84 protein-coding genes, 3 tRNA genes and 1 riboswitch are annotated in these 85,399 nt (G+C 29.0%); of the genes, 45 read left to right on the top strand and 42 right to left on the bottom strand.

Going from position 1 to position 85,399, the window contains the following annotated elements; all coding sequences use genetic code 11:
- The 7 genes from AC1B00_RS04950 to AC1B00_RS04920 form a co-directional block, all read right to left on the bottom strand.
- Positions 1-766, bottom strand: a 766-nt coding sequence (locus AC1B00_RS04950) for a cache domain-containing protein (protein WP_488848464.1), incomplete at its 3' end; no start/stop codon positions are given.
- Positions 767-1,031: 265 nt separating this feature from the next.
- A complete protein-coding gene (locus AC1B00_RS04945) occupies positions 1,032-2,351 on the bottom strand; it encodes an SH3 domain-containing protein (protein WP_488848462.1) in 1,320 nt (439 codons plus the stop codon).
- Positions 2,348-3,625: a M99 family carboxypeptidase catalytic domain-containing protein gene (locus AC1B00_RS04940; protein ID WP_488848460.1), complete on the bottom strand. Its 1,278-nt coding sequence runs from the start codon at positions 3,623-3,625 to the stop codon at positions 2,348-2,350. The genes AC1B00_RS04945 and AC1B00_RS04940 overlap by 4 nt, the downstream gene beginning before the upstream one ends.
- Positions 3,618-4,691 (bottom strand): 1-deoxy-D-xylulose-5-phosphate reductoisomerase, encoded by a 1,074-nt coding sequence (locus AC1B00_RS04935; RefSeq protein WP_336610968.1) that lies wholly within the window; start codon positions 4,689-4,691, stop codon positions 3,618-3,620. Before AC1B00_RS04935 ends, AC1B00_RS04940 begins: the two co-directional genes overlap by 8 nt.
- Positions 4,688-5,413, bottom strand: coding sequence for a phosphatidate cytidylyltransferase (locus AC1B00_RS04930; protein WP_239817342.1), 726 nt, complete (start codon positions 5,411-5,413; stop codon positions 4,688-4,690). Before AC1B00_RS04930 ends, AC1B00_RS04935 begins: the two co-directional genes overlap by 4 nt.
- A 10-nt stretch (positions 5,414-5,423) precedes the next feature.
- The gene (locus tag AC1B00_RS04925; protein ID WP_239817343.1) at positions 5,424-5,735 is read right to left on the bottom strand and encodes a hypothetical protein; all 312 of its coding nucleotides are present in this window, start codon (positions 5,733-5,735) and stop codon (positions 5,424-5,426) included.
- Positions 5,732-7,012, bottom strand: a complete 1,281-nt coding sequence (locus AC1B00_RS04920) for an NFACT RNA binding domain-containing protein (RefSeq protein WP_336610969.1) — start codon at positions 7,010-7,012, stop codon at positions 5,732-5,734. Before AC1B00_RS04920 ends, AC1B00_RS04925 begins: the two co-directional genes overlap by 4 nt.
- Before the next feature lie 61 nt (positions 7,013-7,073).
- Here AC1B00_RS04920 and AC1B00_RS04915 point away from each other — a divergent pair, with 61 nt between their 5' ends.
- The 15 genes from AC1B00_RS04915 (at position 7,074) to AC1B00_RS04845 (ending at position 21,659) form a co-directional block, all read left to right on the top strand.
- A complete protein-coding gene (locus tag AC1B00_RS04915; protein WP_488848455.1) occupies positions 7,074-8,327 on the top strand; it encodes a 3-isopropylmalate dehydratase large subunit in 1,254 nt (417 codons plus the stop codon).
- A complete protein-coding gene (locus AC1B00_RS04910; RefSeq protein ID WP_488848453.1) occupies positions 8,317-8,898 on the top strand; it encodes a molybdenum cofactor guanylyltransferase in 582 nt (193 codons plus the stop codon). Before AC1B00_RS04915 ends, AC1B00_RS04910 begins: the two co-directional genes overlap by 11 nt.
- A gap of 31 nt (positions 8,899-8,929) precedes the next feature.
- A tRNA-Sec gene (locus AC1B00_RS04905) sits at positions 8,930-9,028 on the top strand.
- A gap of 42 nt (positions 9,029-9,070) precedes the next feature.
- Positions 9,071-10,135, top strand: coding sequence for a GGDEF domain-containing protein (locus AC1B00_RS04900; protein WP_488848450.1), 1,065 nt, complete (start codon positions 9,071-9,073; stop codon positions 10,133-10,135).
- Positions 10,136-11,203 carry a GGDEF domain-containing protein gene (locus tag AC1B00_RS04895; protein WP_488848448.1) on the top strand — a complete coding sequence of 356 codons (1,068 nt, stop codon included), beginning with the start codon at positions 10,136-10,138 and terminating at the stop codon, positions 11,201-11,203.
- Between the two features lies 1 nt (position 11,204).
- Positions 11,205-12,275: a GGDEF domain-containing protein gene (locus AC1B00_RS04890; protein ID WP_488848445.1), complete on the top strand. Its 1,071-nt coding sequence runs from the start codon at positions 11,205-11,207 to the stop codon at positions 12,273-12,275.
- Positions 12,272-13,342 carry a GGDEF domain-containing protein gene (locus AC1B00_RS04885; protein WP_488848442.1) on the top strand — a complete coding sequence of 357 codons (1,071 nt, stop codon included), beginning with the start codon at positions 12,272-12,274 and terminating at the stop codon, positions 13,340-13,342. The genes AC1B00_RS04890 and AC1B00_RS04885 overlap by 4 nt, the downstream gene beginning before the upstream one ends.
- Before the next feature lie 52 nt (positions 13,343-13,394).
- A tRNA-Arg gene (locus AC1B00_RS04880) sits at positions 13,395-13,471 on the top strand.
- Between the two features lie 4 nt (positions 13,472-13,475).
- Positions 13,476-13,560, top strand: a tRNA-Leu gene (locus AC1B00_RS04875).
- Between the two features lie 127 nt (positions 13,561-13,687).
- Positions 13,688-15,244 carry an AbgT family transporter gene (locus tag AC1B00_RS04870; protein ID WP_488848440.1) on the top strand — a complete coding sequence of 519 codons (1,557 nt, stop codon included), beginning with the start codon at positions 13,688-13,690 and terminating at the stop codon, positions 15,242-15,244.
- Between the two features lie 3 nt (positions 15,245-15,247).
- On the top strand, positions 15,248-16,450 hold the full coding sequence (gene pepT, locus AC1B00_RS04865; RefSeq protein ID WP_488848439.1) for a peptidase T: 1,203 nt from the start codon (positions 15,248-15,250) through the stop codon (positions 16,448-16,450).
- A gap of 82 nt (positions 16,451-16,532) precedes the next feature.
- Complete coding sequence (locus tag AC1B00_RS04860) at positions 16,533-17,402, top strand: hypothetical protein (protein ID WP_488848437.1); 870 nt, start codon at positions 16,533-16,535, stop codon at positions 17,400-17,402.
- 191 nt (positions 17,403-17,593) lie between these two features.
- The gene (locus AC1B00_RS04855; RefSeq protein WP_488848435.1) at positions 17,594-19,987 is read left to right on the top strand and encodes a molybdopterin-dependent oxidoreductase; all 2,394 of its coding nucleotides are present in this window, start codon (positions 17,594-17,596) and stop codon (positions 19,985-19,987) included.
- Positions 19,988-19,990: 3 nt separating this feature from the next.
- On the top strand, positions 19,991-20,572 hold the full coding sequence (locus AC1B00_RS04850; RefSeq protein ID WP_488848433.1) for a hypothetical protein: 582 nt from the start codon (positions 19,991-19,993) through the stop codon (positions 20,570-20,572).
- A gap of 124 nt (positions 20,573-20,696) precedes the next feature.
- Positions 20,697-21,659 (top strand): hypothetical protein, encoded by a 963-nt coding sequence (locus AC1B00_RS04845; protein WP_488848431.1) that lies wholly within the window; start codon positions 20,697-20,699, stop codon positions 21,657-21,659.
- Positions 21,660-21,712: 53 nt separating this feature from the next.
- Here AC1B00_RS04845 and AC1B00_RS04840 read toward each other — a convergent pair whose 3' ends face one another.
- The 5 genes from AC1B00_RS04840 to AC1B00_RS04820 are packed head-to-tail and all read right to left on the bottom strand — an operon-like array spanning position 21,713 to position 26,146.
- Positions 21,713-22,465: a UDP-N-acetylmuramate dehydrogenase gene (locus tag AC1B00_RS04840; protein WP_488848428.1), complete on the bottom strand. Its 753-nt coding sequence runs from the start codon at positions 22,463-22,465 to the stop codon at positions 21,713-21,715.
- Positions 22,455-22,724 (bottom strand): hypothetical protein, encoded by a 270-nt coding sequence (locus AC1B00_RS04835; protein WP_239817358.1) that lies wholly within the window; start codon positions 22,722-22,724, stop codon positions 22,455-22,457. The genes AC1B00_RS04840 and AC1B00_RS04835 overlap by 11 nt, the downstream gene beginning before the upstream one ends.
- On the bottom strand, positions 22,724-23,929 hold the full coding sequence (gene eno / locus AC1B00_RS04830; protein WP_488848426.1) for a phosphopyruvate hydratase: 1,206 nt from the start codon (positions 23,927-23,929) through the stop codon (positions 22,724-22,726). The genes AC1B00_RS04835 and eno overlap by 1 nt, the downstream gene beginning before the upstream one ends.
- Positions 23,907-24,938, bottom strand: a complete 1,032-nt coding sequence (gene recA / locus AC1B00_RS04825; protein WP_488848470.1) for a recombinase RecA — start codon at positions 24,936-24,938, stop codon at positions 23,907-23,909. Before recA ends, eno begins: the two co-directional genes overlap by 23 nt.
- A gap of 38 nt (positions 24,939-24,976) precedes the next feature.
- Complete coding sequence (locus tag AC1B00_RS04820; protein WP_488848424.1) at positions 24,977-26,146, bottom strand: MFS transporter; 1,170 nt, start codon at positions 26,144-26,146, stop codon at positions 24,977-24,979.
- 63 nt (positions 26,147-26,209) lie between these two features.
- Here AC1B00_RS04820 and thyX point away from each other — a divergent pair, with 63 nt between their 5' ends.
- The 4 genes from thyX to copM are packed head-to-tail and all read left to right on the top strand — an operon-like array spanning position 26,210 to position 28,624.
- The gene (gene thyX / locus AC1B00_RS04815) at positions 26,210-26,833 is read left to right on the top strand and encodes an FAD-dependent thymidylate synthase (RefSeq protein WP_336611000.1); all 624 of its coding nucleotides are present in this window, start codon (positions 26,210-26,212) and stop codon (positions 26,831-26,833) included.
- Positions 26,820-27,686, top strand: a complete 867-nt coding sequence (locus tag AC1B00_RS04810; RefSeq protein WP_488848422.1) for a menaquinone biosynthesis family protein — start codon at positions 26,820-26,822, stop codon at positions 27,684-27,686. Before thyX ends, AC1B00_RS04810 begins: the two co-directional genes overlap by 14 nt.
- Positions 27,683-28,201 carry a cysteine hydrolase family protein gene (locus AC1B00_RS04805; protein WP_488848420.1) on the top strand — a complete coding sequence of 173 codons (519 nt, stop codon included), beginning with the start codon at positions 27,683-27,685 and terminating at the stop codon, positions 28,199-28,201. The genes AC1B00_RS04810 and AC1B00_RS04805 overlap by 4 nt, the downstream gene beginning before the upstream one ends.
- Before the next feature lie 60 nt (positions 28,202-28,261).
- Positions 28,262-28,624 (top strand): CopM family metallochaperone, encoded by a 363-nt coding sequence (gene copM, locus AC1B00_RS04800; protein WP_488848418.1) that lies wholly within the window; start codon positions 28,262-28,264, stop codon positions 28,622-28,624.
- A gap of 31 nt (positions 28,625-28,655) precedes the next feature.
- Here the strand turns inward: copM and AC1B00_RS04795 are convergent, their stop codons facing one another.
- Entirely contained in the window at positions 28,656-29,084 is a 429-nt protein-coding gene (locus tag AC1B00_RS04795) for a hypothetical protein (RefSeq protein WP_488848416.1), read from the bottom strand.
- A gap of 103 nt (positions 29,085-29,187) precedes the next feature.
- Positions 29,188-30,390, bottom strand: coding sequence for a tRNA guanosine(34) transglycosylase Tgt (locus AC1B00_RS04790; protein ID WP_488848414.1), 1,203 nt, complete (start codon positions 30,388-30,390; stop codon positions 29,188-29,190).
- 30 nt (positions 30,391-30,420) lie between these two features.
- Between AC1B00_RS04790 and AC1B00_RS04785 the strand changes: the two genes are divergently transcribed.
- The 18 genes from AC1B00_RS04785 (at position 30,421) to AC1B00_RS04700 (ending at position 53,393) form a co-directional block, all read left to right on the top strand.
- Positions 30,421-31,800 carry a TrkA C-terminal domain-containing protein gene (locus AC1B00_RS04785; protein WP_488848412.1) on the top strand — a complete coding sequence of 460 codons (1,380 nt, stop codon included), beginning with the start codon at positions 30,421-30,423 and terminating at the stop codon, positions 31,798-31,800.
- A 171-nt stretch (positions 31,801-31,971) separates the two neighbouring features.
- Positions 31,972-33,333, top strand: a complete 1,362-nt coding sequence (gdhA, locus tag AC1B00_RS04780; protein WP_239817368.1) for an NADP-specific glutamate dehydrogenase — start codon at positions 31,972-31,974, stop codon at positions 33,331-33,333.
- Between the two features lie 95 nt (positions 33,334-33,428).
- Positions 33,429-35,696 (top strand): outer membrane protein assembly factor BamA, encoded by a 2,268-nt coding sequence (bamA, locus tag AC1B00_RS04775; RefSeq protein ID WP_488848409.1) that lies wholly within the window; start codon positions 33,429-33,431, stop codon positions 35,694-35,696.
- 8 nt (positions 35,697-35,704) lie between these two features.
- The gene (accD, locus tag AC1B00_RS04770; protein WP_239817370.1) at positions 35,705-36,538 is read left to right on the top strand and encodes an acetyl-CoA carboxylase, carboxyltransferase subunit beta; all 834 of its coding nucleotides are present in this window, start codon (positions 35,705-35,707) and stop codon (positions 36,536-36,538) included.
- Positions 36,535-36,987, top strand: a complete 453-nt coding sequence (locus AC1B00_RS04765) for a 23S rRNA (pseudouridine(1915)-N(3))-methyltransferase RlmH (RefSeq protein WP_488848407.1) — start codon at positions 36,535-36,537, stop codon at positions 36,985-36,987. Before accD ends, AC1B00_RS04765 begins: the two co-directional genes overlap by 4 nt.
- Before the next feature lie 9 nt (positions 36,988-36,996).
- Positions 36,997-38,007 carry a hypothetical protein gene (locus tag AC1B00_RS04760; RefSeq protein ID WP_488848405.1) on the top strand — a complete coding sequence of 337 codons (1,011 nt, stop codon included), beginning with the start codon at positions 36,997-36,999 and terminating at the stop codon, positions 38,005-38,007.
- Positions 37,985-38,920, top strand: a complete 936-nt coding sequence (locus AC1B00_RS04755) for a tRNA dihydrouridine synthase (protein ID WP_488848403.1) — start codon at positions 37,985-37,987, stop codon at positions 38,918-38,920. The genes AC1B00_RS04760 and AC1B00_RS04755 overlap by 23 nt, the downstream gene beginning before the upstream one ends.
- Positions 38,904-41,090 carry an endonuclease MutS2 gene (locus tag AC1B00_RS04750; protein ID WP_488848401.1) on the top strand — a complete coding sequence of 729 codons (2,187 nt, stop codon included), beginning with the start codon at positions 38,904-38,906 and terminating at the stop codon, positions 41,088-41,090. Before AC1B00_RS04755 ends, AC1B00_RS04750 begins: the two co-directional genes overlap by 17 nt.
- Positions 41,091-41,099: 9 nt before the next feature.
- Entirely contained in the window at positions 41,100-42,902 is a 1,803-nt protein-coding gene (locus AC1B00_RS04745; RefSeq protein WP_488848399.1) for an EAL domain-containing protein, read from the top strand.
- On the top strand, positions 42,895-44,010 hold the full coding sequence (dapE, locus tag AC1B00_RS04740) for a succinyl-diaminopimelate desuccinylase (protein ID WP_488848398.1): 1,116 nt from the start codon (positions 42,895-42,897) through the stop codon (positions 44,008-44,010). Before AC1B00_RS04745 ends, dapE begins: the two co-directional genes overlap by 8 nt.
- Positions 44,011-44,841 carry a carboxylating nicotinate-nucleotide diphosphorylase gene (gene nadC, locus AC1B00_RS04735; RefSeq protein WP_488848396.1) on the top strand — a complete coding sequence of 277 codons (831 nt, stop codon included), beginning with the start codon at positions 44,011-44,013 and terminating at the stop codon, positions 44,839-44,841. It begins immediately after the preceding gene.
- Complete coding sequence (flhB, locus tag AC1B00_RS04730) at positions 44,841-45,893, top strand: flagellar biosynthesis protein FlhB (RefSeq protein ID WP_488848468.1); 1,053 nt, start codon at positions 44,841-44,843, stop codon at positions 45,891-45,893. Before nadC ends, flhB begins: the two co-directional genes overlap by 1 nt.
- A 143-nt stretch (positions 45,894-46,036) precedes the next feature.
- A complete protein-coding gene (gene fabZ / locus AC1B00_RS04725) occupies positions 46,037-46,480 on the top strand; it encodes a 3-hydroxyacyl-ACP dehydratase FabZ (protein WP_239817379.1) in 444 nt (147 codons plus the stop codon).
- Positions 46,477-47,265, top strand: coding sequence for an acyl-ACP--UDP-N-acetylglucosamine O-acyltransferase (gene lpxA / locus AC1B00_RS04720; protein WP_239817380.1), 789 nt, complete (start codon positions 46,477-46,479; stop codon positions 47,263-47,265). The genes fabZ and lpxA overlap by 4 nt, the downstream gene beginning before the upstream one ends.
- Positions 47,258-48,472, top strand: a complete 1,215-nt coding sequence (gene clpX / locus AC1B00_RS04715) for an ATP-dependent Clp protease ATP-binding subunit ClpX (RefSeq protein ID WP_239817381.1) — start codon at positions 47,258-47,260, stop codon at positions 48,470-48,472. The genes lpxA and clpX overlap by 8 nt, the downstream gene beginning before the upstream one ends.
- Complete coding sequence (locus AC1B00_RS04710) at positions 48,469-49,506, top strand: rod shape-determining protein (protein WP_239817382.1); 1,038 nt, start codon at positions 48,469-48,471, stop codon at positions 49,504-49,506. Before clpX ends, AC1B00_RS04710 begins: the two co-directional genes overlap by 4 nt.
- On the top strand, positions 49,499-50,245 hold the full coding sequence (locus tag AC1B00_RS04705; protein ID WP_239817383.1) for a rod shape-determining protein MreC: 747 nt from the start codon (positions 49,499-49,501) through the stop codon (positions 50,243-50,245). Before AC1B00_RS04710 ends, AC1B00_RS04705 begins: the two co-directional genes overlap by 8 nt.
- 175 nt (positions 50,246-50,420) lie before the next feature.
- A complete protein-coding gene (locus AC1B00_RS04700; protein WP_488848392.1) occupies positions 50,421-53,393 on the top strand; it encodes an autotransporter outer membrane beta-barrel domain-containing protein in 2,973 nt (990 codons plus the stop codon).
- Positions 53,394-53,462: 69 nt separating this feature from the next.
- Here the strand turns inward: AC1B00_RS04700 and AC1B00_RS04695 are convergent, their stop codons facing one another.
- Complete coding sequence (locus tag AC1B00_RS04695) at positions 53,463-53,987, bottom strand: hypothetical protein (RefSeq protein ID WP_488848390.1); 525 nt, start codon at positions 53,985-53,987, stop codon at positions 53,463-53,465.
- Between the two features lie 133 nt (positions 53,988-54,120).
- Positions 54,121-54,221: riboswitch (TPP riboswitch) on the top strand.
- A gap of 40 nt (positions 54,222-54,261) precedes the next feature.
- Between AC1B00_RS04695 and thiM the strand changes: the two genes are divergently transcribed.
- The 4 genes from thiM to thiD are packed head-to-tail and all read left to right on the top strand — an operon-like array spanning position 54,262 to position 56,908.
- Positions 54,262-55,056, top strand: coding sequence for a hydroxyethylthiazole kinase (gene thiM / locus AC1B00_RS04690; protein ID WP_488848389.1), 795 nt, complete (start codon positions 54,262-54,264; stop codon positions 55,054-55,056).
- Positions 55,040-55,654, top strand: a complete 615-nt coding sequence (locus AC1B00_RS04685; RefSeq protein ID WP_488848388.1) for a thiamine phosphate synthase — start codon at positions 55,040-55,042, stop codon at positions 55,652-55,654. Before thiM ends, AC1B00_RS04685 begins: the two co-directional genes overlap by 17 nt.
- Complete coding sequence (locus AC1B00_RS04680; RefSeq protein WP_488848386.1) at positions 55,630-56,184, top strand: beta-phosphoglucomutase; 555 nt, start codon at positions 55,630-55,632, stop codon at positions 56,182-56,184. The genes AC1B00_RS04685 and AC1B00_RS04680 overlap by 25 nt, the downstream gene beginning before the upstream one ends.
- Positions 56,153-56,908, top strand: a complete 756-nt coding sequence (gene thiD / locus AC1B00_RS04675; protein WP_488848384.1) for a bifunctional hydroxymethylpyrimidine kinase/phosphomethylpyrimidine kinase — start codon at positions 56,153-56,155, stop codon at positions 56,906-56,908. Before AC1B00_RS04680 ends, thiD begins: the two co-directional genes overlap by 32 nt.
- An 18-nt stretch (positions 56,909-56,926) precedes the next feature.
- Here the strand turns inward: thiD and AC1B00_RS04670 are convergent, their stop codons facing one another.
- The 9 genes from AC1B00_RS04670 to AC1B00_RS04630 all read right to left on the bottom strand — a co-directional run bounded on the left by AC1B00_RS04670 (position 56,927) and on the right by AC1B00_RS04630 (position 65,512).
- Complete coding sequence (locus tag AC1B00_RS04670; RefSeq protein ID WP_488848382.1) at positions 56,927-57,649, bottom strand: ABC transporter ATP-binding protein; 723 nt, start codon at positions 57,647-57,649, stop codon at positions 56,927-56,929.
- The gene (locus AC1B00_RS04665; RefSeq protein ID WP_488848379.1) at positions 57,636-58,595 is read right to left on the bottom strand and encodes a FecCD family ABC transporter permease; all 960 of its coding nucleotides are present in this window, start codon (positions 58,593-58,595) and stop codon (positions 57,636-57,638) included. The genes AC1B00_RS04670 and AC1B00_RS04665 overlap by 14 nt, the downstream gene beginning before the upstream one ends.
- Positions 58,573-59,613, bottom strand: coding sequence for an ABC transporter substrate-binding protein (locus AC1B00_RS04660; protein WP_488848377.1), 1,041 nt, complete (start codon positions 59,611-59,613; stop codon positions 58,573-58,575). The genes AC1B00_RS04665 and AC1B00_RS04660 overlap by 23 nt, the downstream gene beginning before the upstream one ends.
- Positions 59,614-59,692: 79 nt before the next feature.
- The gene (locus AC1B00_RS04655) at positions 59,693-60,931 is read right to left on the bottom strand and encodes an FAD-binding protein (RefSeq protein ID WP_488848375.1); all 1,239 of its coding nucleotides are present in this window, start codon (positions 60,929-60,931) and stop codon (positions 59,693-59,695) included.
- Positions 60,924-62,549, bottom strand: a complete 1,626-nt coding sequence (locus AC1B00_RS04650; RefSeq protein ID WP_488848374.1) for a sensor histidine kinase — start codon at positions 62,547-62,549, stop codon at positions 60,924-60,926. The genes AC1B00_RS04655 and AC1B00_RS04650 overlap by 8 nt, the downstream gene beginning before the upstream one ends.
- The gene (locus AC1B00_RS04645; protein ID WP_239817387.1) at positions 62,512-63,171 is read right to left on the bottom strand and encodes a response regulator transcription factor; all 660 of its coding nucleotides are present in this window, start codon (positions 63,169-63,171) and stop codon (positions 62,512-62,514) included. Before AC1B00_RS04645 ends, AC1B00_RS04650 begins: the two co-directional genes overlap by 38 nt.
- On the bottom strand, positions 63,171-63,683 hold the full coding sequence (locus AC1B00_RS04640; RefSeq protein WP_239817388.1) for a cytochrome c3 family protein: 513 nt from the start codon (positions 63,681-63,683) through the stop codon (positions 63,171-63,173). The genes AC1B00_RS04645 and AC1B00_RS04640 overlap by 1 nt, the downstream gene beginning before the upstream one ends.
- Complete coding sequence (locus tag AC1B00_RS04635) at positions 63,680-64,024, bottom strand: cytochrome c3 family protein (RefSeq protein WP_488848371.1); 345 nt, start codon at positions 64,022-64,024, stop codon at positions 63,680-63,682. The genes AC1B00_RS04640 and AC1B00_RS04635 overlap by 4 nt, the downstream gene beginning before the upstream one ends.
- A complete protein-coding gene (locus tag AC1B00_RS04630; RefSeq protein WP_239817390.1) occupies positions 64,025-65,512 on the bottom strand; it encodes an FAD-dependent oxidoreductase in 1,488 nt (495 codons plus the stop codon).
- A 303-nt stretch (positions 65,513-65,815) separates the two neighbouring features.
- On the opposite strand from AC1B00_RS04630, the gene glsA reads away from it, so the two are divergent.
- A complete protein-coding gene (glsA, locus tag AC1B00_RS04625; protein WP_488848368.1) occupies positions 65,816-66,727 on the top strand; it encodes a glutaminase A in 912 nt (303 codons plus the stop codon).
- A gap of 37 nt (positions 66,728-66,764) precedes the next feature.
- Here the strand turns inward: glsA and bamD are convergent, their stop codons facing one another.
- Positions 66,765-67,427, bottom strand: a complete 663-nt coding sequence (gene bamD, locus AC1B00_RS04620; RefSeq protein WP_488848366.1) for an outer membrane protein assembly factor BamD — start codon at positions 67,425-67,427, stop codon at positions 66,765-66,767.
- Positions 67,428-67,509: 82 nt separating this feature from the next.
- Between bamD and fliW the strand changes: the two genes are divergently transcribed.
- On the top strand, positions 67,510-67,917 hold the full coding sequence (fliW, locus tag AC1B00_RS04615) for a flagellar assembly protein FliW (RefSeq protein WP_488848363.1): 408 nt from the start codon (positions 67,510-67,512) through the stop codon (positions 67,915-67,917).
- Positions 67,917-68,642, top strand: a complete 726-nt coding sequence (locus AC1B00_RS04610; protein ID WP_488848361.1) for a pyrroline-5-carboxylate reductase dimerization domain-containing protein — start codon at positions 67,917-67,919, stop codon at positions 68,640-68,642. Before fliW ends, AC1B00_RS04610 begins: the two co-directional genes overlap by 1 nt.
- A gap of 85 nt (positions 68,643-68,727) precedes the next feature.
- Here AC1B00_RS04610 and AC1B00_RS04605 read toward each other — a convergent pair whose 3' ends face one another.
- The 17 genes from AC1B00_RS04605 to AC1B00_RS04525 form a co-directional block, all read right to left on the bottom strand.
- Entirely contained in the window at positions 68,728-69,924 is a 1,197-nt protein-coding gene (locus AC1B00_RS04605; protein WP_239817395.1) for a sugar MFS transporter, read from the bottom strand.
- A 185-nt stretch (positions 69,925-70,109) separates the two neighbouring features.
- Complete coding sequence (locus AC1B00_RS04600; protein ID WP_488848359.1) at positions 70,110-70,433, bottom strand: hypothetical protein; 324 nt, start codon at positions 70,431-70,433, stop codon at positions 70,110-70,112.
- Complete coding sequence (gene murC / locus AC1B00_RS04595) at positions 70,430-71,734, bottom strand: UDP-N-acetylmuramate--L-alanine ligase (RefSeq protein WP_488848356.1); 1,305 nt, start codon at positions 71,732-71,734, stop codon at positions 70,430-70,432. Before murC ends, AC1B00_RS04600 begins: the two co-directional genes overlap by 4 nt.
- A gap of 9 nt (positions 71,735-71,743) precedes the next feature.
- A complete protein-coding gene (locus AC1B00_RS04590) occupies positions 71,744-72,583 on the bottom strand; it encodes a DMT family transporter (protein WP_336611007.1) in 840 nt (279 codons plus the stop codon).
- Entirely contained in the window at positions 72,580-73,233 is a 654-nt protein-coding gene (locus AC1B00_RS04585; RefSeq protein ID WP_488848353.1) for a HesA/MoeB/ThiF family protein, read from the bottom strand. Before AC1B00_RS04585 ends, AC1B00_RS04590 begins: the two co-directional genes overlap by 4 nt.
- Positions 73,208-73,996, bottom strand: a complete 789-nt coding sequence (locus tag AC1B00_RS04580) for a carbon-nitrogen hydrolase family protein (RefSeq protein WP_488848351.1) — start codon at positions 73,994-73,996, stop codon at positions 73,208-73,210. The genes AC1B00_RS04585 and AC1B00_RS04580 overlap by 26 nt, the downstream gene beginning before the upstream one ends.
- Positions 73,993-74,217, bottom strand: coding sequence for an exodeoxyribonuclease VII small subunit (gene xseB / locus AC1B00_RS04575; RefSeq protein ID WP_239817401.1), 225 nt, complete (start codon positions 74,215-74,217; stop codon positions 73,993-73,995). Before xseB ends, AC1B00_RS04580 begins: the two co-directional genes overlap by 4 nt.
- Positions 74,214-75,665 carry an IMP dehydrogenase gene (gene guaB / locus AC1B00_RS04570; protein WP_488848349.1) on the bottom strand — a complete coding sequence of 484 codons (1,452 nt, stop codon included), beginning with the start codon at positions 75,663-75,665 and terminating at the stop codon, positions 74,214-74,216. Before guaB ends, xseB begins: the two co-directional genes overlap by 4 nt.
- A 43-nt stretch (positions 75,666-75,708) precedes the next feature.
- Positions 75,709-77,373, bottom strand: coding sequence for an AAA family ATPase (locus tag AC1B00_RS04565; RefSeq protein ID WP_488848347.1), 1,665 nt, complete (start codon positions 77,371-77,373; stop codon positions 75,709-75,711).
- Positions 77,360-78,877 (bottom strand): long-chain-fatty-acid--CoA ligase, encoded by a 1,518-nt coding sequence (locus tag AC1B00_RS04560; protein WP_488848345.1) that lies wholly within the window; start codon positions 78,875-78,877, stop codon positions 77,360-77,362. Before AC1B00_RS04560 ends, AC1B00_RS04565 begins: the two co-directional genes overlap by 14 nt.
- Positions 78,878-78,890: 13 nt before the next feature.
- A complete protein-coding gene (locus tag AC1B00_RS04555) occupies positions 78,891-80,558 on the bottom strand; it encodes an OmpP1/FadL family transporter (RefSeq protein WP_488848343.1) in 1,668 nt (555 codons plus the stop codon).
- 186 nt (positions 80,559-80,744) lie between these two features.
- On the bottom strand, positions 80,745-81,380 hold the full coding sequence (locus AC1B00_RS04550; RefSeq protein ID WP_239817406.1) for a protein-L-isoaspartate(D-aspartate) O-methyltransferase: 636 nt from the start codon (positions 81,378-81,380) through the stop codon (positions 80,745-80,747).
- Positions 81,370-82,392 carry a ribonucleotide-diphosphate reductase subunit beta gene (locus AC1B00_RS04545; protein ID WP_488848341.1) on the bottom strand — a complete coding sequence of 341 codons (1,023 nt, stop codon included), beginning with the start codon at positions 82,390-82,392 and terminating at the stop codon, positions 81,370-81,372. The genes AC1B00_RS04550 and AC1B00_RS04545 overlap by 11 nt, the downstream gene beginning before the upstream one ends.
- A complete protein-coding gene (locus AC1B00_RS04540; RefSeq protein WP_239817408.1) occupies positions 82,385-82,807 on the bottom strand; it encodes an RDD family protein in 423 nt (140 codons plus the stop codon). The genes AC1B00_RS04545 and AC1B00_RS04540 overlap by 8 nt, the downstream gene beginning before the upstream one ends.
- 2 nt (positions 82,808-82,809) lie before the next feature.
- Positions 82,810-83,367 (bottom strand): ribosome recycling factor, encoded by a 558-nt coding sequence (frr, locus tag AC1B00_RS04535; protein WP_239817409.1) that lies wholly within the window; start codon positions 83,365-83,367, stop codon positions 82,810-82,812.
- A 10-nt stretch (positions 83,368-83,377) separates the two neighbouring features.
- Entirely contained in the window at positions 83,378-83,692 is a 315-nt protein-coding gene (gene secG, locus AC1B00_RS04530) for a preprotein translocase subunit SecG (protein ID WP_442862383.1), read from the bottom strand.
- Positions 83,693-83,781: 89 nt separating this feature from the next.
- Positions 83,782-84,459, bottom strand: coding sequence for a Bax inhibitor-1/YccA family protein (locus AC1B00_RS04525; protein WP_239817410.1), 678 nt, complete (start codon positions 84,457-84,459; stop codon positions 83,782-83,784).
- Positions 84,460-84,565: 106 nt separating this feature from the next.
- Here AC1B00_RS04525 and AC1B00_RS04520 point away from each other — a divergent pair, with 106 nt between their 5' ends.
- Positions 84,566-85,204 carry a carbonic anhydrase gene (locus AC1B00_RS04520; protein ID WP_488848335.1) on the top strand — a complete coding sequence of 213 codons (639 nt, stop codon included), beginning with the start codon at positions 84,566-84,568 and terminating at the stop codon, positions 85,202-85,204.
- Positions 85,205-85,399 lie beyond the last annotated feature (195 nt).

Genomic DNA, 85,399 nt, shown 5'->3' with positions numbered 1-85,399 from the left:
TTTTGGTTAAATCACCATCTCCACTGCTAAGTTCTACTGATTTAGCTGTTAGATTGTTTAGCGGGCGAGAGATTTGTGCTCTTACAAATATTAAAGAAAAAATCACTATAAATAAAGCAATAAGAATGCTAACAATTATAAAATTAATCATATTTTTAAGGCTTTGTTCTTCTGTATCTTTTGAAACTTTTTCTATTGATGTTTTACTAATAGTTTCCCAAGATAACCAAGTCATATAATAAAGACCACTTACTTTATCTTTTCCTGTGTAAGAAAGTTTCTCCATTACCTTATTAGTATTTGCGTCTTCATAAAAATATCTTACATAACCATCATTATTATCTGCACTCTTAATCATTTCTTGCACAAAATACATGCCTTTTGCATCTTTTTCATTTAATTTGTTACTATCTTGCCAAGAAGATGATGGGTGATAATAGATATTTCCATCTTTATCAAAAACTGTGTAATAGCTATTTGCTCTACCAAATCTAACTTTTGGTAAAAATTCTTTCAAGTCATTTTTAAAAGCAACTAAATCATTATTATTTTTATGCTTTTCATAAATTGCACTTGAGTATCTCATAACACTTTCTACTAAAGCTTTTACTTGCTGTTTTTTAGCTGTTAAGATTTCATCTTCAACCGTTTTTTTAGTATAGTTTGTTGCATTTGAATCATAATAATTATGCATAGAAACTAAAACTATCGAATTTAACAAAACTGCTATTAATGAAAATAAAGCGATTTTAGTTGATAATTTCATTGACCTTCCTTAATTAATAATTTTAATCATTTAGGATTGTAGGCAAATGAGCTTAAAACTTACTTTATTTTATATGTTTTCTTAAAATTAATTATTAATTTAAAAATTATATTTATTTTTAATTTTTTATATCTTTATTATTTATTTAAATATTAAAAAAATAAATAAATAAACTTATAAAATAATGTAATAAGCTTTATTTAAATTTTAAAATATTTTTATATATCTTAGTGGATTAATAATGCTTTTGATTTTTGATTAGATATTATTTTTCGTAGCTAATTTCATCTATAAAAAGATTTCTAATGCCATAAATTTTACTTAATATAACATCGCTATTTTTAACGCTTCTTAGATTGCTTCCTGCATCTATTGTAGTGATTGCAACTTTGCCTACAACGATTCTGCTTTCTTTACCGCTATTATAATTTTTAATACCCCATAGATTATGCAAGATATATATTTTATCGTTAAACTCACCAAGATATAAAACAATATGACCTTTAAGAGCTAGTAAGCTTGCAAAAGGAATTGCGTGTGTTTTTATGTATTTATATTTTTCTTTATTGTTTAATTTGCCTATGTTTATGAAATTTGACCTATTTAAATAGTCTTTTTGCATTATTTGATCTTGCGAATTTCTTTTTAAATATATACCAAAACTTCCAAAAACATCTTTTAAAAACGCCGAGCAATCTCTATTGCCATTCATTCCGCCCCAACCATAATTTTGACCTATTAATTCATTAGCAATATTTTTTAAATCCTTGCTTGAAAAACTTGAACCTAGCTTAAAAAAATCTTCTTTATTAACCTTAATTTCTACTAATTTTGCTTGATTATTTATGCCTTTTTTAAATGCTTTTATAGTGTAGTAATTAGCACTTTCTTTACTAAGTGCTAAGAGCATTCCTATTCTTGCATATTCAACAAAATCATTATTTTTATCAATTAAAGGGATTTTGTCTTTTTTAGGGCTTATGTAATCTTGTGAGCTTTTTAAAGCATTTAAATCATCATCACTAATAAAAGCGATATTTTTATCTTCAACAAAGCCAACTATAAAACTATTATAAATAAAACTCCAACCAAAATCTTTGCTAAAATGACTAATCTTAACAGGCGTATAAGCATAAATGAAAGAATTTTGTAAATAATCAAACGGATAGCCTTCACCTGCAAGATTTGGATTTTTAAATCTTGGTTTTTTAGTTGGTAATAGCCTTACATTGCTTGAATGTATGATGATTGCGTTTTTAAAAACCGAATTCAAATTCTTAAAATCAGCATTGTTAATTAACTGCTTTAAAAACTCTTTATCATAAGGTTGATAATTTTCTGAATATGATTTTTCATTTAGCAAATTATTTGCAAATTCGTTCATATTAATATTAGTCTTTTCATCGCTCCACGCACTAAAAAAGTTATTTAAATAATCATCTTTTAGCTTAGCAGAAATATCATCATTAATATAAAAATCCTTGCTCTCATAATCGCTTAAATCTTGCGATGGCAAGATAAAATCATCATTATAAGCACAAGACGAAAAGAATAAAATAAAAAGAAAAAATATATAATTTTTCATATAAACTTAACTAATATTGCTCCTATAAATTTGTTTTCTTCATAAGCTTCAACTCTATAAATCTTTGCTGCTTTATCCACTGAATACTGCTTTTGCATATTTTTAAGCTCAAGCTTTATATTATCTTCACTGCCCTTACCATTAAAACCTATGATATTAATTCTTACATTTTCTTGTTTTTTTACTAAAAAGTCTTTTTTTACTTCAATTAATTTAGCAAATTCCGTGCTTATTTCTTTTCCATCTACGACTAAATCTAATTTATTTATAATATCGCTATATTCAACATTTTTTTCTAAATATAATTTAGTTTGAAATCTGTTTCCATACTGCACTACATAGCCATTATCATTTTTACTTTTAAAAATAGCTGTTAATTCATTACTTGCTTTGTAATTAAAAGGTAACTTTATAGGAACGAAATTTATTCTATCTCTTGGCTTTTGCAAGCTTAGTAAAAAGCGATTTTCTAAATTAATCAAAATCGGTTTTTCAATTGCATTTCTTACTTCTTTTGGATTTAGCTCAAAACAACGCTCAAACTCAATTCCAGCAGCTTCTAAATAGCTTTCAATCGCAAGTAAATGATAATAAACTCTTTCATGGGTTAAAAGATTTTTACTAGCTTCATTTGCATAAGCGGCTTTTCCTTGAGTAATAGCATAATAAGTAAGGCTTTTTAGCATTTCTTCATCGCCTTTTGCTGTGTTTGTATTTTTTAAATGATAGCTGTGAAGTTTATGAAGTAGTTTTTTGTTTATATTCTCACATGCTTTATCAGCAATTTCATTTAAATTGCCATATTTAGCATCAATTACTTCTTGATCTATTATGCAAGAATTTCCCCATTTTTTAGGGTTTTTATCTTTGTTTATATAATGTGGAGAATAATAGCCACTACCATCATGAAGATTTATAATTAGCTTTATTTCTGGCATTGTGATTATTTTTTTGATTAATGCAACGGTGTAATAATCAGGATCATTTTCGCTAAGTTCAGCAAATTTGCGATTTAAGTCTCCAAATTCTCCACGACTTCTAGCAATAATAGAATCAAATGCTAGATTTGGCACTACAATTACTTTTCCTTTTTTAATTTTATAATCAGTTAAAAGCAAGCTTGCAGCATGAAATCCCCCTGGCTCATCTCCTTGTATTCCACCAAAGATTAAAACCGTATTATCACAAACCTTATCGCACTCTCCAAGAGTATTTATAGTAAAATTAAGTGCAAATAAATTTATACTTAAAAAGACTAAAAAAATCCTAAGCATTCACAAACTCTCTTGTTAATTTATCTAAGCTAAATACATCATCAATAGTATTTATTTTAGCGTCGCTAAATTTATCAAGAGCTTTAAATACCGCATTGCTAATATCATAGAATTTACATTCATCTTTTAAATATTTATAAACAAATTCTTCATTAGCAGCATTTATAATCACTCCTAAATCAGGATTATTCAATAAATCATTTTTTAGTTTAAAAATAGGATATTTGTTAGGATTTATTTCAAAAAATTCTAATTTTGCTAATTTTAAAATATCAATATATTCACAAGCTTGAAATTCACTTTCTCCTAAAAGCGCATTTGCAATGCTAAGCTTCATATCAGGCACGCTAAAATAAGCACTCATAGCACCATTTACACTTTCACAAAATGCGTGAATGCTTGAGCTTGGCTCAATTATTGCATCTAATTCTATATTTGGATATAAATGTTTAGCTTCTACTAATTCATAAAGCTTATTTGTCATTGTTGCACTATCAATAGTAATTTTTGCCCCCATATCCCAATTAGGATGCTTTAAGGCTTCATTTGCTTTTAGGTTTGCAACTTCGTTATATTTAAAAAACGCTCCACCACTAGCTGTAATAGTAAGCTTTTTAGGGTGTTTGACGCCCCTTAAAAGTGCTGCTAATGCACTATGTTCGCTATCAATAGGAGAAATACTAAGACAATCTAAAAACTTACCAGCTACAACCAAGCTTTCTTTATTTGCTAGGAATAATTTTTTATCTAATTCTTGAGTTTTTAAAGATATTTTTAGCCCTGCAAAGCCTACAATTGCATTAATAATTCCATCGCTTTTTAAATCTTCCATAACAAATAAAGCATCTTTGATTGAATATTTATTAGAATGATTTACCTTATCTAATATCTCATCACTTGCTAAAACTATTTTTGGATTAAACATTTTTATTTGTTCGTTTAATAATTCATAGTTTTTATAAGCACTTATACATTCAAGCTTAATATCTGCTTGTTTTATGATTTTTAGGGCATTTACACCGATTGAGCCTGTTGAGCCAAAAAGACTTACGATTTCTGGTTTCATAATATCACCACCATTATAATACTTGCAAAAATTAAAGCATCAACTCTATCTAAAACCCCACCATGACCAGGGAAAAGCTCTCCGCTATCTTTTACTCCTGCAAGGCGTTTTAAATAGCTTTCAAATAAATCGCCAAACACAGCAAAAAATGCCATTAAAAATGTAACAAATAAGCTTTCTAAAACTCCTAAATTAATCACAAAATATGAATAAATTGAAGAAACAATAGTGCTAATTAAAACCCCACCTACAACACCTTCTAAAGTCTTTTTAGGAGAGCTTGGACTAAAGCTAGTTTTTCCATATTTTTTACCTACAAAATATGCAAAACTATCGCACAATACAACGCTTAAAAGTAATAATATAAAACCACTTAATCCAAATCTTAAATAACATTCAAATATAAACGCAATCCCTAAACTAGCATATAAAAAAGGTAAAAGTGCTTTTAAATCTTTTTGCTTATACGCTATGTAAGATGCAAAAACAATAATTGCAAATATCATTGACATTACAGGCGTTTGAGTAAATATACTCATTATTAAACCAAAAGCTAAAACCAAATAATTAGCTTCAGTTTTAAATAATTTACAAGCTTCTAAATAACCAATAACACTAGCTAATAAAAACACAATTAGCCATAAATAATATGAATTTATAGCAAGAAAAATTATTGCAAAAATTGCAAAAATTAAACCTGTTTTTACTTTTTCATTAAGCATTTAAACTCCTTTAAACCAACTTATCAAATATTTTATTTTCTTTAATTTCTTCTTCGCAATCTTCATCTTCTTCTATTTCTATACCAAAGAAATTAGCTTTTTTATGCTCTTTTTTAGGGCGTTCTTGAAAAGATTTTTCTTCATCTAAATCAGTGCTAGTTTTTGCACTTTCGCTACTTTCTTCTATCACTTTTACTTCAGGAGTAACCAAAGTTATTTGCTCATCTGCAAACATTTTTGCGTTATGTTTTGCTAGATTATCAATTGCTACGCCTTGATTTTGATTTATATAATTTATATTTCCTATACCACTAACACTCATAAAAAAACCTTTATAGTATCGTAATTAACGTAATTTACGTAAGCTTTTTCAATAATTTTTACATTTGCTCTTTTTGTAAAATCTACTAAAAAATTACCATCTTTTTTACCTGAATAACAAGCACAAAGACTTGCTGCATGATAAATTAAGTCTATATCGTAATTTTTTTTGTTACTTGAGATTATTACATGTGAGCCTTTTAAATCCTTTAAATGAAACCACAAATCATCTTTTTTGCTATTTTTTAGCAAATATTCATTTGCATTTTCATTAAGCCCAACGCTTATTTTATAATCATTTACATAAAAATTAAGAACATTTGGATTTTGCTCATTTTTACCTTTTTTATTTTGCTTAGCAAAAAGTGAGCGTAAAAATACCTCATCTTTAGTGCAAATTATTGCTTGAAGTTGATTTTGCAAAATCTCTATTTTTTCATTTAAATTATCTTTTTCTATGCTTATATTTTTTGCTTTTTGGCTTAATTTTTTAGCATTTTTATAAATATTATTTAGTTCATATCTAGCAGAATTTATTAAATTATATTTATAAATTCCTATTTCAAATTCTCTTTCGTAATCTTTGATTTTATATAGATTTTCTTTTAAAGCATCGCCTTTTGCGTATTCGTATTTTGCTTTTTGCTCTAAAATCTCTTCATCTTCTAAAGAAGAAATTAATATTTGTAATTTTTCTATTTTTTTATTTATTTCTAAGATTTTTTGAGCTTTTAATGAGTTTAATTTCTCATTTTGAAGTTTATTAAAAATATTTGCAAAATATTCTTGAAAATCAATAATTTTTATATTTTTTTCAGTGATTTTTGTGGGTTCTAAATCAATATAAGGCTCGTTTTGTAAAATATCTCTAAGATTATTTTTACCATATCTTAAAGCACTTATTATATTTCTTTTATCATCTAAAATTAGTGCGTTTGTAAATTTACCAGAAAACTCAAGCACCAAATAAAACTCTAATCTTTTATAAGCATGTGCTAAAGCTAGTTTAAATTCTAAAATTCTATTATTAGTAGGCACATTTATATCTAAAATAGCAGCATTAAAAAGCATTTTTTTAAGCTGTAAATCAAAGGGGCTATTATAATCTTTAGCATATAAATTACCACTATAAATTGCACTTTTGCCTTTTGTTAAATCAAAATATAATTTTTCTTTAAACTCAATACATAAACAATTATCATTAATTCTATAAGCACGATTTATTTTTTTATACTGCTTTAAATAGTCCTTAATTTGCACTAAATCATAATAATTCATTTTTAATCCTTTTTTTAATTTTAACGGCTAAAATTAATAAAACTAGAAAAAAGGGAAAATTATGACTTTAACAGAACAAATATTTGCTCATCACATAGGTCGTGATGTAAAAGCAGGAGAAATAATTGATTGTCCGATTGATATGGTAATAGGAAACGATATTACAACTCCAATTTCAATCAAACAATTTAAAAAGAGTGGTGCTACAAAATTAGCTAATCCTGACGGCTTTGCAATAGTGCTAGATCACTACATTCCTGCTAAAGACATCTTAAGTGCAAATCAAGCAAAAATTAGTAGAGATTTTGCAAAAGAACATAATTTAAAATATCTTTTTGATGAAAAAAATATGGGAATTGAGCACGCGCTTTTACCTGAAAATGGACTTATTAGCCCAGGTGATGTAATAATCGGAGCAGATAGCCATACCTGTACGCATGGAGCTTTAGGAGCATTTGCTACTGGAATGGGAAGCACTGATTTAGCATATGCAATGATAACTGGTAAAAACTGGTTTAAAGTGCCAAGTGCAATTAAAGTGCAATTTCGTGGGAAATTAAAGCCTTGGGTATATGGAAAAGACTTAATATTAGAAATTATTAGAATTTTAGGCGTTGATGGAGCACTTTACAAGTCATTAGAGTTTTTTGGAATTGAAGAGCTTGATATGGATAGCCGCTTTAGCTTATGCAATATGGCTATTGAAGCAGGTGCAAAGAATGGAATATGTGCTGTTGATGATACTACAAGAGAGTTTTTAAACTCAGTTCCGTTAAAAAGAAAGGGTGTAGAGTTTAGCCATTTACCTAATGCTGTTTATGAAAGAGTGATTGAAATTGATTTAGATAAACTTGATCCTGTGGTAGCTTACCCATTCTTACCAAGTAATGGAAAAAGTATCAAACAAGCTGTAAGCGAAAAGGTTAAAATTGATCAAGCATTCGTAGGCTCATGCACAAATGGAAGGCTAAATGATTTAAGAATTGCAGCAAATATTTTAAAAGGTAAAAAAGTTCATAGCGATGTTAGAATGATTATAACTCCAGCAACAACCAAAATTGCTTTACAAGCTCAAAAAGAAGGCTTGATGGATATATTTGCTGAAGCAGGTGCAGTAGTTAGTAATCCAACTTGTGGTGCATGTCTTGGTGGATATATGGGGATTTTAGCTGATGGTGAGCGTTGTATATCTACTACAAATAGAAATTTCGTAGGTCGTATGGGTGCAAGAACTTCTGAAGTTTATCTTGCAAATAGTGCAATAGCAGCCGCAAGTGCAATCAAAGGCTATATCTGTTCTCCTGATGAGCTTTAAAAATAGTGTTTGCCTAATTTTAGGCGGTGGAAAATCAAGCCGAATGGGGCAAGATAAGGCTAATTTACGCTTTAATTATAAAAAGCGTGAAATTAGCCTAATTAATTATTTATATGAAAAGTTAAATCCTTTGTTTAATGAAATTTATTTTTGTGCTAAAACTAAGCCAAATGATTTAAAATGCAAGTTTTTAAAAGATGAATACGAATACTTTCATCCTATCAATGGTTTAAAGACTTTTGCAAAAAATGAAATTCCTAATTCAAATTCCGTTTTCGTAATCGCAGTAGATTTTGTAAATATTAAAAAAAGTGCTATAAAAAGGCTTTATTATAAGCATAAAAAACACAAAACTTCAGTGGTTGCAAAAAGCATTAAAACTCACTTTTTATGTGGATTTTATAAAAAAAGTGATTTTATATATTTAAACGAATTTAATGAAAATTGCAAGATAAAGGATTTTTTTAATAAAACTAAGGCTAATACTTTAAGTTTTAAAAATGATGAAACTTTTTTAAATATGAATACAAAAAGCGATTTTCAAAAGTTCTTAAAAAGTAATAAATATTAAACAAAATATGGTATAAATAAGCCTTTTTTCATGGAGAGTTTGGCCTACTGGTGTAGCCCTAAGACTTCAAATCTTGTGGTGGGGTAGTTGACTATTCTGCGGGGGGTTCGATTCCCTCACTCTCTAGCCAGTGTAATATATAGTTGAATTTAAGAATTTAAAGTAGGAAAAATTGAGTAAAGTAAGAATTGTTAATAATTTTGAATACATAATCAAAGCTACGGTATTAATAATATGTCTTGTGCATGTTATATACATGATTAGCTTTAGCTTGACAGGTCTTTATTTTTTATTGCCTGTTGTTACTGCTCAATTAGTTATTTCAATAATAGTTGCTTATTTTGTATTTGTTAAAAACAAAGGCATAGGATTAGCAGTATTTTACGCTCATTTTGATATTTTATTTTCTTGTTGTTATTGTACTTTTATGCTTGGTTGGGGATATGGCTTTACTATGATTATAGTGCTTTTACTATCCTTAGCATACTTGCAAAATTTTAATACCTTTTTAGTTCCAATAGGCATTTGTTTAATTGAAGCTACTGCGTTTTTTGTTATGCTATATCTTACAAAAGATACACCAAATTACCCAAGTCCTTTTATGCCTTATATAAATATTGCAAACTTTTTATTCATGGTAATTACATTACTTGCTTATATTTGGCTAAACGATAGAGAAAATTTAAAGATAATCAAACAGCTAGATGATAGAAAAGAATATCTACAATATAAAGCAGAAAACGATTATCTAACAACTCTTTTAAATCGTCGTGCGATGAATGATATTTTAGATGAGAAATTAGAGAATTTAAAAGATAAAACAATCAATTCTTTATCGGTTGCAATAGGTGATTTAGATAATTTTAAACATTTAAACGATACTTATGGTCATAGCTTTGGAGATTTGGTATTAAAAAAAGTTTCACAAGTCTTTAAAAAAGAATACGATTTAAATCCAAATATTTTCGTAGCTCGTTGGGGTGGAGAAGAATTTTTAATTTTATTTGTTAATTATTCTTATGATGAAACCTATGCTTTATTAGAAAATACTAGAAAAATGATAGAAAAATTAGAAATAAAAGATGAGCTAAATAGCACAAATGTAAGTATTTCTATGGGTTTTAGCTATTCAAACAATGTTTATAATAAAGATTTACTCATTACAAAAGCAGATTCAGCATTATATATAGCTAAAGATTCAGGTAAAAACAGAGTAAAATCAGTAAAGTTGGGTTAAATGATAATATTAAATAATGAAGATACTGCGATAATAGGAAAAGTAGGTGGATATATCTTAGCAATATTTTCCTTTTTATATCTAACACTCTCTATGTTTTTTGGATACACCGGACATATTATGCCTATGTGTGTGAATTTGTTTTTATCATTTATTTATATTTGTTTTTTTATTAGAAGACATACAATAAATGTTAATAATATAGCTTATGTAATTCACTATGTTTGTGTGATATATGCTGTATTTATGGTCTATTATTTTGGTTGGAGTTTTGGAGCACAATATTATCTGATACCTTGCATAGCCTTTTGTTATGTAGGAAAATTTGAAAACAAAAGAACTATTTATTCAATAGCTATTTTAGAAAGTATTATTTTTGAATTATTATATTTTTTCATGGAAGTTCAGCAATTTTCATTATCTAATGAACTTATCGTGTTTGGTAAAAATATAAATGGAGTTTTTTATATCATACATAGTTTTATTGCTTGTGTAACAATAATTTTAGTAATGTATTTTGTAAAAGTAAAAGCTTATAAAACAATAGAACAAAAAGAAAATATAAATGAAGCATTAAGCATAAACGCATCAACCGATCCTTTAACATATTTATTAAATCGTTGGGCTTTTATGGAAAAAGTTCATTTGATTAAATATAAAAAACCTTTTCATTTTGCAATCATTGATATAGATTTTTTTAAAAAAGTAAATGATACTTACGGACACAGCATAGGCGATGAAGTATTAAGAACAACAGCTAGTTGTATTAAATTAAATTTTAGCAAATACACTGACATGATGGCTAGATGGGGTGGAGAAGAATTTTTAGTATTTGCTTTAGGCTGTTCTAACGAAGAATTTTATGAAGCTTGTAATAAATTTAGACTTGATTTAAATAATTCTAAATTTTGCGGTGATGATTTCCAAGTTAGTGCAAGTATAGGATGTCTACATATAGACAATGATTTTTCTTATGTTGATTTTGACAAATATATTAAAGAAGTAGATGATTTATTATATAAAGCAAAGAATTCTGGAAGAAATAGAATAGTATCAAAAAGCACTTAAAATGAATGAAATTAGAAAAATAGATAATATTAAGCAAATCGTTAAGGTTACAATGGTTTTATTAACCTTAACACACACAACTTATGGGATAATATTTTATTTTTTAGATATTCAAATAATGGCTACGGTAAAGATTATAGAAGCAATTGTGGCTTTAATATTTACAATAATTACTTTTAAATTTGATAAATTTCATAATATTGCAGTTTATTTTACACACCTTTCAATTCTAATATCTTGTTCAATTTGTACTTATATATTAGGTCAAGGATATGGCTTTTTAATCGTTATGATGACAATACTATCGCTTGGTTATATTCATGATTTTAGAAATTCAAGATACCCTTTTATTATAGGTGCTTTTGAAGTAATTCTAGTATTAGTAATCTTATGTGTTACTAAAGATATTCCAAATTATGAAAGCCAGTATCAAACATTTTTTTATGTTTTTAATATTGTTAATATGGCTTTAGTTGTTATATTTTATTCAAGCTATACAAATAGCATTGATGAAAACGAAGCTAGAAATCTTGAAAAAGAAAATCTTAAATTACAAAATAAAGCTGATTATGATTATTTAACTAATATCTTAAATCGTCGTGCAATGAATGAAATATTAAAAACTTATCATAGTTATTTTCAAAAAGATCAAATCCGTTCAATGGCTATTGTCTTAGGCGATATTGATAATTTTAAAAGCCTAAATGATGAGTGCGGACACAATTTTGGAGATATTGTTTTAAAAAATACAGCAAAAATAATTAAAGACAAATTAGCAAAAAAACAATCTCATTATGTTTCAAGATGGGGTGGAGAAGAGTTTTTAATATTTATAACAGGTTCTGGAATAGATGAGTGTGAAGAATTAATTGATGATATAAGAAATGAATTTTCTAATTTTACACATAAAGATGGCTACAATGCTAGAAAAACCACAATTACATTTGGAATATGCTATTCTTTAAGAGTTGAAAGTATTGATTATATGCTATCACAAGCAGATAATGCACTATATCAAGGCAAAAAGAGTGGCAAAAATAAAGTAGAAACCATAGTTTTAGGACAAATATGATTAATTTTTTAAAAAGAAAAGAAGAGTTAATTAAAGTATTACAAGTAGAAAAAATTATAAAATCTCTTTTGGTATTTAATTTAGTTTATGCTTTAATTATGCTGATTAATGATATACCTTACTTATTTTTATCATATTTTATGCTATCAGGATTATTTTTAATATCCTTAGTTTTTGTAAAAAGCAATAATTTTAATGCTTGTGTTGCTGTGACTTTTTTTGCTGCTGTTGTATTTTCATCAAGTTCTATTTATTATCTTGGTTGGGGATATGGATTTGAATATTATATTTTACCAATGATTACATATTGCTATATAGGAATTTATTCAAGAAGATGGATGGTTTATGTAATAGCAACCTTATCTTTAACATATTACCTAACTATGTATTATTTATTTTGTATAGAAAATTATTCTTTAGAAGTCCCACTTCATCTATTTAAAGATGATTCTAAATTTATTTTTAAATGCATCAATGCCTTTTTGGTTTGCTCTATTTTTATATTAGTATCAAATGTCTTAAGAAAACAAATATATATTGAATTAGAAAATAGACAAAGCTTAAACAAAAAGTTAGACAAAAGTGCTAATTTTGATTATCTTACAAAACTTATGAATAGATGGTGTTTTCTTGATAATCTTGAAGATTTAGTTATTAGCGATAGAGTTGGTATAGCTTTAATTGATATAGATTTTTTTAAAAAAGTAAATGATAATTACGGACACAGCATAGGTGATGAAGTATTAAAAAATTGCGCAAATCTTATGAGAAAGCATTTTGGAGAACATACAGAATTAATTTGTAGGTGGGGTGGAGAAGAATTTTTAGTATTAGCCTACAATGTATCAGAATATGATTTTGAAAATACTTGCGAAAACTTTAGAGTAGAATACGGCAATTCTACATTTTCAGTTGAAGGGCTTAAATCAAGCGTTAGCATAGGTTTTGTCTATGTAGAGAGCAGTTTTGCAAGCAATATTTTAGATGAATATATTACAAAAGTTGATAAATGCTTATACGAAGCAAAAAATACAGGAAGAAATAAAATTATTAAAAACATAATATAATTTAAGCAAAAATTAATTTTATTAAGATAATATACAGCTTTTATTTTTAGATGCGTTCATAGCTCAGCTGGATAGAGCAACGGCCTTCTAAGCCGTAGGTCAGAGGTTCGAATCCTCTTGGGCGTACCACTTAGCGGATGTGGTGAAATTGGCAGACACGCCAGACTTAGGATCTGGTGCAGCAATGCGTGGAGGTTCAAGTCCTCTCATCCGCACCACTTCTGATTCCGATTTCAAATTCTGTTACCAAAAGTTACAATTTAACATAAAATTAACATTCTTTTTTTGCATAAAACTTGAAAATATAGTAACATTGAAGCTTTTATTTTCTTAAAAGGAGCTTTAATGGTAGAAAACCAACAAATTAAGCGAAATGGATTTGAAAAAATCTTACACAAAATTGAAGTATTAGGAAATAAACTACCTGATATTACAATTTTATTTTTGATTGCATTTTTTATTGTAATGCTTTTAAGTTTTGCTTTAAGCTTTATTGATTTTTCTTATGTTCACCCAGTAAGTCACGAAAAAATAGTAGTGAAAAATATGTTTGAAATGCATAATTTAACTGAACTTATCGTAAGATTAGGCGTTAACTTTATAACATTTCCTGCTTTACAATTAGTTTTAGTTGCAACTTTGGGTGTAAGTATTGCCGAAGGAAGTGGGTATATTAGAGCTTTACTTATCAAAATGATAGGAATTGTTCCAAAAAACATTGTTGTTCCTGTTGTTATAATTATTTCTATAATTTGCCACATAGTTTCTGATAGTGCTTATGTATTCTTAATGCCAATTGCAGCTGCTATGTATTATAGTGCGGGTCGCCATCCAATAGCTGGAATTACAACTTCATTTGCTGCTTTAGCAGGTGGATTTAGTGCTTGTTATATTCCAAGTGTTGTTGATCCATTAATGCAAGAATTTACTCAAAAAGCTGCAAGAACGATTGATCCTAGCATTGATATAAACGTTTTATGTAATTATTTTTTAAGTGTTTTTTCAACCTTTAGTGTAATTGCTGCATGTTGGTTTGTAAGTAGCAAAATAATTGAGCCTATGCTTAATAAAACTATGCCTATTGATAGTGATTGCAAAATTGCACATTTAGAAAACGAAAAGCTTACAAGTATTGAAAACAAAGCTTATTGGGGTGCAACTTTAACATTTATATTTATGGCTGTTGTTTTATTTGTTGTATCTATTCCAGAAAACTCAGTTATGCGTGGAAGCAACGGCTCACTTACTAGTGCTGATGCTGCTTTAATGAAAGCTATTGTTCCTTTAGTATTCTTGTTCTTAGCAATTCCTGGTTATGTATATGGAAAAATAAGTGGCTCAATCAAAACTTCAAGTGATTTATCAAAAATGGCTGCAAGTAGTTTAAATACTCTAACAACATTTATAGTATTTTGCTTTGTTTGTGGGCAATTTTTATATGTATTTAATACATCAAACCTTTCAACATTATTGGCAATTTCAGGTGCTGAATTATTAAAGAGTATGAATATGCCTTCAGTTTTCACCGTTTTAGGGGTTATTATATTTACAAGCTTTTTAAATATATTTGTTACATCGGCAACTTCAAAATGGGCAATTTTGAGCGTAATTTTCGTTCCTATGCTAATGCTTTTAGGAATTAGTCCAGAGCTTACTCAAGCAGCATATAGAACAAGTGATAGTGCGGTAAACGTTATGACACCGATGTTTCCATTCTATCCATTAGTTATAAGCTATTGCCAAAAATACTACAAAAAAACCGGAGTTGGAACGCTAAGCTCATTAATGCTACCTTTTGGTATTGCGTTATGGATTGCACTTGTAGGAAGCTTATTTATATTCTGGGCTTTAGGTATTCCATTAGGATTTGAATCTACATATACTTATGATTTTAAAGGCTAAGTTATGTTAGTTGAAGATTTTTTAAGATATGTAAAGATTTCGTCACAAAGTGACGCTAGTAAGAGTAATACTCCTACTAGCCAAGGTCAATTAGAACTTGCAAAGGTATTAAAAAGCGAATTAGAAAGCTTAGGACTTAGTGAGATAAAGCTTAATGATAATGGCATTTTAACGGCTCTTTTAGAAGGTGATAAAAGTAAAACTAGCTTAGGCTTTGTAGCCCACCTTGATACTATTGATGTAGGACTTAGCCCTATTGTAAAACCTCAAATATTAAAATTTGAAGGCAAAGATTTAGACTTAGGAAATGCTATCTTAGAAGTTAGCAAACGCCCTGAGATTAAGCAATACTTAAACGAAGATATAATTTTTAGCGATGGCTCATCTGTTTTAGGTGCTGATAACAAGGCTGCAATTGCTGTTATAATGAACCTTGTAAAGACTCTTAAAACAAGCGAAATAAATCATCCTGATATTTTCTTAGCTTTTGTTCCTGATGAAGAAATAGGACTTTTAGGCTCAAAACAGCTTAATTTAGATGATTTTAGAACAACTCATCCTTATACGATTGATTGCTGCGAAGTTGGAGAGCTAATGTATGAGACATTTAACGCTGCTAGCGCAAAGCTTAATATTGTTGGAGTATCAGCTCATCCTATGAATGCTTATAAGGTTATGTTAAATCCAACCTTGTTAGCAAATGAGTTTATAAATCTTTTTGATAGATTACAAACTCCTGAAAATACAAAAGATAAAGAAGGCTATATTTGGATAAATGAAATGCATTCAAACCAAAATGAAGCTAATGTTTATTTAAATATAAGAGATCATGATAAAGAGAAATTTGAAGAAAAAAAGGCTTTCATTAAAACTTGCGTTGAGTTTATGCAAAATAAATACAAAAAAGCAAGCTTTACATTAGAAATGAGCGATACTTATTACAACCTAAAAGATGCTTTAAATGATAACAATAAAGATAGTTTAGATAAATTATACGAAGCTTTTAAAATGTCAAATGTTGAAGCAAAAACAATTGCAATGCGTGGTGGAACAGATGGAAGTGCTTTAAGTGTTAAAGGGCTTTTCACTCCGAACTTTTTCACAGGAGCGCATAATTTTCATTCAAGATTTGAATTTTTACCCGTAAAATCACTTGAAAAATCTTACGAAGTAGCATTAAACCTAGTAAAGCTATATTCAAAATAAGAATTTGAAATAGGAATTTAAACCCTATTTCAACTTCAATCACTCACATAAATTATAAATATTTATACATAAAGGAGTTTTTATGAAATATATAGTTTGTTTATTATTAATATGTAGTAGTTTATTTGCCTTTAGCGATGAAGAACTAATAAAACAATTACCACAAAATATACAAGTTAACGCAAAGAAAAATTATATAGATAAAGGAATGAAAGTTCCACTTATAGAAAACTACAGAAAATATGGTAAAGCAAATCAAAGTATAAAAGATTATCACGAAACAATCATAAATAATCTTCAAGCTATAAAAATACCTTTAAGCGAAAGTAATATAAAAAAATATTTCAATACCACTAAAGGTTATACACCTTTTACTGCCGATTATATGCGTAAAGAAACAGAACAAATTGATTTATTATCTAATTTTAGAGAAGAATATTTTAAATATGTAGATGAAGTAGCACCTACAGGAGAAAGAATATTAAGCCGAGATGAGTGGCTAGAAAAAAGAGCTTATAGGTTAGAGAATTTAGGTTCAAAATTGCAAAGTTATTATGCAATGCTTAATGCAGTAGATACCAAACAAAGCTATGAGAAAAACGCAAAAGAGCTAGGACTTGAACTAACAAAAGAAAGTTTTATAAATACAATGCTATCATCTCATTTTAACGAATATGAATTAAATAAAAATAACGATAATGAAACAATAGTAAAAGACAAAGCTTTAGGGCTTAGTGCAAATGTAGGCGATATAGAAAGCTTTAATTACTACACCTTAAAGGCATTTGTTTTAAACTATCTAGCGAGTATTTTAGGGCTTATAATAGGCATAATTCTATGTGTAAAATATAAGCACAAAGCATTAGTATATATAAGCCCTTTAGTATTATTTGCTTTAGGTTTAGTGATTGATTATTTTGTAATCGGAATAAAATTACTTAAATATGTGTAAGAAAACATAATTGCATAAATTTCATTAAAATTTAAATTACATATTTATAAAAACACAATGTGTTTTTACAAGATAATTTCTAATTCCTATTTCAAATTCTATTATTCCAAATCAGATAAAAATAACCTTTTAACTTACTTATAACATAAGTTAATTAAAATGTTCCCTTATTATTTTACAAAGGAGAAATTATGGCAATTTCAAGAAGAACTTTTCTTAAAGGTTCAGCAGTTGCAGCAGGTGCAATCTCTAGCCCTATAAGTGCTGCTACAAACTTTTATGATATTAAAAAAATCCCACACGCTACACATTTTGGTGCATTTACCGCAGATGTAAATAGCGAAGGACAAGTAATAAACCTTACTCCACACGAAAGCGACAAAAATCCAAGCGTAATTACAAAAGCTATTATTGATAGAACATATTCTGATACAAGAATTAAATATCCTTGCGTTAGAAAAAGCTTCTTAGAAGGTAAAAATCGCCCAGATTTAAGAGGTCGTGAGCCTTTCGTTCGTGTAACTTGGGAAAAAGCACTTGACTTGCTTTATAAAAAATTAAAAGAAACAAAACCTGAAAATATCTTCAACGCTAGTTATGGTGGCTGGGGTCATGTTGGCTTACTACACAACTGCAACGCAGTAGCAGGTAGATTTTTTAACACCGTTTTAGGCGGAGCAATAGGCACTGATGGCGAATATAGTAACGGAGCAGCTGGTAGAGTAAATACTGCTATCGCAGGTGATTTAGAAGTTTATAGCCTACAAACAAACTATGAGCAAATGATTAAAAATTGCGAAGTTTATGTAATGTGGGGTTGCGATATTTATAAAGATAATCAAATAGATTATAAAGTAGCAAATCGTGAAAACGATGAGTGGCTTAAAAAATACGCAGCATCAAATATTAAGTTCATAAACATTGACCCACAATACACAAAAGCTGCAGAAATCACAAAAGCAGAATGGATAAAAATCGTTCCAAATACTGACGTAGCAATGATTTTAGGAATGTGCCATTATCTATATAAGAGCGGAAAATATGATAAAGATTTCATAGCAAAATATACAGATGGATTTGATAAGTTTTTACCATATTTATTAGGAAAAACTGATGGTATTGAAAAAACTCCTGAATGGGCTGCAAAAATTTGCGGTATTGATGCAGCAAAAATCAAAGAACTTTGTAATTTATTCGTTAGCAAAAGAACATTCCTAGCGGGTAACTGGGCAAATCAAAGAGCACATCACGGAGAACAAGCTGACTGGGCTATAATAACTCTTGCTTGCATGATAGGACAAGTTGGACTTGCTGGTGGTGGATTTGGATTTTCTATGCATTATTGCTCAGCTGGTGGAGCGTTTAGTGGTGCATTACTTCCTGTTGGTCTTCCACAAGGAAAAAATAATATTAATATAAATATTCCTGCAAGCCGTGTAAGTGAAGCGATTTTAAATCCAAATAAAACTATTAATTTTAAAGGTAAAACATTCACATATCCAGAAATTAAAATGTTCTATGTTGCAGGTGCAAGTGTTCTAGGACATCACCCAAATACAAATGAATTAATTTATGCTTTAAGAAAGCTTGATACCGTAGTAGTTCATGAACCATGGTGGACTCCGATGGCAAAAATGGCTGATATAGTAATCCCTGCTACAACTACACTTGAGCGTGATGATATAAGCTTTGGTGGTTCATACTCACAAGATTGGGTTTATGCTATGAAAAAAGTAATCGAGCCTGTATATGAAAGCCGCAATGATTACGATGTATTCTACGAATTAGCAAAGAGATTTGGCGAAAGAGAATTAGCTAAATTTAGCGGTGGTAAAAAAGATCATTTAGAATGGATTAGAAGCTTTTATGAAAAAAGCGATTGTATAAACGAAATGGAATTTGATGAATTCTGGGAAAAAGGCTCACTTCACTTTAAAGCTCCAAAAGAAGCTTATGAATATGTTCGCCACGCTGATTTTAGAAAAGATCCAGTAAACAACAAACTAGCAACAGAAAGTGGAAAATTCCAAATCTATTCACAAAAATTTGCTGATTATAACTTACCTGATTTCAAAGGTCATGTAACTTGGTTTGAACCAGCTGAGTATTTAGGAAATAAAGATTTAAGCAAAAAATTCCCATTCCACTTACTAAGCCCACACCCAAGATATAGAATCCACTCTCAACTTGATAACACTTGGATAAGAGATTTATACAAAATCCAAGGTCGTGAGCCAGTAGTAATTAATACAGAAGATGCTAAAAAACTTGACATTAAACACGGAGAGGTTGTAGAAGTTTATAACAATCGTGGAAGATTACTTGCAGGTGCTTATGTAAGTGATAATATTAGAAGTGGCGTTATAGCTATTCAAGAAGGTGCTTGGTATGATCCAGAAGATGACAAAGACAACGCAAGATGTAATCAAGGTCATGTGAATGTGCTAACATCTTCAAGACCAACTTCGCAAATGGCACAAGCAACAAGCGTAAATACATGCTTAGTAGCTATTAAAAAACTTGATGCTAACGAAGTGGTAAAACCATATAAAAACATAACACCACCAACTATTATAGGAGCGTAAAAAATGAAAAAAATTATAGGACTTAGTTTAGCAGCTGCATCATTATTTGCTTATCAACCTGATTATAAGCAAATATTTTTACCAACTCCTGCAAAAACAGAAGCGGTAAAGCAAGTTTTTGCAAAAGATGTAAGATTTATCTTAGATGAAAAAACAGCAATGCTAGATGATAATAAAAAAGAAATAGGAACAATTTTTGAAGGCACTCAAGTAAAATTACTAGAAACTAAAGGCGATTTAAGTAAAGTTAGCGTTGCAGGTGAAGTTGTAGGAGATAAATTAGCTTTTAGTAAAGATGGAGAATTTATTTACCTAGTTAGCAAAAGCGCTAAGCCTGAAATGAGCTTTTGGGTAAAATCTAGCTCTTTAACAAGCGATAAAGATGCAGCATTTGAAGGCGTTGAAGTATTTTATTATGATTCATGCACGAGTTGTCACGCAGCTCATGCTCCTAGCGAACACGCACTTGATGAGTGGGACGCATATTTAGGTGCAATGCAAATGAATGCAAAAATCACTGACGAGCAAAAAGATAGAATATTACGCTACATGCAAGCACATTCAAGCAATGGTGCATTTAAATAAAACTTATAGGAATTTCTTTTGAAATTCCTATTTCAAATTCTTGTGAATTTTAAAAGAATTTGAAATAGGAATTAAGATTTTTGTAATATATCCGATTTAAAGCAATAAGCATTAAGGAAATTTTATGAAAATAGACATCTCGCAAGTAAAAAACGCTCCAATAGCTAACAAAAGCGATATAAAAAGCAAAGAATTAAGCACTCTTGATATAAATAAATTAAATGCAAGTATTACTTCACATTCTTTTAGCTTTAAGACAAATAAAGAACAAGATTACAATGTATTTTTTAAATTTGATGAGAGCAATATCGGAGTAAAGCTTAGCGAAAGCAATATAAATAGATTAAAAGACTTTTTTAGCGAAGATAATTTCATTGATACTAGCAAAGGCATTATTTTAGATAAAGATGCAGCAGGATATGTCGCTGGTTGGTTTAGTGATGTAGCGTATAAAAGAAACTATCTTGCAGCTGATAAAGATAACGATGGAGAAATTACGGCTTTAGAGGCTTGGGATTTATTTGATTTAGTCAATGTAAATTATGAAGTAGCACAAGATAAAAATAAAGAATATTTTTTAAAGGCAACAAATATAGATGAAACTTATGTTTCAAATAGAATAGCAAATAGTATTGAAGGCAAATCTGATTTAAGCAAAGCATTGGATATTGTGATAAATTGGGACAAAGACTTAGATGGTAAGGTAACAGCAAGTGAGTATTGGAACACTGATAAGGATTATTTAGATGAGTTTGGGATTGCATACTATGAAGATAATCAGCCTTTTATGAGTATTCCACATATAAAAGCTGATGTTGATATAGCAGAAGAAGAAATTAAAAGAGTAAAAGAACAAGTCAAACTAAATAATATAATTGAAAAACTTAAAAAATCACAATCTTTAGATAATAACGAAAAAGAAATATTACAAAAATTTAATATCCAAAATATAAGCAATGAATTAAAAATAAGCGAAGATAAATTAAAGGATTTGATTAGTAGCGATAAATTAAAAGATTTTATATCTTATACGAAAGACTTTATAAATGAACTTAGCGAAACAAAATTACTTGATATAAAAGTATAATTCCGATTTCAAATTCCTTGCAAATTTTAAAAGAATTTGAAATAAGAATTAGCTTAATCTAAAATAATAACTTCACATTCAAGCAATACATTAAAATGCTTATACACCTCATCTTTTGCTAAATTTATAAGATAATTTGCATCATTAAAACTCGCTTTATTAAAATTGATTAAAAAGTTTGCATGTATTTCGCTAATTTTTGCTCCACCTTTAACCTTGCCTTTAAGTCCAGCCTTATCAATCAACGCACCAGCACTAAAGCCTTCGGGATTTTTAAAAATACTGCCAAAACTAAAGCCCTTTGGCTGATTTGCTCTCATTTTGCTAAATTGCTCTACTAATTCTTGTTTAAAACCTTTTTCAAGTTTTAGCCTGATTGCATAAATTGTGCCTTTAATATCACTACTTCTATATGAAAAATTCGGCATTATCCATTCATTATCAACATTTACTTCTAAAATGTAGTTTTTAATTTCAGTTTCTTTCATACCAGCATTCATTTTTGTAATACCACCCATTTGACCTGGTAAATGCGATAAAAACTCCAAACCTGTGAAATCATTTTTCTTACAATAATTAAAAATCTTATATGAGTTTGTCTTAGCTCCGATTTCTAAATAATCCTTGCAATCTTTTATATAATCAAAACAATCATCTAAAATCGCTAAGTTTTTTGGCTTATTTATTAGTAAATTACTTGCATTGCCTATTACAAAACAATCGGTTTTTACTCTTTCATTTAGCACTTTTACTTCACAAGCGTCGCCTATTCTTACGCTTGAATATTTTGAAAAATCAATTATCATAATCGCCTTGAATGCTTAGTAATTCAAAATAATCTTTTTGTAATTGTGCGTTGGTTTTGTTTAATTCGTGTATTTGATATTTTAATTTTTCTATTCTAGTATCAAGCACCATTATTGTCTCTATTGATGATTTAGAAAACAAAATCGTAAAAAGTCCAAAAAATACAATAATTACATAAAGGGCAATTTCTAAAATGCCCTTTGTAAAAATCCTAAATTTAGACTTTTTATAATTATTATTTTCTAATAATTCTTGCATTAAAACCCTGCTTCAATTTCTAATAATCTATTATATTTTGCAGTTCTTTCGCCCCTTGCAGGTGCTCCTGTTTTAATATACTTACAACACATTGCAAAATCTGCGATGAAATTATCTTCGCTCTCGCCACTTCTATGGCTCATTATAGCGTTATAATTATTTGCACGAGCTAGTTTTATAGCATCAATTGTTTGAGAGATTGTGCCTATTTGATTTGGCTTAATTAATATTGCATTTGCCATACCTTCATCAATGCCTTTTTGAAGTAATTTCACATTAGTAACAAATAAATCATCTCCTACTAACTGAGTTCTTGAACCTATTTTCTTAGTTAGATTAATCCAGCCATCATAATCTTGCTCAGCAAGTGCATCTTCAATACTTAAAATAGGATATTTTAAGAGTTTTTCATACTCGTTTATCATCTCATCACTGCTTAGTTTTTTGCCTTCGTAAGAATAAAAACCATCACTATAAAGCTCACTTGCAGCCACATCTAAAGCTAGATTTATCTTACCACTAAATCCTGCTTTATTAATAGCTTCAAGTAATAATTCAATAGCTTCTTCATTGCTATTTAGATTTGGAGCAAAGCCACCTTCATCTCCTAATGCTGTGCTTAAGCCTTTTTTCTTTAAAATATCTTTTAAAGTATGATATGTAATTGCACTTGCGAATAATTTTTCTTTAAATGTATCAAAGCCTGTTGGAAGTAGCATAAACTCTTGAATGTCTATATTATTATCTGCATGAGCTCCGCCGTTTAATACATTTAGCATAGGGGTTGGAAGATTTGTAAATTCTCCACATAAATATCTATAAAGTGGCAAATTGCAAGCATTAGCAGCTGCTTTTGCAACTGCCATTGATACTCCTAATACCGCATTTGCACCTAAGCTTGAATAATTACTAGTTCCATCAACAGCTAATAAATGCTCATCTATTTCTCTTTGATTTAACACATTTTTACCGATAATTCCAGCACCAACATGTTTTGCATTATTTACTGCTTTACTTACGCTTTTACCGAAAAAATAACTACCACCATCTCTTAATTCTAAAGCTTCATTAATCCCAGTGCTAGCCCCACTTGGAACTATTGCTTCACCACATATTCCATTTTCTAAAACAACTTTTACTTTAACGCTAGGATTACCCCTGCTATCTAGCACCTCAAGCGCATCAATCTTCGCTACTTTCACCAAAATCTCCTTCTAATGTAATATCATCACCTATGCTTGTTTTAATTTTTTCTGCAATTTCATTTGCTATTTCTTTGTTTTCTTTTAAGAATATTTTTGCGTTTTCTCTACCTTGACCTAACTTACTTCCACCATAGCTAAGCCATGCACCGCTTTTATCAATAATATCAAGCTTAATTCCATAATCAATTAGCTCACCCTCATAGCTAATTCCTTCGCCAAACATGATATCAAATTCCGCTGTTTTAAATGGAGGCGCAACCTTGTTTTTAACAATCTTAGCTTTAGTTCTATTTCCGATAGGCTCTTCACCTTGTTTTAATGTAGCTACTTTTCTAATATCAATTCTAACACTAGCATAAAACTTAAGTGCATTTCCACCTGTTGTAGTTTCTGGGCTTCCGTAACCCATTTGACCGATTTTCATACGAATTTGGTTTATGAAAATTACCATTGAATTCATCTTGCTAACAACTGAAGTAAGCTTTCTTAAAGCTTGGCTCATTAATCTTGCTTGAAGACCTACATGAGTATCGCCCATCTCTCCATCAATTTCAGCCTTAGGAGTAAGTGCTGCAACGCTATCAACTATTATTAATTCAACCGCGCCACTACTTGCTAAACGCTCTACAATCTCAAGCGCTTCTTCACCACAACTTGGTTGGCTTACTAATAAATCATCAATATTTACACCTAGATTTTTTGCATAAACAGGATCAAGTGCGTGTTCAGCATCAATAAAAGCACACGTGCAACCCATTTTCTGAGCTGATGCAACTATTTGAAGAGTTAGAGTTGTTTTACCACTACTTTCAGGTCCATAGATTTCAATTATTCTTCCTTTTGGAACTCCACCAATTCCTAAAGCCATATCAAGCCCAAGCGAACCTGTGCTAATTGGCTCAGCCTTTACGATAGGCTTATCACCAAATCTAACAATAGCACCTTCTCCACAAGCTTTATTAATGCCTTTAAGTGCGGCTTCTAGGGCTTTTGCTTTATCATCAATTATTGTTGTTTCTTTTGCTTTTGCCATACCTTTCCTTTTAATTAATTCTTTAATTTGATTTTTAACCTAAGATTATAAATAAATAATAATATCGCTAAAAATGAAGCGATTAAAAAAGCATCTCTTGGATGATGTAAATTAAATAAATTTTCTAATATTTCATCAATCAAAGGACTTGCAAATTGTCCGCTAAATGTTGCAATACTAGCTATTGCCATATTTGTAGCTAGATTTTGCTTTTTACTTCTTGTGCTAATTTGAGAAAATAAAAACGGCAGAGTAAATCCAACCGCAAGACCATTTAAAATAGCTGCAATAATTCCTATAATTAGCATTATATTAATACCTAAAATACTAAAAGGCTCATCTAATCTAATAGAAAATAAAGAAAACGCCAAAATATAAAGAATTGCACCTGTAATTTTTATCTTTGTTCTAATTTTTTTAATCAAGGCTTGAAGTTTCATTGAAGCAATTGCACCAAATAAACCATTAAGCCCCATAATAACACCAATAAAACTTGCACTTATGATTTGCTCTTTTTGATAAATTATAGAAAAATTATTAGTGAAGTTAAAAAATAAAACCTGCATAAAAAATAAATTAATATAAATTCCACTTAGATTTTTTACATTTCTTAAATCTAATTTCTTTTCTTTTTGTGCGATTATTATTTTAGGTAAAAAAATCATATTTAAAATAAATAAAACTAAAGCAAAAAGATATATTAAAAAACTATATTGCCAAGAAATTGAAGCTAAAAACCCAGAAAAACTAACGGTAATTACTGCACCTAATTGATTGCACATCGCACTAAGCCCCATTAATTTTCCTTGCTCTTCTTTTTTAAACAAAAAACCAAGCAATGAAACGCTAAGTGGCATTAAAAATCCAGTTCCAAGTCCTAAAATTGCTCTACAAAATAAAACTTGATAAATATTATCTAAAAAAAACGGACTAATACCGCCTACAATAAATAATGTAAATCCTATAAAGGCAAGTTGTTTAACATTTAAAAAATTAGCTAATTTTGCAAAAACAAGACTAGATAAAATAATGAAAAGCGATGGCAAAGTAATAATTAATTTTATTAAAATTTCATCTTCACTAGCAAAGTGCTTAGCAATTAGACCTAATGCAGGTGCAACAGCAGCTCCACCAGTAACGGTTGCTAAAGAAATACTTAAGATTGAGATTTTTAGCATATTCATTGAAGTTTCCTTAAGATTTATATAAAAAAACTATAATGAAAAAAATCAAATTAAAGGCAAATAATGAGAATTACACTACTAAATCACACCCCGTTAAATATATGCTCTCATGCTATGAGAACTTGTTGGCAAAGTTTTGATAAAGGTGATAATGGCGGAGAAAAAGACTGCGAATTAATCAATCGTATAGGTAATATTTATAAGCATTCAAGCACTTTAGAGCATTTGCATTATAATTTCTATATTCAAGGCATTTCAAGAGCATGCTTACAAGAATTAGCAAGACATAGAATGGCAAGTTTATCTGTAAAAAGCACTAGATATACATTAAAAGAACTAAGAAATGAAAGCGAGTTTAAGGAATTTGATTTTGCTAACGCTCAAAGATATATTGTGCTAACTGGAAATCGCTTAGTTGATAATGCTAGTATTTGTGCTTTAGAAAAATTAAGAATTATTTTAAACGCTGAAGGTATGACACAAGATATTGCAAAATATGCCCTACCAGAATGCTATAAAACTGAGCTTACTTGGAGTATAAATGCAAGAGCTTTACAAAATTTCTTAACTCTTAGAACAAGTAAAGCCGCATTAAAAGAGATTAGAGAGCTAGCTTACAATATCTATGAAGCTTTACCAGAAGAACATAAATTTATATTCAAAGGTTGCTTAAATGAAGCAAATTAGTCTTGCTCATAGCCCTGATGCTGATGATATTTTTATGTATGCAGCAATCCGCTATGGTTGGATAAGCTCGGAGTTTAATTATACTAGCATTGCTGATGATATTGAGACCTTAAATAAAGCGAGTTTAAATAATATCTATGATGTTTGTGCGATTTCTTTTGCTGTGTATCCAAAAATACAAAGTGAATATGCATTACTAAGATGTGCAACAAGCTTTGGCAATGGCTATGGTCCAAAATTAATCACTCTAAAAGATAAGGTTTTAAAGCCTAATTTTAAAGTTGCTTTAAGTGGAGAAAATACTACAAATGCTCTTTTATTTCGTTTAAAATATCCAAATGCTAAGATTACATATATGAATTTTTTAGATATTCAAAATGCTGTTTTAGATGGCAGTGTTGATGCTGGGGTATTAATTCATGAAAGCATTCTTAATTATAGCGATAAATTAAGGGTTGAATGTGAGATTTGGGATATTTGGGCTGAGTTTTGCAAGGCTGAGTGTGGCGAAGTTTTAAGCTTACCACTTGGTGGAATGGCAATACGCCGTTCTTTAATGCTAAGTGATGCAATTAAGATTGAAAATGAACTAACTCGTGCAGTAGAAGTCGCTACTAAAAATAAAGCTTCATTAAGTCGCATTTTGCTTAGTAAAAACGAAGTTAGAGTAAATGAAGCTGAGCTTAATAAATATCTAAGCCTTTATGCAAATGATGAGAGTATAAGCCTAAGCGATGAACAAATAAAATCTCTTGATATATTATTTAAACTAGGCGAAAAGCTAGGATTTAGTCCTTGTAAAACGAAGGATAATTTAATCCCAACAGAATACGAAGGATTAAGAAATTCATGAAAAATCTTTTGGTAATTGTTGATTTTCAAAATGATTTTATAAATGGCTCACTAGGATTTGAAAAAGCCAAATCCTTAGAGCCAATTATCTTAGAAAAATATGAAAAATATTTAAAAAATAATGATGATATAATTTTTACCTTTGATTTGCACTATGATGATTATTTAGACACTTTAGAAGGGCAAAAACTACCTATAAAGCACTGCATAAATGAAACTTACGGAGCTAAAGCTTATAAAAAATTTGATGATTTAGCTAAAAATCATTTATGTTTTTATAAAAACACTTTTGGCTCACTTGAACTTGGAAATTATCTAGCTAATAAAGATTATGCAAATATTGAAATTGTTGGACTTGTAAGTAATATTTGCGTTTTATCAAATGCTATCATCATAAAAGCTGCAAAGCCAAATACAAGAATTTTTATTGACAAAAACGCAACCGCAAGTTATGATGAAGATTTACATAACAAAGCTTTAGATATTTTAAAAAATCTTCATATAGATATAATTTAACACTTTTTTGACACTTTTTATTTTTATAATACGAACTTATTTTTAAAACAAGGAAGAAAAATGAGATTATTATTTTTAGCAGCGTTTGCGTTAAGTCTTAGCGTAAATGCAAAAACTTTAAACGATAGCGATTTTAAAGCTATGCAAAATGAGCTAAACGAAAGTATGGCAAAAATGCATGGAAAAATGAATGCAGGTTTAGTTGAAAAAGACCCTGATTTATCATTTGTTGTAGGTATGTTACCACACCACGAAGGTGCTGTTGATATGGCGAAAATCGTATTAAAATACGGCGAAGATGAAAGCATTAAAAAACTAGCAGAAGATATTATAAAAGCTCAAGAAGCAGAAATTAAATTTATGCAAGAATATTTAGACAAAAAAGGTTATAAATATCCAGAGCATTCAAACCACAATCATTAATTAAACCCCTTCTTTTAGGGGTTTATACTAATTAAGCTTTTATATCAAGCAACTTTGTTTCGCTAAGTTCATTTATGAAGTCTTTTGTATAAGATATAAAATCTTTTAATTTATCGCTACTAATTAAATCTTTTAATTTATCTTCGCTTATATTAAGATTTATAGCAAAATCTTTTAAGAGTTTCTTTTCATCATTTGTAAGACTTTCTAAGCCTTGATTTTTTAGCTTTGCTAAGGTTGCTAACTTTTTTAATTCTTCTAATTCTTTTTCTTTTAATTTATCTGTATTTGTAAGCTTATATGTATTAATCAAATCTTCATTGTTTTTATTATTAGATACTTCTAAATTATCTTCAAAATATCCATTTTCACCTATATCTAAAAATTCGCTAAATGTTATCGCTCCATCAAGGTTTTTATCATATTTTAAAGTAAGATTTAAAGAATTACTAATGCTCATAAGTAATGCTTATTGCCTTAAATCGGATATATTTTAAAAAGGTTTAGTGGCAGTAAAAACTGCCATTATTAAGTTTGTAATTCCTATTTCAAATTCTTAAAAATTATTTATAAATTTCTTTAAAGTTTTTATAAAAATTATCAAAGGTTTTATTTGCTATATTTGTTCTAATTTCTTGCATTAAATTTAAATAATAATGTAGATTATGCAAACTTGCTAAGCGAAAGAATGTAATCTCACCTGCTTTAAATAAATGATGAATATAAGCACGGCTAAAGTTTTTGCAAGCATAACAAGAGCAATTACTATCTATTGGATTTTTATCAAGTTTCATTGAACTAGCCTTTATATTTATCTTGCCAAAACTTGTAAATAAAGTCCCATTTCTAGCATTTCTAGTAGGCATAACACAATCAAACATATCAACCCCACGAGCGACATTTTCAACCAAATCAAGTGGAGTTCCAACCCCCATTAAATATCTAGGGCGATTCGTTGGCATTAAAGGAGTTAGATTTTCTACCGTTTCATACATTAATTCATTTGGCTCTCCAACACTTAGCCCACCGATAGCTAAGCCATCAAAAGAATGCTCATTTTCGCATTCTAATATACCTTCAAGGCATTCTTTTCTATAAGTTTTATTAGTTCCGCCTTGAACAATTGCGAAAATATTTTGCTCTCTTTTAAGCTCTTCATCATAAAGCTTATTAAACTCTAGTTTATAAAGCTCTTTTGAATATTTTTTAAGCAAAGTTTCTTCATCATTATTTTTAAATTCTTTTTTCATCTCAAGCGATAATTTAGCCCAATAAATCGTGCGTTTTAGACTTGCCTTAATCCTTTCATCACTTGCAGGTAAAGCACACAAATCATCTAAAACCATACAAATATCACTATTTAAAAGATACTGAGTTTTAAGCACACTTGCAGGAGTAAAATTATGAATTGAACCATCTATGTGGCTTTTAAACGTAATTCCTTCATCACTATGTTTTGTATTTTTGCTTAGCGAAAATGCTTGAAATCCCCCGCTATCTGTCAAAAAAGAACCTTTATATTTTGTAAAATTATGAAGCCCTCCAAAATTAGCAATGATATTTGCACCAGGTCTTAAATATGTATGATAAGTATTTGCTAAGATTATCTTAGCACCTAAGGTATTTTGCATATCATTTGCATCAAGAGCTTTTACACAAGCTTGAGTTCCAACAGGCATAAAACAAGGGGTATTAAACTCTCCATTAGCCGTTGTTACCTTGCCAAGTCTAGCAAAATTATCGCTTGAATATAAATCAAATTTCATTATAATCTTTCCTTTAAAATTGGAGTTGTTATGAAAAAAATATTAATTTTAGCTAAGGTTTGCGTAGCAAATCATTTTCTAAAAGAATTAACAAGGTTTAAGGATAGCACAAAAGAATATATAATCGTTTGCCAAGAAGATATTCCTTTTAAACACAATTTTACTCATATTAAAATTGACCCAACAAACGCTGCTAGACTTAAAAACTACATAGATGATAAATTAGAATTAGTATATATTTTATTAGATGAAAAAGAAGACACAAGACTTGCTTATGATGCGATTAGACAAATTGCTAAGCGTGTAAGAATTGTAGTCTTATCAAATAATAAAGAATACGAAAACGATAGCTTTTGCACTCTAGTAAATCAAGAAGAAAGCACTACAAATCATCTAATAGATATTTTGCCAAATATGCCTATGATTGCAAGAGATATAGGACTTGGAATTGGCGAAATAATGCAAGTTTTTGTGCCTGTTGGCTCAATTTATGCAAATAAACATATAAATGCAATTGCTCAAGAATTTTATAAAATCGCTCTAATTTATAGAGATAATCAAATAATTTTGCCAAAGCCAGATACTCAAATACTAGCAAATGATGAACTTGTTTTAGTAGGTGATCCAAATATTTTAAACCTTATGTTTTCAAGGATTAAAGGTCAAGTTGGACAATTTCCTAGCCCTTATGGAGATACAATTTGTGTAATTATTGATATGAAAATTGACACAAATATAGACAATTTAATAAATACAGCACTTTTATTGCACGCAAAAACAAATAGTATTAAGCTAATTTTTTATGTAATAAACCCAACTCTAAATAAATCATTAGAAAAATTAAAGAAATTAAAAAGAAAGACAATAATAGTCCATATTAAATATGAAGCTACATCGGTAAAAGAAACGATTTTTGAGTTTTCTAATGTATATTCTGGGCTATTTATTGTAAGCAAAGAAATTTTTAAAAAAAATATGGAGCAATTATACGATAGTTCTATGCCTGTTTTAAAGGTTGGAAAAGTTGATTTTGCAAAGCTTAACTCAATAGCGTGTATAAGTTCAGGCTCACTTGGCGTAGAGAATTTAACTTCTACTTTATTAGATATTTCTTTATTATTAAATCTTGATGCAAAATTACTTTATTTTGACAATGCAAACCCTGTAAATGATGATTTAATAGAGCATATAAATATGCAATCACAATTTTTTAATAAAAACCTTGAATTAGTAGAATACAAGAGCAAAAATCCATTATTAGACTTAAAATTTAATCCTTATATTATCCATTGTCTTGGATTTGAAAAACAATTATTACATACTAATACATTAAAATATTTATCAAATGATTTTTCTAAGCTATATGAAGTATTAGACGATAATTATCAGCTGTTTATACCAGTAGTTTAACGGAATTTGAAATAGGAATTTGCTTTAATTCCTATTTCAAATTCTTTAAAAATTTATCTTCAAAAAAATTAAAATTTTTCTCTAATTTTTTTCATAAAAAATTCTTAAAAAATTTTCATAATTTTTTTAATTTTTTTGTATAATATTTTTTTAATTTTTAAAGGAGAGAATATGAGTGCAAAATCTTATGTAAATGACACGCTTGAATTAATCAAAACTTATTCAGCTAGACAACCTATATTTTTACAATGTGCAACTGAAGTTTTAAAATCAGTTATACCATTGTTAGAAAGTAATAAACAATACGAGCAACACGCTGTATTACAAAGACTTGTAATGCCTGAGAGAACAATAATTTTTAGAGTTGTATATATTGATGATAGCGGTAAAGCACAAACTCATTTTGGTTATAGAGTGCAATTTTCTAGCACACTTGGACCTTATAAAGGTGGGCTTAGATTTCACCCAACTGTAAATCTTGATATTTTAAAGTTCTTAGCATTTGAGCAAATCTTTAAAAACTCTTTAACAGGTCTTTATATAGGTGGTGGTAAAGGTGGAGCAAACTTTGATCCAAAAGGCAAAAGCGATGCAGAAATTATGAGATTTTGTCAAGCATTTATGAGCGAACTTAGCAAACACATAGGTTATTCAACCGACGTTCCTGCAGGAGATATTGGTGTTGGAGCTAGAGAGCTTGGATATATGTTTGGAGCGTATAAAAAAATCACTTCTAAATTTGATGGAACCCTAACAGGTAAAAAAATTAGCTGGGGTGGTTCATTAGTTAGAAAAGAAGCAACAGGCTATGGAACTGTGTATTTTTCTAATGAATTATTAAAAGAAAAAGGCGAAGGCTTTGAAGGAAAAACCTGCGTTGTATCAGGTAGTGGAAACGTTGCTATTTATACTATTGAAAAGCTAAATCAATATGGAGCAAAAGTTGTAGCAGTAAGCGATAGCGATGGTTATGTATATGATAAAGACGGAATTGATTTAGATTTATTAAAAGAAGTGAAAGAAAATTTAAGACTTCGTGTAAGTGATTATGCAAATCGCAAAAAAGGTGCTGTATTTGTATCTAAAGTAAATTACGAAAAAGGAACTAATGGTATTTGGAGCATTCCTTGTGATTATGCTTTCCCTTGTGCTACACAAAACGAATTAAGCTTACTAGATGCAAAAAATCTTCATAAAAATGGTTGTAAATTAATCGCTGAAGGTGCAAACATGCCTTGCACACTTGATGCTCAAAAGTTCATTTTAGAAAACAAAATGTATTATGCACCAGCAAAAGCAGCAAACGCAGGTGGAGTTGCTACAAGCGCATTAGAAATGCAACAAAATGCTAATATGACTTCTTGGACATTTAGCGAAGTTGATGAGAAATTACATAAGATTATGAAAGATATTTATGCAAGAACTTCAGCTACTGCAAAAGATTTTGGCTTTGAGCATAACTTACTTGCAGGTGCAAATATTGCAGGCTTTAAAAAAGTTGCAGATGCTATGATAGACCAAGGCTATATTTAAGCCTAAAAGCCCTATTTTTAGGGCTTTTTTGACAAACTTAACATTAACTTTCTTTTATTATTATTTCCCTTTAAAATTAAAAAATCAGGTTAAATATGAAAACAATATTATATGTAAGTGCTATTAGCTCTTTTTTATATGCAAACACTATAAGTGATATTGAATTTAAAGGCTTATATCATTTATCAGCAGAACAAGCATTAAAGGCAATAGATTTAAAAGTAAATGATGAAATAAATATATACAAGATTAATAATGCTGTAAAAAATCTATTTTCTTATGGATATTTTGATGATATTTATGTAGATGAAAATAATGGAAAGCTTACTTTTAATGTAGTAGAAAAGCAATTCATCGCAAAAGTAAATATCAAAGGAACTTCAAGTAATGATAAAAAGCAAATTGAATCATTTTTAAGTATTAAAAAAGGTGAAGCTTATAATGAAAGAAAAATAAGCGAAGCAAAAGAAAAAATCATTCTCTACTATCAATCTCGTGGCTTTTATGATAGCGTTGTAGAAGTTGAGACCCAAGATTTAGAAAATAATGCTGTTGTGCTTAACTTTAATATAAATCGTGGAGAAATAATAACTATTAAAAAAGTTAATTTAATAGGAGCAAATAAGCTTAATTATAGTGATTTTGACCCTGTGATAGCAAATAAAGAAAAAGAATTATTAGGCTGGTTTTGGGGCTTTAATGATGGTAAATTATATTCAACCGAACTTCCAAATGATTCAGCAAGAATTAAGGATGAATATATGAAAAAAGGCTATCTTGATGCTAATGTTTCAAGTCCTTATTTAGAAGCAAATATGCAAAATTATAAAGCTGAATTAACTTATTATATAAACGAAGGCAAGCGTTATAAAATAGAAGAAATAAGCATAGAAAATCCTTTAGAAAATGAATTAAAAATCAATGTAAAAGATTTAAGAAGTAAAAAAGGAAAATACATAAACTCAGAAAAAATTCGCTCTGATATTGAGTTTATAAAGACTAAATTCCAAGATAAAGGCTACGCTTTAGCAGAAGTTTATCCTGATATTGCCAAAAATGATAGCGATGGTTTAGTAAAAATTGATTTTAAAGTTAATTTAGGCAAGATTTATAATATAGGTGAAGTGATTGTTAAAGGAAATGACAAGTCTTTAGATAAGGTAGTAAGAAGAGAGCTTTACCTTACTGAAGGTATGCAATTTAGCAAAACTGACTTAAACGATAGCATAATCGCACTTAAAAAAACCGGATATTTTGAAGAAGTTGATATCACTCCAAAACCTAGCTTTACAGGAGATATTGATTTATTAGTAGAAGTTAAAGAAAAAGCAACCGGCTCAATTACAGGTGGCGTTGGATATAGCACTGCTGATGGATTTTTAATGAATGCTTCTGTTAGCGATAGAAATATCTTAGGTAGTGGAATGTATGGTGGAGTTAATGTTGAAAAATCAGATAAAGATGTAACAGGTAAAATCTTTTTAAATAATCCTAGATTGTTTGATTCAAAATTTTCAAGCGGTTTTGATATATATAGCTATAAAAGAGATTGGGATACTTACGAAGAATATAACAATGGTTTAGAGCTTAGTATAGGAAGAGAATTTGCTAGATATTGGGGAGCTGGGGCTATTTATAATTACGAGCAAAGTGATTTAAGAAAAGCAACTATTGAAATGATAGCAAGTGGTGAAAAATTAGGAAAATCAAAAAAATCAGCTATTACACCTTATATTTATTTTGATAATACTGATGATTTTTACTTGCCAAGAAGTGGTATTTATAGTAGAGCTGCATTTACTTATGTAGGTTTAGGAGGCGATCAAAAATATAAAAAATTCGCTTTTGATTTCAAATACTACAAAGGCTTAAAAGAAGATTTTGATACAGATTTAATCTTTAGATTTAGAACTTCATTTAATAAACTATTTAATTATAAAAACACTCCTATAAACTCAAGATTATATCTTGGTGGTTTAAGAAGTGTAAGAGGATATGAAAGCGATTCTATCACCCCAAAAGGAATAGGATATTATGACCCTGCAACACACTCAAAGGTAAATAAACCAGGTAATGGAATAATAGCTTATCCTTATGATAAAGGGGGAGCAATTTCACTTAATTCAAGTGCTGAAATAAATTTCCCTTTAATAAATAAATTAAAACTTCGTGGTTCAATTTTCTATGATTATGGTATGATAGGCGAAAAGAAATTAAACGAGATAAAAAGACAAAGTGCAGGAATTAGTCTTGATTGGACTACTCCTATGGGGCCACTTGTGTTTGTATTCTCAAAACCTCTTGATAAAAAAGCAGGAGATAAAACAAATACTTTTGAATTTAGTATAGGAAGTCAATTTTAGGAGATAAAATGAATTTTGCAGATATTTTTAACTTTAGAAAGGCTCAACCAAAACCAAGTGAAGCACCAAATCACTGGGTAAAGTGTGATAATTGCCATGCTTTAATGTATTATAAAGAAGTAGCAAGCTGTTTTAATGTTTGCCCAAAATGTGGATTACATATGAAAATTAGTCCTAAAGAGCGTATTGAAATGCTTGTAGATGAAGGAAGTTTTATAGAATATGATAAAACTTTAAGAGCAAATGACCCTTTAAAATTCGTAGATTCAAAAAGCTATAAAAAACGCTTAAGCGAAAGTGAAGAAAAAACAGGAAGAACAAGTGCAGTAATTTCAGGAGAATGCAAAATTGGTGGAATTGGCGTTCAATTATGTGTGTTTGATTTTTCTTTTATGGGTGGTTCTTTAGGTAGTGTTGAAGGCGAAAAAATAGTTCGAGCAATTCAAAGAGCTATGGAGAAAAAAGAAGGATTAATAATAATAAGTGCAAGTGGTGGTGCTAGAATGCAAGAAAGCACTTATTCACTAATGCAAATGGCAAAAACTTCAGCAGCCTTAAAACTGCTAGCTAGAGAAAGACTTCCTTATATATCAATTCTTACAAATCCTACTTTTGGTGGGGTATCAGCTTCATTTGCTTGGCTTGGGGACTTAGTTATCGCTGAACCTATGGCACAAATCGGCTTTGCAGGAGCTAGAGTAATTAAGCAAACAATAGGTGCTGATTTACCTGAAGGATTTCAAAGTGCTGAGTTTTTATTAGAACATGGACTTATTGACGCTATCGTAACTAGAGCTAATCAGCGTGAATTTTTAAGCGATTTTTTACGATATTTTAAATGAATATAAATATTTATTTTATTCAAAAAAAATTAGAAAAACTAAGCGAGATTGAAAATAGATTTATAAAACTTATAAATCAGCATTCAAAGCTTAGTTTAAACAATGTTTTTTCAAAACAAATTGCAAAAGCTCAAGATTTAGGCTCAAATGAAGCAAAACTTGAATATGCAAAAGCTTATATGCCTTACAAAAAATCTTTTAGCATAGCACTAAGCGAAAGGGGTAAGAGTATTGATAGCATTGAGTTTGCAAGCTTATTAAAAGATAAAAATGAGATTAATTTTTTTGTCGGTGGAGCTTATGGATTTAGCGATGAGTTTTTAAATGAATGTGATTATGTTTTAAGCTTTTCTAAGCTTACCTTTTCACACGAATTAGCTAGAATTGTGTTACTAGAACAGATTTATCGTGGTTTTTGTATAAACAAAAATCATCCTTATCACAAATAAAGGGGAGTTATGAAAATTAGAAACTTTTTTATTTATTCTATTTTGTATTTAATTATAGTAGGCTTTATTGTAATTGTATTTTTCCATGATTTATTAGCTACTAAAAGAGCTGTTGAAATAAGCGTTTTTAATTATCAAAAAACTTTGGAATTTGAAAACGTAATTTGGGTTGGCTTACCTTTAGCAGTTTATATGGTTTTTGCTTTACTTTATTTTTATTCTTCGTTTTTATCACTACATTTTGCAAAAAAAAGACTAGTAAAAGACGGGAAAAAATTTGAAAATTTCTTAGAAGAATTAGTATTAGAAAAAAACAATAGCTATAAATTTAAAACAAAAGAATTTCAAGAAGCAAGCGAATTAGTAAAATCGCTTTATTATAAACAAGCAGGAGCTTTAGGGGATAAATTAAACAATGCAATAGCAATAAGAGCTATGGTTGAAAACGGAGAAATCTGTGATTTAAAACCTTTTAAGCTAGGAAAAGATAATGAACTTTTCTTAAAAAATGAAGCTAATAAAGCTAAACATGATTTAAACTATGCTTATAATTTACTCAAAAATCAAGATGAAATCAACGATGAAATAAGCCTTAGTGCTTACAATAATTTAATGCTAAACGGACTTTATGCAAATATTAAAACTCTTAAAATCCAAAAAAGCAAAGAAGATGTAAAAATACTTTTAAATAGATTTATAAACGATGATTTAAGTCTAAGCAATGCTGAGCTTGAAGTTTTGATTTTTAGTGTTGATTTTAATGAAAGCGAGTATTTAGATATAGCAAAAGATTTATTTACTAAGCTTGAGCCTGAGAGTATAAAAGGGATTTTTTATAAATTAAAAAATGAAAAAGAATTAGCCTTTAGAGCTTATTTATATTTACTTGCAAAACTTGCATTAATTGATGAATTAATAGAGCAAATTTATAGTAGTGAAGCTAATTTAGAAGATTTTAAACTAATAGTATTTTTAAAAGAACAAGGTAAAACATACGATGTTGACAAACTTATTTGCTAATTCTAAACCTTTAATTTTAGCACCTATGGCAGGTCTTAGCGACCTTGCCTTTAGAAGACTTGTAAAAAAATTTGATTGTGATATTACAATTAGCGAAATGATTAGCTCAAATGCTCTTGTATATGAGAGCGAAAAATCACGCACAATGCTAGAAAAAGATAAAAGCGAAATACCTTTTATAGCCCAAATAGCAGGTTCAAACAAAGAAATAATAAAAAAAGCAGTTGAAATCATAAATAACGAAGAAAACATTCACGGAATTGATTTTAACTGCGGTTGTCCTGTAAATAAAGTAATAAAACAAAACGCAGGTTCAGCACTTTTAAAAGATTTAGATACTTTAAAATCCTTGCTAGATATTATAAAATCAAACAACAAAGTAGGAACTACAAGCGTTAAAATTAGGCTAGGATTTAACGAATGCGAAATAGAAAAAATAATAACAGCTCTAAATGAATTAGAATTAGATTTTATAAGTATTCACGGAAGAACTAGAGCTGGAATGTATAGTGCTAAAGTAAATTACGATGCTATTAAACTAGCAAAATCTTTAGCAAAAACCAAAATCGTAGCAAATGGCGATATATCTTATGAAAATCACAAGGTTGTTTTAGAACATACAAACGCAGATGCTTTAATGATAGGAAGAAATGCCATTGGAAATCCTTGGATTTTCTCAGAAATTAAAGGAAAGTCTAAAGATATAAATAAATGCGAAATTATCTTAACTCATTTTGAATATATGTGTGATTTATATAAAGATTATGCTTGCTCATTATTTAGAAAACACTTGCACGAATATTCAAAAGGTTTAGCAAATGCAAGTGAATTTAGAAATGAAGTAAATCGTATAAATGAGCCTAAAATTATGTTTAATATTATAAAAGAGTTTTTTGATGCAGCAAATTATTAAAAACCTTGATTTAGTTGAGTATTTAGATGAATTATTTGCAATGTTTGCAAGAAGTAAGCCTTTGTTTATTCAAGGCGATACAAACTTGCACCTAGCAAGAATAAATGAATTATGCGAATATGAATTAAAAGACATAAAAAGCGTAAAAGATTTAAGCAATGCTTTAAATCATCTTAGCAAAAAGGGTGTTTTACACCTTGATGAGATTGAAGAGTTTATAAAAATTATAAATTATTTTAAATACTTAGCCCAAATTCCGTTTTCAAATTCCTTTCAAAAATATCTTGAAAAAATCATAATTCCTAAAGAAATTGAAGATATTTTAAAATACTTTAAAGATGATAAATTCGATGAAGATAGCGATGAGAGTTTATTAAATATAAAGGCAAAAATAAAAGAACTAAATCAAAGCATAAGCCAAAGCCTAAGAGCTACAATAAATCAAAAAAACCTTGAAAGTTATTTAATAGATACACAAATTCACTTTATTTTAAATACTGAATGCTTGTTAGTTAGGGGTGGTTTTGCAAAAGTTCTTGAAGCAAATATTATCTCAAGAAGTAGCGGTGGGGGATTTTATGTTGAGCCAAATAATATTTCAAATTATAAGCAAGGCATAAGAAGACTGCAAAACGAAGCAGATGAGAAAAAATACGAATATGCCAAAAAATTCAGCGAAATTTTATCAAAGCACTTATTGTTTTTAAAATTTATAAATAAAGAATTTGATTTAATTGATAGCTATATTGCAAGGGTTAATTTTGCTAAGAAAAAGGATTTAAGCTTTGTTGCTCCAAGCAATGATGAAAAAATAATCTTAAGTGAGTTTTGCCACCCTGCACTAAATAATCCAAAGCCTGTTAGTGTTGAGTTTAACGAACAAGTATTATTAATAACAGGTGTAAATGCTGGTGGAAAATCAATGCTACTTAAAAGCCTAATGGCAGCTAGTTTTATGGCTAAATATTTAGTTCCTATGAGAATTAATGCTAATAAATCAAAAATAAGTGCATTCAAAGAATATATAAGCATTATAGAAGATCCGCAAATGGCAAAAAACGATATATCAACCTTTGCAGGAAGAATGTTAGCTTTTGCAAAAATGAATGGCAAGAAAAACTTCTTATTAGGAGTTGATGAGATTGAATTAGGAACTGATTTTGAAGAAGCAAGTTCGCTATTTTTTACCCTAATTTGTGAGCTTAAAAAACATGGAAAATTAATAATCACAACTCATCACAAAAGACTTGCAATGCTACTTGCTAAAGAAAATGGAGTTAGTCTATTAGCAGCTTTATATGATATTAAAAATGAGCGTCCTAAATATGAGTTTTTAGCTGGAATTGTTGGTAAATCTTATGCTTACGAAACAGCTTTAAGATATGGAATTCCTGCAGGCTTAATTGAGCTTGCCAAAAAAAGCTTTAGTGAAGCTGAGCAGAATATAAACGAAATGCTAAATAAAAACCTAGAGCTAGATGCAAAACTTAAAATGCTAATAGCAAATAATGAAAAAAAAGAAAGCAAACTAAACTCTCTTTTAGAAAACTTAAAAGACAAAGAAAACAAACTTCAAGATGAATACAAAAAAAGAAGAAATGAATTAGAAAACGAATATTTTAAAGCTATAAATGCTGCCAAAAAAACTCTTGATTTTAGCGACTTAAAAGACAAGCAAAGACAAATTAATGCAGCAAATGCACTAAAGCAGCAAATAAAACCTGAAGCCGTTAAAAGAGCTGATTTTAAGGTAGGTGATTTTGTAAAATATGAAAAAATTAAAGGCAAAATCATCGCATTAAACAAAAATATAGCAACCGTGCAAACTGATATGCTACAATTAAAACTTGATATTTCAATGTTAAAAGCAAGTGCTGAAATTCCTAAATCAAATTCTAGCAAAGTTACTTATGAAAAAAACGTAAGTAATGCAAGCGTAAAGCTAGATTTACATGGTTTAAGAAGCGAAGAAGCAATTGATTTGCTTGATAAATTTATTTCAGATTCTTTGATTGCAGGATTTGATGAAGTGATTGTGTATCATGGAATAGGAACAGGTCGTTTAGCAGCAGCTGTTAAAGAATATTTAAAATCAAGCAAAAGCATAAAAAGTTTTAGCGATGCACCTGCAAATGCTGGTGGGTTTGGAGCTAAGATTATAAAATTATAAGGCGTTAATATGGAAGCTAGGGATTTTAAAAAAATAAAAAATGTTTTATATTTATTAGTTAGTGTTTTTTTATTACTTAATCTATATCTTTTTATGGATTCAAGAAATTATGTGAAATTATTTGCAGAAAGCTATCTTCATTCTTTAATGAATAAAGAAAAAACAAAAACCCTACCTGAACTAGATGAATTCACAATAGAAAATGGCAAAATCATTGTAAAAGGCGGAAAAGAGCCAAAATTAAGCGAATTAGAATTGCAAGATTTAATCAAAGATGAAGAGATTTACCAAGCTACAAAACTTAATAAAAATCATTTTGAAATAAAACATTATGAATTACAAGATGGCGTTTATTACGGATTTAGCGATGATTTTTATCTTACTAATTCAAGATTTTATCAACTTTATGTGCCTTTATTTTTAAATGCCTGTTTTTTTATTTTGATGTTTATTTTATATAAACAAAAAAAAGCCATAGAAAATCAATACCAAAGAATAATCTCAACTTATAATAAAAGAATAGAAAAGCTTGAAATTGAAGCTAGTATTGACCCATTAACTCAGCTAAAAAATAAAAGAAGCTTAGAAAAATCAATAATTTTGATGAAAAATCCAAAGCTTTTATTAGTAGATATTGATGAATTTAAAAAGATTAATGATTATTTTGACTCTAATACTGCTGATAATTTATTAAAACATATTGCACTAATAATGAGCGATTTTGCTAGTGATAATGGCTTAGAGGTTTATAGATTAGATGGGGATTTATTCGCACTTTTAGAAGATAGCATAGAAGATGAACAAAGATATGAAGAATTAGTAATTGAACTTATGCAAGAGCTTAAAAATAAAGACTTAAGTATAGAATACAATAATCAAACAGCAAGCATAGTATTAACCATCACAATGGGGCTTTGTTTAGAAAACGAAAATACTCTTAAAAAAGCTTTCATTGCTTTAAAAAGAGCTAAAAAAGATAATAAAAACTTCGTATGTTATTCAAAATTCTTAGATGAAGAAAAAGAATATTTCAATCAATTAAGCACAGCAAAAAGAGTTCAAAGCGCTATTGCAAAAGATGAAATTTTGCCATTTTTTCAACCTATTTTTGATAAAGATAAAAACATATTAAAATTTGAATCTCTTGTAAGAATTGTGAAAAAAACTCCAGAAGGAACGGAAGTTATCACTCCAGGTGCGTTTTTGGCAGTTTCAATTAAAATGAAGCAATATGAAATAATAGAAAACTTCATAATAGAAAAAGTAGTGCAAACTTTAGTTGAGAATAAAGATATAACGCTTACTATAAATCTAGGCGGAAGAGATATGATAGATAGTGCTAAAAATAACAAATTCATAAATCTTTTAAGAAGAACAGGTGTAGCTGAACGCTTAGTTATTGAAGTATTAGAAGATGAAAATGTCTCACAAAATGAAAAAATAAAAGACTTCTTAAAAAGAGCAAAAGAACTAGGCTGTAAAATCGCCATAGATGATTTTGGAAGTGGCTTTAGTAATTTTGCTTATTTATTAGAGCTTATGCCACATTACATAAAAATTGATGGCAGTATTATAAAAAATATCACAAATGATGAAAAAAGCGAAAAAATAGCAAGAACAATTGTGCTATTTTCTAAATCTCTTGGTATTAAAACCGTTGCTGAATTTGTTTGTACTGAAGATATATTTAATAAATGTGTAGAAATTGGTGTTGATGAGTTTCAAGGATTTTATTTAGGAAAACCAAGCCCAACTTTTTCTCAAGAAGAAATTGATTTGGACTTTTATCAATTAAAGGAAAAAGATGCTTAAGAAATTATTTTTAGAACTTTTAAAAGAGCCAAGCGTTACACCAAATGCTTGTAATTGTTATAAAATAACTAAAGAATTTTTAGCTGATTTTAGCGAAGAAATAATTAAAAGAAACGAAACTTCAAATCAAATCTTAAGCAAAACTTTTAATAATAAAGGCTTGCATATTTGCTTTTGCGGTCATATTGATGTAGTCCCTGCTGGAAATGGCTGGGACAGCGAGCCTTTTTGCCCTATTATAAAAGATGATTTAATAATTGCTCGTGGCACTCAAGATATGAAAAGTGGAGTGGCTGCATTTTTGCATGCTATAAAACAATTTAGTCAAAATGATATAAAAAATATAAGAAAAATTAGTGTTATTTTAACAAGCGATGAAGAAGGCGATGGAAAAGACGGCGTTATAATGGTTTTAGATGAACTAAATATTCGCAATGATTTACCTGATATGTGCATAGTTGCAGAGCCAACTTGCGAAAAAGAATTTGGCGATAGTATAAAGGTAGGTCGTAGGGGTAGTATTCACGCAAATATTAAGATATTAGGCACTCAAGGTCATGCGGCATACCCTGCAAAATGTGTAAATCCAGTGCATTTAGGGGCTTCATTTTTATCAAAAATCGCTGGATTTGATTTAGATAATGGTAATGAATTTTTTGAGCCTAGCAAGATTGTAATTACTAATGTAAATGCAGGAATCGGTGCATCTAATGTAACCCCAAGTGAGTTTAAAATAATGCTAAATGTAAGAAACTCACCACTTACAACTAAACAAGATTTAAAGGAATTTTTAGAACAAAATCTAAAGAATTTAAATTATGAATTAGAGATTAATCAAAGCTCAGAGCCATTTTATACGAATGCTAATTCAATTCTAGTTAAAAATCTAAAATTAGCTTTAGAAAATAAAGGCTTTAAAAATCCTAGCCTTAATGCAAAAGGTGGCACAAGCGATGCAAGATTATTTGCAAAATACGGTGTTAATGTTTGTGAGCTTGGAGTTGTTAATGATAAAATCCATGCAATTAATGAAAGCGTGCCATTTAGTGAAGTTTGTGCTTTAAGCGATGTATTTTTAGAATTTTTAAACATTTGCGAAAGGAGTTAAATGTTAATTAATAGTGAAATTGAATTAATCAAAAAAGAATTAAATGATGATTTAGGCAGGGGAGATTTATTTTCACAACTTGAAAACTACGACATTATAAAAGCAAGTTTAAAAGCTAAAAGTGATGGAGTTTTTGCAGGAGAGCCTTATTTTAAAGAGATTTGCAAAATGCAAAATATTGAATATGAATTATTTATAAAAGATGGGCAAAGCTTTAAAAAAGGCGATATTTTAGCAAAGTTTAAAGCACTTAAGACAACTTTATTAATGAGTGAAAGAACCATACTTAATTTTATTCAGCATGCAAGCGGGATTGCTACAAAAGTTGCTTCAATGAAGGCTTTGATTAAAGACTATGATGTGGCTTTGCTTGATACTAGAAAGACAAGACCTGGTTTAAGGGTTTTTGAAAAATACGCAATTCGCTGTGGTGGTGGGCAAAATCATCGCTTAGGTTTAGATGATTGTGTGATGCTAAAAGATACTCATTTAGTTGGCGTAAAAGATTTAAAAGCTTTCATAAAAGAGTTAAGAAGCAAAATCCCTTACTATACTCCAATAGAAATTGAATGCGATACACTTGAGCAAGTAAAAGAGGCTTTTAATGCTAATGTTAATGCGATTTTACTTGATAATATGAGCCCGCAAGAATGTGAAGAAATCGTAAAATTAAGAGATAGTTTAGGTATAAAAGTCATTTTAGAAGCAAGTGGGGATATCAATGAAAACACCATAGTAGAGTATGCTAAAAGCGGAGTTGATGTAGTAAGCTCAGGCTCAAATATTTATAAGGCAACTTGGGTTGATTTTTCTATAAGACTTGGTGAGTAATTATGGCTGATGATGCAGAAAAAACGGAAGAACCCACCGACAAAAAAATAGAAGACGCCAGAAAAGAAGGAAATGTCGCTAAAAGCCAAGATGTTGCAGCACTTGTAACTCTTTGTGTTGGTTTTGGCTTTGCTTTGTTTTGGGTGTATTTTTTGCATGAAAGAATTACAGCTTTATATGTTTATTATCAGAGTTTAATAGGCAGTGAAATTGATAGGAAATTGCTTTACAAAATAGGTATTAAGACCCTACTTGAACTTACTTTAATGGTATTACCACTTGCGATTGCAATTGCGATTGCAGGAGTAATTGCTAATGTAATGCAAATAGGATTTAATTTCACACTTAAACCCATAATGCCTAATTTTGGTAAAATCAATCCATTAAAAGGCATTAAAAATATAATTTCAATGAAGAAATTGGTTGAGCTTGTAAAAATTATCTTAAAAGTTAGCGTAGTTTTTGGCATAGTTGGATATTTTATTTATAGCTTTTTGCCAGGACTTAGCCACTTAGCAATACTTCCATTAATTAAGCAAATGGCATGGTTAAGGGATAAAATCATCATACTTTTTGGAGCTGTTATATGCTCGTTTTTAGTATTTGGAATACTTGATATTTTTATCGTTCGTTTTCAATATTTTAAAGGGCTTAGAATGAGTAAGCAAGAGATAAAAGATGAATACAAGCAAATGGAAGGAGACCCGCAAGTAAAAGCAAAAATTAGGCAAATCCAAATGCAAGCAGCAAGAAATCGTATGATGCAAGATGTCCCTAATGCTGATGTTGTAATTACTAACCCAACCCACTATTCAATCGCACTTGCTTACGATAAAACAAAGCATAAAGCTCCAGTAGTCTTAGCAAAAGGAGTTGATAATATCGCCTTTAAAATAAGAGAAATAGCAAGAGAGCATAATATTCCTATTTATGAGCAAAGAGAATTAGCAAGATCTCTTTATAAGATTTGTGAAGTAGGAGATGAAATACCTGTTGAATTATATAAAGCAACTGCAGAAGTTCTAAGAATTATTGCTAATATGAATAGATAATTTTCAAAGAATTTGAAATATGAATTTCGTTTAATTCCTATTTCAAATTCTTTAGCAAAAATCATTAAAAAGCCCTAATTATTACACTTTGTTTAATTGCTGAAATTACAATTATTTCCTTTAAACATAGTAAAGGAATAGTAATGTTAGATGTAATGCAAATTCAAGAAATTTTACCACATAGACCACCATTTTTATTAGTAGATAAAATAACAGAAATTAATTTAGATGAAGGTTATGTATTAGGCTATAAAAATGTTAGTATAAGTGATCAAGTATTTGCAGGTCATTTTCCAGGACACCCTATTTATCCAGGAGTTTTAATTTTAGAAGGTATGGCTCAAACTGGAGGAATTTTAGCATTCCAAAGTATGAAAGATAGCGTTGATCCTAAGAGCAAAGTAGTTTATTTTACAGGTATGGAAGATGTGAAATTTAAATCACCTGTAAAGCCAGGCGATCAATTAGTTTATAAAATGAGCGTTGTTAAAAATCGTGGAGCTATGTGGGTATTTAGTGGCGAGGCTTATGTAGGTGATACATTATGCACTCAAGCAATTTTAAAAGCAATGATAGTAGATAAATGATTTCAGATTTAGCAGTAATTGAAAATGGTGCAAAAATAGGCAAAAATGTTTGCATAGAGCCTTTTGCATATATAGGAAGTAATGTAGAAATTGGTGATAATTGCATTATTAAAAGTGGTGCAAGAATTTTAGGAAATACAAAAATAGGAAATAATTGCAAGATTTTTTCTTATGCTATTTTAGGAGATATTCCTCAAGATATTTCATATAAAGAAGATGATTTTTCAGCTTTAATTATAGGAGAGAATACTACCATTCGTGAATTTTGCACGATTAATTGCGGAACGCAAAAAGGTGATGGTTATACAAGAGTAGGTAAAAATAACTTTATAATGGCTTATGTTCATATAGCTCATGATTGCACTCTAGCTGATAATATAATCTTAGCAAATAACGTAACTTTAGCAGGTCATGTTGAAGTTGGTTCATTTAGTGTTATTGGCGGACTTACTCCTGTTCATCAGTGGGTTAAAATAGGCGATTATTGTATGCTAGGTGGTGCTTCAGCCTTATCTCAAGATTTACCGCATTTTTGTTTAGCAGAAGGCAATCGTGCCTATGTTAGAAGTCTTAATTTAGTAGGACTTAGAAGACATTTAGATAAAGATAAAATTAATGAAATTAGTGATGCGTTTAGTAAGATTTTTAGAAGTAAAACAGGGCTAATTAGCGATAGAGCAAAAGCTTTATATGAGAGCTCAACTTGTCCTGAAGTATTAAAAATGTGTTCGTTTATATTAAATACTAAGCGTGGAATTCCAACAAAAGGTGATAGAAGTGAGTAATAATATTTGTGGTTTTTGTGGTAAGAGTTATCCATTTGACTTGCTTTCAAATGGTAAAGGTAATACTATTTGTCCTACTTGTGCTAGTGTTATTTTTAAAATGTATGATACAAAAGACAAAGAATTAGCAGTAGAAGACATAGCAGATAGTTTAAAAGACATTAGCTCAAAAGCATTAAAGGCTCATTTAGATAATTATGTAATAGGTCAAGAAAGAGCAAAAAAAGTTCTAAGCGTAAGCGTTCATAATCATTATAAAAGACTTATGAGTAATACAAACGAAAGTGATGTAGAGCTTGCAAAATCAAACGTTTTATTAGTAGGACCAACAGGAAGTGGAAAAACACTTCTAGCTCAAACAATGGCAAAAGCTTTAGATATTCCTATTGCAATATGTGATGCTACAAGCTTAACAGAAGCAGGATATGTTGGAGAAGATGTTGAAAATATCTTAACAAGACTTTTACAAGCAGCTGATTATAATGTTGAGCGTGCAGAATGTGGGATAATCTTTATTGATGAGATTGACAAAATCGCAAGAAAGGGAGAAAATCGCTCAATTACAAGAGATGTAAGTGGCGAAGGCGTTCAGCAAGCATTGCTTAAAATCATTGAAGGAAGCATAGTAAATGTTCCGCCACAAGGTGGTAGAAAACACCCTAATCAAGAGTTCATTCAAGTAGATACTTCAAATATTTTATTTATTTGTGGTGGTGCTTTTGATGGCATTGAAGAGATTTTAAAACAAAAGCAAGGCGAAAATGTAATGGGCTTTGATACAACTAGCGTAAAACTTAGTGAAGATGAGCTTTATTCACACATTGAGCCTGATGATTTAATTAAATTCGGACTTATTCCTGAGCTAGTTGGAAGATTACATGCGATTGCAAGTCTTAACGAAATTAGCGAAGATGATATGGTAAGAATTTTAATTGAGCCAAAAAACTCAATCATCAAACAATATCAAAAGATTTTTGAATTTGATGGGGTAAAACTTGAGTTTGATAAAGAAGCGTTATTAGCAATTGCTAAAAAAGCACTTGATAGAAAAACAGGGGCAAGAGGACTTCGTGGTATTTTAGAGCAATTATTGCTTGATTTAATGTTTGATTTAGACAAATACGAAGGTTATGAAATTATTATAAATAAAGATTTCGTTAATGGCGAAGGCGACGCTGTATTTTTAAAAATTAAGGATAATAAATGATATTAGACCATTTAATAGGACTATTTTCAAGTGATATGGGGATTGATTTAGGAACGGCTAATACTTTAGTATTAGTAAAAGATAAAGGCGTAGTTATTGATGAGCCAAGCGTTGTAGCAGTTCAGCATACAAAATACGGAAAAAGCAAAATCCTAGCAGTTGGTAAAGAAGCTAAAGAAATGTTAGGCAAAACTCCAAGCGATATTCAAGCAATCCGTCCTATGAGAGATGGCGTTATTGCTGATTTTGATATGACTGAGAAAATGATACGCTATTTTATAGAAAAAACTCACAGAAGAAAGAGCTTTTTACGCCCTAGAATATTAATATCAGTTCCTTATGGTCTAACTCAAGTTGAACGCAAAGCTGTAAGAGAAAGTGCTTTAAGTGCAGGTGCTAGAGAAGTTTATTTAGTAGAAGAGCCAATGGCAGCAGCAATCGGAGCAAATCTTCCTGTGCAAGAGCCTGTTGGCTCACTTGTAGTTGATATAGGAGGCGGAACTACTGAAATAGGCGTTATTACATTAGGTGGTCTTCATACAGCAAAAAGTATTAGAACAGCAGGAGATAAGCTAGATAGCTCAATTGTAAATTATGTAAAAGAAAAATATAATCTAATAATAGGCGAAAGAACTAGCGAAGATATAAAAATACAAGTAGGCTCAGCTATTCAACTACCAGAAGAATTAACAATAGTAGTAAAAGGAAAAGACCAAGTAAAAGGACTTTTAAGCAAGGTTGAGCTAAGTAGCGAAGATATTCGTGAAGCTATAAAAGAGCCTTTAAAAGAAATCGCTGATGCACTTAAATTTGTATTAGAAAACACAAAGCCTGAACTTGCAGGCGATATTGTAGAAAATGGTATCGTTTTAACCGGTGGCGGTGCGCTAATTCGTGGAATTGATAAATATTTAAGCGATATAGTAAAATTACCTGTATATGTTGCTGATGAGCCACTTCACGCTGTTGCAAGAGGAACTGGAAAAATATTAGAAGAAATATCATTGCTAAGACAAATAGTAAATGATGAATAAGTTTAAATTATTACTCTTAATTACTGCATTATTTGCAAGTTCATATTATTTAGTAGCTGATGTAAGGAATGCAGTTTTAGGAGTTAATGATTTTTTCTTAAGCAAATTTTTTAACGCATACGATTATACGAGAGAAAAAATTTCAAGATACTTTAATCAAGTAAATCAAATTGAAGAATTAAACCAAGAAAACAAAAGCCTTAAAGAATACAAGATTTTATATGATAATTTATTGCTTGAATACAATAATCTAGCAAGAGCTCACAATCTTAAAAAATATGATTTTGAATTAAATTTAACAAGAGTTTTATCTTATGAAAAAATCGGAAGCTTGACAAAGTTTTGGATGAATTATGAAGATATTAAGCCAAATATTACTTATGGACTTGTTTATGAAAACAACGCCGTTGGCATAATGTTTTCTAATGATAATAGAGCTTATGCTTTAAGTTTAAATGATGATAAATGTGCCTTTTCTGTTATCGTAGGCAAAAGCAAAACTCCAGCGATTTTACAAGGTAGCAAAAACGCAATATATATTAATTTTATTACCGATTATAATGAATTAAATATAGGCGATGAGGTTTATACGAGTGGAAAGGATTTGATTTTTCCTGAAGGCATTTATGTTGGAAAAATAAGCAAAATAATTGATGAAGCAGGTTATAAAAAAGCTATTTTAGAAGACACAAAAACCCTTAGCCCTTATAGATATGTTTATGTAGTTAGTAAAATCTAATTCCTATTTCAAATTCCACGAAATTTTATAAATGTATTTTAAAAATATTTAATAAGAATAATTTAAATTAATTAATTTAATTTATAATGAGATTTTATTTTATTTTAAAGGAAAACTATGAAAAACAATTTTTCTTACACGGGGGGGGGTATTTAAGCTCTCACTAATTGCAAGTTTGTTCATCTCTTCAAACTTATTTGGTGCTACTAGCGTAGTTAATCTTGATGCTATTAATTCATTTGATGCAAAAACTCATAATGGCTTAACAAATCCATTTAGAACAAATCATGATGCGAATTATTTTAAAACCAATCTTACTAATATTAATTCTATTGAATTAAATGCTCCTAATATAAAAGATGCTTATTACAATATTGAAAGTAATCAAAAAGCATTTGATATAAGCTTTAATAATACTTATTTTGATACAAATGCAAGTATTAAAAATAGTAATAAAATCAATATAGACAAATCTTATGGTAATTTAACAATAGAAAATAACAAAAACACCACTATTACTGATAGCTATATATCAACTCTAACTAATAATGGATTAGTAAATGTAACTAATTCTATTATAGACACTATCAACAGCAATGTAAGTAAAGTTACATTGACAAATACTTATGTAGATAAAATATATAGCAATCTTAACACTTTAGCAATTAATTCTAAAATAGGCTCTATTGAGGATAGCACAGTAGCAAGCAATAAAATTGCAGGAGATAAATTTGAAGCCTTAAATAGTGAAATAACGGGTAGAATTTATCAAATAGATGATGTGGTATTAACTGATAGTAAAGTTTCATCTGTTGGTGGAGCTAAGACATTGATTTCTACAAATAGTGATATTTCCCACGCAAGTTTTATCGATGATTTTACTGCCGATAAAGGCATAATTGATACATTAGATAATACAAAAAATATCAATATTAAAGGAACAGCAACTAATAAAATAATTTTAAATAATATTCAGCATATTGATGAAGGCACGATAGATCATGCGATTATTGATAATATTTATTTTACAGGAAGTGATTTTTCTAGTCAAAATCCTAAATTTGTAACAATATCAAATTCTTTAATTAAAGCTTCAAATAATCTTTTAGATAATAGTGCAAATAATTTAAAATTACATAATACTGATGTTCAAGGTGTTATGACTAATTATTTTAATTTAGAAGCTTATGCAAGCAAATTTAAAAACAGTATTAATACTAGGTCTTTAATACTTAAAGCAGATACAAGTGGTAAAAAAAGCGAGTTTAATTCATCAAATACAATTAGAACTAAAAAATATGAGATTGATAGCCTTGATACAGGCAAAGATTACAATACAAGTGGAAGTATTATAGGTGAAGGTAGTATTAGTAATTCTTTAATCAATATGCAAATATCAGGCTTTAGTGATGAAGATTTATTTTCAGATAAATATTTAAATGAACCAATTATAACAGCTGCTACTTTTTATGGTTCTTTAGATAATAGCAGTGTAACATTAGATAATGTAGTAGCTACAAATAATGCTAGAGCAGGAATTTTAAACATAAACAATTCAAAAATCGCAAAAAGAGTTCTAGCAAACAATCTTACATCAAATAACACAGCTTATTATCTAGGAGCAAACAAAGAAAGCTACACAGGTGCAATAATCTCAAGAGAAAGCACAAGTGGTGCAAACAATGAATTAGTATTGCTTAATGTTATGAGCGATAATAAGCTTGATACAAGTAAAATAAACGCAAACCTACCTTTAGCAATACTTAAAAAAGGAACAGGAACAGCAGAATTAGCAACTTTTTTTAAAGATTATAAGATTAGCGATGGCATAAGTGATTATGTGATTAATAATGATTATATAGCTAGTGCAATGCTAGGGGATTATTTAACCTATGCAATCACTACTACAAAAAATGGCAAAGTAAGTGATACAGGGCTTAACGCAGACAATATTGCTAGCATTGCAAATGGCGATAAAACAAGTGCTTTAGGTAAATTAGTAAATCAAAGTTCAAGCGATATGGATAGTGAAGTATTAGATTCATATTTAAATAATCTTGCAAATAGCAATTATGTATCAAATACTACAGATGAAACTCCAAATCAGCCTGATACAAATAATCCAGACACAGGTATAACTAACCCTGAAAACCCAAGTAATCCAGATACAGGCGTAACAAATCCTGATAATAAACCAGATAACAAACCTAATACAGGTATAACTACTCCAAGTGATAAAAACCAAATAGCAGATGATTTTATAAAAGATATAAAAATCAACAAAAAAGCTAAAGCACAAGCTCAAGTTATTTCAAATGGAATAAAACTAATCAATACTTTTGCTTGGAATAATATGAATAAAAGATTAGGCGAAATTAGAGGCTTGGATAAAGAATTAGGCGTTTGGGCTAGAGCTTATTATACAAATGCAAGTATAGATGATGTGAAGCTTAATTCAACTGAAGTTCAATTTGGAGCTGATAAAGCTAATGATTTTGCAGATGGCAAGGTAATTACAGGAATTATGGCTAATGTTTCTACTTCTAAATCTAGCGATGTTTTAAAGAGTGATAATTACGGATTTGGTTTATACGCAAGTTATATTTCAAACGATGATTTATATGCAGATTTAGTAATTAAAGCAAATCATTATAAAATTAAATATAATTCAGAACTTTTAAAAGATTTAAAAGATAGCAAGACAGGATTTATTGCTAGCGTTGAGCTTGGTAAAAGATTTGATTTAAATAGATTTTATGTTGAGCCTAGCATAGAAGCGATATTTGATTATACACCTAAAACTAACTTAGAAAATAATGCTATAAGCATTACAAGTAAGGCTAATTCTAATTTACATCTTAAACCTGCGATATTCTCAGGATTTAAAGTAAATGATAATGCTAATTTAAGACTAGGTGCTGGTTATATTATAGATGTTAATAAGCCAAGTGATACTAAAATAATCGCAAAATCAAGCAAAGCAAGTGAGATAATAGAAGGTAAAAGAGATAATAAATTTTATTTAAACCTAACAGGCGATTATAAGTTTAATGATAATTTGAGATTAAACCTAGGTTATGAAAGAACTTTCGGAGCTGATTTAAATATAGATAATCAAATCAATGCAGTTATAAGATATAGCTTCTAAAACTATCCCCTAATTAATTTAGGGGATTTTCTAATTCCTATTTCAAATTCTATGAAATTTTTATAAAATTTAACGAAATATTGCAGTTAAAATAGAAACAATTGTTCCAAATACTAAAAAGCTCATTATTAATTCTACAACTATTAATACCACAACTCCTATAATATTAGGAGCGCATAAATTATCAGTTTCTAAACCTAAATCTAAATTATGTAAGAATTTTTTGATTAAAAAATAATAATGTAGCTTACCAAATACAAAAATACTACCAGCCACTAATATTATTGATAAAAAAATCGTAACAGAAGCCATTGCAGTAATCATTCCAAAGGCAATGCTAATAAACCAAGCTATCCAAAGTCTTCTATATACAAAAGAAAGTTGAGTAAAAACACCGCTTACCCAGTTGAATGGAAATTGCATAAAATCATAAACTAAAACCTTATCTTGCTTATGACCTGATAATAATAAATTTGTCATTACCATAACATTTTGCGTTTGTTCAGGTTCTGCTAAAAATTTAGCTACTTTTTGTCTTAAAGCATTTTCATCTTTTAATAAATCGCATGATTTATCACTTAAATAAATATTCATAAATCTCCTTTTAAAAATAAAATGCTATATAATACCCCCCCCATTCTTAAAATAAGCTTAAAATAATTACTCTTATAAGTGATTTTTTAATGAATAAAAATTACGATTTAATACAAAATAATGATACAATTAAGCACTTTTTTAGGGGAGCGAAAGCTGAGAGTAGGCGTAATAGTCTTGACCCTTTGAACCTGTTTGGGTAATGCCAGCGTAGGGAGATACAAATTTTTATCCTTTATTAGCATTCCCATAAATTTATTTTATGGAGAGTTTTATGTATGAAATTATTATGCAAAATACAAGAAATTGTAAAACTTTAGTAGAAAGTATTACAAATTATGTAACTATAAACGACTCAGCAAACGCTATTTTAGCCCTTGGTGGCTCACCTATTATGGGAGATTTTTATGAAGAAGTCGGCGAAATTGTTGCAATTAGTAATGCAGTTTTGCTAAATATCGGGCAGTTAAATGAAAATCTAATAAAAGCCCATAAAAATGCAGCCTTAAAGGCAAATGAATTAAACATTCCAATAGTTTTTGACCCCGTTGCAGCAGGAGTTAGTAATGCAAGAAATAATTTATGTGAATATTTAATGCAAAATATAAAATTTTGCGTAATTAAAGGCAATGCCAGTGAAATAAATTACCTAGTAAATAAGACATTAAATACAAGTGGTTGTGATAGTAGTGATGAAATAAATCCAAATGATTTAGAAAAATATATTGATTTTGCCAAAAAACATAAAACAATTCTAGTAATCACAGGTAAAAATGATTTTATTATCAGCAAAACAAATGTTTTTATGCTAAGCAATGGCTCAGTATTGCAGACAAAAATCACAGGTGCAGGTTGTATGCTAGGAAATATCTTAGCAGTTTTTGTGGGTGCAAATGATGATAAATTAAACGCCGTAATCACAGGCATAAGCGCATTTAACATAAGCGCTGAAATAGCTGAAACTAAAGCAAATGGCACTATGTCATTTAGAACGCACTTAATTGATGAATTAAGCAAAATTGATGGAACTACCATAAAAGAAAGGATAAAAATTGAAAAGCTTAGATGAGATTTTAAGATTTTATGCAATTAGTGATGATGGATACATTAAAGAAGATGAATTATTAGATATTTGTGAGATTTTATTTGATTATGTAACTTGCTTTCAAGTAAGAAATAAGGCAAAAAATTATAGCCTTGATACGCTTTTAAAATTAAAAAATCTTAGTGAAATAAAAAAAGTAGCTTTAATAATAAATGATGATTTAGACCTTGCAATTAAGCTAAATGCTGATGGCATTCATCTAGGACAAAGCGATATAAACATAAATCTAAAAATACCAAAAAATATGTTTTTAGGAATAAGTGCAAGTAATTATGAAGAAGCGTTAAAAGGCTTAAAATTAGGGGCGAATTATCTAGGCATAGGATCAATTTATGAGAGCAATACTAAAAAAGATGCAAAAATGTTAAGCAAAAATGACCTAAGAAAAATAATGCAAGAAATAAACATTCCTAAAGTTGCAATAGGAGGATTAAATTATCAAAATATAGATAATTTAAAAGAATTTAAAATAAAAAATATAGCTTGTATAAGTGCGATTTATGAAAATCAAAATTATAAAGCAAATTGCGAAAAACTATGGAAAAAGATTTCTCTTTTATAATTGACCTTGATGGCGTAATTATTGATAGCATTGGCTTTTGGCAAGAATTAGCAAATGGATATAATTTAGATGATTTAAGTTTTTATGATGGGCTTAAAAAAATTGATGAATTAAACAAAACTAAATTAAGTAAAAAAATCATTAAAACTTGCATTGATTTTTATAGCGAAGAAGCTAATTTATGTATAGGTGTAAATGAGTTTTTAGCCAAATTTAAAGCTTATAAAAAGTGTATTTATACAGCTAGTCCATTTGCAAAACTTGTTTTAAAAAGATTTAATATTTTAGATGAATTTGCTTTCATTCAAGATGAAAGAAAATATTTAAAAACTACTCAAATAGCTTTAAAAACTTGCATGAATAAGCTAAATACTAATAAATTTATTTTAATTGATGATAGCCTTAAAATAATTGATTTAGCTAATAAAAACGATATTTTTAGCGTTGGAATAAATTGCGAAAATGCAAAAATAAACATTAAAAACATAGGAGAATTAAATGAAAAAGATATTAAGCATAGCTGGAAGTGATAGTTCAGGCGGAGCAGGAATTCAAGCTGATATAAAGACAATTCAAGCTCATAAAATGTATGCAATGAGTGTAATTACAGCCCTAACTGCTCAAAATACTAGCGGGGTTTTTGGCGTTTTAAGGGTTAATGCAGATTTTATAAAAGCTCAAATTAAAGCTTGTTTTGATGAATGTAAGATAGATTTTATAAAAATCGGAATGCTTTATGATGAAGAAATTATAAATTGTGTTAAAAACACCCTTTTAGGTTACAAAAAAATAGTGTTAGATCCGGTAATGGTGGCTACAAGTGGTGCAAGATTACTTGATGAAAAGGCGATTAATGCTATAAAAGATTTTGCAAAAAATGTTTATTTAATTACTCCAAATTTATTTGAAGCTGAAGTTTTATTAGGAGAAAAAATCACAAATGAAAAAGATGCAATAAATGCAGCAAAAAGTTTAGAAAAAGCTCTAAAATGCAAGGTTTTATTAAAAGGTGGGCATTTAAATGCGAGTGATTTTTTAAGCGAAAATGGTGAAATTACTATTTTTAAAAGCAAAAAAATAAAAAATATCACAACTCACGGCACGGGTTGCACTCTAAGCTCGGCAATTGCTTGTAATTTGGCTTTAAATGAAGATGTTAAAATAGCTTGTAAAAATGCAAAAGATTATGTAAGCAATGCCTTAAAAAATAGTTTTTCTTTTAATTCTAAAGTAAGATTATTAAGGCATTTATAAAAAAATTAAATTCCTATTTCAAATTCTAGAAATAAATTTATAACTACTATATTTGAAAGGAATTTTATATATTTCTTGAAACAACTCATCATTTAAGATATTTTTGCCACTTTTTAATATTTTTTTATCATGCAAAATTATAGTATTAAAATCTATTGCGTTTAATGGATTGTGAGTGCTAAAAAATATACATTTATCAAGCTTTTTAAATATTTCTAAAAGTAAATATTCTTTTGATAAATCTAAAAACGCCATAGGCTCATCAAAAATTAAAATTTCGCAATCTTTTGCTAAAGCACTTGCAATTAAACTTATTTTTTGCTCTCCACCTGAAATTGCATTAAAAGGCTTATTTAATAAATGAGTTATATTTAGCATACTAGCAACTTGCTCTATTACTAAATCATCGGTTTTAGTATTTTTATGAAAATATTTTCCTTTTGCAAATGCAAAAAAACTAATGATTTCTTTAACACTGAAATCAAAATAAATTGAAGTATTTTGTGGGATAAATGCGATTTTACTTGCTCTTTCTTTAATGCTTAAATTTTTTAAATTTACGGATTTAAATTCTATTAATCCTAAGTATGCTAATTGCTGCATAATGCACTTAAAAAGTGTGCTTTTACCAGCTCCATTTAAGCCTAATAAAACATTAATTTTATCATCAAGCTTAAAACTAATATCATCTAGAATAATTCTATCTTTTATTTTATAGCTTAAATTTTTAATCTCTAGCATAAAAATCCTTTTTATAAAATAAAACAAAAATTAAAGGTAAAGCTATGATTGAGCTAAGAACTCCTAGTGGAATTTCACTTGCACTAAGACTTCTTGCAAAATTATCAATTATTATTAGATAAATAGCACCAAAACTAATGCTTAAAGGCATTAATTTATTAAAATTACTCCCCACAAGCATTCTTGCAACCTGAGGCAAAATCACACCAACCCAAGCAATAATTCCACTTAAACTAACACTGATTGCACATAAAATCGCACAAAAAACTATAAGAATAATCCTATCAAATCTAGCATTAACCCCAAAACCAGCAGCTAAAGTATCATCAAGCGATAAGACATTTAATCTATTTTTATAAAGCAATAAAACAAAAAGGCTTATTAAATAAAATGGCAAAATATAAATTATTTTTTCCAAACTTACTCCACTTAAAGTGCCAAGTAACCAAAATACAATTTGTGGTAATTTTTCAAATGGGTCAGCTAAAAATTTTAAAAGTGCTATTAAAGACTGAAAAAATGCAGATACCAAAACTCCAGCTAAAATTAAAGAATTATGATTATTTTTAGCTAAAAATAAACTCGCAAGAACGCTAATTACGGCAAAAATAATAGAAATAAAACTTATAAAAAAGCTACTTAATCCTAATAAAATCGCTACACTTGCACCAAAACCAGCACCACTTGAAAGCCCTAATGTATAAGGACTTGCAAGGGTGTTTTTAAATAAAGCTTGAAAAATAGCCCCACTAAGGCTAAGTGCAATTCCAACCAAAATAGCAGCACTAATTCTAATAGCTCTTAAAACAAAAATAGAATAATCAAGGCTACTTGTATCGCTTAATTTAGAATAATCAATTTTGTAATTGCCAATATTAAGTGATATAAATATTAAAATTAAAAGCGTTAAAAAACTTAAAACATTAATATTCAAAATCTTTTTCATTAAAATCTATTCCATAAAATCTTTTATAAAATTCTTTAGCTCTTTTTAAAACATAATCTTTACTAATTAAATTTGGATAAAACTTATAAGCCAACCAAAGTTCTCCTAAAGCAAATGAATCAGTGCTAGGATTTCCCCAAGGCTTAGTCCAGTATGGAGCTAGAATGATTTTTTTATCTTTATAAGCTTTTAGATTTTTATATTGCGTACTTTGCATTATTTCATCATAAACATTTTTATATCTATCTTGAACTATTATAACGTCAGGATTAAGACTAGCTAACATTTCATAAGTATATGGTTTGTAGCCTTGAATATGCTTTGCTGCTACATTTATTGCACCTGCATTTAGTAATTGAACGCCTACATATTTATCGTTTCCGTAAGTTTTATAACCTTCATTTGCTACGAAAACTTTAATTCTATCTTCATCTTTAATAGCATTTAAATGCCCTTTTACATAGCTTCTACTTTCTTTTATAAAATCAGCTATTTCTTTTGCAACTTTTTCTTTACCACTTAAAGTGCTAAGAATCTCTAAAGCTTCGTAAAGTCCATCGGTATATGCTTTATTTGCATCTTTTAAAATAGGATTTTGAGCTTCTTTTTGTAACCCTTCACTTCTTAATGAAATTACAGCAGTTTTTATACCTAAGGCATTTAGTTGCTTTAATTGTTCTTTATTTGCTTGAGATGCAGATATTACAATATCAGGTTTTAATTTTGCAATTTCTTCAATATTATAAGTTACTAAATCGCCAACCTTAGGTAAATTATCAATGTTTGGAGCAATTGTTTTTATATATTCTCCTAAATCTTTTACTATGTTTTTTTCAGTTGCCACTACTAAATCAAGTGCTTTTAACTGGGCTAAAATATCAAAAGAATGATGTTGCATAACAACCATTTTTTTAACAGGGACTTCAATGCTTACAGGATTACTTGCTTGGTCAATAAATTCATAAACCTTAGCATTTAAACTAATAATAAAGGCGATTAATAGCCAAAACTTTTTCATAATTTCTCCTTTTATATAATTTTTTATATAAAAGAATAGTTATATAAAATTAATATTTATAAATTTATTATATAAATTTTTATATTTTATTTTCAAGCATTGTTTTACTTGCGTTCATAGCAAATACAACACAAGCCGTGCTTGCAACCCCACTAAGCCTTGCTTCGCCAAACATCGCACTAGCTTCTCCTATTACATACATATTATCGATTGCTTTATTTGTATTAATATCAATAATTTGTGCGTTCGTATTAGACTTAACCCCGCCTAAAGTATAGTTTAAATAAACATCAACATTACATAAATAAAACAAGCTTTCTTTTATCTCTTTTATAGAGATATTATTTAAGTTTTTGCCAAACTCATCAACTCTATTAATAATGCCTAAATTATAATCATTTACAACGCTAATAAGCCTTTCATCAATGTCTTTTAAAGAATAATATTTCTTAAAATTACTCGTATCATTTATATAATTTATTCCATGATTATCTAAAAGTAATTTTACTTTTTTACCCTGCTTAAACTCATTTAAAATAGCTATTGCTAATTCTTGTCTTCCTTTATCTTCACTAACAAATCTTTTAAAATCTGAATTAATCAAAATCCCATATTTAAAAATCTCCATAGGCAAAATAAAAGCAAATCTCATTAAGCTAAGCTGAGTTGGGATTGCACTATTTTTAAGCATAATTTTAAGAGAATTAGCATTATTTTTACTTAGAGTTTTAGCATAAAATGCTAGTGGATAATGGATTTTTATAAAATCTTTATCATTTGAAAAGCCACCCGTGCAAAAGGCTATATTTTTAACCTTTATTTTTAAGATTTCATCTTTATATAAAATACTTGCGAAATTGTCTTTAAAATCAACTAATTTCGCCTTTGTTAAAATATTTACATTCTTGCTAATTAATCTATTTATTAGTGGATTTATTACGCTTTGTTTAGCGTCTTTTAAAGGACTTAATTCTCTTGGAATTTGATGATTGAAACTATTCTTAATTCCGAATTCAAATTCCACACCAAAACTTTGCAAAAGTTCTATCGCAAGTGATGAATTTTCACTTAAGACCTTAAGCATAGAAAAGTCCGAATAATTAGGCGAATAAGATACTAAATCTTCATAAAATTTATCATCTTTTATATTTGCTAATGCTTGAAAGCTAGTATTTGATGCGGCAAAATTCATATAGCTAGTTACTCCACCTAATTGTTCGTTTTGTTCAATTAGTAAAATATTTTCATCAGCTAATAAATTAGCTAACACTAGACCACTAAGCCCACCACCCACAATTAAGCAAAATAATTCATTCATTATCTATCCTAATGCAAAAATGCGCTCCGATTTTTCTATTTTTTAGAAAAATTGTAGCGTTTAAATCCTTTTTTAAAATATTTTTTATCATAAATAGCCCAAGTCCTGAACCACCTTTGGTGCTAAAATAAGGCTTAAAAATATCTTCTTTTAATTCTTCTTTAATACCTTCGCCATTATCTTTAATGCTAATATAAACACTATTTTTATAAGAATACAAATTAATTATTATAAAAGGATTTTTGCTGTTATTTAAAGCATCTTTTGCATTTGTAATAAGATTAATTAATATATGAGATAAATTATTTTTATAAGAGTTTATTTTAATGCTTTCATCAAGTCTTAAAAGCACAATTATTCCATTTCTTTTAAGGCTCGCATTACAAATCGTAATAGCATTATTAATAGCTTCATAAATATAAAAATCTAGCTTCTCATCTTTTGGCTTAAAAAAATCATAAAAATCATCAATCGTTTTTGACATATAGCTTAAAATAGGGTTTATTTCTTTTAATTTATTTTTAAATTTATCATCAATTTTATTCTTTTCAAGGCTTATTTCAAGATAGCTTGAAATTGCCCCTAAAGTTGCTAGGGGTTGTCTGTATTCATGAGCTATACAAGCTATCATTTCGCCCAATGCTGCTAGTTTTGATTGATGATTTAGCATTTGTTCTTTTTGTCTATTTTCTTCTAATTTGTCTTTTATAGTATTTACGGCTAAATCAATTTCGCTTTGTAAATTAGCATTTAATTTTCTTAATTTCTCTTCTGTTTTTAAAAGTTTATTTATCAAAAATCCTAAGACAAAATACACACAAACAAAAGCAATTAATATTAAAACCAAACTTATTATAAAAATCTTCTTTGAGATTTGTAGATGATGGATATATTCTTTTGTAATATCTTTTACAATTAGTATTGAAAAATCATTATTTAGTTTAAGTTCGCTATTTATAAAATACTTATCATCAAGACTAATAATATCATCATCTAGTTTTAATAATTTGCTTTTATTTTGCCAATTTGCTTCGTTATAAAAATACTCATTTTTGTATTTTAATGCTGCTAAGAAATTATCTTGAATAATAAGAGAATCTAATAGTTTTTTAGCACTGATTTTATAAGTCATTGCGTAATTTTGATTGATTTTTAAACTAATTAAATAATAAGGCTCTTTATCAAATCTTAGCAAAATATCTGAATTATTATTGTATTTACAAGCTAGCATAATCTTATCTTTTGTAAAGCATATATTCTCATCTAATAAAAACAATTTTATATCTTTTAAATACTCTTCGTTTGAGCTAAGATTTAAAAAAAGTTGATTTAATTTCACTAATTTTTCATTATTTTTTAAATTATTTAAATTAGAGCTAAACTCATAACTAATACTAAAAGCATTCTTTTTTAAAGTATTTAAAAAATCATTATAAAAATACTCAAATCTATCATTAAAATTATTTTTGCTTTGAAATAAATAGTTTTTATGTAAAGAAATATATAAAAAATTAAGCACAATACAAACAAAAACAATAAGTGCTAAAACAAATATAAAGGCTTTTTTACGAATGCTTATATTAAGTAGTTTTGATGTAATATCCACGAGCATTTGCATTATGGATTATTCCTTTATCGTTTATCTTTTTTCTAAGGTTTTTAACAAGTGATTTAATAGCATCAGAACTTACATCATAATCATTATAAACATACTCGCAAATTGTATAAAAATCAACTATATTTGGGCTACTTTTTAATAATATTTCAAGTAATAAAAACTCTTTTTTGCTAAGTTTTTTAACCTCATCATTTACTAATAATTCATTTGTAACCATATCCAAATATACATTTTTGCTTAATTTAACCAAATTATTAATTTGCTTAATCGCTTTATCTAAAGCAAGTTCAAGTTTTAATCTATCAAAAGGCTTTACTAAATATTTGCAAATATTTAGCTCAACAGCATTTAATAAAGTTTGCGAATCACTTAAGGCTGTAATCATAATAGCAGGAGTTTTATTATCATTTTGTCTAATTTGCTCTAATAATTTTAAGCCATCAAGTCTAGGCATAGAAATATCAAGCAATAATATATCAATCTTTTCTTCTTTAATAATTTCTAAAGCACTTAAGCCATCTTTTGCATAAAATACTTTAAAATCAAGTAGTTCTAGCAAATCAATAACTTGATTTGCTAGATTTAAATCATCTTCAGCATATAAAATTGTGTAGTTTTTCATCACTTATTTAATTCACCCCTTAAACCATCATGACCTACATGAGTATGACAACTTACACATTTTAATTCATTTGCGTAATCTAAATATCTTTTATGCATAATATTTTGCATTTCGTTTTTTGAATTTACTTTGGTTATGTCTTGATGACAACTCATACAGCCACTATCATAAACATAATCTTTTCTATGCTCTAATTTATCTTGCCAATTAATATCTTTATCCTTGCCTAAAGCAGTAATGCTTAATTCTTTAATACCATTATAAGCTTTAGTGCCTAAATAATTAAATATATTATCATGTGGCAAATGACAATCTACGCAATTTGCTTTAATACCTAAATTATTATTACCACCATGAACATCTTTAATATAAGCTTCCTTCATCGGCTGCATTACATGGCAACTCGCACAAAATCTATCATCACCAGTCATTTCAATAGCCTTATGCGAAAAGAACACAAAAATTAAGGTTAAAACTACAATAGATGAAACAAAAATAATAGTTTTTTTCATTTTATCTCCTTCATCCAAGTTTTAGTATTGTGGCAAGTATTACACATATTAAACGAAGGCTTATGCTCGTTATGACAGGTGTAACAATTAAGATTTGCATTATCATGAATGCTATTATGTGGGTTTTTGCCCTTTAAAAAATCAAGCCTTTTTGCTAATTTTTCTTTAGTTCCATGACAAGTAAGACAGGCATTAGAATCAAGTGCTTTATAATCCTTTTCATATGCTTGCTTATGACAATCGGTGCATTTTAATTTTACATCTACATGGTGTGGCTTGATCACAAATTCATTACCTAGTGCAAAAACGCTAAACATTAAAATCATTAATAATTTTCGCATTTACACTCCTTTTAAAATATCTTTCGCACAAGCAATACCTGAAGTCATACAATCAGGAATAGAACAGCTCGTAAGCCTTGCTTGTCCATGAACGCCACCTGTTGCTTCGCCTACTGCATAAAGTCCTTTTATAGGTTCATAATTACTAATATGTAAAACTCTCATATTTATATCAGCATAAACACCGCCCGGTGTGTAGCTAAGCCCAGGTGCAGCTGTCATTGCATAAAAAGGTGCTTTACTCATGCTAGAGTTTTTAATCTTGCTTAAATCTTTTTTGAACTCATCTTTATTGTTTTTAATACCATCTTCATAAGTTTGCATACTCTTTAATAATTCATCTTTATTTAGTTTAAAATGATTTGCAAGTTCATCTAAAGTATCAAATTTCTTCATCTTTCCTGCTATTATGAAGCTTTGCATTCTGTTTGGGTCATGCGAATTAGCAAAACCTGTGCTATCAAAAATAATAGTTGGATAGCTTGTGGTATTTAATTTTTCCATATGTGCTAGGATTTTATTTGATAAGCCTTGTCTATCGCCATCTTCGTTTAAAAATCTCTTTGCATTTACATCAACCATAATTCCATAAATTAAATCCTCCGTTGGAATTCCAAAAGAAAATCTACTTAGTGCTAATTGAGTTGGAATTGCTCCGATTTTTAGCATTTGCTTTAACGCACCTGAAGTTTGACCTAAACTTGAAGGGCTTTTTGCTAGTCTTAATCTAGGATTTACTATGCTTCTAAACTCAACATCACGGCTAAATCCACCAGTTGCAAAAACTACTGCAAGTCTTGCTTTGTAATTTTTCTTAACTCCACTTAAGTTTTGCCTATCATCATTTGCTAGGTTTCTATCAAATCTATAATTTTCTCTTACGCTTATACCTATTACTTTGCCATTTTCATCTTGAATAATTTCATCGCTTTTAGTTTCGTTTTTAAATCTTCCTCTATTTGCTAAGAAAAACTCGTGCAATGCCTTTATACAAGCACCGCCACCACCGATAGTTTCAACACTTCTAGCAACACTATGTCCGCCTAAAAACTTAAGCTTATCAGCATATTTAACCCCACAGCTTTTTGCAAACTCATAAGCTTCATTTGAGTTTCTTATAATTCTTAAAGAATGTTCTAAATGATTATATCCGGCTCCAGCTTTGTTTAAATCATTTAAAAATAATTCTTCGCTATCTTTTATACCTGCTTTAATTTGTAAATCCGAATTAAGCACAGCAAAATCTTGCTGAGAAAGAACTGAGTTTCCACCCATTCTATCCATTTTCTCAATCATTAAAACATCTACCTTATTTTTTGCCAAATATGCAGCACATATGTGAGCACTTACGCCACTTCCAACGATGATTACATCTGCTATCTCATCAAATTTAATATCTTTTTTAACGCTTTCATTAGCGCTTAAAATACTAGGAACTGCGATTGTCGTCCCTGCAACTGCTTTGATAAAATTTCTTCTATTTAGCATTAAATCTCCTTTTTAAAAAAATCAAGCAATTTTAAAAAAACTAAAGGGCAAAAAAGTGGCAAAATAATTCCTAACAAAAATTAGGAATTATTTTTACATAATTTAAAGAGAGATGTTATACAACTTAATAATTATAAAAACAAAAATTTTATATTTTTTATAATAAGTTGTAAGCAAATTATAAAAACACTTTGTGGCAATAAAGTGGCAAAAAATAAAAAGAATTGCGAAATAGAATTTAAGATTAATGCGAATTTGCCTTATAATTTTAGTAAAATTGCAACAAAAAATTAAAGGTTTAATATGCAGCAATTATTAGAAAAATTAGTAAAAGATAATATTCAATTTTTAGGACAAGGAAGGTTAGCAAACTACATTCCTGAACTTAGCAAAGCTAATATAAATGCTTTAGGTGTTTGTGTTATTGATAAAAATCATAATATTTATTGTGCAGGAGATTATGAAACTAGATTTAGCATTCAAAGTGTTTCAAAAATAATAACCTTAATGCTTGCATTACTTGATAATAGTTATGAATATGTATTTTCTAAAGTTGGGGTTGAGCCTAGTGGAGATGCTTTTAATTCTATTATGAAGTTAGAGAGTTCAAACACAAAAAAGCCCTTTAATCCTATGATAAATGCAGGTGCAATTGCAGTTGCATCAACTATTAAAGGTAAAGACGCTAATGAGAAATTTAATAGAGTGCTTGAGTTTTTTCGCTATATTTGTGATGATGAAACAGCGTGTTTATCTAATGAAATTTATGAAAGCGAAAACAAAACAGGTAATAAAAATAGAGCCTTAGCGTATTTTATGAAAAATGATGGAATAATAGAAGGCGATGTAGAAGAGGCTTTGGAAGTATATTTTAAACAATGCTCAATCTTAGCAAATACACAAAGCCTTGCTAAATTAGGCTTATTCTTAGCAAACGATGGCTTTAAAGATGGTAAGCAAGTAATTAGCAAAAAGATTGCAAAAATAATCAAAAGCTTAATGCTAACCTGTGGAACTTATGATTTATCAGGTGAGATTGCTCTAAAGGTTGGGCTTCCTTGCAAAAGTGGCGTAGGTGGTGGAATGGTTTCGCTAGTACCTAAAGAATTTGGAATTGGCTTATACGGACCTTCGCTTGATAATAAGGGTAATTCAATAGGTGGGGTAAGGATTTTAGAAGCTTTATCTAATACTCTTGATTTATCAATATTTTAAATTCCTAATTCAAATTCTTAAAAAGAATTTGAATTAATTATAAAGCATAGCTACTTTCAAATAGTTTTCTATACCATGGAAGTCTTGGTTTTATATATTTTATATCGTTTAGCTCATTGTTTTTTATCTTTTCATCATAAACACTTTCGCTAATATCATGACCCATTCTTCTGTATAAATCTCTTATATCAGTTTCTAGCATTAATTTTGTTAAGTTTAATTTAGTTTTTATGCTATTTACTAAAGGAGAATATTGCGAGTTTTTATTCGTAAATAAAAACGCATCAATTTCTTTTAAAGTTTCGTTTAATAAATATTGATTTCTATTAGGCAAAGAAAAAGCATTAAAATTATTCTTAATTTTAAGATAACTAAGCCATTCGTAATTCTTAGAATTTCCATATAATTTAATGTATTCGTCAATATAATAATTTGCTAATAAATATTCATGCTCTTTAGCGTGAGCTTGTGAAAGAATTAGCATTGCACTTGCTAAAAGTGGGCTATTAATATGTTCGCTATAAAGTGAAATATACTCGCTATCAGCCTTTTCTAAATCGTTTTTCTTCACACTTTCTATGATTTTTTCAAGCCAAGCGCTATCGCTTAAGTTATAATCATCAAACATTTCTTTCTTGCTAGCACAAGCGCTAAAACATAATAATGATAAGATTAGTAAAAAAATATTAAGTGTTCTCATTTATTTTCCTTTAAGCGGCGATTATAAGTTCTAATGTTAAATATTTATTATATACTTACATTAATTTTTTAAAGGAGAAATCATGATATTTAATGTTAAAATGCCTATTTTAGGTTTTGAAGATACAACTAAGGTTGAATTAGAAAAAATGTATGATTGCTTTGCAAGACTTAAGAGCGTTGATGGCAAAGGTTTTACATTTACTATGTTAAATCCTTATACAATTTGTAAGCAATATGAATTTGATATGCCTTTATCTTATAAAGCATTGCTTGAAGTTACAGCAAATTCAAATATTGAAATTTATAATATTTTAATTTTAAATAAAAGCGTTGAAGAATCTACAATAAATATGCTAGCTCCTGTTATTTTAAACTACGATAACAAAACTATGGCTCAAATTATTTTAGATCCAAATCAATATCCTTTCTATCACCCAACAGAAAAAATTAAAAATTTCTTGCAACAAAATATGGAAGAACTTAAATAATGCAAGAAAGCATTTATATCCTTGGCAATGGCAAGATGGCTAAAGCCATTGCTAAAGGATTAAGTAAAAAATATAAAACTATTTTTGTAGTTAGAAACAAAAATAATTGCGAAAACTCAATTCATTATGATGATTTTAATATAAACGATAAGATATGTATTCTATGCTTTAAACCATATAATCTTGATGAAATTAGCAATAAATTTTTAGGCCAAAATGCAAAAATGATAATAAGTCCTTTGGCTGGAGTTTCGCTAAATGAATTAACAAAAATAAACGCTAAACACTATCTAAGAATAATGCCAAATATAGCAGCAGAATATAACAAATCTTGCACCACTTATATAGGAAATAAAAATAATGAATATTTTCAAAAATCTTTAGAAATAATTCAAACTTTTGGAAGTGCAATTGAGTGCGAAAGCGAAAAGGAATTAAACTTAGCAATGGCTATTAATGGCTGTGCTCCTGCTTTTTTAGCTTTAGTTGCTGAAGCTATTGCAAATGGTGGGCTTAGCATAGGGCTTAAAAACGAAAAAGCTTATGAATTAACAAGAGCTTTATTTTCTAGTTTTGAGAGTTTAATCGCAAATAATCATCCCGCACTTATTAAAGAAGGCGTTTGCTCTCCTGCAGGAGTTAGTATAAAAGGCGTAAATGTTTTAGAAGACAAGGCTATAAGAAGTGCTTTCATAAAAGCTATTAAAGAAAGCGCTGGAGTTTAATATATCTTTAATAAAACCTATAAATCCTAATATGTTTTACTTTTAATTAAGAGAATTTGAATTCGGAATTTCCGAATTCAAATTCTTAATTACATTTATAACCTTTAGTAGCAAAGAATAATATGTATAAATAACAAATTGCAGGGATAATAAATGAAATATGTAAGTTCATACTATCAGCAACTAAACCTTGAATAGGTGGCACAATAGCTCCTCCAACTATTGCAATACAAATAATCCCTGAAGCTTCTGAAGTGCAGCGACCAAGCCCATTTGTAGCAAGTGAAAAAATAGTAGGAAACATAATTGAGTTAAAAAAGCCTACCATTAAAATAGCATAAGCTCCAAATTCGCCCCCTATCATAATCGCATAAACTAATAAAACAATAGCCATAATAGCGTTAAATGCTAAGCACAAAGCTGGTTTAATATAATTCATTATATAGCTTCCAACAAAGCGTCCAACCATAGCTCCGCCCCAATAATAAGCTATCATTTTAGCAGCTTCGCTTTCAGCAATTCCTAAAATAGGCATTAAATAAAGAATTAAAAATGAACCGATTGCAACCTCAGCTCCAACATAGCAAAATATTCCAATAGCACCTAAAACTAAGTGTTTATATTGCCAAGCACTTGTTCTTGTATCGTGTGCGTTTTCGCTGATTTCTTCTGCGGTAATTCTTACATCAGGCAATTTAATAAAAAACTTTACAAAAATTCCTAAAACAATCAACGCAACTGCAATGCCTAAATAAGGCAATTGAACCGAAGTTACCTTTTGCTCTAAGCTTAAATCTTTTGTTGAAGCTAATATAAATAAAGCTCCAAAGAATGGTCCAACGGTTGTTCCAAGAGAGTTAAACGCTTGAACTAAAGCTAGGTTTCTTGCTTCTTTACCGCTAGGTGATAATAAAGTTACAAATGGATTTCCAGTAACTTGAAGTAGCACAACGCCACTTGCTAAAACAAATAAAGCACCTAAAAATATAGCATAGCTATGAGTTCCTGCTGCAGGATAAAATAGTATTGCACCTAATGCAGCTAAGAAAAATCCACCCACAACGCCATTTTGATAGCCAATTTTTTGAATTAGCTTACCAAAAAACGCTGAAGTTATAAAATATGCTCCAAAAAAGCAAAATTGAACTAAAGATGATTGAAAATAAGTTAATTCAAAAAGTTCTTTAAGGTGTGGGATTAAAATATCGTTTAAAACGGTTAAAAAACCCATCATAAAAAATAAGGCTGTTAATACAGCTAATGAAAATGAATTGCTTTTCATAATTTTCCTTAATAAATAAAATAAAAAGTCATTTTAAACTAATTTATAAGATTTTTTACAATTTTTCACAATAAAAAATAACAAGTGTGTAATTTATACACATTTTAATAAAAGAATTTGAATTCGGAATTTGATTTTTTAAAATTTAAAAAGATTAGAAAAATTAAGAAATAGGAAATTACTTCCTATTTGCATATAAACATATCTATTTTTTGATAGTTTTTATTATCAATAAATACTGAAGTCCCGTTGTCAAATCCGTGAGTTTTATTGCTTACTTTTACACCATTACAATCTAATTCTTTACCTGATTTATAAATATTTAAAATATCTTGCTTTAAAGCTCCACTTGAATTATCAAGGCTTGTATAAATAAAACCAACTACAAATGTAGCAACAATAAGAGAAATAACTGCAATATAAAGCTTAGAATTAAAATAATTTTTATAATAAACGCAAACTCCGATTAATACAAAAAATAAAATCAAAAATATTGCAAATCTAATCATTTTAAACCTCTTAATTTATAGGTTAAATCTCCTGCATTAAATCCAACAATTACTCCATTTTCTAATATTTCTTCGCCATCATTTGAAATGATTTTTATCTTATCATCAAATCTTTTTATATCTAAAATTAATTTTGCGTTAGGAAAATGCTCGGCTAAATCAATCTTAATTTCATTCTCACTAGCACTATAAACAGGCATTATAAATAGCTTTGAAAATCCTTCAAAACAAGTTTTAAAACCTTCTAAGTTATCAAGCAATCTTGTGTATTTATGTGGTTGCCAAATAGCAATACTATCTTTAATTCCAAGTGCTTTTGCGTATGCAAATATGCCCTTTTTTGTTTCTTTTATTTCTGTTGGATGATGTGCATAATCATCAATAATTGCTCTAGTATTATTAGCAAATAAAACATCAAAACGCTTTTTAATACCTTTAAAATCTTTTAGATTTTGCTTAATTTCGCTAAGGCTAAGCCCAACACATCTTGCAGCAAGAATTGCCAAAGCAGCATCAATTGCTATGCACTCGCTATGACCTTGCACGCTAAAGCGACCAAAATCTCTTAAATCAAACGATATAAAAGGCAAATAATCCTTAACACTAAACTCAAGATTAGCAATATCTTCGCTAGGAATTAATCTTTCGCAATCAATATTAACTTTAGCTAAAAACTCATCTTCAGCATTAATTACACGGATTTTACTTTGTTTTAAAAAGTCTTCATAAGCTTTATAAAAAGCGTTTAAATCGTGGTTGTAATGCTCTAAATGTTCAGGCTCAGCATTCGTTACTATGCTAAGATATGGATTTATATTTAAAAACGAACTATCACTCTCATCAGCTTCAAACACTAAACTTTCACTTTTTTTATACATCATATTTTTGCCAGCTCTTTTATCTACTGCACCGATAATAAATGAGCTTTGCAAAATATTTGCTAGGATACTACTCGTAGTGCTTTTGCCGTGTGCGCCTGCTACTGCAAAAAGCATTTTATTATCTAAAATAAGTGGCAAAGCTTCTTTTCTTGATAATACTTTTATGCCTAATTCTTTAGCTTTTTTTATTTCAGGATTGTTTTCACGAATAACAGCTGAATGAACTACTAAATCAATATCATTACTTAGATTTGAAGCACTATGACCTATAAAAACTGCTATGCCTTCAGCTCTTAGTTCTTTTACTAATTCGCTTTCATACACATCACTTCCTAAAACACTAACTCCACGCTCATTTAAAAATCTAGCTAATGCACTAAGTCCAATCCCGCCTATACCTATAAAAAATATTTTTTTCATTTGTATCCTTTAAGAAAATGCTAGAGCTATTAAAATAAGCCCTGCTCCTAATAATTGTAATATTGTAAATGTTTCTCCAAAAAAACTTCCTAAAATCCCTGCACTTATTGGCTCAAGTAATAAAATCAAAGCAACCTTACTAGGGTGCAAATGTTTTTGTGCGTAATTTTGTGCAAAAAAACAAAATATCGTAAATACTAAAGCCGATATTAAAATAAGCATTAAAACCTTAGAATTTGAAATAGGAATTATGCTTAAATTAGCAAAAGAAAGAGCAGAAATTAAATAAATTATAGTGCTACCTAAAAACTGAAAAAATATAAAAGTATTTAAATCATTTGATTTTAAAAATTTATCATTTAAAGCAACCAAAAGTGCGAAGAAAAACGCACAAATTATCGCTAAATATTCGCCTTTTCCAAAATTATTAAAATTTGCATCGCTAAATAAAAACATTCCAAAACAAGCAAGTAATGCTAAGAAAAATATTTTAAAACTAAGCTTTGCTTTGCTTATAAAAAAGCATAAAAATGGAGCGATAATTCCTTCTAATCCTGTTAAAAACGCAACATTAGAACTTTGAGTATGAGTAAGTGCTATTGTTTGAAAAATAAAGGCTAATGCCATACAAAAGCCTGTTATTAAGCCATAAAAATATGTTTTTTTGTAATGAATTAATATATCTTTTCTTGCAATTACAAAAAATACTAAAGACGCTATTAAAAATCTATAAAATAATAATTCATAGCTATTTATGTATTTTAAAACCCATTGAGTAGGCAAAAATGATGCACCCCAAATGAATACCGCAAATATTAATAAAAAAAACGATTTTTCTTGATGGCTCATAAATTAAACTTACTAAGATTTAAAATATCTTTTGAGAAATCAAAATAATATAAATAATCAGCTTTTATATCAAAACCAGCTAAATATTTTAAAGCTAAAATACTTGCATACGAAGCACTAAACATAACAAAAGGAGTTGCTTGTGGCTTAATTCTTTTGATTTCTTTATTAAATGCTATTTTTTTATTTTTTACTATACTAGCACTTACAAAAAACTCTTCAACACTAGCAAAAATCCAAGGAATATTATTAGCTTTAGCAAAATTATCAATTTCACTTCTTACTGATAAATTATCAGTCGCATCCATAATCAAATCAGCCTTAGGATTTGTAGCAAAAAACTCTGCTGCACTCATTTTAAAAGTTTTAATATCACAAAATGAACGCTCTTTTAGTTTAGTAAAGCAATCAACCTTTGCCTTTCCTTCATCGCTAAAATTAAACATAATTTGTCTTTGAATATTACTTAAGCTAACAATATCAAAATCAACTATACTAATACTCTTAATCCCACTACTAGCAAGAGCATAAGCTATGCTTGAGCCAAGCCCACCTGCTCCGATTATTATGATTTCTTTGTTTTCTAAATTTTTTTGCTTATCTTTTAATAATAAAGCTTGCCTTTCATAAAAGGCGTTTGTTGATTTCATTTCTTACTTCCTTAAATTTCCAAAACTTAGCCGCATCATTTGGTTTAACAATATCAGAGATTAAAACTTCTTCAGCATTGCTAAGCTCTTGAATAATATCGCCATAAGCATTGCATAAAAAGCTATTGCCATAGAAATTCCACTCAAGCTCATTTACTTCGCTCACACCTATACGATTAATTCTTAAAATATTGATATTATTTAAAAAAGCTCTCATTTTTATAAGCTCACACCATCTTGCGTTTGAATTATAAGTATTTGCCGTAGGAATGATTAATAAATCTAATTCATTTGCCTTTTTAAAAAACTCATCAAAATGTATTTCAAAACCAAATAAAACACCTATTTTAAAATTATCGCATTTAAAGGTTTGTAGTTTGATTTTATCTTTTTTATTTTTAAAATATTCTTCTTCATTCCAATGTGAATATGGCATAAATACTTGCTGATTTATATATTTTATCTTGCCATTATTTGCTACTACGCAAGTTTTTATCGGCTCGTTTTTTTCAATCAAAACAATGGGTGCAACGATACATAAATTATATTTAGCACTATATTCTTTTAAGGCTTGTAATTTTACTTTACTTTGCTCTTTTATTAAATCTATTGGCATTGTTTTTAATTCTGTAAAAAAATTATTTAAAACATATTCGCCAAGAGCAACAAGCCTTACATTTTTTTGCTCACAAATCCTTAAATAATAATCAAGCCTAGCATTGCTTAAAGCTTGAGTACTAAGCTGAAGAGCTGCGATTTTCAAAATGGTAATCTTTCTGTATCAATACTAATTGAACTTGATTTGTTTTGCTCAAATTCTTCTATATCTTTACTAGCCTTATCTAATAAATCTCTAGCTTCATTGATTAATTTCATACCATCTTTATAGGCATCTACTAAGTCAAATAAGGGCGTATTTTCATCTTCTATTATTGCTAATTTCTCATCTAAAATTTCACAAATTTCTTCATAAGTCTTTTTCATTGATTTACCTTATAATTTGGTGCTTCTGCTGTAATTGTTACATCATGAACATGGCTTTCTTTAAGCCCTGCACTTGTAATTTCTACAAACTCAGCTTTTTCTTGAAAGTCTAAAATATCCTTAGCTCCATTATATCCCATAGAACTTCTAAGACCACCTAATAACTGAAATACTACATTTTTAATACTTCCAGTATGTGGAACTCTTCCTTCAATTCCTTCAGGAACAAGCTTTTCTTTTGCTGTACCTTCTTGAAAATATCTATCAGAACTTCCCTTTGCCATAGCACCAAGACTTCCCATTCCACGATAGCTTTTATATTGTCTTCCTTGATAGGTGATAAATTCTCCTGGACTTTCATCAGTTCCTGCTAAAAGTGAGCCTATCATTACGCTACTTGCACCAGCTGCTAGTGCTTTTGCAATATCACCTGAATATTTTATACCGCCATCTGCAATTATAGGCACATTAAACTCTTTTGCAGCCTCAGCACAATCACTAATCGCAGTAATTTGTGGCACACCAACCCCACTTACAATACGAGTGGTGCAAATACTTCCTGGTCCAATTCCTACCTTAATCGCATCAGCTCCTGCTAATGCTAAATCCTTAACAGCCTTAGGATTTGCAATGTTTCCAACTATAACATCTATATTTAATTCTTGTTTGATTTCTTTTAAAGTATCAATTATGCCTTTACTATGTCCGTGAGCACTATCCATAACTAATACATCAACGCCAGCATTTACTAAAGCTCTAGCTCTATCAAGTTGCCCTACTCCAATAGCAGCACCTACAACTAATCTTCCTAATTTATCTTTATTTGCATTAGGGTATTCTTTGCGTTTTTTTAAATCCTTAATAGTGATTAGACCACAAAGAATATTGTTATCATCAACTAAAGGTAATTTTTCAACTTTATTTTTACTAAAAATAACTTCAGCTTCATCTAAAGTGCAGCCTTGTTTAGCTGTAATTAATGGCATTTTTGTCATTACATCTTCAACTGATTTACTAAAATCGGTTTCAAATCTTAAATCACGATTAGTTAAAATCCCTAAAAGTTTTTTATCACTATCAACTACTGGAACACCTGAAATTGAATATTCGTGCATAATAGTTAAAGCATCGCTTACTTTAGCATTTGCATTCACAAAAACAGGATCGTAAATAATTCCGCTTTCGCTTTTTTTAACTCTTATTATTTCTCTTACTTGGCTTTCTATATCCATATTTTTATGAATTATTCCAATTCCGCCAAGCCTTGCCATCATAATTGCAGCACGATGTTCTGTAACTGTATCCATCGCTGCTGAAATTAATGGCATATTTAATCTTATATTTTTAGTAAGTCTTGTGCTAATATCAACTTCTTTTGGTAAAACTTCTGAATATTGTGGAACTAATAAAACATCTTCAAATGTAAGGGCTTTTTTAATAATATTCACTAGATTTTCCTTTCGTTTTTTAATTTATTATAAGGGCTTTTTATTAATTAAAGCCCATTTTTATTTCTTTAGAAAAATCGTTGTTTAATTCTTTTTGAATGCTATCTTTAAAATCGTCTAATCTAAAAATTCCATCGCTTTGAGCGACTTTTATTGCTGTATTTTTTACTATCATTTTAATTTGAGCGCCACTTAATTCATAAGTTTTTAAATCATCAATCTTAAATCCTGATTCAAATTCCGCATTTTTTGGTAAGTGTAATTTCCATATTTTTTCACGCTCTAATTCATTTGGATTAGAAAACTTGATTTTATATTCAAATCTTCTTGAAAATGCAGGGTCTAAACTATCTAAAAAGTTAGTTGTAGCGATTAAAATACCATCAAATTTTTCAAGCTGTTCTAAGAAAATATTTTGCATTTGATTATGCATTAATTCACTTCCATGACTTGCAACACTTCTAGTGCTTAAGAACTGATCTGCTTCATTTAATAATAAAATAGGCGGAGTTTTTACACTCTTACTAATAACTTTATAATTATCAAAAATTGCACGAACATTCTTTTCGCTTTCACCTACATATTTATCTAAGACTTTAGAGCAATCAAGGGTTATTATTTCTCTTTTTAAAGTCTTTGCTAAATAACTAGCACTCATAGTCTTACCTGTACCTGGAGGTCCATAAAATATTATATTAGCTCTTAAAACATCATCTTTTACAATTCCCCAGTCTTTAAGTCTTTTTGCTACGCTTTTTGTAAGGCGTTTTTTAAGACTTGCTGCAAGGTCGCTAACATCTTTACTTAATACTAAATCAATTTCTTGAACTTCTAAATATTCAAAGAAATTAAGCTCTTCAACAATGGCTTTTATATTTTCGCCTTTATGTGGGAAGAAATACTTAATAACATTATCGCTTATTATAAATCTATTATCGTTTCCTACATATTCAACTAATTCATTGCTTAAAAGCTTTGAATCATCGCTTAATAGCTCGTAATTTCTAATCTTTTCTAATTGATAAGGATTTATTATGCTTAATAATTCTTCGTAATGTAAAGGTTTTTTAGAACCTGTTAGCTCTTCTTTTAATAAAGCCATTATGATAAGCGTTTCTTCTGCACTTAAATCATAATCCTTCATTAATTCATTAAAAGGATTATGAAATTTAGGGCTGTTTTTAAGTCTTGTATTGATTAAATCAAGTCTTAAATCAGATGTTAAAAACTCTAGCTTAATCCTTGCATCAATCATATCAAAACAATCATTTAAATAAACGCTTAAATCAGTATAAGGTTTATGCTTGTATTCTTCTAATTCACTATCACTAATAACTCTTGCTCCATCAAATTCATTAGCAAGATTAAAAAATACATGAGCATACCTTGTAAGTGCTATTGATTGAAATAAAATAAGCCCAGCATTATCTTTATAATTAAATTGTTTTCCACTTGCTTCTTGAATAAACTTTTTTTCATAAAGCTCTATAAAAAATGGTAAATACGAAACCATTTGTGCAGTTGTGTGAGCATTGAAAGCATCTTCAACTATACTATGAAATTTGATCCCAAAGCGTGATTTTATAGTTTTATTTAACATAGTTCTTAAAATAACGCAAGACTCTTTAGCTAAACCTTGGTTTAATAATTTTAAATATAAAAAACTTTCTTCGTAATTATCGCTTAAAAACTCTTTAATTTTTTCCAATTTCTAACTCTTTTTTTAATTCTTTTTTTAAAACTTTTCCCGCAGCATTTTTCGGTAATTCACATTTAAAAATTATAGTTTTAGGAACTTTGTAATTTGCTAAATGTTTCTTAAGATGCCTTTGGATTTCTTGTGCGTTTAGTGTAACACCTTCTTTTAAACAAACATAAGCTACAACGCTCTCATCAAGCTCATTATCTTTTACGCCAATTACAGCACAAGAATCAACTTCATCAAGTTGCATAATAACATCTTCAATTTCTCTTGGATAAATATTAATTCCTTTTGAAATAATAATATCCTTTTTTCTATCTACAATATAAATAAAGCCATCTTCATCAAGTCTAGCAATATCGCCAGTCTTAAGCCATTCGCCTTCTATTACTTCGCTTGTAAGCTCAGGTTTATTGTAATAGCCTTGCATTACACAATCACCCTTTACTATTAATTCTCCTATTTCTCCGATAGGTAATTCTTTTAGTTCATCATCTACGATTTTTACTTCATATCCATGTAAAGGCAAACCTACTGAATTAGCCTTTTGTTTTTCTAAGCGATTTACTGCAACAATAGGCGAACACTCGCTTAAGCCATATCCTTCTAATACTGCTGTTCTTTTAAATTTTTCTTTATAAGCTTTAAGAGTGCCTTCGCTTAACGCACTTGAGCCTGATACTATTATTCTAATTTTGTGAAACCACATAAAATACCAAGGAAGCTTAGCTTTAAGCAAGGCATTTAAAATAACAGGGACTGAGAATAATATTGTAACTCTTTTTAAAAGTATTTGCTTAACCACATTAGAAAATGGTAAAACAGAGCGTTCAATCACAAGTGAACAGCCTGAAAGTAAAGGTAATAAACAAACTGCTGTTAAAGTAAAGCTATGAAACATAGGTAAGTATGCAATAGCTCTATCACTTGATTTAATCTTAAAATCATGTTGAGCTGATGTTATATTTGATAAAATATTTTTATAGCTTAATAATACACCTTTAGGAAGCCCTGTTGTCCCTGATGTATAAATTATATGAACGCTATCGCTTAGTTTTGCATCGCATTTAAAATTATAAACCGGTGCATAATCTAAATAAGCAGCTAAATATCCATCTTTTAAGCTATTATCAAATGAGTGAAAAAGCGTAATATCGCCAAATTCACTAACAAGCTCAGCAGCTTCTTTAATATCTCTTGAAACTATTAATAATTTTGCGTCGCAGTCTTTTATAATATAGCTGTATTCTTCTTTTTTAAGCATAGTATTAATAGGAACTGCGACAGCCTTTAAGGCAGTTATTGCAAAATATAAAATCATAAATTCTTTACAATTACTCATAATAAAAGCTACATTATCGCCGCTTTTAACTCCGTGATTTTGCAAAAATGCTATCATTTTATCAACATGATTTTTTAACTCTTTAAAGCTTATTTTACCATTGTTATCAAATATAGCAATTCTGCTTAATTTTGAGTAATTTTCCAAATATTCATAATAATTTCGCATTAACTTCCTTTAATTAAAACTCGTAATTAACCCCAAAATTTACAATCTGATTTGATTGATTTGAGAATTTTCCTTTTGTTTGGATTAGAATATTATCGGTTACATTATCTACTTTAACATCTGCATAATGCTGATAAGCTCCTGCTCCTGTTACTTTTAATTGTTTGTTTATTCTATATTCAAAACCTAAAGAATAATTATACATTCTACTATCTTTTGCTAAAAAAGATATTTTTTCGCGTCTTACTGGGCTATCTTCTGTTGAAAAGCCTAGCATAAGCGATAAATCTTTATCATAGTTATATCTATAACCAAAACTTAATAATGTAGTATCTTTCCAACCTTGCTCTAAACTAGTTTGTAAAACTGATGCGAAAAAATATTCTTCAATAGCTTGTTTCTCTTCAGGTTTTAATGTAGCACCTACACCCATAGCAACTTGTTGAAATGTTTCAATCTTTCCACATTTATCAGCTTGCATTTGACAAGCTTGCATAAATTTCATAGTAGCTTCTTGTAAAGCTAATGGAACTTCTGGTTTGTGAATTTTTAAATCTAATGTTTTTGCTTTGCTCCAAAAGGTTCTTCCCATATTAAACATAAACTCGTGCTTGCCGTATTCATAAGCAATACCAAAGTTTGCGTTAGCAGGGTATAAGAAGTTAGCACTTGCATAACCACTATAACCTACTTTATCATTTTGAGTAGGCAGCACTCCAATAACTTGACCTGTTGTAGGGTCAAAACGATAAACTTCACTCGCTAATGCTGCTAGCCCAATACCCATTGCTGCAGCTTCAATTGGATTCATATTTAAATTTGCAAAAGATTCCTCTGACTTAGGAGTTAAATTGTTTGCAAAATCATACATAGCAAACTTAGTCATTTTAAAATCCATATTGCCTTTAAATTCGTTTTTGTATGAAGAATTATAAAGTAAAGAAAATCTTAATTTTTCATCAAAATACTTAGGTGCGTAAGTTAAAGATAATTTATAACCAAATTTATATCCATTATCTGTCTTTACATTACCACTATAAACCCAAGAGTAAGGATGAGCTTTTCCTTCATTATCAATCCAAACCCTATTCATCTCAGCAGGATCTGATGGATAATATCTAGGATTTTTTGCATTATCCTTAATAAGGCTAAATTTAAGCCTTGTATGATTTGCTGTAATTGCTGCACCTAAACTAAGTTCGCTAGTTGGCTTAAACGCATACGATAAAGCCAAAGTTCCACCACGAATATCCATAGTATCGGTTAATGCTTTTGCATAATCACTATTCCAACCATAAACGCCTGCAAAATCTGTATAACCTGCAAATCCAACGAAATGTTGTTCGTTAATAGGATAAACAAATGCTAATGTAGGCAAGAAAAATGTGAATTCTTTTCCATGTGCATCGCTTGCATTATAATAAGGTTCGCCACCAACCTCTGTTAAGTGGTTTTCAAATCTAGAACCTGTAACATTATAATAATTAGCACTAAAATGCAATTGTGGATTTTGTCCTAAAAATCCCATATTCGCTGGGTTGATAAAAGCCGCATCGGCACTAAAACTCTTTGCTAAATTTGAGCTAGATAAAGCTATTCCGTCTGAACTTAACGGAACAAGCTTATAATTTGATGCTAGTAAGCTACCACTAACAACAAATGATAAGAAAATCTTATTCATTTACTCAATTTTTCCTTAATTTTTTTAAATGGAAAGCTGATTATATATTTTTAATATTAATTTTTCTTTATAAAAGATAAAATTTACCTTATTTAATATTTACATTAATTTTCTATGTTTTAAGAAGGATTTTAACTTGTAATTCCTATTTCAAATTCCACAAGAATTTGAAATAGGAAATTGATTTTATTCAAGGCCACTTAACATAGGAACAAAAGTGCAAGAATCAAGAACTATTTCTTCTATTCTGTCTTTATGTTTAATATATTTTGTAATGTATTGTTTGCTTGCATTACCAACAGGAGCTACTAATATCCCACCAACTTCAAGTTGAGAAAACAATACATCAGGCACTTTTTGAGTATATGCCGAAAGCAAAATTCTCTCATAAGGTGCATAGTTTTTAAGCCCATTATTACCATCTGCATGGCGAACATATACATTTGCTTTTATAGTATCAAGATTTTTTATAGCTTTATTTGATAATTCTTTAATTCTTTCTAAAGAAAATACTCTTCTTATTAAATTAGATAAAAGTGCAGCTTGATAGCCACTACCACAGCCAATCTCAAGCACACTATCAGCCCCAACAGGCTCAAGCGCCATAGTCATTTTAGCTACCGTAATAGGTGAGCTAATCCATTGATCAGAGCTTAGTGGCATAGCATGTAATTCATAAGCAAAATTACTCATAGGCATAAAAATCTCTCTAGGAGTATTAGCAAATGCAAGTTTTACTTCTTTGCTAATATTTACTTCACTAGCAATATTTTCGGCAAGTCTTGCACACTTTTCTTGTTCGTAAATATCCTTAAAAATCATCGAAATTCAAACTTCCTTTACTATAATTTGTAACCTTGCTTTCAAAGAAATTGCTCTTTTGATCGTTAAACTTAGAAAAATCATCAACCCATTTAATAGGATGTTTTGCATTATATTTTTTCTCTAAACCAATAGAACTAAGTCTTAAATCCACAAGATAATGAATATATTCTGTAATTATATCATCAGTAAAGCCCATAATTTGATTTTGAGTGATATATTTGCCCCATTCAATTTCAAGCTCAGCAGCACGCTCAAACATTTCATAAATCTTTGCGATTGTTTTTTCGTTGAATAAATCAGGTCTTTCTTTTCTAACTGAATTAATCATGTTTTGAAATAATAATAAATGTGTTATCTCATCTCTTTGAATAAATCTTACCATTTGAGCAGAGCCAAGCATTTTACCAGCACGAGCAAGTGCATAAATAGCAGTAAAGCCGCTATAAAAATATATTCCTTCTAGGATTTGATTTGCTACCATTGCATAAAGCAATTTTTCTTCCGTTACATCGCCTGCTAATTCTTCATAAAGACTTGAAATAAAATCATTTTTCTTTCTTAATGTAGCGTCGTGTTTTTCCATTTCGTATATTAAATCAGTATCATCACAAATAGCTTCAACCATTACAGCATAACTTTTAGAATGGTTTGCTTCTTCATAAGCTTGTCTTGCTAAAACCGCATTAATCTCTGGTGCTGTTATATAAGGGTTTATATTATCAGCAATGTTGTTTGTTTGAAAGCTATCCATAGAAATTAATTGTGACCATACTAAATCATACATTCTTTTTTCACTTGTTGTAAGATTGCATTTATAATCAAGTGCGTCTTTTGTAGTATCAACTTCTCTTGGAAACCAAGTATTAGCTTCCATTAAATCCCATAATTTTAAAGCCCATTCATATTTTGCTTTAGTAAAATTTAAAATACCTTGAGGATTACCGCCAAATACCTTTCTAGCAGTTAAATCTTCATTGCTTTGAGGATTATATATTCTTTTTCTATTCATCTCTTTTCTCCTTAAGAACTAAAGTATTTGAAAATAAATCATGTATATATTGCCTATCTTTTCTAAAGAATGGAAAAATCATACCAAATATTAAAGAAAAGCTAAGCACAAACAATACCAACCTTAATAATATCTGTAAAAAACTTGCTCTTTTACCATTTTTATTTCTTAAATGCAAGCCCAAATATTTATATCCTAAAGTTTGACCTTTAAAAAATAAAAATAATAAAATTATTAAAAAATATAAAAAAGTAGCTAAAAATATAAAATTTTGACTTTGTCTATATTCTGAAGCACTACCTACTAAAATGTAGGTAGTAAAGTATTGTATTGGCATCATTATCATAAACATATCAACAATGCCAGCTTTTAATTTATCATAAAGACTAGCTAAACAAACCTTAGCCTTTGCCATTTTTAAACTTTAAGTAATTGTGTTTCTTTTTCTTTTACTAATTCATCGGTTTTAGCAATTGCTAAATCAGTAATTTTTTGAACTTCATCGTAAGCTTTTTTCGCTTCATCTTCGCTTACTGCTTTATCTTTTTCTAATTTTTTAACAGCATCATTTGCATCTTTTCTAATATTTCTAATAGCAACTTTGCATTTTTCTCCCATTGCTTTTGCTGCTTTTGCGTTTTCTTCTCTTTGTTCTTTTGTCATTGGAGGGAAAAATAATTTAACACCATCTGCATCAGCATTTGGATTTACTCCGATATTTGCTGCTTTGATTGCTGTATCAATCGCTTTAATCATAGATTTTTCCCAAGGACTAATTGTAATTGTAGTAGCATCAGTTGCTAAAATAGTTGCAACTTGATTTAATGGAGTTGGATTTCCATAATAATCTACAAAAACATTATCTAATATAGAAATATTTACTTTACCTGTTCTTAAGGTCATAAAATCTTTTTTTAAAGCATTATGAGCTTTTTCGTTTTGTTCTTTTTGTTTTGAATAAATTTCACTTAACATTTTCGTCCTTTTACTTGATTGATTCTGGTAATGCTTGTGGTTTAGTTTCTTGAATTTGCTTGCTAGCGTTTTCTAATTTATTTACTAAACTTTCGCTAGTTTTTGTGTTATAGCTATAACTTAAAAAAATTGTATTTGCAACAAGTAAAACACCCATTATAAAGGTAAATTTAGCTAAAAATCCAGCAGGACCTTTTGCTCCAAACAAACTCTCATTTGAACCACTATAAGCACCTAAACCTATACTTGAGCTTTTTTGCATTAATACACAAGCACAAATAATTACTACTAAGATAAATTGAATTGCGATAAAAATTGTGTTCATATTACTTCTTTCGTTTAAAAATAAAGTTTGTATTATATGTTATAAAATTTAAAATAAGTTAAAAGCCTTCAAAATTGAAGGCTTAAAAATTAATCTCTAATACTTCTTAAGATATTTAAAAGAGATATAAATAAGTTAATAAAGTCAAGGTATAAAGCGATTGCACCTTGAATAGGTGTTTGATATGCACCACGAATTATCATTTGTGTATCATAAATGATAAAAAAGCTAAATAAAATAGCACTAACACTAGAAATTACTAGGTGTAAAACTGGGCTTTGGAAAAATAGATTTAATAAAGATGCCCCGATAACAACTAATAAAACAATGAAAAGCGCCTTGCTAAATACACTAAAATCTCTTTTTGTTGTAAATGCAAATACGCTAAGTCCTGCAAAAGCAAGTGTTGTTAAAAATAAAGCTTGAGCTATTATTTCAGCACCTGCTGGGTGTTGTAAAGTAATATAAATAATACCTGTTAGGCTAAGACCACTAATAAATGCAAATGTAAATAGCATAGCAATAGCACCATTAGTTACTTCTCTTTTTGTATTCAATACCATAATTAATATAATTTCTACAGCAAGAATTCCTAAACTAGCCCAAATATTGCCAACTAAAAAACTAGCTAAATATGTAGCACCTAAATAAGCCCCTAATGTTGCAGCAACTAGCGAAAGAGCAAAATACATATATGTATCTCTTACAAAAATCGCAGCGTCTGAACGAATAGCTGAACTAGCACGAGTTCTTTCGTATAAACTCATTTTTTCTCCTTGTTTAAATTTATTAAAAGCTCTTGATTATAGCTAAGTTAGTTAATATCTCATTGAAATTTTTTTATATAATTTTGCTTTTTAACAAGGATAAACGATGGATAAATTAATAAAAGGTGCCTTGCAATTTATGCAAGAAGGATTTTTAGAACATAAGGATTTGTTTAAAGATCTAAAAGAAGAACAAAATCCACACACACTATTTATAGGTTGTGCTGATTCAAGAGTAATTCCAAATCTAATAACCTCAACTTTGCCTGGGGAACTATTTGTAATAAGAAATATAGCAAACATTATCCCACCTTATAGGGTTAAAGATGAATATTTGGCTACTACTTCTGCTATTGAATACGCTTTATATGCTTTAAATGTAAAAAACATAATAATTTGTGGTCATAGTAATTGTGGGGGTTGTAAAGATATACCTAGCAAAAAAGCTGAAGTTTTACCAAACGTAAAAAAATGGGTTTCTTTATTAGATGATATTAAAAAACAAGTTGATTACACTCTTGAATTAAGCCATTTTGAAGGACAATACGCCCTAAGGTCTTGGATGATAGAAAAGGCAAATGTTTTAAATAGTTATGAAAACTTATTAGGCTACCCTGATGTTCAAAATAGAATTGATAATAACGAGCTTACCATTAGAGCTTGGTATTTTCTAATTGAAACTGCTGAGATTTATGAATACTGCCCAGCTGATGGACATTTTAAACCATTAAAGGATTTACAATGAGAGTTGTTTTAATATTATTATTTAGTGTGTTTGTATATGCAAATAATTTAGTTGATAATATAAATCAATACATTGATTATAATATGAAAATCAATGATTTAAATATATTATTAGGCAAAAACGAAGATAAAACAATAAACCAAAATAAAATCAATCAGGAAATAAGCGAGTATAAAAACAAAAAAAATCAAATTC

The sequence above is a fragment of the Campylobacter sp. DY7 genome (assembly GCF_057802535.1).
Note: the sequence above shows the minus strand (reverse complement) of the source record. Positions and strands in the feature narration are given on the sequence as shown.

Coding starts and splice junctions, on each gene's coding strand:
- AC1B00_RS04935 (WP_336610968.1), bottom strand. CDS start 4,691: ATGAAACCAGAAATCGTAAGTCTTTTTGGCTCAACAGGCTCAATCGGT.
- AC1B00_RS04915 (WP_488848455.1), top strand. CDS start 7,074: ATGACTTTAACAGAACAAATATTTGCTCATCACATAGGTCGTGATGTA.
- AC1B00_RS04610 (WP_488848361.1), top strand. CDS start 67,917: ATGCAAGAAAGCATTTATATCCTTGGCAATGGCAAGATGGCTAAAGCC.
- AC1B00_RS04545 (WP_488848341.1), bottom strand. CDS start 82,392: ATGAATAGAAAAAGAATATATAATCCTCAAAGCAATGAAGATTTAACT.
- nadC (WP_488848396.1), top strand. CDS start 44,011: ATGTTAATTAATAGTGAAATTGAATTAATCAAAAAAGAATTAAATGAT.
- frr (WP_239817409.1), bottom strand. CDS start 83,367: ATGTTAAGTGAAATTTATTCAAAACAAAAAGAACAAAACGAAAAAGCT.
- AC1B00_RS04520 (WP_488848335.1), top strand. CDS start 84,566: ATGGATAAATTAATAAAAGGTGCCTTGCAATTTATGCAAGAAGGATTT.
- AC1B00_RS04870 (WP_488848440.1), top strand. CDS start 13,688: ATGGTAGAAAACCAACAAATTAAGCGAAATGGATTTGAAAAAATCTTA.
- AC1B00_RS04760 (WP_488848405.1), top strand. CDS start 36,997: ATGAAAATTAGAAACTTTTTTATTTATTCTATTTTGTATTTAATTATA.
- AC1B00_RS04640 (WP_239817388.1), bottom strand. CDS start 63,683: ATGAAAAAAACTATTATTTTTGTTTCATCTATTGTAGTTTTAACCTTA.
- AC1B00_RS04605 (WP_239817395.1), bottom strand. CDS start 69,924: ATGAAAAGCAATTCATTTTCATTAGCTGTATTAACAGCCTTATTTTTT.
- thiM (WP_488848389.1), top strand. CDS start 54,262: ATGTATGAAATTATTATGCAAAATACAAGAAATTGTAAAACTTTAGTA.
- AC1B00_RS04755 (WP_488848403.1), top strand. CDS start 37,985: ATGTTGACAAACTTATTTGCTAATTCTAAACCTTTAATTTTAGCACCT.
- thiD (WP_488848384.1), top strand. CDS start 56,153: ATGAAAAAGATATTAAGCATAGCTGGAAGTGATAGTTCAGGCGGAGCA.
- AC1B00_RS04630 (WP_239817390.1), bottom strand. CDS start 65,512: ATGCTAAATAGAAGAAATTTTATCAAAGCAGTTGCAGGGACGACAATC.
- AC1B00_RS04790 (WP_488848414.1), bottom strand. CDS start 30,390: ATGAAATTTGATTTATATTCAAGCGATAATTTTGCTAGACTTGGCAAG.
- xseB (WP_239817401.1), bottom strand. CDS start 74,217: ATGAAAAAGACTTATGAAGAAATTTGTGAAATTTTAGATGAGAAATTA.
- copM (WP_488848418.1), top strand. CDS start 28,262: ATGAGATTATTATTTTTAGCAGCGTTTGCGTTAAGTCTTAGCGTAAAT.
- AC1B00_RS04710 (WP_239817382.1), top strand. CDS start 48,469: ATGATATTAGACCATTTAATAGGACTATTTTCAAGTGATATGGGGATT.
- AC1B00_RS04670 (WP_488848382.1), bottom strand. CDS start 57,649: ATGCTAGAGATTAAAAATTTAAGCTATAAAATAAAAGATAGAATTATT.
- AC1B00_RS04820 (WP_488848424.1), bottom strand. CDS start 26,146: ATGAATATGCTAAAAATCTCAATCTTAAGTATTTCTTTAGCAACCGTT.
- AC1B00_RS04860 (WP_488848437.1), top strand. CDS start 16,533: ATGAAATATATAGTTTGTTTATTATTAATATGTAGTAGTTTATTTGCC.
- AC1B00_RS04655 (WP_488848375.1), bottom strand. CDS start 60,931: ATGAATGAATTATTTTGCTTAATTGTGGGTGGTGGGCTTAGTGGTCTA.
- AC1B00_RS04930 (WP_239817342.1), bottom strand. CDS start 5,413: ATGCTTAATGAAAAAGTAAAAACAGGTTTAATTTTTGCAATTTTTGCA.
- AC1B00_RS04540 (WP_239817408.1), bottom strand. CDS start 82,807: ATGGCAAAGGCTAAGGTTTGTTTAGCTAGTCTTTATGATAAATTAAAA.
- AC1B00_RS04945 (WP_488848462.1), bottom strand. CDS start 2,351: ATGAAAAATTATATATTTTTTCTTTTTATTTTATTCTTTTCGTCTTGT.
- AC1B00_RS04525 (WP_239817410.1), bottom strand. CDS start 84,459: ATGAGTTTATACGAAAGAACTCGTGCTAGTTCAGCTATTCGTTCAGAC.
- AC1B00_RS04845 (WP_488848431.1), top strand. CDS start 20,697: ATGAAAATAGACATCTCGCAAGTAAAAAACGCTCCAATAGCTAACAAA.
- AC1B00_RS04680 (WP_488848386.1), top strand. CDS start 55,630: ATGGAAAAAGATTTCTCTTTTATAATTGACCTTGATGGCGTAATTATT.
- secG (WP_442862383.1), bottom strand. CDS start 83,692: ATGAACACAATTTTTATCGCAATTCAATTTATCTTAGTAGTAATTATT.
- AC1B00_RS04660 (WP_488848377.1), bottom strand. CDS start 59,613: ATGAAAAAGTTTTGGCTATTAATCGCCTTTATTATTAGTTTAAATGCT.
- thyX (WP_336611000.1), top strand. CDS start 26,210: ATGAGAATTACACTACTAAATCACACCCCGTTAAATATATGCTCTCAT.
- AC1B00_RS04600 (WP_488848359.1), bottom strand. CDS start 70,433: ATGATTAGATTTGCAATATTTTTGATTTTATTTTTTGTATTAATCGGA.
- AC1B00_RS04925 (WP_239817343.1), bottom strand. CDS start 5,735: ATGAGTGTTAGTGGTATAGGAAATATAAATTATATAAATCAAAATCAA.
- AC1B00_RS04590 (WP_336611007.1), bottom strand. CDS start 72,583: ATGAGCCATCAAGAAAAATCGTTTTTTTTATTAATATTTGCGGTATTC.
- AC1B00_RS04885 (WP_488848442.1), top strand. CDS start 12,272: ATGATTAATTTTTTAAAAAGAAAAGAAGAGTTAATTAAAGTATTACAA.
- AC1B00_RS04585 (WP_488848353.1), bottom strand. CDS start 73,233: ATGAAATCAACAAACGCCTTTTATGAAAGGCAAGCTTTATTATTAAAA.
- dapE (WP_488848398.1), top strand. CDS start 42,895: ATGCTTAAGAAATTATTTTTAGAACTTTTAAAAGAGCCAAGCGTTACA.
- fabZ (WP_239817379.1), top strand. CDS start 46,037: ATGTTAGATGTAATGCAAATTCAAGAAATTTTACCACATAGACCACCA.
- accD (WP_239817370.1), top strand. CDS start 35,705: ATGAATTTTGCAGATATTTTTAACTTTAGAAAGGCTCAACCAAAACCA.
- AC1B00_RS04560 (WP_488848345.1), bottom strand. CDS start 78,877: ATGCGAAATTATTATGAATATTTGGAAAATTACTCAAAATTAAGCAGA.
- AC1B00_RS04750 (WP_488848401.1), top strand. CDS start 38,904: ATGCAGCAAATTATTAAAAACCTTGATTTAGTTGAGTATTTAGATGAA.
- AC1B00_RS04650 (WP_488848374.1), bottom strand. CDS start 62,549: ATGCAAATGCTCGTGGATATTACATCAAAACTACTTAATATAAGCATT.
- AC1B00_RS04785 (WP_488848412.1), top strand. CDS start 30,421: ATGAAAAAAATATTAATTTTAGCTAAGGTTTGCGTAGCAAATCATTTT.
- AC1B00_RS04695 (WP_488848390.1), bottom strand. CDS start 53,987: ATGAATATTTATTTAAGTGATAAATCATGCGATTTATTAAAAGATGAA.
- AC1B00_RS04550 (WP_239817406.1), bottom strand. CDS start 81,380: ATGATTTTTAAGGATATTTACGAACAAGAAAAGTGTGCAAGACTTGCC.
- AC1B00_RS04555 (WP_488848343.1), bottom strand. CDS start 80,558: ATGAATAAGATTTTCTTATCATTTGTTGTTAGTGGTAGCTTACTAGCA.
- AC1B00_RS04795 (WP_488848416.1), bottom strand. CDS start 29,084: ATGAGCATTAGTAATTCTTTAAATCTTACTTTAAAATATGATAAAAAC.
- lpxA (WP_239817380.1), top strand. CDS start 46,477: ATGATTTCAGATTTAGCAGTAATTGAAAATGGTGCAAAAATAGGCAAA.
- AC1B00_RS04645 (WP_239817387.1), bottom strand. CDS start 63,171: ATGAAAAACTACACAATTTTATATGCTGAAGATGATTTAAATCTAGCA.
- AC1B00_RS04665 (WP_488848379.1), bottom strand. CDS start 58,595: ATGAAAAAGATTTTGAATATTAATGTTTTAAGTTTTTTAACGCTTTTA.
- AC1B00_RS04705 (WP_239817383.1), top strand. CDS start 49,499: ATGAATAAGTTTAAATTATTACTCTTAATTACTGCATTATTTGCAAGT.
- AC1B00_RS04890 (WP_488848445.1), top strand. CDS start 11,205: ATGAATGAAATTAGAAAAATAGATAATATTAAGCAAATCGTTAAGGTT.
- AC1B00_RS04835 (WP_239817358.1), bottom strand. CDS start 22,724: ATGCAAGAATTATTAGAAAATAATAATTATAAAAAGTCTAAATTTAGG.
- AC1B00_RS04765 (WP_488848407.1), top strand. CDS start 36,535: ATGAATATAAATATTTATTTTATTCAAAAAAAATTAGAAAAACTAAGC.
- bamD (WP_488848366.1), bottom strand. CDS start 67,427: ATGAGAACACTTAATATTTTTTTACTAATCTTATCATTATTATGTTTT.
- gdhA (WP_239817368.1), top strand. CDS start 31,972: ATGAGTGCAAAATCTTATGTAAATGACACGCTTGAATTAATCAAAACT.
- pepT (WP_488848439.1), top strand. CDS start 15,248: ATGTTAGTTGAAGATTTTTTAAGATATGTAAAGATTTCGTCACAAAGT.
- AC1B00_RS04850 (WP_488848433.1), top strand. CDS start 19,991: ATGAAAAAAATTATAGGACTTAGTTTAGCAGCTGCATCATTATTTGCT.
- AC1B00_RS04855 (WP_488848435.1), top strand. CDS start 17,594: ATGGCAATTTCAAGAAGAACTTTTCTTAAAGGTTCAGCAGTTGCAGCA.
- murC (WP_488848356.1), bottom strand. CDS start 71,734: ATGAAAAAAATATTTTTTATAGGTATAGGCGGGATTGGACTTAGTGCA.
- AC1B00_RS04940 (WP_488848460.1), bottom strand. CDS start 3,625: ATGCTTAGGATTTTTTTAGTCTTTTTAAGTATAAATTTATTTGCACTT.
- fliW (WP_488848363.1), top strand. CDS start 67,510: ATGATATTTAATGTTAAAATGCCTATTTTAGGTTTTGAAGATACAACT.
- AC1B00_RS04810 (WP_488848422.1), top strand. CDS start 26,820: ATGAAGCAAATTAGTCTTGCTCATAGCCCTGATGCTGATGATATTTTT.
- bamA (WP_488848409.1), top strand. CDS start 33,429: ATGAAAACAATATTATATGTAAGTGCTATTAGCTCTTTTTTATATGCA.
- AC1B00_RS04895 (WP_488848448.1), top strand. CDS start 10,136: ATGATAATATTAAATAATGAAGATACTGCGATAATAGGAAAAGTAGGT.
- AC1B00_RS04745 (WP_488848399.1), top strand. CDS start 41,100: ATGGAAGCTAGGGATTTTAAAAAAATAAAAAATGTTTTATATTTATTA.
- AC1B00_RS04910 (WP_488848453.1), top strand. CDS start 8,317: ATGAGCTTTAAAAATAGTGTTTGCCTAATTTTAGGCGGTGGAAAATCA.
- AC1B00_RS04805 (WP_488848420.1), top strand. CDS start 27,683: ATGAAAAATCTTTTGGTAATTGTTGATTTTCAAAATGATTTTATAAAT.
- AC1B00_RS04635 (WP_488848371.1), bottom strand. CDS start 64,024: ATGCGAAAATTATTAATGATTTTAATGTTTAGCGTTTTTGCACTAGGT.
- AC1B00_RS04840 (WP_488848428.1), bottom strand. CDS start 22,465: ATGATAATTGATTTTTCAAAATATTCAAGCGTAAGAATAGGCGACGCT.
- glsA (WP_488848368.1), top strand. CDS start 65,816: ATGCAGCAATTATTAGAAAAATTAGTAAAAGATAATATTCAATTTTTA.
- AC1B00_RS04920 (WP_336610969.1), bottom strand. CDS start 7,012: ATGAATTATTATGATTTAGTGCAAATTAAGGACTATTTAAAGCAGTAT.